Origin of the sequence: Rhizobium giardinii bv. giardinii H152, from assembly GCF_000379605.1 — a bacterium.
Taxonomy (GTDB): domain Bacteria; phylum Pseudomonadota; class Alphaproteobacteria; order Rhizobiales; family Rhizobiaceae; genus Pararhizobium; species Pararhizobium giardinii.
In genome coordinates this window covers 56253-171595 of sequence record NZ_KB902579.1, presented here as the reverse complement: position 1 = coordinate 171595, position 115343 = coordinate 56253, and the positions used below count along the sequence as shown (strand labels likewise).

The window sequence follows — 115343 nt, the reverse complement described above, 5'->3', positions numbered from 1 at the left end:
TCTTCGAGGATTTCGAGAGCGGCGAACTCGCCGCACTCAGGAAAATGCGGCCCAGCCGAAGCGAAACGCTGACGCGCTGGATGGACGACGACGAGATCCGGGTGCAGCGCTGGCTGAAGAAGGGCGGCACCTGAAGGCCGCCCTGATCCTACCTATTGCAGGCCGACGAAGGCGGTGCGGACGTCTTCCGCGACAGCCAGGATCGGGGCCGAGGCATTGTCGATCACCTGCAGACCGATATTGTAGTGGCCGAGTTCCGGCAGGCCCTCGGCGTCGCCGAGCGCCACCAGATCGCCCTGAACCAGGTAGCGCGGCAGCGGCGCAATCGCTAGATCCGCCTGGATGGCGGCACGCTGACCGGTCGTATGGGCGCTCAGAAAGGCGATACGGAATTTGCGCCCCGCTTTCGTCAGTTGCTCCACCGCATCGGCACGCCAGACGCAACCATCTTCCCACATGGAGATCGGCAAGGGATCGCGCGTATGCGCCGTGCCGCATTTCGTTCCGGCCCAGACCAGCTTTTCCGACACGAGGATTTCGCCGCCGCCGGTATTCTCGCCGGCCATGCTGTTGAAGATGGCGATATCCATCCGGTGTTCGTCGACACGCTTGCGCAAAGCGCTGCTGTTGCCGATGGTCACGTCGACGGTGACATTCGGATAGGACTCGGAAAAGCGCTTCAGCACTTCGGGCAGGATGCGCTCGCCGATGTCTTCGGGCGCGCCGACGCGCACGACGCCGTTCATGTCCGGCAGCAGGAAACGCGAGACGGCCTCGTTGTTGAGCGCCAGCATGCGCCGCGCAAAGCCGAGCAGCACCTCACCCTTCGGCGTCAGCGACACGGACCGCGCATCACGCAGGAACAGAACGCAGCCAAGCATTTCCTCGAGTTTCTTGATCTGCATCGAAACGGCCGACGGTGTGCGGTAGACCGTCTCGGCTGCCGTTGTGAAGTTTCCGGTCTCGGCGATGGCGACGAAGGTTTTCAGGATGTCCAGTTCGAGAAGCGGAAGGACATGCCGCAGCATCATGTTCATGGGTCGAAACCTTTCGGATCAGATTTTCTGAATGATACCATTACTTCATTTCGTTTGATTGAACCTCATGTCGGAGCGATAGTCAAGTTGCAAACATCGAAGACGTGATGAAAGGAGCTTCCCATGTCCCTGCAACACGACACCGCGACGAGCCGCAAGAATGCCGTCAGCCTGCGCGCAGGCGGCTTTACATTCGCAATGCGCCAAATGTTTGCGCCCCTCATTCACCAGGTCAGCGAGGGGCACCACGCCCGCAAGATTGCACAAGCGCGCAGGGCAACAGAGCGCGAGATCGCCACTTTGCCAGCCAACCTGCGGCGGGATCTCGGCTTGACCGACACGGCCGTGATCGAGCGCGAACGGTCCTGATCAAGCGGTGGAGAGTACCTCTCTCACGACGGCTCTTGGAAACGGCAACGTTGACCTCTAAACTCTTCCTCCCGGCTGCGCGAAGGCCGCCGGGAGGAATGAGGGAGGAGCCTTGCAATCCGTTAGATACCGCCTTGTCCTGGCGATTTGCCTGATTCCCGCCCTCCTCTACGTCGTGATTTTCCAAGGCGGAGCACTGGCGACGCGCAGCTACATGAATGAAGCATCGCTTCAGGCAAGCTCGGCCTTGCGTCTGGCGGTGTCGGCACTGAGCGGACATCTCAGCCGCTATGAGCCGCTGCCGGCGCTGATCGCCGATCATGACGGCATCAAGGACCTGGTTGCGCATCCGAACGACAACTCCCTGCGCGAGGCCGCGAATCTTTACCTGAAAGAGATCAACACTCTGCTGGAATCCTCCGATATCTACGTGATGACGATGGATGGAAGCACCATTGCAGCCAGCAACTACGAGGAGCCGACAAGCTTCGTCGGACAGAATTTCAGCTATCGGCCCTATTTCCAGGAAGCGGCCAAGGGAAATCAGTCGCGGTTTTATGCGCTCGGCACCACCTCCCTGAAGCGCGGCTATTATTTCGCCTCGCCCATCTTCGTCGAGAACAACATCACCGGCGTCATTGTCTTCAAGGTCGATATCGATTCGATCGAGACCTCCTGGCGCGGCGGCGAATACAAGATCTTCGTCTCCGACCCCGAAGGCATCATCTTCATGACCGGCAGCCCGGAATGGCTCTATTCCAGTATCCTGCCTCTGAACGCCGAACGCCTGCAAAGGACGCAGGCGTCGCGGCGCTATGCCGAGGCCGTTCTGAAACCGCTTCCGATCAAGCGCGACAGCCTAGAAGAACACCAGTTGATGACGATAAGCACAGCCGCTGGACGGGAATATCTGGTGTTGTCGCAATATATGCCCGAGGCCGACTGGACGGTGAACGTGCTGATGGAAACGGCGTCCGTTCGCGCCCAGGCGCGCACCACCATCGTCGCCGTCGTCCTCTTCCTCTGCCTCGCGGGCCTGGCGCTTGCCATTTTCCTGCAGCGGCGAGCCCGGTTGGAGGAACGCATGCGCATGCAGCTTGAAGCACGCAACGAACTGGAGCGCCGCGTCGAGGAGCGAACGGCCGATCTCGCCCTCGTCAACCAGCGCATCGAGGAGGAAATTGCCGAGCGGCGGCTGACCGAGCAGGAATTGCGCAAGACGCAGGCCGATCTCATCCAGGCGGGCAAGCTCGCCGGACTTGGCCAGATGTCGGCTGCGCTGAGCCACGAACTCAACCAGCCGCTGGCCGCCGCCAAGACCTACGCAGACAGCGCCGCAATGCTGATCGACCTCGAGCGCGTCGGCGAAGCCCGCGACAATGTCCGGCGCATTTCCGGCCTGATCGACCGCATGGCATCGATCAGCCGGCACCTGCGCAATTTTGCCCGCAAGCCGAACGAGAAACTGCGGCCCGTCGCACTGGATGCGGCGATGGCCGACACGCTGGAAATCGTCGCTGCCCGCCTGAAAGCAGCCGACGCCGATCTTGAGATCGATCTGTCGGACACGCCGATGGTCAAGGCCGGCTCCGTTCGGCTGCAGCAGGTTCTCGTCAACATCATCACGAATGCGGCAGACGCAGTGGAAGGCCTCGCGGACCGGCGCATTCACGTTTCCGCCGAGCACCTGGACAGCAAGGTGATCCTGACGATCAGGGATCACGGCCCCGGCGTGCCCGCGGCGATCGCCGAGCGCATCTTTGATCCGTTCTTCACCACCAAGGGCGTCGGCAAGGGACTTGGCCTTGGCCTCTCCATTTCCTACAACATCGTCAAGGATTTCGGCGGCAGCCTGTCTGTCACCAACCATGCCGAGGGCGGCGCCGTGTTCCGCATCGAACTGGAAGCCGCCACGGTGGCGCAGGAGGCTGCCGAATGAGTGAACCACGCGTCCTGCTGGTCGACGACGAAGAGGAAATGCGCCATTCCACCGCGCAGGCACTCGGTCTGTTCGGGCTTGAAGTCGATACGTTTTCCAGCGCCGAACTTGTGCTGGAACTGATCGGCTACAGCTTCTCCGGGGTCGTGGTCAGCGATATCCGCATGCCCGGCATGGACGGCATGACGCTGCTCCAGCGCATCCGCGAGGTGGATGCGGAAATCCCGGTGATCCTGGTTACCGGCCACGGCGACGTCCAGCTCGCCGTCAAGGCGATGCGCGAAGGCGTCTACGATTTCCTCGAAAAGCCGTTCACCGCGCAGCATCTCGCAGCTATCGCCCGTCGTGCCATGGACCGGCGCAGCCTCGTGCTGGAAAACAGGCGCCTGCGGGCTGTGGCCGGCAAGCGGGACGATATCGAGGCGCGGCTCCCTGGCCGGACCCAGGCGATGGTCGATCTGCGCTACCGGCTGCGTGCCATCGGCGCCACCGACGCCGATACGCTGATCATCGGCGAAACCGGCGTCGGCAAGGAAGTGGTCGCGCGCGCCTTGCACGATATCAGCGCTCGCGCCGACCGCCCGCTGATCGCCATCAACTGCGCAGCACTTCCGGAAAACCTGATCGAAAGCGAACTCTTCGGCCATGAGGCCGGTGCTTTTCCCGGTGCGCTCCGCCCCCGCTACGGCAAGTTCGAGCACGGCCGCGGCGGCACCATCCTGCTTGATGAGATCGGCTCCATGCCGTTTGATCTGCAGGCAAAATTTCTGCGCGTATTGCAGGAACGGGTGATCACCCGCCTCGGGTCGAACGAGCCTGTGCCCCTCGATGTCCGTTTCATCGCCACCAGCAAGGTTGATCTCGAGGCGGAAGTCGCCGTCGGCCGCTTTCGCGCCGACCTCCTCTACCGGCTGAACGTCGCGACGCTGCACGTCCCGTCGCTGGCGCAGCGCAAGGCCGACATCCCGCTCCTCTTTCTCCAGCTCGTCCGGGAGGCCGCCGCCCGCTACATGCGCAACGACATCGAAGTGCCGCCGGAACTGATGACCGAGATCGCCGAGCGCAGCTGGCCAGGCAATGTTCGCGAATTGCGCAATGCTGCAGACCGGCTCGTGCTTGGCCTCGATCCGAAACCCGAGGAGACGTCAGCCCCGGCGGAACGACAGCGTTTGGCAGACAAGGTGGCAGCCTACGAGCGGGGCATTATCGCCAGCGCGCTCGCTGCCCATGGCGGCAGTCTGCGGCCCGTTTACGAGCAACTCGGCATCTCGCGAAAGACGCTTTACGAGAAGATGCAGCGATACGGCCTCGACAAAAAATTGCCCGTGACGGACGGCGACTACGCTGCGTGATTATGAAATGGGTGGAAATCCACCCATTCGAAACGGCAATTGTTTCCAATCTCACCCATGGTGCACCGCACCCTCCGCGAAAAGACGCGAAAGCCTCCGCGCAACGGTTGCTCCCATCGGCGCGCGGGTCACAAATGGGCCATCCAGAATCGGTGCGGGAGGAGCTGCGCCGGCTGGTCAGAATTCATCAGGGAGGACTTCGATGAAAATCCTTAAAACTTTGTTTGGCATGACCGCGCTTGCCGCCGCTTCGCTCATCTCGGTTTCTGCAAACGCGCAGACCTATCCCGAGCGGACGATCACCATGGTCGTGCCCTTCTCGGCTGGCGGGCCAACCGACACCGTCGCCCGTCTCGTCGCTGAATCCATGTCGAAGGATCTCGGCCAGCAGATCATCGTCGAAAACGTCGGCGGCGCCGGCGGAACGCTTGGCGCGGGACGCGTCGCGCAGGCCGATCCGGACGGCTACACCATCCTCCTGCACCATATCGGCATGGCGACCAGCGCCACGCTCTACCGCAAGCTCGCCTATGACACGCTGAACGCCTTCGAATATGTCGGCCTCGTCACAGAGGTGCCGATGACCATCGTCGCGCGCAAGGATTTCGAGCCGACGGACCTCAAGGGCCTGATCGACTACGTCAAGGCCAACAAGGACACAGTGACCGTCGCCAATGCCGGCATCGGTGCAGCCTCGCATCTCTGCGGCATGATGTTCATGAGCGCCATCGAGACTCCGCTTGTCACGGTTCCCTACAAGGGCACCGGCCCTGCGATGACCGATCTGCTTGGCGGCCAGGTCGATATCATGTGCGACCAGACCACCAACACCACCAAGCAGATCCTCGGTGGCACGATCAAGGCCTATGCCGTGACCTCGCCAGCGCGCATTCCCGTCTTGCCCGACGTTCCGACCGCCGCCGAAGCCGGTCTGGCAGACTTCCAGGTCGGCATCTGGCACGGTGTCTATGCGCCGAAGGGCACGCCTGCGGAAGCGGTCGACCGCCTGTCGAAGGCGCTGCAGGTTGCGCTGAAGGACCCGAATGTCGGTGCCCGCTTCGCCGAGCTCGGCACGGTGCCGTCTGCCGAAGCCGACGCCACGCCGGCTGCCCTGAAGGCCAAGCTGGAAGGCGAGATCGCCCGCTGGAAGCCGGTCATCGAAGCGGCCGGCCAATACGCCGACTGATCGGAAACCCCGTCATGGCAAGGGCCTGACGCGTCTTTCGCCTTCCTCCTCTCTTGGGAGGGAGGCATTCGTTTATCTCTCTTTCCCTGGCTATGCTTTGAAGAGATGATGGACGCGGACGACCGGGCCGATTTCAAGGAGGCATCATGAAATCCTTATCTCTCGACACCACCAACGCGCTCTGCGGCGCGATCCTTATCGGCCTCGGCGGCTTCTTCATCTACCAGTGCCTCAACCTCGAGCTCGGCACGGCGTTCAGGATGGGGCCGGGCTATTTTCCGCTGCTGCTTGCCATCATCCTGACCCTGCTCGGCTTCGTCATCCTGATCCAGGCGGCGCGCGTGCACGGCGAGCCGCTCGGACCGGTCGCCTGGCGCGGGATGCTGTTCATCCTGCCGGCACCGATCTTCTTCGGATTGACCGTGCGCGGGCTCGGCTTCGTGCCGTCACTGTTTTTCACGGCCCTGATCGCCTGCTTCGCCTCGCACCGGATGAAACCGCTGACCGCGATTGCGCTGTCAATCGCGCTAACCGTCTTTTCGGTCGCCGTTTTCAGTTACGCGCTTGGGCTGCCTTTCGAGCGTTTCGGCCCCTGGGTCAGATTCTAGGACATCATCATGGACCTTTTCAGCAATCTCGCACTCGGCTTCTCCACCGCAGGCTCGCCCGAAAACCTCCTCTTCTGCCTGATCGGCGTGCTGCTCGGTACGCTGATCGGCGTTCTGCCCGGCATCGGCGCCACGGCGACGATCGCCATGCTTCTGCCGATCACCTTCCAGCTGGAGCCCGTCTCCTCGCTGATCATGCTCGCCGGCATCTACTACGGCGCGCAATATGGCGGCTCGACCACGGCAATCCTGATCAACATGCCGGGCGAATCCTCTTCCGCCGTGACCGCCATCGACGGCTATCAGATGGCCCGCAAAGGCCGGGCCGGCGCTGCATTGTCGATCGCCGCCCTCGGCTCGTTCTTCGCCGGCACCGTTTCCACGTTCCTGGTGGCGATCTTCGCCATTCCGCTGACCGGCATCGCCCTTCAGTTCGGCGCCGCCGAATATTTCTCGCTGATGATCGTCGGCCTCGTCTCCTCCATCGCGCTTGCCCACGGCTCGATCGTCAAGGCTCTGGCAATGGTCGCGCTCGGGCTGCTTCTCGGTCTCGTCGGCACGGATATCTACACCGGCACGCCGCGCTTCACCCTCGGGATCCGCGAATACGCCGATGGGCTGAACTTCGTTGCGGTCGCGGTCGGTGTTTTCGGCGTCGCCGAAATCCTGCGCAATCTGGAAGGTGAAAAGACCCGCACCGTGCTGATGGCCAAGGTCAGTGGCCTGTTGCCGACGCGCGACGATTTCAGGAAGATGTTCGCACCGGTCATCCGTGGAACCGTCATCGGCTCAGCCCTCGGCATCCTGCCGGGCGGCGGCGCCATCCTTGCGGCCTTTGCCTCCTATACCGTCGAGAAGCGGCTTTCGGATACGCCGGAAGAATTCGGCCACGGTGCCGTCGCCGGCGTTGCCGGTCCGGAATCAGCCAACAATGCCGGTGCACAGACATCGTTCATTCCGCTGCTGACACTCGGCATCCCGGCCAACCCGGTCATGGCGCTGATGGTCGGGGCAATGATCATTCAAGGCATCGTTCCCGGCCCGAACGTGGCTATCGAACAGCCGGCGCTGTTCTGGGGCATCATCGCCTCGATGTGGATCGGCAACCTGATGCTGGTCGTGCTCAACCTGCCGCTGATCGGGCTCTGGGTGAAGCTGCTCACCATCCCCTACTACGTGCTCTTCCCGATCATCATGGCCTTCTGCTCGATCGGGGTCTACAGCGTCAATTCCAATGTCTACGACCTCTATGCCGTGGCCTTCTTCGGTATCGCAGGCTACCTGCTGGTCAAGCTGCGCTGCGAGCCCGCGCCGCTGCTGCTCGGCTTCGTGCTCGGGCCGCTGCTGGAGGAAAACCTGCGGCGCGCGATGATCCTGTCGCGCGGCGATCCGACGACCTTCGTCACGCGGCCGATCAGCGCCTTCCTGCTGTTGATCGCGTTCGCCGTCCTGGTCGTCGTCTTCCTGCCGGCCGTCAAGGCCAAGCGCGAGGCGGTTTTCCAGGAGGAGGATTGATCCCACTCTCGCCTACAAGACATGACCGGTGTGCTTGGCATACCGGTCATGCTAGCAGCGGAGCCATCCATGACTGACACTGCTGGATTCGAAACCCAAGCTCAGGTCAGGCTCGGCGGCGAAACAAACTGGAAGTATGCCCATACCAGCCCCACAGCGCCGACGATCGCCAGCCAAGTGAGGACCTTGCGCGTTCCGCGCGTGATGGTCCGCGGCTCCTTCCTGGGCTTCGGCCGCTGAAATTTGATGATTTTGTCGTCGCTCATGTCGGTCCTCGTCTCAAAGTTCGAAATCCATAGCACATCTCATGCAGCAGCGCCCTCGCCTCGACAGCGCATTCGCCAGAAGCACCGCGCGAACTGCGCAACCATCTCATCTCAAGCAAGCCTCTCTCGCGGGGCAGCGAGGTGCATCGGCTGCATGAAAAACCCGGCTCTAGGCCGGGTTCTCGACTAAAAGCGGCCGTTGAGCCCGCTAGTGCGTGGTGCCGTCCAAAAGCGCGTCGATGAGTTTGATCTGCGAACGCGTACCGCGCTTGTACTCGTTGATCAATATCTTCGCTTCGGCAGTCGCCTCCTTGCGCGGAATGCGATGCTGTGTGCACCAAGCGTCAAGAACCGTCTGGAGCAAGTCAAGGTCTTTTGGCGGTATTGCGATATCGGATTTTTGCATCATTTTCCTCCCAGGAATTGGTATTTTTTTGTGAGAAGCCGCCTCCTCGCAGCCTCCAGCGTGCAACTTTAGTCCAAAGTAGTAGGCGTAAATGTGGCGTTTCAGGTGAGGTACGTACCCGTTTTTGACAGACACCAGGGCGCTGGATTTCGATCCCTAAATCTCAATAGATGTTCGGTCGAATACGTCTTCTTTTGCATTCAGCATCGCAAAGCCCCGCCATTTTTTGACGCTGTGACAAGGGCGTTTCGAGCCGCACAAAGCATCATGATATTTGATGCATGGGATCAATTATATTCGCTTGAATGATGAATGGCCTTGCGGCATTACTCTCCCATGGTCGCGACCTTTTGAAGCCTCCCAATCAAAAGGAAACCAAAACATGGCATTCTTCAGTCTAGAACATGCATCCGCTCCAAGGCATTCGTCCCTTGTATCGTCCCTCGTTGGGCTGCGCGCACGCGCCGTCGCATCATGGCAGCGTCACCGCGCGGAACGGGTTCTCGAAAGCCTTTCCTATGACACGCTGAAGGACATCGGCTTTCCGTCCATCGACATGGCCCGCAAGGATACGCCGGCGAAATGACGGATCAGATGCCCGCAGCGGCAGGTGACGATCCTCCGTGTCGAACGAATGTGAATGACGCGTGAAAAGGGCATTTCGACCATGATGGCGAAATGCCCTTTTCTGTTTTCCGCGTCCCTACTTTCCACGCGCCGCCAGCCTCGAGCCATGGCCTGTTTCCGACACCAATTGACTAGCCGGGGCATGTCGCAAATGGCAAATCACCATTCCGGTGCGCGGTGGCTGCCAGTCTCTGCAACCTGCCGGAGAAAAGACAAAATGCGACATTTTTGTCGTCCTGAGTGGAAATAGTGAGTATTTTTTAGACCTGCGGACGATTTTTACGCCAGGTGGATGCATGTCGCAGATATTTATTTCTTTGCAGTCGCTCGCGTCCATGCCAATGTCGCTTTTAGAAAAGCCAGATGACGCTTTTCCACGAGACAAATGCGACATCCGCGGCGCATGGGACCCTCTCAATGAACAAGCCATTGACCAAAAAACGTTCTCTCGTCTTCTTCCTGGTACCGAACTTTTCCATGCTGCCGTTTTCCGCGGCAATCGAGACACTCCGTATCGCTAATCGCATGCTCGGCTACGAGGCCTATACCTGGCGCCTCGCGTCCACCGATGGGACCCAGGTCCTGTCGTCCAGCGGTATCGGGCTCGAGGTGAACACCTCGCTTGCCGATGAGCGCAAGTTCCTCGGCGGCGAGAACCGGCCTTCGATGGTGCTCGTCTGTTCCGGCATCTATGTCGAGGACTTCAACAACAAATCCGTCAATGCCTGGCTGCGCGAAGTCTATAATCGCGGCGTCTCGGTCGGCAGCCTCTGTACCGGCGCGCATGTGCTGGCGTCGGCGGGCCTGCTGACGGGCAAGCGCTGTGCGATCCACTGGGAAAACCTGCCCGGCTTTGCCGAAAGCTTCCCTCAGGTCGATGTCTATGCCGACCTCTACGAAATCGACAGCAACATCTACACCTGCGCCGGCGGCACCGCCTCGCTCGACATGATGTTGAACCTGATCGACCAGGATTTCGGCGAGAACCTCGTCAACCGCGTCTGCGAACAGGCGCTGACCGACCGTGTACGCGGCCCGCACGACCGCCAGCGGCTGCCGCTGCGCGCCCGCCTCGGCGTCCAAAACGCCAAAGTCCTGTCGATCATCGAGTTGATGGAGGGCAATCTCTCTGAGCCGCTGTCGCTTCTCGAAATCGCCGACAGCGCCGGCCTGTCGCGGCGCCAGATCGAGCGACTGTTCCGGCAGGAGATGGGGCGTTCCCCCGCCCGCTATTACCTGGAAATCCGGCTCGACCGTGCCCGGCATCTCCTGGTCCAGTCGGCCATGCCCGTGGTCGAAGTGGCCGTCGCCTGCGGCTTCGTCTCGGCCTCGCATTTTTCGAAGTGTTATCGCGAACTCTACAACCGTTCGCCCCAGCAGGAGCGTGCCGACCGCAAACTCACACTGCAGGCCGCGCGCTAGAAACACATGGCTTGATTTTCGGATCCGGCGTGGTGGCTGAACCCGGCCGCCGGTCAGGACACCATGGCCTTGAGAAGGGTCAGTTCGGAAACGATCCGGTTGCGGCCGTCATATTTCGCCATGTAGAGGAATTGGTCGGCTGCGTGAAGGTAGTTGTCGAAGGTTTCCGGCCCCTCGATCGTGGCGAGCCCGATCGATATCGTGATCGACAATTCCTCATCGTCCGCCACCACCTTCGCCGCCGCGATATCGCGGCGCACGGTTTCACAGAAATCATGGGCGGCGCAGATCCCGAGTTCGTTGAAAAGGATGCCGAACTCCTCGCCGCCGAGGCGGGCAAGCAGGTGCTCCTCTCCAATCAGCGCGCGAAGGCGTTTTGCGACCGCCTTGAGGACGAGATCGCCGACCTCATGGCCGTAGGTGTCGTTCAACCGCTTGAAAAGGTCGATGTCGATTATCGCGATCGAGGTGGTCCCGCCTCGCCGCAAGCATTGATCGACCATCCTTGAACCGTACTGGAAGAAATAGCGCCGATTGTAGATATCGGTCAGATAGTCGCGGGCGGCAATGCTGTGCAGGGCCTGGATGCGCTTCTGGATGTTGGCGACCTGAAACAAGCGGCTGTTGAATTCCTCGATGAGCATCGGCTTCTGGATGAACTCCGTGCCACCGCTCTGCAGGAACTTGGCGGCATGGGTGCGGTCGTCGCCGGCACCGACCGCGACAACGCTGAGTGCATCCTCGCCATGCCTCTGGCGAATTTCCTTGAGCAAGCCGTAAGCCGTCATGTCGCAAAGCGCGATATCGCTGAGCACTATGTCGATGCCGTTGCCGGTATCGAGCAGGCGCAGGGCCTCCGCACCGCTGCCGGCCTCGGTCACGTTGAACTGCTGCTTCTTCAAAAGCGCCAGAAGCTCGGCGCGCGAGGCCTCCGCGGAATCGGCCAACAGCACATGGGTGCGCGCATTGGTCAGCGCCCGGTCGACGACCGAAATGAGATGAGTGATGGAATCGGGTTGATTCTTGATGACGCAATCCACGACATTTCGCGAAAGCACGGTATCGCGCGTGCTGTCATTGAACGAGCCGGTAAACACGATCGCGGCGATGTTTCTGGAAATCACATAGTCCAACGCCTCGCAATTCGGCGCATCGGGAAGATTGAGATCGAGAACCGCAAGAGCAAATTCGTCCGCGCCATTTTCCAAGGCAGAGTGCAGGGCGGCGAGCGATGAGCAATGGGTGACGGAAACCCCGTGGACGGTTTCCAATCCGTATTTGAGCACGGTCGAGAACATGCGGGAATCCTCGACCAGGAGCATGCGGCTGCCCGAATGCTTCTGCACGCTGTTTCCCCGCCTCGACACCTTGCGAAAGCTCACGTTCCTGCCAGCCTCATATGAGCCGCAGGCGCCGCTTTCGCTGAACGCTGGCTCTCGAATGTCATTTTCCCGATAACAGAATCCGCACGCGGACCGACACCGCGCTCACCCCTCATCGCGTCACGTCATCAAATCCACTTGTGATTGCAATTTCGTTAATCGCTAAGGTCCAACGGCAAAAATCTCCAGCCGCGCACCGAAAGTGTTGTCTTCAGAGCAAGTTCTCAAGCTTTGCGAATGTTTTTTGCACCCAAGGTCTGGATTTTCGTCAAGGTATCGAGATTCTGGTTCACGCGGCAGTAGAACTCTTCGTTGACGAACGGGCGCAACATGAAATCGTTGCCGCCGGCCTTCAGGAATCGTGCCGACAGCAACCGGTTGTCCGAGGAGGAAACGCCGATGATCCGCAGTTGATGCGGCCCATAGGCTGCGCGAATGCGGCGCGTCAACTCGAAACCGTCGATATCTGGCATGTTGTAATCGGTGATCATCAAGCCGATATCCGGATGCTTCTTCAACAGATCCAGCGCTGCGGCGCCGCTTTCGGCTGAACTGGTACGGAAATTGTAGCGCTTCAACTGCGTCGTCAGCAGCGCGCGCGCCGTCGGGCTGTCATCGACGATCAGTACGTGGTGCCGGTGGTTCGTCAGGAACCGGCAGACGGATTCGGCCAGCATGTCGACGGCGAAAACACTGTCCTTGATGACGTAATCGACGATGTCCTTGGAGAGGATTGTTTCGCGCGTGCTTTCCTGGAAGGTGCCGGTGAAGACGATCGTCGGCACGCTCATGTCGATGAGATAGGACAGCGCCTCGCCGTTCTCGGCACCGGGAAGGTTGATGTTGGAGATGGCAAGCGCCGCAGGGAAGGATGCGTTCTCGACCGAAAACTGCAGATCCTCGTAATCGCGGCAGACGATCACGTCGATGTCGAGAAGCTCCTTGAGCCGCTTGGAGACCATGGCGGAGAAGAGATTGGAGTCCTCTGCAAGAACAATACGGTGCTGCTGCAAGGATTCACCGGAATAGTACATTCCGGACACGCCGAACAATGACATAGATCGCCTATCTGAAAAGATTGTCCCCGAGGCCCAAGCTACGCAGAAAGGTTTTCGCAGTCGTTAATTGCTTGCTGAAATATGGGATCAACTTCGGGCAAAGGGAAAGCCACCTCAGACGCCTTGCGGCGCTGTTCGAGAGCCTCCCGCATATCCCAATTTTCAGCATCGCCATTGCCGAAGGCAGGTTGACCCGGCTACAGCGTTCTCAGCTGGCCCAGCTATTACTTCACGACGGCCGACCCGTTGACGATCTCGATGGTCTCGTCGCCCTGCAGACCGAGGCGATCGCCGCTCGGCGTCGTGATGAAACAGCCGCTGGGGCAGATCGATTCCGTGCCACCTGCACTGATTGCCACTTCCATACGGCTTTCGCCTTCCACGACAACAAGCACGGCAGGCTCGCCATCCTTGTTCGTCACAGTGGCGGACCAGGCCGGAAGGGCCGCGATGACAGTCAAAACAAATGCACTTACGAATGTCTTCATTGCCCCTCAGCGCCACGGCGCCGCCCCTGTTGGCAGCTCGCGCTTCCGGGCGACATGCCCGGACGAGACGAGACACCCTCCTGCCCAACGTCAGCGTAACGCACGCCGGAAGAATTGCATGATAAATATTGCAGGACGGCTGAATAGGGTCTGAATGACCCCAGGGAGGAGACAACGAGGGCTTGGGCATCCTCATAGCCCGCGGTTCGGCACAGCAAAAAAAAGCGCGCCTGCCCGGTTTCGGGCAGGCGCGCTATTTCGTTAGCAGGTTGGAACGCCGTTAAGATCAGGTCCGCGGCTTGAGGTTTTCCGGATCGTAGAGCGGCTTGTAGCCGACGCCGGCGACCTCGACCGGGTAGGTCTCGGCGAAATATTCGACGTTGAGCTTGCGGCCGACCTGGCAGTATTCCCAGGGCAGATAGGCGAGCGCGATGTTCTTGCCGATCGTCGGGCCATAGGCGATCGACGTCGTGTAGGAAAGGCGGCCGAGGCTATCGACCAGGACTTCGCCGCTCTCCGGATCCATGACCGGCAGCGAGCCGACCGGGTAGCGCTTCACGCCCTTGGCATCGGTGTTCTCGGTCATCACCAGCGTGCAGAGCATGGCCGGCTGATGGTCGCGGGCCTTGTATTCCAGATGCTTGGCCTTGCCGCGGAAATCGGCTTCCTTCACCTTCGGACGGGCAAGGTCCGCTTCAATGAGGTTGTATTGGGTGAGCAGGTCGGCATTCTGCAGTCGCAGGCTCTTTTCCATGCGACGCGAGTTCGCATAGGTCTCGACGCCGAAGGCCATGACACCGGTGGCGCGCAGCGCATCCCAGACAGCCAGGCCGTCCTCGTACTTCATGTGCAGTTCCCAGCCCTGCTCGCCGACATAAGAGATGCGGAAGGCCGTCACTGGCTTGCCGGCGATCTCGATCGGCTTGATCGCGGCAAAAGCGAAGTTCTCCGGGTCGAGCCCGGCCGGATCGGCGACCACCTTCTTCAGCGTCTCGCGGGCATTCGGCCCCCAGATGCCGATGGTGATGAACTTCTCGGTCACGTCGGTGATGGTGACGTCAAGGCCCCGGTCTTCGGCGACGCGCCGCATATAGTGGAAGTCGCGCGGGCCGGCATCGGCGCCGTTGATCAGCCGGCAGCGGTCGGCCATGCGGATAACGGTGAAGTCGGCGCGCACCATGCCCTCATCGTCGAGGAAGTGGGTGTAGATGCCCTTGCCGATATTGCCGTCACCGCCGATCTTGGCAGCGCACAGCCATTCCAGAAGCTCGACATGATCGGGTCCCTCGATGTCCACCATGTGGAAATGCGAGAGATTGACGATGCCGCAATCCTCGCTCATCGCTAGGTGCTCGGCATTCGAGACGCGCCAGAAGTGGCGGTTGTCCCACTCGTTCTCGCGAACCGGCACGCGGTCGCCATACTTCTCGAGCAGGTGCTCGTTGGCGGCATAACCATGCGCACGCTCCCAGCCGCCCAGTTCCATGAAGTAGCCGCCGAGTTCCTTTTCGCGCTCGTGGAACGGCGAACGCTTGACGCCACGGCTGGAGGCGTAGGGTTCGCGGGTATGTACGGCCGGGAAGTAGATCTTCTGGGCAGCCTCATAGCAGCGGTTGGCGATAAACTCTTCCGTCAGCTGGTGCGGATAGAAGCGCGCATAGTCGATACTGTTGTGGTCGATCTCGGTACGGCCGTCCGTCATCCAGTCGGCGATCAGCTTGCCGTAGCCCGGGCCGTCCTTGACCCAGATCGCGACGCAGTACCAGAGACCGCGCACCTTCTGGCTCTCGCCGCAGGACGGGCCGCCGGCGGCAGACACCTGCAGCAGGCCGTTGAAGGAGTGGCCCTCATTATAGCCGAGCTCGCCGAGGATCGGCGTCAGTTCCATGGCGCGCTCGAGCGGCTCGATGATCTGCTCCATGTCAAGGTCGCGCTGCGAGGGCGACAGGCGCGCCTCGTGCTTCTCGAGCAGTTCGCGCGGATGGCACATACGCGGATTGTGCTGCTCGTAATAGCCCCATTCGATCTGGCCGCCCTCGGTGGTCTTCGGGTCGCCCGTGTCGCGCATATAAGCGGAGTTGCCCTGGTCGCGCAGCAGCGGGAAACCGATTTCCTTGCCGGTGCCTTCGAACTCGTTGTACGGACCGAAGAAGGTCAGCGGATGATCGACCGGCATGACCGGCAGGTCTTCGCCGACCATCTCGGCGATCAGGCGGCCCCAAAGACCGGCGCAGACGATGACATGATCGGCCATGATCGTGCCGCGATGGGTGACGACGCCCTTGATGCGGCCATTCTCGACGATCAGCGACTGGGCCGGCGTATTGCCGAACATCTGAAGCTTGCCCGACTTCTCGGCAGCATCGACCAGCTTGCCGGCAACCGTCTGCGAGCGCGGAATGACGAGCCCGGCATCGGGATCGAACATGCCGCCCATAACCTGATCTTCCTCGATCAGCGGGAACATCGCCTTGATCTCGGAAGGCGAAACATAGTGGGCGCGGGTGCCGAAGGCCTTGGCGGAAGACAGCTTGCGCTTGATCTCCTCCATCCAGGTGTCGTCGCCGGTGCGCGCCACTTCCAGGCCGCCGATGCGGGCGTAGTGGCCCATCTTCTCGTAGAAATCGATCGAATATTGCGTCGTCCAGACCGAGAGATAGTCGTGGCTGGTCGTGTAGCAGAAGTCGGACGCATGCGCCGTCGAGCCGATGTCGGTCGGGATGCCGGACTTGTCGATGCCGACGATGTCGTCCCATCCCCGCTCGATCAGATGATGAGCGATCGACGCGCCGACGATACCGCCGAGCCCGATGATTACGACCTTCGCCTTTTGAGGAAATTCTGCCATTGCGTATGACCCTGATTGAATACTGGAAGCGGACTTTAGGGCTTGGCCCCGCCGGAGTAGAGCCTGTCTACGACATAATCATCATGCTGCACGACCAGCGCCGGGCAGTCCACAGATGCGAACGATCAACGATGGGCCGGGTAGCCCCGCGTCGTTGTTGATCCCCACACCGTCAATCCTTGTCGCCCACCGCTTCGACGCTGACCCTGCGGGGCCGACGTTGGGTGCCGCTGCGCCTGATCGGCTCGTCCACAACCGGCTGTTCAACGGGTTCGTCTGGCGTTTTCCGGGCTGTCACCATCTCCGGTTCCGGCTGAGGGAGCGACACCTCGGGTTCCAGGGTCTCCTTTGGAAACGGCGCGCCAAGCCCCTCTTCCCGGAAACGCTCGTAGATCGCCAGCCTGAGATCGTTGCGCACGCCGTTGCCGTTGACGATGTCGGCAAGATAGATCCGCAATTCGAACGTCATCGTCGCTTCGCCGAAGGCGCTGAAAACAGCCTGCGGCTCGGGGTTCTTCAACACCAGCGGATGAGCAGTAGCAATCTGCAGCAGCGTATCCATGACCTGCCGCGGCGCCGCATCATAGCCGACCGTCACCGGAATATCCGATCGGCCGAGCTTGTTGCGATGCGTCCAGTTGCCGACGGAGGCGTTGATGAACAGCGAATTCGGCACCATGATCGTCTGGCGCTGGAACGTCTCGATCTCCGTCGCGCGAACCGAGATGCGCCGGACGAAGCCCTCCGTCGTGCCCGTCACCACCCAGTCGCCGACCTTGAACGGCCGCTCGACCAGCAGAATGAGCCCGGAGACGAAATTCGAGACGATGTTCTGCAGGCCGAAACCGACGCCGAGCGAAAGAGCACCGGCAACCAGCGCCAGGTTCGAAAGATCGAGCCCCGCCGCCGAGATGCCGATCAGGCCCGCCAGCGCCAGGCCGAGGTAACCGACCCCGGTCTTCACCGAGTTGCGGACGCCGAGATCGATGCGGCTGCGGGCCATGACATTGCTGTCGAGCCAGCGCTGGAACCAGCGGGTGACCACGAAACCGGCAGCAAACAGCAATATCCCTGCGAGGATGCCGGTAATGGAAATGGTGATGCTGCCGATCCTGATCTCGGTAAAGAGGCGATAGGCCCAGGCCTGGATATCGGCAATCTGGAAGCCCCATTGCAGAAGGATCAGCGGAATGAACAGCAGGACGACCAGCGCGTAGATGCCAAGCCCGGCAACGAGACCAGCCTGATCGAGCCCGATCTGCTCCATCCGGAAACGCTTTTCGAGATAGCGACCGACGACCGTGTCGGCGAGCGCATTCTGTTTGGCGACGGCCTTGCCGGTCAGGATGCCGAGATACATCGTCACCAGGATTGCACCGGTCATGACGATCTGGGTGGCGACGAACCGGGCAAGACCGACGTAACCCGACAGCGCGGCCATGATCAGCGCGGCGCCCGTCAAGACAAACAACAGCCAGACGGGACGCGGCCAGGGCTTGCCCTGACTATCCAACGTTTGACCGGCCGCAACGATCGGCTTGATCAACGACATCGCCATCAGGATCAGGCCGATGATGATCGAGGCGATCAGGCTTTTGACGACAGTGAGGACGATCGGCGACCCCATCACTTCGCTGATGGTGCTGGCCAGATAATCCAGCCCATTGACCACCGTCATGGCAAAGATCGACCATGCCAGCAAACGCGCGCCTCGATCGGAAACGCGCACAAGGCGCCAAGCGCTCTGGCCTGGCGCAAGAACGGCGTTCGCCAAGGTCGAGACGAACAGCACGGCCACGCAAACTGCCAAGGTGACCGAAACGATCGGTGCAATGTCAGGCCGCAAGACATTGAAGACCTGCAGGAAAAAGTAGCTGGTCGTGGCAAACGCTGCCGCCGCCATCGTCGGTATCATCGTCGACCAGAACGCCACCGACAGGCGGGTGATGTATCCCGCTTCCTCGTTCAGGACGCCGCGCTGGATGAACGGTGAAAACAGCCGGCGCGTGCCGGCAAGCAGGACGAGCGCGGCGCAAAGCGACAGGAACAGCGCCGAGAGCAATTGCAAACGCTTGAAGTTCCAGGCGAAGGTCAACCAACTGCCGACGGTGCGCATGAATGTCTGGCGTTCCAGGCTGATGGCGGCGATCGCATCCATCACCATTGTCCGGTTGATATCGGTATGCTTCAGCAGCGTATTGCTGAACAGAACACGCCGCGTCGCGGTGATGCCGTTTGACAGTTTGGTCGCCTGGACCGACAGATCCTCGGCAGTTCCCGTCAGCGCGTTGATCGCTCCCCGTTCGGCAAGAAGGCGTTTGCGCTCCTGCGCCACGACATCGGCCTCGGGTGGTGCCCCCTCTGCCGGCGGATCGCCGAGTTCCGCCAACCGCGCTTTGATTTCATCGAGCCGCGGCCGGACAGCAACCGAGATCGCGATAATCTGCTTGGCGGCAGCATCGATCTCGACCTTGAGTTCGGCAAGGCGGTTGTCATCGTCCTTTGCCTTCGTGATGACGTCGGCAAGCCGCTCAAGGTTCTTGCGCGCCGTCTCGAGTTGAGCGGCCGCCTGAGCCTGCGGGGTTGCCGCGGCTTCCTGCTGCTGCAACTGCTGCTGCGAATTGGCATTTGCGGCCGGCTGCTGTGCCATCACCGGCACAGGGGCTGCAACCATCCACAAGGACAAGAAAGCGGCAAAGAGTTTCGACGTCATCGGCAATCACATAATCCTTTTCCGGCGGCACCGCAGCAAAACAGAATCGAAGCGCGGCTTAGACGGTTCGGCGTCTGCATAGGCCGCCGCGGCACCAGATGCAAAATCCGATTTCTCCATCGCAGCGACCCTATCCTGTGCCGGCATCAGAATTGGGAATCCGGTTGAGACAAGAAGTCGATCTCCGCTGCCGTGGAAACGCGGCCCAAAATCGCATTGCGATGCGGAAACCGGCCAAATTTCCGGATGATCTCGCAGTGTCGGATGGCAAAATTGAGGTAGTCGGCATCGCCAAGCTCGGTGAACAGCTTCACCGAACGCGCCTGATCGACGAGGTTTTCCGAGTGTTCGAAGGGTAGATAGAGGAAGGATCGCTGATCGACCGACATCTCGCGATCGGCGACCGCATCGATGGCAAGGCTTGCTTCCCTCAGTGCCAGACCGTCTGTCGCAAACGCCAGCGGCGAGGCCCGGTACATGTTGCGTGGAAGCTGGTCGAGAATGATCACGGCAGCAAGCCGGTTCATCGGCGTCGCCCGCCATTCGGCGTCCACGCCCCGCGAAAGCGCCAGATGGGTCGTGCGAAACCGCCGATCGCATTGCTGGTCCAGCCCCGGAGGGGGATCAAACCAATGTTCCGGGCGCAACTCGTCGAACCAGAATGACAGGACCTCATCCGGTGTGCATATGCCGGCGGCTGCCGCCATAGTCTCCTCCTCCTCTTCCACGTTCTCTACGCCCAAAACCGGACAGCACCAGTCCTGACCGTCAAACCGACGATCAAACTTAGGCGAGACATAGGAATGCGTCTGCGTGTTTCCATAGCGCATCGAAATCCCGATCGACCCGCCTTGCAAGACATCTTGCCTCGAGAAAATCCTTGGTCGCGCCAAATCTCGCCGAGGGGCTGGAAAAAATCGGCGCAAACACTATTTCCGCGAAAAGTCGGGGATCATTCGCCTGGGGGATTGGGTTCAGCAATGAAAAAGATAATCGCGGCGGCTGTTGCCGCACTGCTTGTGACGTCCTGTGCCGAAACGCAATCCAGCGAACTCGAACCTATACGAGGCAGCATCACCTATGGCGGGCAGCCGCGCACCAAGCTGACCAAGTCGCCGATCGGCAGTACGTTCAATCACTCGTTCCTCGATCAATACGGCAATCGCTGGATCGAGACCTATCGCATCCAACCCGATCGTTCGCTCGCACTCATTGCGCGGCGCAGAACCACCGATTTCACGCTGGATGCCGGCGGCCGATTGTAAGCCAGTCCGGCCACAAGGACACGGGTCGCCGCAGAATTGACGTTCCGTGCGGCACTGCTCCGTGGTAGCGTCCATTAGCAATGGGTCAGGAGCCTGGTGCGACCATGAGGCAAATGATTTCGGCAATGGCCCATGCGAAGGGCAGGACTTTCTCCCGGTGATCCGGGAAAGGAAAAGTTCTGCGTTATAATATCCTACCTAATGGATAGAGTATGCCTGCTAACACGGAGGTAGACATGCGAGCGAAACAACTCACGAAATTTTTTACAATGGCGCTTCTCGCCAGCAGCATCCAGATCGGAGGAATGGGTTTCGCATTGGCCGATACGACGCTTCTCAATGTCTCCTATGACCCGACGCGTGAACTCTACAAGGATTTCAACGCAGCCTTCGCTGAAAAGTGGAAAGCGGACACGGGCGAGACCGTGACGATCCAGGCTTCGCACGGCGGCTCCGGAAAACAGGCACGTGCCGTCATCGATGGGCTGGAAGCCGACGTGGTGACATTGGCGCTCGAGGCCGATATCGACGCGATTTCCAAGGGAACGGGCAAGATCCCGGCGGACTGGAAGACCAAGCTGGAAAACAACAGCGCGCCCTACACCTCCACCATCGTGTTCCTGGTGCGCAAGGGCAACCCGAAGGGCATCAAGGACTGGGGCGACCTGGTGAAGGACGATGTCCAGGTGATCACGCCAAACCCGAAGACCTCGGGTGGCGCACGCTGGAACTTCCTTGCGGCCTGGGCATGGGCACGCGCCGCCAATGACGGCGATGACGCCAAGGCGCAGGAATATGTAACGCAACTCTTCAAGCACGTGCCGGTACTCGACACCGGTGCGCGCGGCGCGACGACCACCTTCGTGCAACGTGGCCTCGGCGACGTTCTGCTCGCCTGGGAAAACGAGGCCTATCTGTCGCTCGAGGAACTCGGCCCGGACAATTTCGACATCGTCACGCCGTCCATCTCGATCAAGGCTGAGCCGCCGGTCGCGCTGGTAGACGGCAATGTCGATGCCAAGGGGACCCGCAAGGTGGCGGAAGCCTATCTGCAGTATCTCTATTCGGATGTCGGCCAGAAGCTTGCCGCAAAACACTACTATCGTCCGTTCAAACCGGAGGCCGCTGACCCCGAGGACATCAAACGTTTTGCGGATGTGAAGCTCGTCACTATTGACGAATTCGGCGGATGGAAGGAAGCTCAGCCAAAATATTTTGGGGACGGTGGGCTCTTTGACCAGATTTACAAGCCAGGACAGTAAGACTGTATGACCGCACGCACAGCTTCGCTGTGGCAAATCAGACAGCCGAGCGTCATTCCGGGATTCGGATTGGCGCTCGGCGTTACTTTGTCATGGCTCACTCTCATCATTCTCATTCCTCTTTCCGGCCTGGTCTGGCGCTCCAGCGCCCTGGGCTGGGCAACCTTCTGGGAACTGGCCACCGACCAACGCACAGTCAACGCCCTTCGCATCAGCTTCGGCACGGCGTTTCTCGCCGCGCTGATCAATGTGTTCTTCGGCGTCGTCCTCGCCTGGGTCCTGGTGCGTTACCGCTTTCCGGGTAAACGCGTCATCGACGCCATGGTCGACCTGCCGTTCGCGTTGCCGACCGCCGTCGCCGGCATCGCGCTGACGACGCTCTATGCGCCGAACGGCTGGATCGGCAGTCTTTTGACGCCGCTCGGGATTAAAATCGCCTTCACGCCGCTCGGCATCGTTTTCGCGCTCGTCTTCGTCGGCCTGCCCTTCGTCGTCAGAACCGTGCAGCCGATCATGGAAGAAATAGACAAGGAAGTGGAGGAAGCCGCAGCGACGCTCGGTGCAAACCGCTTACAGACGATCAGACGCGTGTTGCTGCCGGGGCTCGCCCCCGCGGTTCTCACCGGTTTTGCGCTAGCCTTTGCCCGCGGCGTTGGTGAATACGGCTCGGTCATCTTCATTGCCGGCAATCTTCCCTATGTATCGGAGATCGCGCCCTTGCTGATCGTGATTCGTCTGGAGGAGTTCAATTATCCGGCAGCGACCGCCATTGCCGCCGTCATGCTTGTCATTTCGTTCGCAATGCTGTTGATCATCAACATGATTCAGGCTTGGAGCAGACGGAGGTACGGCTATGGCGCATGATGGCACAGCTTCACCGACCGGCACCGGCAACACCGAACTGGTCCGCGTCGCCACATCCGAGCATCGGCTGGCACGCTACGGACTGATCGCTACGGCGCTCACCTTCGTCGGGCTCTTCCTCGTTCTGCCATTGGCGGCGGTATTCACCGAAGCCATGCGCAACGGTCCCGGCGAGTTCCTCACGGTCCTGTCGGATCCCGAGACCTTTGCGGCGATCAAGCTGACACTGCTTGTCGCCGGCATCGCCGTGCCGCTCAACCTGGCTTTCGGCATCGCTGCCGCCTGGGCGATCGCCAAGTTCGAGTTCAAGGGCAAGGCGTTTCTCACCACGCTGATCGACCTGCCCTTCTCGGTCTCGCCTGTTATCTCGGGTCTCGTGTTCGTTCTCTTGTTCGGCTCGCACAGCCTGCTCGGTCCCTGGCTGCAAAGCCATGGCATCCAGATCCTGTTTGCCGTGCCGGGCATTGTCCTCGCGACGGTCTTCGTCACCTTCCCCTTCGTCGCCCGCGAGCTGATCCCGCTGATGCAGGAACAGGGGACGAGCGATGAGGAAGCGGCATTGTCCCTGGGCGCAAGTGGCTGGCAGACCTTCTGGCATGTCACGCTGCCCAACATCAAATGGGGCCTGCTTTACGGCGTGCTGCTGTGCAACGCCCGAGCGATGGGTGAATTCGGCGCGGTTTCCGTCGTTTCCGGCCACATCCGTGGCCTGACGAACACCATGCCGCTTCAGGTGGAAATCCTCTACAATGAATATAATTTCGTTGCCGCCTTTGCGGTCGCAACCCTCCTCGCCCTGCTAGCCCTCGTCACCCTCGTTCTGAAGTCGCTGCTCGAAATGAAATACAGTGCCCAGATCGCTGCCAGCCGCCGGCACTGAAAGGTCAAGTCTACATGGAAGTTCGCGTTCAAAACATACGCAAGGAATTCAGCCGCTTTCCTGCACTCAACGACGTGTCGCTCGATATCCGCTCGGGCGAACTGATCGCGTTGCTCGGCCCCTCCGGCTCCGGCAAGACGACGTTGCTGCGACTGATCGCAGGCCTTGAGAGCCCAACCGAAGGGACCGTCTATTTCGGCAACGAGGACGCTTCGCGCAAGACCGTGCAGGAGCGCAATATCGGCTTCGTGTTCCAGCATTATGCGCTGTTTCGCCACATGACGGTGCTCGACAATGTTTCTTTCGGCCTTACGATCCGGCCGGCAAACCGCCGTCCTTCCAAGGCCGATATCCGCAAGCGGGCTCTGGAACTGCTCGATCTCGTGCAACTGACCGGCCTGGAAAAGCGCTACCCGGCGCAACTTTCCGGCGGTCAGCGCCAGCGCGTGGCGCTTGCCCGTGCCATGGCGGTGGAGCCGAATGTCCTGCTTCTCGATGAGCCCTTCGGCGCGCTCGACGCGCAGGTGCGCAAGGAACTGCGCCGCTGGCTGCGCGAAATCCATGATCGCACCGGCCACACCACCGTCTTCGTGACGCACGACCAGGACGAGGCGCTGGAACTCGCCGACCGCGTCGTCGTCATGAGCAAGGGCAAGATCGAGCAGATCGGAACGCCGGACGAAATCTACGACACCCCGAATTCGCCCTTCGTCTTCGGCTTCATCGGCCAGTCGAACATTCTTCCGGTTCGTGTCGAAAACGGCCAGCTCTGGCTCGACGACCGCTCGATCGGCGTCAGCGCACCTGGAGAAGCGGACGGCCCCGCGCAACTCTATTTCCGCCCGCACGACGTCGAGCTGCTCGACGGCGGCGGCTGCATCGCCGGCATCGTCGTCCAGACCCGGCGCGTTGCCGGAACGCGCCACGTCGAGCTCGACGTCGGCGGCGCCAATACAACGGTCGAAATCGAACTGCCGCCGGAAAAGGCAACTTCCGACCGGTCCCGCCTCGCCTTCAGGCCGACGCGCTGGAAGCTGTTTCGCGACTGACGAAAGCCCGTGACACACCGGGGAAAGCCCCCGGTGACCCCGTCACGATTGGCGCAAATCACCGCAGTTCCTCGCCGACGACAAATAGCTGTTACTTTGACGCGTGCCCTCACAAGAATAGCTTGATCGGTGGGGCCGAGCCGTCGCATCCTCTCGGCTATCAGGAGCGTGTTGATCTCTGTGGGGCGCGGGATGAACTATAGACGCGAAATCGACGGGCTGAGATCGGTCGCGGTCATTCCGGTGGTGTTGTTCCACGCCGGCTTCCAGCAGTTCAGCGGCGGCTTTGTCGGTGTCGATATCTTCTTTGTCATCAGCGGCTATCTGATCACCTCCATTATCATCGCGGAACGGGAAAGAGACAGTTTCTCACTGCTGAAATTCTACGAGCGTCGGGCGCGCCGCATCCTCCCCGTGCTCTTCTTCGTCCTGTCGTGCTGCCTGCCGTTTGCCTGGGCCTGGATGCTGCCCGACCAGATGACGAGCTTCGCCACAAGCATCATCTCCGTTTGCCTGTTCGCTTCCAATTTCTTTTTCTGGGGCGAGAGCGGCGGCTATTTCGCCGCGGCTTCGGAAGAGCAGCCGCTGCTGCACACCTGGAGCTTGGCGGTGGAAGAGCAGTACTACATGCTGTTCCCATTGTTCGTGATACTGGTCTGGCGGTTCGGCCGCCGGGCGGTGATCGGTGCCATTGCGGTGATCGCCGTCGCCAGCCTGCTGCTTGCCCAATACGGTTCGCAGAATTTTGCGACGGCAAATTTCTACCTGCCGCACACGCGTGCCTGGGAACTGCTGGCGGGATCGCTCTGCGCGTTCGCGCTGAGTGGCGGGCGGCAATACAAAAGCAACATTCTCTCCCTGACGGGACTGGCGATCATCCTCTTCTCGGTCTTCGCCTACGATCAGACCACCCCCTTTCCGTCCCTTTATGCGCTCGTCCCCGTTGTTGGCGCCGCCCTGGTCATCCTGTTCGGGTCGGAGGAGACGATAGCGGCACGCCTGCTCTCGATGCGCCCAATAGTCGGCATCGGCCTGATCAGCTACAGCCTCTATCTCTGGCATCAGCCGGTGTTCGCCTTCGCGCGCATCCGCAGCCTGACCGAGCCTTCGGCGCTGATGATGGGCCTGCTTGCACTTGGCTGTTTTCCCTTTGCCTATCTTTCCTGGCGTTTCGTCGAGACGCCGTTCCGCAAGGGCGCCAAGACAGTTCTCTTGCCGAAGCCGGTCCATATTCTGGGCGCCGCCGCGGTCACAGCCTGCCTGTTCATCGGACTAGGCTTTTACGGTTCTTCCAATGGCGGCCTGCAATTCCGCTTGCCCCGGGAGGCACAGATCGCCCTTGCCCAGGAACGCCACGACCCGATCATGGACACATGCCTGTTCGACAAGGGCGAGGCGTCGCTGCCCCACCCGGTTCGAGACTGCCTGACCAAAAATTCGGCCGCCAGCAAGACAATCCTGATCGGCGATTCTCATGCTGCCGCGCTCGCCGGAGAAGCGCTCCGCGCCTTCGACGCCAAGAACCTCGATCTCTATGTGATGACCCATTCGGCGTGCGTGGGTTTTTCCGGATTCTACGTTTCCAGTCCAAAATACCGGTTGCGCTGCAATTCCTTTTTCACCGGCATAGAGGACTATATTCGCAAGAGCGATACGACGACGATTGTCATGGCGAGCCGCTGGAGCCTTTATGTCGACGGGACGCCCTTCGACAATGGCGAGGGCGGCGTCGAGCTGCTGAAACCGACCTATGTCGACCTCTTCGACCGGTTGGGCGAGCAGACGAGCCAGGACGATCCGGCGCGCAAGGCCCGGGTATTGAAACAATACGTGGAGGATATCCGGAGCCATCTCGATGGCGGCCGCAATGTGGTGCTCGTCTATCCGATACCCGAGGCCGGCTGGAACGTGCCGGAACTTCTGGCTAAAAGCGCGATGACCGGCCGCACGGACCTGGAGCTCAGCACCAGCTTTGAACGCTATCTGCAGCGAAACCGCGCAGTCATCGCCGCCTTCGACGGCATTTCCCATCCCAATCTCTTTCGCGTGAAACCGGCCGATTTCCTTTGCGACACATTCGCTGAGGAACGCTGCATCAACAGCGTCAACGCCGACAGGGTTTTCTACTTCGATGATGATCACCTGTCGGATGCCGGCGCCGCACTGGTCGTTCCGGCTCTGTTGGAAGCGGTGCGAAAGATCGGGGAGCGAGAGGTGGGGCCGACGCTCGTCAAGCAATAGGCCGCGATACCTTCCTGTGCGTACGCCCTGGCTGGCGGGAAAACGTTCGCCGAGGTCAGGAACATGTCTTAGTGAATGGCGTCGTCTTAAAATCGCGCTAAACTGCAGCCACCATCACGCAGTCGGGGCATGCACCGCCCCACCCTAAGGAGGAAGCGCCATGGCGAACACCAGTACGCATATGGACGTTCTCTGTGCCGAGGATATCGACACGCTACGGCTCGTTTTCGATCAGTTTTGTGAAGCCCATCAAAGAGCACGCTCGGACACTGACATGGAGATTTGCGCCAATATCATGGTCCGGCTCTACCAGAGCGGCGAACGGGACCTTGCGGCTTTGACGACGGCCTGTGAAAACGCCTTGCGGCGGGACATCGCCATCGGAGCTTGATTGACAGATAAAAGGGAGCGGGTCCGCTACCGGGTCTGCTCCGCGGCATCTTCCGGCGCGACGACAAGGGGATCCGGGGGCGTCGTGTTTTTGGCGCTCTCGTCCGGCGCAAAATGTTGCACGACGAGCACGCTGAGAATCGAGCCGACGATAAAGCCGATCACGGCGATCATGAGTGCGCGAGAGGTCATGTCCGTTCCTCCAGACGAACCCTCGCCGACCGGGGCTTCTATGCCCCTGCCGGGACCGCGCCTCCCGGGCGCGGGCCAGACTTTTCTAAAATCGGCGCCTATTCATAGACATAGACGATCCGGCGGCTCTGCGGATCGACCAGTATCGGCCGGTCATTGATCCGGACATAGCTGTACCGGTAGTTGGGAACCGCAGAGATCATCACGTCGCTCGGCAAGGTGGCGCCGACCACGATTTCCCCGTCATAGGCAACCGGACCCATCGGCGTGCGGTCGATATAGGTAATCACTTCGGGCGGCGGCACGATGGTGCCAACCTCGCCGATCATTTCATCGCCCGGCGCAGGATCGGCAGGTCCGGCAATGCTGCCCGTCTGCTCGTGGCGGACGATCGGGACACCCAGATCGACGCGGCGTTCTTGAACGATGACCGGCGCGCCATTGTAGTCCACAGTCAGTTCCTGGGCGAAAACCCAGCCACGCATGCCGTTGACATCGATGCGGCACCAATTCTCGCCGTCGAGACAGCCGTCAAGTGCTGCCGAGCTGCCGCGCGTCGCGATGCCAACGGACGGATATTCCGTACCGGGGCCGGAATAGACCGTGAGGTCAGTCGCCGTCGTCGCCAGCATGGCTGCTTTCGCGAGCCCTGCGCCTGCGAGCAGCAAGGCACCGACGAGCAAGGGGTTTGAAATCCACCGCATGTTCTTGATCCTGTTGAACGGTGAATCCCAAACGCTGACCAGCCCGCAAGGTTCCGTAAAGGCGTTCAACCGGAGCCGGCTGGCCGCCCTTTTTTCAAACCCCGCCGTAGCGTAGAGAGATGGCGCTTCGACAGGTGCTCGCCTACTGTTCCTCGAACTTGACCATCGTCCCGCCGCCGGTTGCCTGATCGGTGGGGAAAACTTCAATCCGCGAGACGTCGACGAACACCGGCAGCTCTATGGCATGCGCGATGATCGAAGCGATGTTTGCCGGCTGTATGGGACGATAGCCGTCGTAGAGCAGCTCCCGGGCTTGATTGCCCGCCATGGCGGTTCGGTAAAGGTCCGTGAGCACCCGCCCGGGCACGACTTCGGTGACCCGAACCGAGGTCCCGAGCAGATCACAACGCAAATTGTCGCAGAACAGGCTCAAACCCGCCTTTGACGCGCCGTAGGCGCTCATCGAGGGATAAGGTGCCTGCCCGCCGCTCGAGCCGATATAGATGAGATGGCCCCGTTTTCGCGCCACCATCCCCGGCAGGAATACGCGGGTCAGGTGCATCGGCGCCTTGAGATTGACATCGATCATCGCATCGATCTCGGCAGGGTCGATCTCGCTGAACGTCGCCCGGGTGGAAAGGATGCCTGCGTTGTTGATCAGAATGTCGACTTCCACGCCGTCAAGCTGCCGCGCAATTGCAGCAGTATCCCGCACGTCAGCCTGGACAGGCTTTGCACCGCAATCACGGGCGAGTTCGTCAAGTACCCCCTCGTTTCTGCCGACGGCGTAGACGGTGAGGCCCAACGCGCAAAGCTTCGTGACGGTTGCGCGGCCGATCCCGCTGGTGGCTCCCGTGACAACTGCGACACGATAGGGCAACGGCTCAGACATAGATGTAGCCTCCGCTGATCACCACGTTCTCGCCGGTTGCATATGTATTGCGGCTGCTTGCCATCATGACGATCCACTCCGCCATTTCTGCCGGCTCGGCCGCGCGGCCGAGCGCGCTTGCCTTGGCCAGTTCCGGAAGGAACCCGAGCTCCTTTGCCCGATCCGTCGCAAACCCCGCCGGCGCGACCGAATTGACGAGAATCTGGTCCTTCGCGCATTCCTGCGCGAACGATTTCGTCAGGCTGACCACCGCAGCCTTGGTTGCAGCGTAATGCGCATTTTGCGGGTGAGCCTTGAAGGCGTCGACCGACGTGACGTTAACGATGCGGCCGGCAACCTCCGGGGGGCTGACGAACTGGCGCATGTGTCGCACTGCGGCGACCATCATGTGGTAGGTGCCCTTGATGTTGATCGCATTTTCCAGGTCCCACTCATCGTCGGTGATGTCGAGAATCGACTTGCGGGGATAGATGGCGGCGCTGTTGACCAGCGCATGGATGCGACCCAGCTTTGCGGCAACCTCGTCGAAGCCGCGATGAGCCGTTTCGGCCCGCGAGATATCGGCCACCGCTGTCGCAACCTCCACTCCGAGGGATCGGAGCGTTTCCGCGGCTGTGAAGAGCATCTGCTCGTTGCGATCGATGAGCCCGATCTTTTGGGCACCATGCGACACCATGAGCTTTGCCGTTACAAGCCCCAGGCCTGACGCGCCCCCGACGATGATGACACTTTGGCTTTTCACGTTCCACCTCTCTTGATTTGCGTTGCACGCACCCATCGGTATGATATCACTTATATGCCAAATTTGACGGATAGCCTATCTGAGAACGCGTCAAGACATGTCATACGTAATAAATGTACTGAGGTGCATTCGAAGTTTGGAGCAAGTTACGTGTCGGTAATCACGCAGCGTGGAAACCTCGCCGAAATTGTGGTGGCGCAACTTGCCAGCCGGATCGATTCAGGCCTCTATCCGCCAGGCGAAAAGATACCGTCAAGCGCTCAGTTGTGCGAAGAGTTTGGCGTCAGCAGAACCGTGATCCGTGAGGCTGTTACGTCCCTGAAGGTCGGCGGACGTGTGATCACGCGCCAGGGTGACGGTGTCTATGTGACCGGCAAGGACACCAAGACCCTCAATTTCGAGATCAGTCGGATCGACGATATTCGCTCGGCGATGCAAATACTGGAGCTTCGACTGGGCGTCGAGATGCAGTCCGTCGCCCTTGCCGCCACGCGCCGCACGCCGGAAGCACTCGCCGAGATTGCCAGAGCCTACGACCATCTGGAAAGCCTTCAAAGTGAGGACGCGGAGATCGAGGCGCAAGCCGATTTCGAGTTTCATCTCGCCATCGCCAAAGCAACCAGGAACCCGCACTTTCCGCGCTTTCTTCAGGCGGTGGTGGGGGAGATCAGCTTCGATCTGGTTCTCAAACACAGGCAGTCGGCGCGGACCTACCAGACGTATCTGAAGAAAATCAACAAAGAGCACGCGGTCATTCTGGCGGCGATTACCCAAGGGGATGCCAAAGCGGCAAAGAATGCCCTGGCGCTTCATCTGGAGGAAAGCCTGAACCGCTACCGCGCCATGCTCGACGAGCCAGCCAGCACCGAGATCGCCGAGTAAATCGACGGCAGGTTTACCCGGCGGCATTTCTGCTCGCTTCGAGCGGCGTAATCGGCAAACCGCTCCACTGTCCGAAGCCCGGATCTCAATCAGAGCGGGCCTGCCCGAGGCCTCACCTTCTTGATTCAGATGACCGCGTTTTCAAGGAATGGGCGGTTGGCGACCACGCGCTCGTAACCGAACGGCGAGAGGTCGAGCGTCCTGAATGCACCGTACGTGATCAGTTCACTTAAGCCCCGTCCCATGGCCGGGGACTGCTGCAGGCCGTGACCACTAAAGCCGTTGGCAAACAGGAAGTTCTTCACGTCAGTGTGCGGACCAAGGATGACGTTGTGGTCGAGCGTGCAATAATCGTAATGTCCTGCCCACGAATTGACGACCTTGATGGCCTCGAAAGCGGGAACACGCTGCGCCAGGATCGGCCAGATTTCCGCCTCGAATTCATCATGCATCACGTCGAAATCGTCAGGGTCCACCTCCGGGTCGTGCTTCGGGTAGGTCCCCATGAGGTAGAACTTGCCTTCCGGCCGGAAAAACACGCCAGTCGGATCGATGGTGAGACCCACCTTGCCTTCAAGTGGCGTCCGGCAATCAACCACGAAAAGAGAACGGCGGCGCGGCTCGACCGGTATATCCAGGCCTGCCATGCGAGCCACCAGCGTGCCGCGCGTTCCCGCGGTATTGACCAGCTGGCCGCAGCCGATCGTCTGGCCGCTCCTTGTCGTAACGGAGACGACACGCTCACCGTCACGCTCGATGGAGACCACCTCGTCTTCGATATATTCGACGCCAAGCGATCTCGCCTTCTTGCGGAAACCCTGCATCAGCGCCGAGCTGTCGAACCATCCCTCGCCCCGTTCGCCATAGCTGCCGAGTGTCAGCCCTTCAAGATTGAGCCAGGGAAACCGGCGACCAAGCGCGTCCGAATCCAGCAGCGTGACGTCGGCTCCGCAGGACTTCTGCGTCGCATGGTTGCGCTCCAGGACCTCCTGACCGCGGTCGTCGCCCGCCAGGAAAAGATAGCCGTTTTCGTGAAAGCCGATTTCCGGCGTGTCGTCATCGACGGCAACATGCCTGTTGAACGCGCGAATGAACTCAGTGCCGAACTGCGAAACCTTAACATTGATGGCGTTTGAAAACTGGTGCCTGATCGAGCTTGAGGACAGCGCCGTGGCCGATCTGGCATAGCTCCAGTCGCGTTCGATCACGAGTATCGAGCCCCTGAAATCGGGATTTGTCGCGAGGAAGAAGGCCGTCGCGCTGCCGACCACCGCTCCGCCCACGATCACCACATCATAAGACGTTTTTGCAGCCTGCATCGTCCCTGCCTTACTTATGCTCGTCTTCGTAGTGACCAGCGGCACAGAAGCTCCCGCCCTGGAAGCGCACGGCCGGGTCGTTTGGATCGCCTTGCTTGGTTTTCGCCAGCACCTTTTCCCGGTAGTCGTCGGCGCTGTCCTGCGGCTTGTAGCCGAGCACCGCAGCCGACCGGTTGTCCCAGAAAGCTTCACTGTTGTTGGACATGCCGTAGGCGACCATGAAGCCGACACGCGGGGCCGCAAGCGCCTTTTCCACCAGTTGCCGGCAGTCGCGATAGGAGAGCCAGGTGATCAGATGACGGCGGTCGGTCGGTTCGGCAAAGCACGAGCCGATGCGGATGCAGGCGCTCTCGATGGCGAACTTGTCGAAATAGTAGCGAGCGAGGTTTTCCGTAAAGGTTTTCGACACGCCGTAGAGGCTGTCCGGTCGGGTCGGCACATTCGCGTCGATCGTCTCGGTCCGCTCGTAGTAGCCGATCGCATGGACGGAGCTTGCATAGATGATGCGCTTGACGCCATGCCGGCGGGCCGCCTCATAAACGTTATAGCTACCGATGATGTTGGAATCGAGCACCTTCTGCCACGGGCCTTCCAGGCCCTGTCCACCCATGTGGATGATGGCATCGCAGCCCTTCACGGCTTCGGAAACCGCATCGAAATCCGCAAGATCGGCTGGCGTGTCCTCTTCATGAGGGGCGAGGTCGTCGAAGGGTGTCAGCGCCGAAAGGCGCACGGTCTTGCCGAGCTTCGTGCCGGATTTGCGCAACTGTGTTCCGAGTTCGCCGGCCGCGCCGGTGAGCAATGTTCTCTGAAAATCGGTCATGTTAGATCTTCCTCTTTAGCGAAACCTGGCCAACGCTTCGCCGATAAGCCGAGACATATCACTTATCATACATGTGTCAAATAAGCACCCGCGAAAACCGCGCAGCGTCGGGTTGGCGCTGCTCCCGCGCGGTCGACGCCTGGCGCCTCGCTTCGACGGATTTCGCGCAGCCGCCTACGATGCCGTTCCTGTGCGGCCCGGCGGCGGGCTCGTGCGGTTCACCGGCGGGCCGCTCCCCGCGCTCAACTTGATCAACTTCGGCTGAGCACGGCTCGCGCGACATGTGGCCGATTTTTTCGCGCCCCGGTCAGCGGCTGGAATCGCATCCGACACCGCCATTCCGCGACCCTTGTACTGCGGGGGCGGATCGCAAATCTCTAGCGATGGGAAGAGTTCAACGCATTACTCACGCATAAACGTCTGCATTTCCTCCGGCGTGACCTTGGCGTTCTTGTCGGCATCCACCCTGTCGAAGATTCGTTTATGGATGGTGGACACTTCCTCGAACGAGAGAGCGCCATCCCCATCGGCATCCGCGATCGCGAACATGATCTTCATCATGTGCCCGCGCATCGCGCCCATGGGCATTCCGCCCATCATACCGGGATGCATCATGTTGCGGCCCATCATGCCGAACTGACCAAACTGTGTTCCCTGGTCTTGTCTCGCGTCGGCGTTGGCATCGGGCGTTTGCGTCGCCTGGCCAGAATTTGCCTCAGGATGATGTGGATCTGTATCGCCTGTCTGCGCACCGACAACGGATGTCGAACCGATGGCAATCAGCGCGAAGACAATAGCTCCGCGCGTCAACTTGGCCGATGTCATTTCGTTCTCCTTCTTAAGGTGATGTCTACGTCATCGATGGTCCTGGCTTTGGCTCGGTTGTGTTCTCCTCCGCTTCCACCGGTTTCGATGATGCGCCAAGGACGAAACGGCGCATTGCGCCAGATCAAGCGATTCACGGCATCGCGCCCCGAGAGATATCTGGCAAACGGCACGACGCTCCTTCCCGACAGCCTAGTGTGACATGAGAATGGGCATTGAGAGATCTGTCAGGAATGAACGCGTGACGCCGCCCAGAATGAACTCACGCAGCCTTGAGTGCCCAAAGGCACCTGCCACCAACAAGTCGGCATGTTTTTCCGTTGCGGCCGATTGAATGGCAGCAGCGGCACTGTCCCCATTTACGTGGAGGGTAACGACCTCGACCCTCAGACCGCTCCTGCTAAGTGTCTCTGCCAAACGGTCGCGGATGTCTTCATCGATCAGTTTGTCGTCCGTGACGGACACAAGTACGACGCTTGAACACTTCTCCAAAAAATATCGCGCCCCGGTCACTGCTCTTGCAGCCGTCGCGCTGCCATCCCACGCGATCGCGATGGTCTCGATACGTCCAGAGCAGCTTGCGGCGGGGAAGATGACCGCCGGGCGACCACCGTCGAAAAGAACGCTCTCAATCAACGACCTGGCTGTCGGAACCAATTCCAGTATCGAAAAATCATACGCCCGCGACAATTGGGCGACCCGTTCGCCGACGAAGGGTTGCTTTGCCTCAAATGGCACCACTGTCACGTCCTGCTGAGCCGTGTTCGCTTGCGTTCGGAGCTTTTCGGTTAAAGCCGTTGCGCGTTGGCGGCTAAGTTGCTCTGCATCATGGACCATCTTCTCAACATCAACGATTGTGGGAAACGGGTGGGATATCCTGGGTATTCTCACCTGCAGGACACTGGCACTCAGCGCTGCCCCCTGGTGGCGCGACAATTCAAGTGCGTTTTCAATGATCCAGTCGGAGCTGGCATCCGGATAGGTGATCAGCGGCAGGTGAAATTGCGCTTTCATGACCCCGTCCTCCCAAACCGAGCGCATCGCAGATGCGCTTCATCGAAGAATAATTCACGCGAAGCCTTCCGTCATTGATGCCGGTCAATTGAAGCGACGCAGATGCTGGTCGGTCTCAAACGATGTTGACGAGAGGCCAAGCGCGCAGCAGGTACCCCGAAAACCCGGATGGTGATGCCGGCTCGCTCGCTGGCACCTGGCGAGGTGGGCCGGATCAAGCGCCGTCCACCTGCTCCCCCTCTGTCGTCATGCCGATGATCCGGTTTGCGCGCCACTGCGGCGCCAGCGCAATTTATCGAATTCCATCGCGACCAGCACCGCGGACGCGACCAGAAGCAACGCTGCCCATTCCCAGGGCGATATCGGCGCCAGTTGCAAGGTATCTCGCAGCCAGGGAATATACATGGCCGAAATATGCAGCGCCTGCGCCGCGGCAACGCTCACGACCAACAATGGATTGGCAAAGACACCGAGCGCAAAGACGGACCTGCGTTCAGAGCGACTGTTGAAGGTCTGGAAATTTTCAAACAGAACCAGGAGCAGAAGCAGCATATTGCGCGCCTGCGCTTCGCTGTAGCCCTGCTGTAGCAACCAGTAGAATGTTGCGAAACCGCCAAATCCCATCACCAGCGCGGATTGCCAGATACGCTCGATCATTAGTCGGTCGAAGATCGGTTCGCCTGGCCGGCGCGGGGGACGGGAAAGCTCGTCGCCCTCGGCTCTTTCACCGGCCAACGCCACATCCTGGATGCCGTTGGTCACGAGGTTGAGCCAGAGCAGTTGCACAGGCAGCAAAGGCATAGGCAGGCCGAGCGGTATCGCAAGCAGAAACAGCACCACCTCGGCAGCACCGGTCGACATCAGCATGAAAATCACCTTGCGGATATTGGCGTAGGCGACCCGCCCTTCGCGAACGCCGCTGACGATCGATGCGAAATTGTCGTCGGTGATAACGATGTCGGCGCTCTCCTTGGCGACCTCGGTGCCCCTGCGTCCCATCGCCACCCCGACATGAGCCTGTCTCAGGGCCGGCGCGTCGTTGACGCCGTCACCGGTGACGGCGACAAAGTGCCCATTGCGCGCCAACGACAGCACGATCGACAGTTTTTGGGTCGGCGATACGCGCGCATAGATCCTCGCGCGCCGCGTGAGTTCATCAAGCGTCTCCGAGCCGCTCTCTTCGGCGCTTCGGACGTCCGCGCCGGTCACCACCTGATCCGGGCCGAAGACCAATCCTGCCTGTGAGGCAATCGCGGCCGCGGTGCGGGGGTCGTCGCCCGTCACCATCGCCACCTCCATTCCGGCGGCATGGCAGTCGCTCACGGCTTTCGGCACTTCCGGCCGCAGCGGATCCTGCATGCCGGCCAAACCGAGGAAAACCAGGTCGACAAGGTGATGATGACCGTAGCCTTCGTCGATTTCATCTTCGATCTCGCCCTCTGCGAAGGCAAGCACGCGCAGGCCCCGCGCGGCCATCTCCTCTTTCTGCCGGACCAGGGTTGCGCGGTGGATCGGCACGGCGCGACCGCCAACATCCATACGATCGGCCATGTCGATCAGTGTCTCGGCGGCCCCTTTGACGAAGATTCGGACGCTCTTTCCCCGACGATGAAAGGACGCGGCATATTTGAGGTCCGGCTCATAGGGGATCCGAACAAGCAGAGGATAGTCTTCTTCGATTGCGTGCTGCACGATCCCTGCCTTGCGCGCGGCGGCAAGCAGAGCGACGTCGACGGTGTCACCGACGCCCTTCCAGCCGTCGCTTTCTTTCGTCAGCCTGCCTTCATTCGGCAGGGCCGCAGCCTTGAGGAGGGCAAGCGCCATATCACGCGCCTGATCCGGCGTTGTTCCAGGGCCATGAATGCGGCAGGCATCGAGATCCGCTCCCGCCTCGCATGACAGCTCCGTTCCGTCCGGCAGGAGAATATCCGTCACGGTCAACTCGTTGCGCGTCAGCGTGCCGGTCTTGTCGGTTGCGATCATGGTGCATGACCCAAGCGATTCGACGGCCGGCATTTGCCGCACGATGACATTCGCTTTCGCCATGCGGCGCATGCTGATGGCCAGTGCCACGGAGATCGCAACGGGCAGGCCTTCCGGGATTGCGCTGACGGCCAAGCCGACGGACATCATGAAAAGATCCTGCAAGGCCATCCCGCGTGCGAGCCCCACGATGATGAGCAGCGCCACGGCGAGCCCGACCATCCAGGCAATCATATGCGAGAATCTCTCGAGCCGGATCATCAGGGGCGGGCGCGAGACGTCTGGCTTGTCGATTTCGGCCGCGATTCTGCCGATCTGCGTCGCCGCGCCAGTCGCGATCACGACGCCCCTTCCCCGGCCGCGCGTGATGAGCGCGCCCGCAAAGGCGGCGCAGTCGCTCCCGTCATCCAAATTCTGGCTGGACGAAGCCTTCTTGCGGACCGGAGCGGACTCGCCGGTCAGCAGCGATTCGTCGCAAAGCAGATCGTTCACGGCCCTCAGGCTGATATCCGCAGGGACCCGCCCGCCTGCATCAAGCGAGACGACGTCACCCGGCACGAGCAGTTGCGCATCGATCTCCTGGGGCTGGCCGTCACGGATAACCGTCGCATGCGGCTGCTCAAGTTTCCGAAGGGCCGCGGCGGCTTGTCCGGCCGAATGCTCCTGGACGCCACCAATAATCCCGTTGATGAGCAAGACGGCGCCAATAAAGAGAGCGTCCTTAACGTCACCCAGGGCCAGCGAAACAAGAGCCGCCGCAAGAAGGATATAGATCAATGGGCTGCGAAACTGCCGCAGAAATGTCGCCAGGAAAGAAGGAGATCGCGGTTCCGGCAGGACGTTCCGGCCAAATCGCGCCAGCCTCGCTTTTGCGTCTCGGCCGCTCAGCCCGCTGTCAATGGAAGCACCGAGCGGAGCGGCATTTTCAACATTCGAAACGTCGGAATGCATTGTTGCTCCGTCCGATAAATGCCCCCCTTGGCGGCAGGCCAGGAAGAGAGTTCCTCGTCGAACTATAGCCGGCATACGCGAGTATCCTTTGACGTGCGTCAATCGGTTCGAACACGCCAGGAACATGCCATCCGGGGTCTGCAATACCCGCCGCCGCCATCGCGGCCGAAGGGAAATTAGCGGTGCTTTGATTCCCATCAATGATCTTCATCGCCAAAAGGGCTCTGATCGATGCTGCCGCGAGTGGTTTGGTGTGTCCGGCAAGGCTGTCGTCGCGAGTTGTTCGAGATGATGGACGCCGCTGCGAACCACGACGAAACACAAAGCCTGAAAAGGAGCTCAATCATGAATAAGTCGCCCACAAAATTGCAAGTTAAGACCGAGGGCACGACACCGGTGGCGACCGGGCAATCCTGGAACCTGTTGGATAGCCTGCGCCAGGACATTGATCGCTTGTTTGATGACTTCCATCCCCTGTCGTGGCGCTCCCCCTTCAGCCGTGTACGCAGAGGCGGCGCGACCGCGGCCGACACCCGCTGGCAGATCGCTCCGGCTGTCGACGTGGTCGAACGAAACCAGGAATACGAGATTACCGCCGAACTGCCCGGAATGGATGAAAGCAATATCGAGGTCACCATCTTGAACGGCATGCTGACGCTCAAAGGCGAAAAGACGGAGGAAAAGGAAGAGAAAGAAAAGGACTACTACCTCTCCGAACGCAGCTACGGCTCGTTCCAGCGCAGCTTTCCCATCCCCGATGTCGTCGACGCCAACAAGATAGAGGCGTCCTTTGCGAAAGGGCTGCTTACAATCAAGCTGCCGAAATCAGCGGAAGCCCAGAAGAATGAAAAGAAAATCCCCGTCAAATCGGCCTGATTCCGATTCTGACCATCAATCGGCGCGTCGGTGAAGAAACGGCGCGCCTGCCTCACGAACTGTTGAGAAGCGTTTGCCGCTTACCGACCAAGAACGGTAATATCTGCCAACCGGTCCTGAAAGTTAGTGTTTGCGGAAGGCTCGACAGGTTCACGAGAGGCACCGATGCAACTCCATTTCCGCCGTTACGCCCTCGTGAGCTGGCTATCAGATCATAGGCAACCGCTGTTGGTCGCGGTCGCGCTGATCGGGCTTGTTGGCGGGTTCGCACTTCAATTCATGGACATGCCCTCTTCATCGCGACTCCTTTGGGGAAGCGCGACAGTTCCCATATTGGCCGTTCTCCTTGTTACAGCCGGCAACTCCCTTTTTCGCGGCGACTTCGGCCTCGACCTGATTGCCGCTCTCTCCATGACAGTGGCCTTGGCGTTCGGCGAAACGCTGGCCGCAAACGTCGTTGCACTTATGTATGCCGGCGGACAGATGCTCGAAGCGTTCGCGTCCGGCCGCGCGGCCAAAGAAATGACGGCATTGCTCGGACGGGTCCCGAAACGGGCGATCCGGTACAGCGGTGACCGGCTCGAGGAGGTGCCCATCTCCTCACTCGTTCCCGGTGACCGGCTTCTGGTTCGACAGGGTGAAGTTATCCCTGTCGATGGTTCGATCCTGTCGGGATCCGCCCTCTTGGATCAGTCGGCCCTGACCGGCGAGTCCCTTCCCTTCGCGCGCGGGCCACGGGATGAAGTCCTGAGCGGCAGTACCTCGCTCGGTCACGCCTTTGACATGCACGTCCTTCGTCCGGCAGCCGAGAGCACCTATGCAGGCATTGTGCGACTGGTGGAGGCCGCGCAGAAAAGCAAAGCGCCTATGGCGCGCCTGGCTGATCGCTATGCCGTCGTGTTTCTTTTTGTGACGATTGGGTTGTCCGTTGCAGCATGGCTTCTGTCCGGCGAGCCTCGCCGCGCACTGGCGGTCCTTGTTGTCGCCACCCCCTGCCCCTTGATCCTGGCCGTACCGATTGCGCTCGTTTCCGGCCTCTCCCGCTCCGCGAAGATCGGGGTATTGATAAAGGGTGGCGATGTGCTTGAGACGCTCAGCCGCGTGCGTGTGGCTGTGTTCGACAAGACCGGCACCCTGACTTTCGGCTCAGCGGAAATCGTGGAAATCCATGCGGCTGCCTGGATCTCGGAGGTGGAGCTTCTTCGGCTCGCAGCATCGCTGGACCAGGCTTCGAACCATGTGATGGCGGCTGCGCTCGTCGCCGCTGCCGCCAAGCGCGGACTGCCGCTCTCCTCGCCCGTCAATGTTCGAGAAGAAGCTGGGGCAGGGTTGGAAGGCCTCGTCGATGGAAGAAAGATCGTCATTGGAGGAAGCGGCTATGTTGCCGCCAACAGCAACGAAGGCGATCCGAGATCGTTCCGCTCGGATGGAAAGCCGGGCCAAATGATCGTGGCGGTAGCAATTGATGGCATCGTTGCCGGCATAATCATCATGGCCGATCAAGTCAGAACGGACGCTTCCACTGCCGTCGCCCGCTTCCGGGAAGCAGGAATTACAAAAATCATTCTTGCCACGGGGGATCGTCTCGACGTTGCGTCTGTGATCAGCGACGGGTTGGAAATTGATCAGGTTCTCGCAGACCTTACGCCGGAGCAGAAAGTTGGGGCCGTTCTCGCCGCACGTCGATCCGGTCCTGTGATGATGGTCGGTGATGGGGTGAATGACGCCCCAGCGCTGGCATCTGCGGATGTCGGCGTGGCAATGGGGGCACGCGGTGCGGCGGCCTCCTCGGAGGCCGCCGGTGTGGTCCTGCTCGTCGACAGGCTTGCACCTCTCGCACAGGCGCTCGCGATTTCACACCGGACGCTTGCAATCGCGCGGCAAAGTGTGATTGCCGGTCTCGGCCTGTCGTTAGCTGCAATGTCTCTGGCAGCTTTCGGCTACCTGCCGCCGGTCCAGGGCGCACTCCTGCAAGAGGTCATCGATCTCGCCGTTATCCTCAATGCAATGCGGGCGCTACGGTAAGTAGGCCGCGCGCCGTCGGTCAAACGACGACCAGCCGATCTTCGACCGCCGTGACGCCTGGCACGGACCAGGCAGCCCGTTCCGCCGTGATGCGTTCCCGCCATGTATTGACCCTGCCGTTCAACGTCACCTTCCCGCCGGAAACATCGACGTTGATGCCCTCTGCCTCAATCTCCGCGTTTCGCGTGAGCGCGGTTTCGATCGAATTCTTGATGCTGGCAAGGTCGACGCGCGGGCGAATCGTCAACATATTGTGGACACCCGAAACGCCGGAGAGTTTGCACACCGCGTTTTCGGCTGCGGCGCTTTGGAAGTGCCAGTCGACTTGACCCGACAGCGTCACACATCCCTTCTGAACTTTGATATGGATTTGCCCGTCCGGAAGCGCCGCGTCCCACGCGATGATCTTTGCGGCGCGCGCGGCGATCTCGTCATCTGCCGTCTTCTTGTCTTCAGGATATCTCACTTCGATATCCTGGGCGATGGCACGCACTCCCTTGATGCGTTGTACCACACTCTCAGCCGTCGACTTCTGCGCGTAGCTACCGACATGCCCGGTAAGCGTAACGACACCGTTGTCGACGGTGACACCGATGTGCTCGGCCTCCAGGCTTGGCTCAAATGCAAGCTCATCCAGAATATCCTGACGCAGTTCCATGTCGTTCATGACAATTCTCCCTTTGGCGTCGCAGGCTCGCTCCTTAAGAGCGCCATGTTCTGCTATTTTCAGGCGACCGGTGCCGAAGGTCTTTGCGCCGGATCAAAATGAAGTGACGTTTTTGGTGTCACTATTGCCGTTGCGAAACCTGGTGCCGAAAAGGAGCCAAATGCCATGATGGTCAAGGAAATGACGCGCTCGGAATGCATCGGCCTGATTTCCGCCAGCCGCCTGGGACGGTTGGCCTGCTCCAAGAATGACCGGCCTTATATCATCCCGATTTACTACGCCCTTGACGGCAATTGCCTTTACAGTTTCTCCATGCCGGGACAGAAAGTCGACTGGATGCGCGAGAACCCTCACGTCTGCGTCGAGGTCGACGAGTTCCTGGGTGGTTCCGGCTGGAGAACCGTCGTCATCTACGGGAAATATCAGGAATTTCCGGACACCGATAAATGGCACCACCAGCGGCTGCATGCCTGGTCAATTCTCGAACGGCATATAGATTGGTGGGAACCAGGAGCATTGAAGCCGACGCCGCAACCGATCGCAAGCGCTTCGCCTCATCTGTTTTACGGAATTGATATCGTCGAGGTGACCGGAAGAGTGGCGGTGAGCGGGGATAACTAGCCGCAGAGCGGGATGTCTTGCAGCCAATACAAACATGATGTCGACCCGGTCGCACGACCGGATCGGCACTCGGCAGGCCCGCATCAGTGGGTCATCAAGACGCAGACGCTCGATTCCTCGATGATCGCCTTCGTGACGCCGCCGAAGATGCGCTCCCTCAGGCGAGAATGACTATACCCCCCCATCACGATCAGATCGGCCGAGACATCAAGCGCATGCTGATTGAGGACTTCGTCAACGGGACGCCCGCCGCTCGCCAACCGGTCGACCGTGACCTCGATCCCATGCCGCGCAAGATAGGCAGCAACATCGGCGCCGGGTTCCTCACCGTTTCTCGCGGAAGCTGCCCGAGGGTCAACCATGGTCACATGAACGGAGTCAGCGTCCTTCATGACGTCGATCGCTTCGCGCGCTGCCCTGGCGGCTTCCAGACGGGAGTCCCAGGCTAGTATGATCGTCCTGGGAGAAAGCGTCGGCTTGCCGCGCTTCGGAACGAGAAGAACGGGCCGCGCGGACTTGAAAAGGCAGCCGTCTATGGCACGGGCCCGCAGTTCCGGGTCCAGTTTAAGGCCGGGTCCGAGGAGCGAGATGTCGGCATAGGAGGCACGCTCACCGATTTCCTCGTCGGACCATGCAATCTCCGTGTACATCGTGTCGACATCGAACGAGATGCCGGTCTGGGCAAGCAAGGCCTTGGCCTCTTCCGCCCGTTCGTCAAGTTTCGCAATTTCGCGGTTGCGCTCTTCGAGCCAGTCGATCGACACGGCGGCAGCATATTCACCGATCGGTGGCGATGCCGACAAAGCGACGACCAAGGCGGAAAGATGCGCGCCGGCGGAAGCACATAGCTCGGCGGCTGCGCACAGATCACTGTCGGACTGATTGATCCCGGTCACGCTGAGAATGGTCTTGTAGCTCATTGAATGTTCCCTTCGAAGATCGTCGAACTGTGAACTCTGAGCTTAGACCTTCCCGCCGCGCCCACATTGATCTCCGTCAAGGATGGCCGCGCGTTTTGTCGTGACGAGCGCTTCGGATCCGGATCTGCCAGGAACGGACGGGGATCGCGCTTGCGGCGCTCGATGACTTCATAGAAACCGACAAAGGCCGCAATTCGCAGATCAATCGAGGAGTTCGCGAAGCCGCGTTGCAAGCTCGCGTGCGGAATAGGGCTTTTTCAGCCAGCTCCCCCGTTCCGTGAATTCCCTTCCGGCGATGCTCGGTTCGGCATAGCCCGAGGTGAACAAGACCTTGATATCGGGTCTTAACGCACGCGCATGCTTCGCCAGCTCGTCGCCGGTAATGCCACCGGGCATGATGATGTCAGTGAACAACAACTCTATCTCGGGGTGAGCGGAAAGCATCTCCAGGGCTTCGCTTCCATTTGCGGCTTCCAGGACCGTGTAACCCGCATTGCTCAGCCGCATGACGGCCACCCGACGAACCCGCGCGTCATCTTCCACGACGAGAATCGTCTCCCGTCCCATCGGGATTTCATGGTCGGCCGAAGATGCCACCTCCTCGGCTATGGCGGCATTGTCGCCGTCGACAAAGGCGGGAAGGAACAGACGAACGCTGGTTCCCTGGCCGGGCTCGCTATACAGTTGAACATGGCCCCCCGACTGTCGCACGAACCCGTAGACCATGCTCAGCCCAAGACCGGTGCCAGAACCGACGCTTTTGGTGGTGAAGAAGGGTTCGAAGGCGTGACGCCTCACTTCACTCGACATCCCGCAGCCCGTATCTGTCACCGAGATCAGAACGTAATTTCCGGTCCGGACCTCGGGATACATCTGAGCATAGTCGCGATCGAGGGATGTGCGCGATATCTCAACGGTCAACCGGCCGCCGCGCGACATCGCATCCCGTGCGTTGAGCGCCAGATTGAGAAGCGCGTTTTGAAGCTGGGACGCATCGACCATCGCCTGACCCGGTGTGCCGTTTATGACGCTTCGCAACTCGATCGTCTCCCCCAGTGTCCGGCGCAGCAGCTCGGAGAAAGTGGAAACGTGCTGGGCCACGTCGACCGGTTTCGGATTGAGCGGCTGTCGCCTGCCGAAAGCCAGCAACTGGCTCGTCAATTTGGCGCCATCATCCGTCGCCTCCTGTGCCTCCCGCAGCAATCCCCGGAGCGTCTCGTCTTTAAGCCGCGGCTCCATCATTTCCAGATTGCCACTGATGACGGTCAGGAGATTGTTGAAGTCGTGAGCGATACCGCCGGTCAGCTGTCCAACCGCCTCCATCTTCTGAGACTGCCTCAGTTCCTCTTCAACCCGTTGCCTACTGGTCAGGTCGCGGATGAACCCGGTGAAGATGCGCTTTCCGTTGGCTGTCGCTTCACCGACCGAAAGCTCCATGGGAAATGTCGTGCCGTCCTTGCGCATACCCGTTACGACACGGCCGTAGCCGATAATGCGTCGCTCGCCGGTGCGAATGTAGTGTGACAGGTAACCGTCATGGGCATCCCGATCCGGTTGTGGCATCAGCATGCGAACGTTTTTCCCCAACACCTCGTCCTCGACATAACCGAAAAGTCTCGCCGCCGCAGCGCTGAACGATCCGATCACCCCGCTTTCGTCAATGACGACCATGGCATCCGGCACGGTGTCGAGGATCGACCGCAAGTGCGCTTCCCGCTCGGCGAGGCCGGCCTGGCTTTGCTTCAGCTCCGAAATGTCGTTGTCTGTCTGGACAATCATCGGCATGGACGCTTCCCCTTGCCGGGAAGCCACCCAGCGGCTCACGATGGAAAGGGCACGACCGTCCTTGTGGCGGTGAACCAGCTCGCCTTCCCAAATACCGCGCGCGCTGAGTTGCGCACGCACGTCTTCAATCGGTTCCTGAAACTGGGTGGCAAGGAGATCGTGGACGATCTGACCAATAGCCTCGGAGCGAGTATACCCGTAGAGCCTCTCGCAGCCCCTGCTCCAATAGCGAATGCTGCCGTCAAAATCATGTATGATGATATTGGCATCGTCGAGAAATCGGACGACGTCATCCAAACGGAGTTCTGTTGCGATTTCGCCGCTTGTCGTGTCGTTCATGCGGTTTCCACTTCGGTCGGCCGTTAGCGAAGTCAGGCAGCCCCTAGAATGTCTGTCGGGGCTGCGTAGGGATCAGCATAGCTCTCACCGGCAAGCGATGCGAGTGTCACCGGCTTCATGATAACGACAGAATGGCGGCTGGCGGCGGCGATGACGCCACGATTTGTAAGCTTTGTCATTGTCCGAGAGACCGTTTCGATCGTTAGCCCCAGATAGTCCGCGATATCGAGCCGGGTCATCGGCAGTTCCACGATTGGCATGGCTGGGCAAGCCTGGGCGACACGGCGCGCCGTCAAGAGCAGAAAATTGCAGACCCGCTCTTCAGCGTTCTTGCGCGACAGCAGCACCATCTGGTCCTGCGCTGCGGCCAGTTCATCGCTCAGGCGCGAAAATAGCTGCTCGCGAAGCTCCGGTTGCCGCGATATTTCCTCCTGGAAGCGGTTGCGTCCGAAACGCCGCACCGTGACCTGCGTGACGGCCTCGGCGCTGTAGAGGTACCGGTCGCGAAGAGACGCGCCCAGCAGCTCGCCTGCATAGATGAATCCCGTAATCACACGCCGGCCGTCGTTTAACACCCTGACGATACGAAACACGCCGGCGACGACCTCAAAGACATTGGCGGCGGGGTCCCCCTCCCAGAACAATGTCGACCCAGCCTCGAAACGATCCATCGCCTGCCTGGAGAAGATATCCCGCAAACTCGGGGTCCCGGTATCAACGGCACGTAAAATTGCATTCGACATAACAGCGTGCAAGGATTGTGGTCGCGCAAGCATCGTGCCCTCCTGTCCGATCGACGTGGTTCGGACAAATTGAGTTGGCCCGGTGACGGCGTGACGATGAGAATGTAAGGTTTTGCGCAAGTGTGTAACAGCTTGTAACAGCGTGGCCGCTGCCGAGGGCACTATGTCAGACACTGCAACACGGAGAGAACACATCCTGGTCGTTGATGACGACGCCAGAATTCGGCAGATGCTGATCCGCTACTTCGAGGGTGAGGGATTTCGCGTCAGCGCAGCGTCAGACGGCCCGGCGATGCGAGATTGTCTGGCGAAGGCCGCGACGGACATTATCCTTCTCGATCTTGTCCTTCCCGGTGGTGAAGATGGTTTGGCGTTGGCACGGGATATCCGCTCCCGATCGAATATCCCGATCATCATGTTGACGGGGCGAGATGACGTGATCGACAGGATCGTGGGGTTGGAAGTGGGCGCCGACGACTACATCGCCAAGCCCTTTCACCTGCGGGAAGTTCTGGCACGCGTGCGGAGTGTGCTGCGTCGCCACCAGGCCCCGGTCGCAAGGGGCGATGATGAGACAACGGAGAATTTCTGCTTCGACGGCTGGCAGCTTAATGTGGGCCGCCGCCGATTGCTTGCGTCCGACGGCAGCGACGTGGCCTTGACGACGGGCGAATTCGACATGCTTTGCGTGCTTGTAAAGCATGCCGGGCGCGTGCTCACCCGCGAATTGCTGATGGACTTGACGCGAAGTCGCAACATGGAGGCTTACGACCGCACTATCGATGCCCAGGTGGCGCGCCTGCGCAAGAAGATCGAGCGTGACCCAAAGAACCCGACGCTGATCCAATCTGTTCGCAATGTGGGCTATGTCTTCAGTGTAAAGCCCACGCAGGAATGACCTCACGAAACCGTCAGGGATCGCCGGTATCCACGTCAACCGACACCAGCAGGCCGTGATCCCAGCGATCGAACTCACCTTTTCGCAGGGTTCTGCTCAAGTTGTCGGCACCCAGCCCCCAGACCCGCATCACTCTGCATTGTTGATTGTGCGCCAATGTCCTGAGGTGATCGAGCAGCGCCTCGGAAACGCCCGCGACGTCCCCGGCGCTGATCGCGACGAATATCGGCACATCGAGCAGTTCCCCGTATCGCGGATGGCTTCTGACGCGGAACATACAGATGCCGCGGATATATCCTGTTCGATTTGTCGCGATGACTATTTGGTTGGCACCGGCCAGATTGACACGTCGCTGAATGATGGCCTCGCAGATTTCGCGCCACTCGGCCTGTTGCAGCGCCTGTTCCACATTTCGCACGAGCGGATAGGTTACGTCGATCTGTTCAGCGGAGATTTGAGCTATGGTGTAGGCGGCAGGCATCAGGTAGCTCCTTGTCTTCAAGCGCTGATTCCCGTTCCGTCGGTTATCCCTCGCCCGTGCCGGATTCAGCATGCCCACGAGAGACCGGCTCTCGCCATTCCATAGGCGCTTCACCCGACAGTGATCCGGTCCACGACCGCCTTGACGCCAGGTGCGGACCACGCCGCCCTTTCGGCTGCATCGCGCTCTGGCCAGGCTTTGACGCGGCCTTCGAGCGTGACAATGCCGTCGAGAACGTCAATCCGAATGCCCTTGGCTTCGACTTCTGCATTTCGCTTCAGTGCGTCCTGGATGCGTTTCTTGACGTCGGAAACGGAAACCCGTGGCTTGAGGTCGATGGTGTTGCTGACTCCAGAGACCCCTGCAAGTCCCCTCACCGCGTCACCGGCGGCAATCTTTTGATAGTGCCATTCGACGTTGCCCGTCAGTGTTACCCATCCCTTTTGGACCTTCACCTGGACGGCATTCTTGGGAACTGTCGTATTCCAGTTGATCATGTACAAGGCGCGCTTGGCGATCTCGTCGTCTGCGGTCTGATTAGCCCCGAAGGGGCGCACTTCGATTTCCTGGGCGATGCCTTTAACGCCGGCTACCCGTCGAACGACGTCCTCGATCGTCGCTTTCTGGGCATAGGTCGGGACATGGCCCGTGAGGGTTGCAACACCATTTTCGACCGCCACGCCGATATCCGCGGCGTCGATGCTCGGCTCGAACTCAAGTTCATCGATAATGTCCTGTCTCAAAACATTGTCGTTCATTGAACCCTCTTCTCTGCCTCCAAGGGCAACTTATTCATCCGCTTACCGACGCCACTTTCGGCACTTCATGGGCGACAAGCATTGATCCCGGTCAAATCACTGGATCCTTTCCCGCCCAGCAGATTGAAGGAGCTTGACGCTGCAACGCGCGAGCGCACCGTTAAGCCATAGGCATAGAACCGGCGCGCGCCGCTTCTCTGGCCTGACGTTTTAGTTCCACAGAACCGTCACGGATGCTGAGGCTAGTCGCCGATAAAGCGCGCGACGGCGCGCAATAGGCCACCAGCCATAAAGAAAGATTTCCAGAGCGCGCCAGTTTGCAACCCAGCCAAATATCAGCAGGCTTTCGCTGACCACGCGGGAAAATGCCGCCGCCCCTGACAAATTGTTGACCATCTGGCTTGCAATGAGGCTGAAGGCCAAAATCGGGATACCGATGATCAAGGCCCGCCGTCCCTCCCGCAGCAGCTCTCGCAGTTCCCGGCTTGCCTGCGTAGCACGCCCCTCGAAGTTGTGTTGCACGGCATGCATCACAGTCTGCGCGGATTCGGTATTCGCTTCTTCCTTCGGCAATTGGATAACGATTTCAATCGGTACGTTCGCAGGTGTTTCCTGTGCCCACTCGACGATAAATCGCTCGGCATCGTCGTCGAGGTCGCGTTCCCTGAAGGGTGTGGGGTCGAGCGAGTTGAAAAGACGAGCCATCCGGTCGACCCGGATGAGGATTGTATAATTGCTGCGATCTGCTCGTATGAAGCTCACTGCCGTTATTTGCCCTCGCTGGGGTGAGAGTGGAGCGGCGATCTATTCGGCCCATAGTCACTATGACTGTCTTCCCCTTCGCCTCGCCCCATTCGTCAACGGGCACGGCTCGAGTTTGACGCACATCAAGATGCGCCCCGCTTTTGACGGCTATTCTAACCAACGACCTGACATCCCGCCAAAGGATCCGAGAACCCATGCCTGATCAGCCGACCATCCGTTTCCATGGCGCCGCCGGCACGGTCACCGGATCCTGTCATCTTATCGAATTTCGCGAAACGCGCATTCTTGTCGATTGCGGTCTGTTCCAGGGATCCAAGACGGAAAAGGAACTCAACTATCGGGTCTTTCCCTTTGACCCTCGGATGATCGATGCGGTCATCCTGACCCACGCGCATATCGACCACTCCGGGTTGCTGCCGAAGCTTGTCAAAACCGGATTCGACGGGCCGATCTTTGCGACGCCCGGCACGATCGATCTCTGCTCCGTGATGCTTCCGGACTCCGCCCATATTCAGGAAAGCGAAGTCGAGCACCTGAACCGACGCAACCAGCGCCGCGGCCGCCTCACCGTTGCACCCATCTATACCGCCGAGGACGCAGCCGTTGCAGTGACGCTGCTGCGCGCCGTGGAACTTGAAACATGGCAGACCGCGGCGGAGGGCATCCGTTTCAGGTTCTGGAACGCCGGCCACCTGCTCGGCTCCGCTTCGGTGGAAATGGAAATCGCCGGCTCCCCCACGGTCAGGATGCTCTTTTCCGGCGACATCGGGCCCAGCCACAAACTTCTGCAATTCGACCCGGAGGCGCCGGCGGGCTGGGACTATGTCGTTTGCGAGAGCACATATGGCGACACGGACCGCATCGAAGCCACGGACCAAACTCGCCGCGAGGCGTTGCGCGCGGAGGTCGTGGCGGCAACCCATCCCGACGGGGCGCTTCTCGTCCCCTCCTTCGCCGTCGAACGCACGCAAGAGCTGCTCGCCGATCTGGTGTACTTGATGGAAGCTGGCGAGATTGCGAAATGCCCGATTATTATCGATTCGCCGTTGGCGACGCGAGCCAGCGCGATCTTTCGCAAGCATGCGCGGGACATGGAAAACGGGGCATTGCTGGCCAAGGCCATGCAGGCCAGAAACGTGCGGTTCACCGAGACGGTCGAACAATCCAAGGCCGTCGATTTCATCAAGGGATTTCACATCGTCATCGCCGCAAGCGGTATGTGCGAGGCAGGGCGCATTCGCCATCGGCTGAAGAACTGGCTTTGGCGGGACGAAGCCACAGTCCTGCTTGTCGGATATCAGGCAGCGGGCACACTGGGGCGTATTCTCGAGGATGGCGCCTCGATGGTACGCATTCAGGGAGACGACATAAAAGTCCGCGCGCGCATTCGCCGGCTCGATATCTACAGCGGTCATGCCGATGGGCCGGAACTGGCGGAGTGGGTCCGTGCGCGACAACCTGTCAGGGCCGGTGTCTTTCTCGTCCATGGCGAAGACGAGGGAATTTCAGGTCTGCGGCAGCGCCTGTTGGCTTTCTTGCCGGAGCAACGGATCACGTCCCCGCATTTGGACGCAGCGTTCCGGCTGACACCGGAGGGGCCGGTCGATATATCTGATGCGGCGCAGCCGCCACGGATCGACCCAATTCGGGTAGGCAGCACGGACTGGCACAACGACTTTCAATCGCTTGTCCTTGATCTGCAGGATAAACTGGCAAAGACTGCCGACGACAAGGCAAGAGGCGTAATTGTCCGCAAGCTTCGGCGGGTACTGGCAGAGTAATTTCCCCGTGTCCGCAACAATGCAAGGACGAGATGGGTCGTCGGGTGCAGGCGCTGTGGAATTGTTGGCATGACCATAAGCCCTGCCGCACCACGTCCCACTTCTTGATCCTGGTCAATGAGCACAGCCCGTAACCGCATATGCTGGAGCAGTTATGGAGAGGTCGCAGCCATTGCATGCAGACGGCGTTGCCGGCTTCAAGTCGACCGCAATTGGGTGAGAACAAAAATGAACACTGTAGAGATAAAACGAGATCTCGAAGATCGCCGTCGTGGCATCGAGCGGCGGCTCGCAGCGATCGAACGCGACCTTGGCAAGCAACTGGATGCCGACAGCGCCGACCGGGCGATCGAAACGGAGAACGACGAGGTTCTCATGGGCATGGAACGCAGCGGCCGTGAGGAATTGAAGGCGATTTCATCTGCGCTTGATCGCATTGACAGTGGAACCTACGGCCGATGCGTCCTTTGCGGGGCCGAAATTGGTGAACAGAGGCTCGAAGCTCTGCCCTTTACGCCCTATTGCGTCGAATGCGCACGTGGCGCAGCCAGCAGCAGCCGAGCCTGACAGATCGAGTCCGGAAATCTCGCTTGGAGCGAATGACGGCGTGGGATGGAAGGCGATTCCCGCCTTTCGGGCAGGCTCCACCGATATCAGCGAAGGGCCCATGCAATGCGAGCGATGGTCATTGAAGCAATTGGCGGGCCGCTGATCGCTGTCGAACGGCCGCTTCCATTGCCGCTTGCGGGTGAAATCCGCATCAGGATCGAAGCCTGCGCCATCTGTCGCACGGACCTTCACGTCATCGATGGCGATCTGCCGCAGCCGAAGCTGCCGCTGATCCCAGGTCACGAGATCGTCGGCATCGTCGAAGCGGTGGGCGACAATGTCGATAGAGCGAAAATCGGCCGCCGCGTCGGGGTGCCCTGGCTCGGCCATACCTGCGGGACATGCTCCTACTGTCGATCCAATGCAGAAAACCTCTGTGATGACCCCTTGTTCACCGGCTACACCCGCGATGGCGGCTTCGCCACCCATGCCGTTGCGGACGCAGGCTATGCGTTCGATCTCGACCCCGCAGCCGCTCCCGTATCCCTGGCGCCCCTGCTGTGCGCCGGCCTGATCGGCTGGCGCTCGCTGAAGCGGGCCGGTGACGGCCGATTGATCGGCATTTACGGTTTCGGAGCCGCGGCACACATCATCGCCCAGCTCTGCATCTGGCAGGGGCGGAAGGTTTATGCGTTTACCCGCCCCGATGACGCGACGGCCAGGCGCTTCGCCCTCGACCTTGGCGTCACCTGGGCCGGCGGTTCGGATGAGCCGGCGCCGGAACCGCTGGACGCCGCGATCATCTTCGCGCCGGTCGGCAGCCTCGTGCCGGCGGCACTCAAGGCGGTGCGCAAAGGCGGGCGCGTGGTCTGCGGAGGCATCCACATGAGCGACATCCCCGCCATGCCTTACGCCGTGCTCTGGGGCGAGCGTGAACTCGTTTCCGTGGCGAACCTGACGCGTCAGGATGCACGGGAATTTTTCTCGGCCGCGAAGGAAGCCGGCGTGAGCACCCACACGACCGTTTATCGGCTTGAGGACGCCAACCTCGCGCTTGCCGATCTGCGGGCGGGCAATGTGAGTGGCGCAGCAGTCCTGGTCCCCTGACGGGGACGCAGTCACGCGGGGCCGCGCCGAACAACTCGTCGGCGTCGCTCTGTCGAGCGGAGTGCGGCTGCGGTCAGTCGGACTGTGGCCTCAATCTCGCAGCTTATATTACTTTCGACATTACGGATCTTTTCGTTCCTTGAGCTAAATCAAGGTCGATGCGAAACGCGGCGCTAATCTCGCTGGCCGTAAGCCCATGGCGCGGCCGTCCGACTCGGACTGGCCAAAGGAGAAGCGAAATGAACGTTAATGACACCGATGACGACCTGACCACACGCACGGGATTTCGTTTCCATGTCCGGCACGCTACGCCACAAGACAGTGCACTTGTTGCGGAATTCTTCAAGCATGTGACGCCGGAGGATCTCCGATTTCGATTTCTCTCCGGCATGAAGGCAGTGTCCCATGAAAGGCTCGCCGAAATGACGCGTATCGACGAGCCTCACATCGTCAATTTTCTCGCCCTCTCTCCCAATGAAACGCTGCTTGCGGTGGCAATGCTGGCGACTGACGAGGACGATCAACGAGGCGAGGTCGCACTCACAATCCGTGAGGACTTCAAACATCAGGGAATAAGCTGGGAGGTGCTCGCGCATATTTGTCGCTATGCGGAACGGCACAAAATCAAGAGCATCGAGTCCATAGAAAGCCGCGAAAACCATTCAGCGATCGAGTTGGAGCGCGATATGGGTTTCAAGGCCCTGGACTACGACGACGATCCGACGCTCGTTCTGCTGCGGCGAGAGCTCAACACCGCTGATGTTGCCGACGCAGTCAGACGGTGACGCGCGCAAGGTGCGGTGGTGGGCTATGTCGCTATCCGTGGCCTTGACCGGCGCCGGAGTACGCCGCCGAGATCGCTGAAAGACGGCACGACATAATACGCGGCCTTGGGAAAATGCGGATAGTTTTGAAGGAGTTGGATGCGTGGCTGACGTCGCTCGGAAAGGTCGGGCCTGTCAACGAGCGATAATGATCTTTGCGCTGTCGGACGGCTCTCGGAACATTCATCCCGGAACTTGGTTTAGGTTGTGATCGTGGCCCTTACGCTCGCTCGTAATCAGCACCGGTCACTCCTCGAGAAGATCGCTTTGCTTGGCACGGGGGTCTTTTTCGAGGTGTTGGAAGAAAGGCCGCCAGAAACGAATGAACCGGAGCGCGAGTAATATGAAAAAGTTAATTTCAGCCTGCGCCATCCTACTCACCCTAACGGCTTGTGTAGCAGCATACGATGCGGGGCCGGTTCGACCTATACCCGGAAGTATCACCTATGGCGGCCATCAACCGCGCACGAAATTGACGAAAGCGCCAATTGGCAGCACGTTCACCAACCAGATCGTCGACGAGTACGGCCAAATGGCCATTGAGACCTACAGGATAGAGCCGGACCGCTCACTCACGCTTATCCGTCGCGATCGTAAGTGGGACTTTTTTGACTTCGATTGAAAATCCGCCACGGGGTGCGTCACTGCGTTTAGCAGCAGACTAGCGCGAGCGAGTGTGGCTGCGGCAATCATTAGAAACTCACCACCCGGCCGATTTGTGTAGATATTCGATGATCTCGATCATCGTGGGATCGCGTTCGCGGAATTAACCTGCCACGGCTTCGATGCGACCAGTTTCCCAAATGAAGCGTCCTCTTATTGTGGTATACCAATCTTCAAAACTCCAACGAGCACCTTCCCGTCCGTGAAATACGGATCGCCACCACCATTGCGGCCGACCTTGGTCGCGCCGACACCCGCGCCGTCGTACGTCGATGAAATCTGTCCGGCTTTTTGCAGATCGCCGATCACCAGTCCTCGTTCTGCATCCAGGTCCGGGCCGATATGGTGGGTGATCTGCCCTGTGTCGTGACTGAGGCCGACGCCCCGATCGAAACTGGCAGAACCGAGCCAGAGATCCCCGCTGTCAGCGCTTGGCGTCTTTGTCATCCAGAAACGCACATGGTGGCGTTCATCGGCGCTCTTGCCGACTGGCTTCTCAAAGGCCAGATCCTGCTTGCGCCCCTCAAACAGAAGCGCGCTGACCGGGGCATCGAGGTCTGGCCGGTCAAGTACGACGCTTAACCCGATTTCGACAGACGAAAGCAAGGTGATCTTGTCAGCCGGATCCCAGCCTGCGGCAGCAAAGGCGCGGATTATCTGCTCCTTCGATCCTACGAGGCCGACATTGATCGGGTCGCCTGGAATGTCCTGTTCGGTGGTCGTCACCATCTTGCTAAACTCAGCCAGGCGGTTCCGGTCATGGAGGATCCAGAGCTCGGGCATGATGAAGTAGCTGACAAGCAGGTAGACGATCCCGAGGGCGGCGGCGAACGTGGCCGCCACCCTCATCCTATGCCTGCGAGGCACTGCTCTATCGAGAGGCATGGCGTTCACCGCTTCGCGCCTTAGTAGCACGGCGGATACGGATAATAACCGCATGCGGGGGGATAGTACGGCCGATACCCAGATGCGGCGGCCGCTCCAACGACGGCCCCTGCCGCCACCGCTGCGCCGTAGCCCGCAGCAGGATGGGCGTACCAGCCGCCATGCCAGGCGGCTCCTCGCACGCCGACGCCGCCAACCACCCCGACACGGCCCATTCCAGCGCGGGCCACGAACATGTCGATGAAGAGCGAAGCCGGGCCGTTGGCGTTGGTGAGTTCACCCTCCAGAACCTCGACGTCAAACGTCAGGGTGCCGCCTTCCAGCTTCGGCTTGTTCAGGACGACGACCGCATCCTCGATTGCCGATCCGTCGCTGTTCAGCACCGAGATGGTGGCGTTCGGCGGGTCGACTGCAAAACTGTCCGTGCCCTCGTCCCATTCCTTGATGAAGTCGGTCGTCAGCACGTGCCCCGCCGATCTCACGGGGCGGTCTGCGAACACGATCGAGTTGGCGGACATGTCGGTCATGGTCAGCTTGCCGTTGGCCAGTGTCGCGCCCCCCGAATTGAGGACGGCCAGCGACGGCACCATTTTCGATGTTGTCCCGCCGATGGTCTTCTGTGCAGGCGCGCTGATCGCGTCTTCGGCAAGCGCTACCCCGGTGAAGGACAGCAGGCCTGCTGCGATTGCAAGGATGCGCATATCGAATTTCCGAATCATGAGGAATACTCCCGGTTTGCCCGTCTGCGGGCGTTTCGTGACTTCACAAGTCCGAGGTTCACGCGTTGGACCCGTCGATTGTCGGCGCCTTCGGATTGGCTGGATCAACGGGCCCCTCTCACCCACACCGACCGCAAAAGTCGTCGATAGCGCCTCGGTCAGGCCGTGACATGAAGTGAAATTTTTAACCAAATGGGGACGTTGGTGCTCAACGTCCCCCTTGTTGTCCGGCCCTTTCATTATGGCTGCAAGTTCACGGTCAGCTTTGCGATTTCGCCGTTGAACGCGAATGGCACCTGATAGTCTGTTTCATCTACACCTGTGCGGGTATCGACGCCGACGTCGAATGTTTCGTCCCAAGGCATCAGCGCTGGGATCGTGTGCGGGATCTTCTCATTGGCCACCTCCTTGTCATCCACCTTCAGGATGCCAGTGCCGCCTTTGCCAAAACCGGGACCGTCGGACTTGAAGTCGAAGACAAGTATGTGCTTGCCGGCTGAAAGGGCGTCCTGGCCCTCCCAGCGGAAACGCGCCATGTTGACGAAGTTATAAAGGAATACGGGCTTGCCCTTGAGCAGATAAAACCCGTAACCGCCGAAGCGCCCGCCCGTGGTCACCAGCATGCCTTCGCCACCACCTTCCGGAATGCTCACCTCCGCAGTGATCGTGTAGGACCTGTTTACGACATTCGGCGCATTGCTCGTTGGAATACCGGACATCACGCCGGAATAGGCGAACTCCTTCCGCCCGGCAGTCGCGCTCGGCCGGGGTGTAAGCAGACGCTCAAGAATCGAGTTATCCAACGGGAAGACGTCGTATTTGGCCGCTTCCATCAAAAATAGTTCCTGCATCTTTTTGAGCTTGTCCGGATTTTTAGCTGCGAGATCGTTGTTCTGGGAGTAGTCCTCCGTAAGGTTGTATAGTTCCCATGTGTAGCCGTCGACGACGTCCGGCATTGTGGTCGTGCCCATCAACCAAGGCGCTGCTGGTGGGGTCGTGCACGCATACCAGCCGTCGTTGTAGATCCCCCGGTTGCCGAACATCTCGAAATACTGCGTTTTGCGGGCCGATGGAGCCTGGGCATTGTCCCAGCTATAGGCCATGCTGACACCCTCGATCGGTTTCTGCGCCGCGCCATCGACCATCGCCGGAGCCTCGATTCCGGTTGCTTCAAGGATCGTTGGGACGATATCGATGACGTGGTGGAACTGACTGCGGATACCACCAGCGTCCTTGATTCGTGCTGGCCAGGACATCGCCATGCCCTGACGCGTGCCGCCGAAATGAGACGCGACCTGCTTCGTCCATTTGAACGGCGTGTCGAAAGCCCAAGACCATGCCACCGACATGTGCGGATACGTCTGGTTGGAACCCCAGCTATCATAGAACTTCATCTGCTCCGCGACCGGCATCTGCATGCCCTCGATGGTGATCAGTTCATTGGGTGTTCCGAGCACACTTCCCTCGGCGCTGGTACCATTGTCGCCTTCGATGTAGATGATGAGCGTGTTGTCGAGTTTACCAAGATCATCGACCGCCTGGATGACGCGCCCGATCTCGTAGTCCGAATAGGCCACATAGGCGGCATACACCTCCGCCTGGCGCGCGAACAGCTTCTTGCTGTCGGCGTCGAGCGTCTCCCATTTCGGCAGGCTATCCGGCCATGCCGTCAGTTGCGTGTTGGCGGGAATAACACCAAGCCGTTTCTGGTTGGCGAAAATTTGCTCGCGCAGTTCGTTCCAACCCATGTCGAACTTGCCTTTGAACTTGTCGATCCACTCCTTGCTGGGGTGATGCGGCGCGTGTGTTGCGCCGGGCACGTAGTAGACAAAGAACGGCTTGTCAGGTGCCGCCGCGTTCAGTTGCTTGATGTGATCGATCGCGTTGTCGGCCTCATCGGTGATGAGATTGTAATCGGGCTTTCCGACCCACGGAAAAATCTGCGTCGTATTCTGGAACAGGTACGGCTCCCACTGATTGGTGTCTCCGCCCATAAACCCATAGAAGTAGTCGAAGCCCATGCCTGTTGGCCACTGATTGAACGGCCCGGCGGTGCTGTATTGAAAAGCAGGGGTATTGTGGTTTTTTCCAAACCAGGACGTGGCGTAGCCGTTCTGCTTCAGGATTTCGCCGATCGTCGCGTTGTCGACGCCGATGATGGAATCATAGCCGGGGAATCCCGTTGCTTGCTCGGAGATCACCCCGAAACCCACCGAATGGTGGTTGCGGCCAGTGATCAGTGCGGCACGCGTCGGAGAGCACAGCGCCGTGGAATGAAACTGCGTAAAGCGCAGGCCAGTGTTTGCAACCCGATCCATTGCCGGGGTCGGGATAACGCCCCCGAATGTACCGGAAACCCCGTAGCCAGCATCATCGGTCATGATCAGCAGAATGTTCGGAGCCCCCTTCTGGGGCACGATCTGCGGCGGCCAATAGGACTTTGAAGACTTCGCGTCGAGGCCGATTTCTCCATCAAAACTTGCTGGAGGGTTCGGCAGGTACCTGCCATCGATCGTCGTCGTTGCGCTGGGCGAACCCAGTTCGCCCGTGACTTGCTGCGCGCGGGCGCAGTACGTCGAAGCGGCGGTCAAACTCAATGTAGCAAGAAACAGCGTTCCAAGTCTCAGCATTGTCGTCTCCCATCTGGGTGCCAAACTTTACATTATGCTAATAGAACAAGTACGTGACTGTAACATACGCCGCAGAACGTCCGCGGCGGCTATCGAACCAGCCCGAGATTGACCAACTGTACGCGCCGATTGTCGGCAGCCTGCGGGTTGGCCGGATCGACGGGCCATTCCTCACCCACTCCGATCGCAATCAGACGGTCCGGTGCTATCGCGAAGGTCGTGGACAGCGCCTCCGTGATCGCGTCCGCACGTTTCTGGCTGAGCATGAGATTATGCTTGGCATCGCCAGTCGAGCTGGTGTGACCGACGACGAGGAATTTGTATCGCCGCAGGTTCGGATGATGCAGAGCATCGGCGATCATGCCGACCGTGCGGTAGGATTTCGGCTCGATCGCGACGGAATCGTTCTCGAATTCGATCTCGACGATCAATTGCGATAGCTTCGAGAGGTTCTGCCAGTCCGGAAGGCTGGCGACCCCCTTGCCTGCACTGGCTGCCGCCTCTTGCACCAGGAGAGCGACGTCGATTGCGGGCGCGGCACCCTCCACCCTTCCGAGGGTTCGAATGAGCTGCTTGTCGCTGAGTTCCTGAGCCGACGCTTGGCCTGGAGCCATCATGAGGCCGACCGTAAGCAGTGTGCCAAATCGAAGGTTCATCATTGTCTTGTCTCCCCGATGGTTCAACGCCATCCCGCGTCTGTGATGGCCTGACCGCACTGCCCTTCATTGACGCGCTTCGCCTTGTTCAGGCAGGAAAGGACGTTGCCCTCGCCTTTGACACCTTTGCAGTATTGGGCGGCGTCGTGCTTGCAGATCGCCGCGAAGGACGATTGCGCCGCGAGTCGTGCTCGAATCGATGTGACGACGCTCGCCAACGACGCAGTGCAGGTCGGTGAGACCTTCCCCGCGTGTCCTTCCAGACAGCTCTGGATACGGCCGCCACCGAGGTTCATACCTTTACAGAACTTCTTGATGTCGGTGCCGCAGTCGGTGGCGAGCGTGGTCACCGCGTCCGCGTAGCTGATCGTGTCCGCGCGCGTGGCGGCAGTTAGTGTGAGAAGGGCTATCAACACCGCCCCTCCGAACAAGCCAAGTTTCTTCATCGTGATGATCCGATCTTGGAGCGAGTGATCTGAGGAGCTTTCCGGAGACATACGTCGCGCACCCGCGTCAAGAAAGGAAGTATGTTACAGTAACCAACACGCGCCGAGGGGCAGTCGCCCGGAGCAAAACTTTGGTTAGAGCAGAGATAGGGCAGAGCGTTTTTATGGGATTCGCCAGAAAATACGCTACCTACGCGTCCCGCGGGGCGTATATTACTGTAACATACGCCCCGCGATCGGGGATTCCGTAGAAGGTGCGTTCAGTCGAAACAAAGGGCAATGGTATGGCAACTGGAACAGTCGCGACAGGCGAAGACGCCGACGCGGACGATCTCGTGTGGATCCCCGGCCGGACCTTCATAATGGGATCGGACAGACATTACCCCGAGGAGGCTCCGGCACATGCCGTCAAGGTCGATGGCTTCTGGATCGGCGTTACTCCGGTGACCAACCGACAGTTCGCAGAGTTCGTGAAAGCGACCGGGCATGTGACGGTCGCGGAACGCGCGCCGCGCCCGGAGGATTATCCCGGAGCACTTCCGAAGATGCTTCGGGCCGGGTCGCTGGTGTTCACGCCGCCCAAATCCGTAAACGGACCGGATATCAGTCAGTGGTGGTCGTTCAAGTTCGGCGCGGACTGGAAACATCCCTATGGCGGCAGGAGCGATATCCGGGGCAAGCTGGATCATCCGGTGGTTCACGTCGCCTATAGCGATGCCAAGGCATATGCGGACTGGGCAGGCAAGGATTTGCCGACCGAGGCGGAATGGGAGCTGGCGGCGCGCGGCGGCCTCGAGGATATCGAATTCGCCTGGGGTGATGAACTAACCCCGGAAGGCAAGGCCATGGCCAACACATGGCAGGGCACGTTTCCGACGCTGAGCACGAAAGTTGCCGGGGCGGACAGGACCTCGCCCGTCGGCTCATACCCCGCAAACGGATACGGAATCTACGACATGATCGGCAATGTCTGGGAGTGGACGTCTGACTTCTGGTCGAGCCGCCATCCGGAGCCGGCGACGAAATCGTGCTGCATTCCGCAGAACCCGCGCGGCGGCGCGCTGGCGGCGAGCTTCGATCCGAATCAGCCGGAAATCAGGATCCCGAGGCGTGTGCTCAAGGGAGGCTCGCATCTCTGTGCGCCGAACTATTGCCGTCGCTATCGTCCGGCGGCACGACACGCCGAGCCGGAGGACACGTCCACCAGCCATGTCGGATTCCGCTGCATTAGGCGGGCGTGAGACGGAACCCTTGCCCGCAGCAGCGCTGCTAGAACTTCAGCGCCATCCGAGCGAAGATGCCATGCTGGGTGGCGTCGTAGCGGAAGCCGCCATCCTTGTAGTCGGTGTAGAGGGCCTTGTAGCCGAAGGACGACGCGATGTTGTCAGTCCAGTTGTAGCCGATCGTTGCCGTCCCTTGGAGTGTTATGTCCGAGGAGATCCCAAAACCGCCGACGTCGGCCATCACGTCGACGAACCACTTGTCGTTGATGTCGTAGTGTAGGGCCGCACCGACGACGGGGTCCACCCAGCCTTTGGAGCCGCTGCGGTCGATCGTCGGGAAGAGAGCCGGATCGATCGACAGGTCGACGTCGTAGTGCTGGTAACGCAGGCCGCCTGTCGCGTAGAGTTGCATGTTGTCGACATTGACCGGAAGCTCGTACCCGACAAGCGCGGTGAACAGGATCTGCGTCTGCTCGAAATCAGCCGTCCCGCCGCGGCGGCCGAATTCGGCATCCGTGGAAATCTTGGACCACATGAAATCCGAGTAGAGCAGCCAGCTATCCCCGACGGCCTGGAAGGATCCTGCGAATGCACCGTCCAGGTCCCCGAGCACGTCCAACGGAGAAACGTCGACGCCAGCCGCCGGAAGGCCACGTATCCCGACGTCGCCGTTCAAACCCGCCAGCCAGCCGTCGAGCGTGACCTGGTACTTCCAACCGCTGTCGGCTGCGACCAGTCCGTTCGGATCAGACATATCGGCTGCTGATGATGGGGCCGCGATGGCGAGAGCCCACGCCAGCCCGAGACATGCGCCTTTAATTCCAACCATGCCAGTTCCCCGTTGCAGATTCCGGGACTGGCCCGGAGTTTCAGACGTGCCGAGCAGACGAATCACATCCCCTGTGCCTTCATGCCCACTTTCATATATCACCAAAAACACCGTCGCGGATCACCAGATTTACGACCTACAGACGAGACCATTTCTGGGATTCGCAGACGACCTTCATGACGCAGCCCTTCAATGTGACGGTGTCGCCAGACACGGTGATCGTCCCATTGTAGGTCTTGTTCGCTTCCGGATCGGTGATCTTGCCCGAGTAGCTGCCTTCCTGGCCCTCGAACGCGCCGATCTTTTGGCCCGCATGTTTTCCGTTCTTCAGCGTGATACAGAAGCCGCCGCCGCATTGCTCGATCGCCGCGGTGTCACCGAGCTCCGTCTTCCAGTTGCCGAGGATCGGGTCTGCGGCGCTGGCAAGCCCCGCGCTCATTATCGCAAGCATGGCGCTGGACATGAATGCGGCGGCGGCAAACGCGGTGGCCCTTCGGGCAATGCGTGACATCGAGCGATCCTTCCAGCATTTCGCTTCAGCGGGATGTGCTGACGGACCAAGCTATGCCAGACGCACCGGAAGCGCCCGTAACATCTAGTATGTTACATGCCGAAAAGTGCTGTCTGCGGGCCGTGGGTGCAGGGAGATTTGCGGATGCTGGCAGTGGCCGACGAAGGCCCTATGTTACGCCCAACGCCGACGAAATCCGCAGACAGTCGCGCGATTGGGGGACGTTCGATACTGTAACATACTGGCCAAGGCGGCAATCGTCTGGACTAATGTGTGAAGCCGTCACAGGACGCGGTGAAACGATCCCGGGGGGCAATATTCTCGATGGAATACGACACAGGTTTAGCAAAGCGAGCATTCCCTGCCAGGACACAGGACATCGATGAACTTGCGGCCCGGTGCGAAAACTTCCGAGACCTCTGTAACGACTTTGCCCTTGCCGACGAGTTGAAGCGAACGTGGGAGACGTCGACCGCACCCGAGCGCGACGAGCGGTACGCGGAAAGCGCCGAACTCTTCGAGAGCCTGCGCAAGGAGATCGAGGAGATGGTCGAGAAGGCGAAGATCGTGCCGTTTTCGGGTCGGCGCTAAGGTCGCAATCCACGGCCCCGATCTCCTGGCGCTCTTACTTCTTGTCCGACAGATAGTTCGACTTCCAGTCGTCCTTCATGTCGACGACCGTCCACCCCTTAGCCCCCGCCTCATTGAAGGCCTTGCCGGGCTCGCCAATAGAGAACTTCAGGTCCTATGCGAACCAGGCATCGGTAAGGAGAACGTCGCCATGGCGACACTATGCAGAGTAGTGGCCGGATGCCCGTAACATACAGTAACATCTGTCCCTCGAACGGCCTGTAAAACATGGGAACGGTCCCATCTCGATGCCCATTCGGGTGGCAACGCGCGGTGTCTCTCGAGCGGACATGACGCCAGATTCCATGCCCCGCAACGGTGCTTGGCGACAGTACGATACTGTATGTTACGTGCGCCCGCATGGCGCACCCGCTAGGTTCGCGCCAATTGCGGTCCCACATCGCGTGGCATCCGTTGACCGAGGGAACTGAGATGAAGAGCAGCCTGATCGGAACCATGATGCTGGCCTCGACCATGCTAGTCTGCGGCGCGGCATCTGCGCAGGAGACGCAAGGCAAACCGAACATCGTCGTGATCATGGGTGACGACGTCGGGGTGTGGAACGTCAGCGCCTACCACCGGGGCATGATGGGCGGCAGCACGCCGAACATCGACCGCCTCGCCAAGGAAGGAGCACTGTTCACCGACTACTACGCACAGCAGTCGTGCACGGCAGGACGGGCCGCCTTCATCCTCGGCCAGACGCCGTTCCGGACGGGTCTTCTGAAGGTCGGCATGCCCGCCGCCAAGCAAGGACTTCAGGACAGGGATCCGACGATCGCAGACCTATTGAAGCCGATGGGCTATGCGACCGCGCAGATCGGCAAGAACCATCTGGGAGACCGCAACGAGTTCCTTCCGACCGTCCATGGATTCGACGAGTTCTACGGGATCCTCTACCACCTGAATGCGATGGAGGAGCCTTATGACCCCGACTACCCGAAGGACGCTAAGTTCCGAGCGACCTTCGGGCCGCGCAACATCGTAGATACCAAGGCGTCCGAAACGGATGACACGACCGTCGATCCCCGTTGGGGCAAGGTCGGCAAGCAGACGATTATGGATGCCGGGCCGCTTCCGCCGCACGACGGAATGGATCCCACCCAGAAGTTTTCCATGGAAACAGTCGACGAAGAACTGGTCCGCCGCTCCATCGACTTCATTGACCGCTCGGCCAAGGCCAACAAGCCGTTCTTTCTCTGGCACAACGCCACGCGTACGCACGTGTGGACACATCTGTCGCCGAAGTGGGAAAACAAGAGCGGTTTCGGCCTCTACGCCGACGCCATGGCCGAGCTTGACTGGGAGGTCGGCCAGATCCTCGCCGAGCTCGACAAGCTGAAGATCGCCGACAACACCATCGTGGTCTTCACCAGCGACAACGGCTCGGAGACCTTTTCCTGGCCGGACGGCGGCAACAGCCCTTTCCGCGGCGAAAAGGGTACGACCTTCGAAGGTGGCTTCCGCGTTCCGATGGTCGCGAAGTGGCCGGGCACGATTAAGCCGGGGACGATCTATAATGACATCATCGCTGGCGAAGACTTCATGCCGACGCTGCTTGCAGGTGCTGGCGAGCCGAACATCAAGGAAGAGCTGCTGACGGGCAAGCAGGCGGGCGAGAAGACCTTCAAGGTCCATCTCGACGGTTACAATTTCATGCCGTACTTCAAAGGCGAGGTCGACAAAGGGCCCCGCAAGGAGTTTTTCTACTTCAGCGACAACGCCGACCTGATGGCCGTCCGCTACGACAACTGGAAGCTGGCGTTCAAGACGATCAAGGGCAACCTGTTCACGGGTTCCGAAGAATCCACCAACGTCCCGCTCGTCACCAACCTGCGGCAGGATCCTTGGGAAAAGTACCAGGACCAGTCGATGTTCTATGGCCGCTGGTGGGGTGAGAAACTCTGGACGATGGTGCCGGCCGTTACGCTCGTCGGGCAGTTCCTCGAGACCTTCAAAGAATATCCGCCGAGCCAGCGCGGTGGGACTCTTAGCATCGAACGGGCGCTGGAGATTGTTCAGTCCGGCGCTGCCGGGGGTGGCAAGTAGCGTCGAACTCAAAAGCGGGTTTTACACCGAATCCGATATCAATAGCTGGAGATGACAATGATCCCGTACCTCGCTTTCCGGGAGATCAACCAAGGCACGCATGGCAAACTCCGGTCGTTCGTATTGCAGGCACGGTCCCGAGCATGAGCATTGAACTGAAGGCCAGCCGGGAGACGGGATTGCGACGCTTCATATTGGCTATTCTGCTCACAGTGCTGGCTATGATCATCGCGCTGACAACAGTCTGGGTGGCGCTTGCCCTATGGTATCGGCTGCCGCTACCGGAAGTACGCCGCGGGATCGCCGCTGGCATCTTTGCCGTGTTCGGTATTTTTACAGTGGCGGCACTTTTCAGTCGTTGGCGGCTCCCGGCCGTTGCCGCATATCTTGCGCTTTTCCTCGGCGTGCTGGTGTGGTGGAGTACGATCAAGCCAGAGGCCAACGCCGCCTGGGCACCCGATGTCGCCCGACAGGTCACGGGCAGGATCGATGCCAACACGCTGACCCTCACCAACTTCCGGGACTTCGAGTGGCACAGCAACACCGACTTCACCCAACGTTGGACGACGCGCACCTACGATCTGAGCAAGCTGAAGACGGTCGACATGTTCATGTCCTACTGGTCCGGGAACAAGATCGCCCACGTGATATTCAGCTTCGGCTTCGACGGTGGCGAGCAGCTTGCCTGGTCGATCGAGGTCCGCCACCGTGCGGGCGGTTCGTTCTCGCCTTTGGCCGACCTGTTCAAGAACGACCCGCTCGTGATCCTCGCAGCGGACGAGCGGGATGTCGTCGGTGTCCGGTCGAACGTTCGCGGCGAGGACGTCCAGATCTATCGGTTGCGGGCGACCCAGCAGCAGGCCCGACTGCTGCTGCTCGAATATGTCGCCGACGCCAACGCGCTTGCTGCGACCCCGCAGTGGTACAATTCGATCACGACCAACTGCACGACGACCGTCGTCAAACTGATGCGGGTGGCAGGAGACAAGGTACCGTTCGACTGGCGGCTGATCGTCAACGGATATCTTCCCGACTATGCCTATGACCGCGGGGCCATCGACACCTCGGTGCCGCTGTCTCAGTTGAGGGAGATCGCTCAGATCGGCGAACGGGCCCGAACCGTCGGCCTGACACCGGAGTTCTCCAAGGCGATCCGTGTGGGAGTGCCGTTCCCGCCGCCGCGGGAGGCTCAGTAGCAAAACCGGAAGATCGGAAGAGTCGCAACGCGGTAGCCACCGGCGCCGTCCTTGCGACGGTCGTTACGCCGATGATCGTGGCGTCGCCCGCAGAGGCACGCCGTGTTGCTGCAGGCTGCGGAGCCCGCGGATGCGCCGCCGTGGGACGCAATGGTGCCGTCGCAGTACGCCCTCCGCCTGTCATGAAGGGTGTCGTGGTCGTCAATCCGCGTCGCTACTGACCGGCCGGTGGTGCCATCGCGGCAGGAGCGGCCATCGGCTTCATCGCGGGCGCGGCTGCGGCATCGGTCGCCGGGACGCCACCGCAGTCTGGTCAATGCTGGTATTACACCAACAGTGCGAAGACGACGGGTTTCTGGGACACATGTCCGCGATGATGATAGAGAGATAGGCATCGGTCGGGGCCGACGTTAATGGGGGAAATACGTTGAACATTCGAAACACCTCGGTGTCTGGCCTTCTCCAGCGGCTTTTCCTCTGCCTCGCGCTCGTCCTGCCTGCGGGCTGCGGCGGGCACCCCAAGTACGTGCTGACACCTGTCGCGGACACCACGCCTGGTTCGGACCGGGTGGAGATGCTGATCGCGACCATGCGCAGCCGCTCCACAGTTCCGGGCGAAATGTTTACAGGAGAACGCGCACGGGTCCCGGCATTTGCCGAGATGACCGTATCCCTGCCCAAAGTCCGTAAGGTGGGTGACGTCGCGTGGCCGAAGAAGCTCCCCTCAAACCCCGAGACAGACTTCGCGACCCTGAAGGCGGACGTGATCGACAACGATGCTGCCAAGCGCTGGCTGAGTGCCTCCGTGAAGAAGAGCCCGGACCGGAGCGTTCTCGTCTTCGTGCATGGGTTCAACAATCGGTACGAGGACAGCGTCTACCGCTTCGCCCAGATCGTCCATGATTCACGCGTCCATAGCGCACCGGTCCTCGTTACCTGGCCCTCCCGCGGCAGCCTGCTTGCATATGGATATGACCGCGAAAGTACCAACTACACGCGCAATGCGCTTGAGACATTGTTCCAATATCTGGCGAAAGATGGCGAGGTGAAGGAAGTTTCCGTCCTGGCACATTCCATGGGCAACTGGCTGACGCTTGAAGCCTTGCGCCAGATGGCGATCCGCAACGGTGGTCTTCCGGCCAAGTTCCAGAACGTGATGCTGGCCGCGCCCGATGTCGACGTCGATGTATTTCGGTCGCAGATCGAGGACATGGGCGATCAGCACCCGCGTTTCACACTGTTCGTGTCGCGCGACGACCGTGCCCTCGCCTTTTCCCGAAGGGTCTGGGGAGACATCCCGAGGCTGGGGGCGATCGATCCGGAAACGGCTCCCTACAAGCAGGAGTTGGCGGACTACAACATTTCGGTAATCGACATGACCAAGGTCAAGGCCGGAGACGACCTCCATCATAGCAAGTTCGCGGAATCTCCCGAGGTCGTCCAGCTCATCGGTGCCCGGATATCAGAGGGACAGACGTTGACGGATAGCCGCGTCGGTCTTGGCGATACCATCCTTGCCGGAACAACGGGCGTAGCCGCAGCGGCTGGCAGCGCCGCTGGCCTGGTTCTAACAGCTCCGGTCGCGATCATCGACGCGGACACCCGCGACAACTATGCCAGCCACGTCAGCGGCCTGGCTGGTCAGTCGGATGGCAAGCAGAAGATCGCGGTGAAGGACTGCAAATCAACGTCGACGGCAGATCCCGCATGTCGCGCATCAAACTGAGGAGAGTAGTGCTTTGAGTTCCGTCACCCTCGGCGCTATCGTCTTTGCGTGTCTGTTCGGGGCCGCCCTCGTCGGCGTCCTCATCCGCACCAGGCTCCCATCCCACCATCTCGATTCCGACTCCAAGGATGCGATCCGGATGTCGACAGCCGTCGTTGGGACCTTGTCCGCCCTTGCTCTAGGCCTGTTGATCGCATCTGCGAAGAACGTCTTTGACCACGCCGAGGCCGAGCTGCAAACGTCGGCGGCCCGCGTATTGCTGCTCGACAGGGCCATGGCACAATACGGCCCCGAGACGTCGGACGCGCGCAGCCGGCTGCATCGCCTTGTTGAAATCCGCCTTGCGCAAGGCTGGGGCCCCGCCTCTCTAGCCATCGACCCATATGACGCATCCCAGAGTATCGAGCCGATACAGGCACAGCTTCGCGACCTCTTGCCGAGGACAGAACCGCAACGATTGCTTCAGACGCGGGCGCTGGAGGTAAGCGGCCAGTTGGCGGAAGCTCGCTGGATGCTTGTCGAGGCTAGCGCGGAGGGCCTGCCGACCGCATTCCTCATCATCCTGGTCTTCTGGCTTGCCTGGCTGTTTGCCACGTTCGGGCTGCAGGCTCCGGCAAATCCGACCGTGATCGGCGTCATGTTGATCTGCTCCCTGTCAGTCGCTGGAGCGGTCTTCCTCGTCGTCGACATGGCGCATCCCTATATGGGGGTTATCCACGTGTCAGACGGTCCGTTAAGAGAGGCGCTGGCACACCTCGGGAAGCGGTAGCAGGGGATGATCGGAGACAAGCTGGACATCAACCTGGAACCAACGCAGTTTCAGCAGGCGTCGCCGGAACTGTTGCGGCCGCCGCTTAATTTCGGCCAGAAGGATTGACGCGAACAAAGAGGTGAACGACGTGAGTGAGAGGGCCTTGCTATCCGCAATGGGCGCGTTGGAAGCAGCGACAGGTCTGGCGCTGCTGATCATTCCGACGGTTCTGGTCGGGTTACTACTCGGAACAGCACCCGACACCGCCGCGGGAATGACGGTCAGTCGTGTCGCCGGAGCAGCGCTCCTAGCGCTCGGGATTGCCTGCTGGTTCACGCGCGAAGACCGATCGAGAGGGTTGCTCGCGGCCATGGTCATCTACAACGCCGCCGTCGTCGTGGTCCTGTTCGCTGGATGGATCGGGTCGGGCTTGTCGGGCGTCGCGTTCTGGCCCGCGATTCTGGTTCACGCGGCGTTGGCCTTCTGGTGCATCGTTTACTTGTCGCCAAGCAGGTGACTTATTAAAATGGTCGGTCCACATTCGCTTAGAATAGCCTTGGCCGCGATCGTTGACGAATAAGACGATATGATGAAAGGCCCGGCCATTCGTCATCGCTGGCGCAAGGTGCTTTGGTCTTCAGACTCATTTTAACACTTCGAAATCGTACCCTCCGGTCGTGGACGCGATCGGACCGTTGGAGTAGGTTGCATTAGCGATACTTAAAACGATCTTTATTGTTCTGGCGCGAGGACAGCATTAGGAGCAGGTGATGCAGAGCGCAATGCCAGAAGAAGGCGGCGAGCCCCGGCGCCCACCAAACCCGGAAGAAATCCGTGAGCAGCTTGCCCACATCATCGCAAGCAGTGAATTCCCGCACACGGGACGCGGAGCCTTGCTCCTGGCCTATGTCACCGAGGAGGCTCTGGCAGGACGCGCGAGCCGACTAAAAGGTTACTCCATCGCCGTCGAGATCTTCAATCGGCGCGAGGGCTTTTCTCAGGACGATCCTGTGGTGCGCATCGAAGCGGGGCGCTTGAGGCGCTCGCTCGAGCGATACTATCTCGTGGCCGGGCAGCTCGATCCAATCAGGATAGACATCCCTAAGGGAGGCTATGCCCCGTCCTTCACCTGGAACGACGCGGCATCGGCCGTCGTTGATGAAAACGTCGCCAATGGCGTCCCCGTTCGCCGCGTTCATATTGACTGGCCGAAGTGGGCTGCTCTCGGAGCCATCGTCTGCGTAGCCGTGCTGAACTACTTTGCGACTGACCGTTTCGAGGCGCGCATCGAACTGGCGAGCCATGCCGAGGTGCCGCACAAGCCGACCCTGGTCATAGCGCCTTTTGCCAATCTCGGAGACGGACCGCAGGCAGCGCTCTATACCGTCGGCCTGACCGAGGAGTTGCTCACGGCGCTGCCCCGCTTCAAGGAAATCAAGGTATTCGGTCGCGAGACGTCGAAGGCCCTTCAGCCTGAAGTGGACGTGTCTCGGGTCCGCGGGGACATTGGCGCTCACTATCTACTTTCTGGAGGCGTGCGGGTCTCCGGCAGCCAGGTGCGTGTGACAGCCCGTCTTCTCGACACGTCTGACGGCGCGATCCTGTGGTCGCAGACCTACGACGACGATCTGGATACACGGGACCTGTTCGCGATCCAGTCCGACGTTGCCAGCAGGGTCGCCACAGCGGTGGCCCAGCCCTACGGCATCATCGCGCAGGCATTGACCGCCCGTCCGCCGCCGGACGACCTCGGCGTCTACGACTGCACGCTTCGCTTCTACGCGTACCGCTCCGAACTCAGCCCTACGACCCATCTAACGGCGCGGGACTGTCTCGAGACGGCAGTCGCGCGCTACCCTGCCTATGCAACCGCGTGGGCGATGCTATCCATCGCCTACCTGGATGAGGACCGCTTCAGGTTCAATCCGAAAGGCGGCTACGAGACTCCGATGGAAAGGGCGCTGGCAACAGCCCGGCGTGCGGTCGATCTGGAACCGGAGAACACGAGGGCGTTGCAGGCGCTTATGACCGCGTTGTTCTTCAACCGAAACCTGAAGGAAGCGCTCGCGGTCGGGGAAGAGGCACTGGCGACAAACCCGAACGACACGGAGCTGCTCGGAGAGTTCGGAACACGGGTGGCAATGAGCGGACAATGGCAACGCGGAGCCGCCTTGCTCGACGAGGCGCTCAGGCTCAATCCCGGCGGAGCGGGATTCTACCAGGGAACAGCGGCGCTCGCGGCCCACATGCTGGGCGACCACGAGAAGGCGGTAATCCTGATCCGCAAGGCGGACCTGCAGAAATTCCCGCAGTTTCATGTCGTGGCCGCCGCAGTCTACGCCGATGCCGGAATGATCGCCGATGCAAGGCGCGAGGGAGAGATCGCCATGAAGATGCGCCCCCAGTACATCTACGATATCGTTGAGGAGAACCGGAAGCGGAATATCAGGCCGGAGGACAGCGCCCGCATGATCGCATCGCTTCGGAAAGCTGGACTGCCCGTGCCCGGCGAAGCGGCGGTCGCTGCGGAGATCGGCATGGAGGTCATTACGTACGGCCCCTGACCTGCAGCAGCGGGCGGCCTGGCTTGCGACTGCAGGAGCAGATCCAGAAGATGTCTCAGGTCGCTTCTCCAAGTCCGCTCATAGCCGTGTTGCCGCGGTAGATGTCGATCGAACCGTCCAGATTGGTTTTCCGGGCGAAGGTCTCGTAGAAATCCAGGTCAACGCGTAGAGCGCATTCGGGATCAACGGTTTGGTCTTCTGGCTGTAGAGGATTTCGGACCCGAGCTTGTCGACAGGGACACTGGCGGGAATTCGGAGGCGGTAGGCCGTCTTCCCGGAGAACAGGTCGCCCTTCGTGTCACGCAGCCCCATCAAATAGAGCTGGTGGCCGCCAAGGTTCTGGGGCAGGTAGTTCGCCCAGAAGAAACGGGGCAATGGCGCGGTCGTAGGTCAGCATGTGGTTCGTCACATACCTTTGACGCCTCGATCGTTGAAATCAAACGAGATTTCGCACTTCCTGCTGACCCGCAAGGCCCGCGACATAAATCCTGTCGACCTGTGTCGCTGACGGAAGCCGATGCCTACGATGTGTTCTGCCGGTTCCGCTGGTCGAGCAACAGTGGCGAGCCGTTCTGCCCGCGATGCGGAGATCAGTCGCCCTACGGTATCCGCCGCCGCCGTGGCTCACCGCGGGGGAAACAGCACCCAGACTCCGGCGGCAGTCAATCAACAAGATCAGGACCAGGGTCCATGCCATCGCTACGATCGCCACCGACCACGGCGTCGGGTCCGAGGCCCTGAGGCTGTGCGTAGGTTGTGTTGTTTGAGGCGGTGCTTGTGCATCCTGAAAGTGGCCAAAGCGCCATCGCTACAATTGCCAAAAGATGTTTCAAAGTCATCGATAATCTCGATCCGCAAACAAGGGTCAATTTCATTCTTCGCCGAACAGCCGGTGTCTGGCTTGTGCCGATCTGTGGGCCAAGATTGGAGCCTCGTCTATTGTCCTTTAGGGAAGCAGCGCTGAAATCGGGTTCCTCCTCCGGCACGGCACATTATATGCACGATGCCGATACGGTGTTTGAGCAGACGGTCTCAATCGAGGGTGGAACGCTGAAGCGCCCTGTTGACAGCTGCGACCAGAGATTCCGCCGGGAATGGCTTGTGAAGATATCCGATACACCCGGCATTGAGCGCTTCGCGTTCGAGCGTCTCGTCGTCCACCGCTGTAATGAAGATGACGGGAAGAGGAATGCCTATGTGCTTCAGCCGATGCCAGAGCTCGATCCCCGACATACCGCCGAGATGGATATCAAGGACGATACAGCGGACCAAGCTTGTCTGTGCTTGGCTGAGAAACGCTTCAGCCGATGAATATCCTTCGGTCAAAAAGCCATTCGCGTTCAAAAGGCGCTCGACGCTTCTGAGCAGGCTCGGATCATCGTCGATAACAGCCACGGTGTCAGGTGAGTTTTCCAACGGAGCCCCTTCCGGGACCGATGGCGTAACCGACCCCTTAGGCGACGATCCTATGGCGACCGCGGAACAGTGGCTATTGTCCTTTGGTGAAGGTGACGCTTCTAAGGCCGGGGAAGTTCCTCTGAGGAATCGACAAGTCCCAACCTCTCGGCAATCGACACGGTTTCGGCCAGGGATCGTACACCGATCTTCTCCATGAGATTATGACGATGCGCCTTGACCGTTCTTTCCGACGTGCCCAGGACATGGGCGATCTGCTTGTTGAGCTTGCCGCGAACAAGCAGCCGCAAAACCTCGAATTCACGCGGGGTCAGGCTTGAAAGACGCGCTCGGGAGGCGTGTATCCGGTCAAGCTCGTCGAGCCGTGAGGCCGCGCGATGTAGCGCTCGGGAAATGGCGTCAAGGAGCATCTCGCTCGTTGCTGGCTTCTCCAGGAAATCCTCAGCACCGGCTTTCATCGCCCGAACGCTCGCCTTCACGTCGCCATGCCCGGTCAGAAACACGATCGGCAACAACGGGGCCATTTCAGCAAGCTTGTCCTGTAGAGCCAATCCGCTCAAACCTGGCATGTCGAGGTCAAGCAAGATGCATCCGGGCGCTGAGTCCGGCAGCCCCGCGAGAAGCTCCTCCCCCGAACCGTACAGCGAAATGCGGTATCCCGACGCCGACAGCAGCCGTCCCAGTGCCGTCCGGAAGGATTGGTCGTCATCGACGATATGGATGATCGGGTCCATCTAGGTTCAGCCAGTTCGCGCTAGCGGCAGTACGACACGAAAAACAGCTCCGCCTTCACTGCGGTTCGACGCCAGGATTCTGCCGCCGTAGGTTTCGACAATTGTCCGGGCGATTGAAAGGCCGAGACCGGTTCCTGAAGCCTTCGTCGTATAGAACGGCTCGAAGATCGTCGCGAGCTTGTCATCAGGGATGCCATGGCCGGAATCGGAGATCGACAGCTCCGCCTTTGCATCCTTCGTCAACCGTGTCTCAAGCGTGAGTTTTCGTTCCCTGCCTGCTACCTCCAGCATTGCGTCCATGGCGTTGGTCGCAATGTTGAGAACAACCTGCTGCACATGAACCTTGTCAGCTCGCACCGGCAGCGCTCCTGGCGCGCGGCTGGTGCTGACGACAACTCCCCTGCGCATTGCCTCTGCCTGCAATATCTTGATGGCTGTTGTGGTCAGCTCATTCAGGTCGAACTCCTGCCAGTCGATCTCGCCTCGTTTCTTGAGAAGCCCCCGCATGCGGGAGATGATGTCATGCGCGCGCTGATCATCCTCCTGGATGTCGACAAGAATCTGCGAGATTAGCTTCATATCCGGGCTCGCGGACCTGAGTACGATCGAGGCGGCCTCTGCATTGCTGCGAATGGCACCGAGCGGTTGGTTCAGTTCGTGGGCAATCGACGCCGAGAGAGCCCCCGCTGTCGCTGACTGGTTAAGGTGGATCACCTCCAGCAGCCGATGGCGCGACTGTATTTCTGCCGCATGCCGGCGGCGGCGTTCCAGAAGCAGTATGGAGATTACAATGCTCTGCAATGCAACGACAGCGAACGCAAGGAGAGCGGCGAGCCAGTGCTGCTCCAGAAAACTCGGCTGCCTGAACATCTGGACCGTGCCGGGCGGCAGGTCCTTCTCGGACAAACCCCATCGCTCAAGTTGCCGCGCATCGGCAACGTTGAAGTGAGGAGCCTGGACGTGGGCGATCGGTTTGCCAGCGAGGGCATCGAGAGTGAGATCGGCTACAGTGGCCCCCAGCGACTCGAACGTGACGACGTTTCCGCCGACGATGCCGTAGTCGATATAGGTGGGGTACGGACCATAGATGGGCGCGGTCGCAGTCGCTGCGATCTGCCTGACGGCCTCCCTCGGAATGAAGTTGCGGCCGCTGCTATCCTTGAAGATCGTCAGTGCAAGCACGATGCTATCGACAGGGAAAGTCGCGGCTTCGGCGACGAATTCCTCGATCGTCAAATTTTCCAGGTAGGTGGTGTCATAGTTCTTCGAAAACGCCGCAAGGTCGGCTCGCGCCGTCTCCAGCCACCATCGGTCGAACTCCGACGATCCTCCGATTATAAAAAGATGTCGGGCGTCGGGCTGAAGCTGTTGTGCCAGTTCCGCAGTCTTGAGGATATTGAACTCGGTAAACGCCCCGATCACGTCGCTTGGAAGGTTCATCCTCCGGGCGGTAGACTTGTTGAAGCCGGCCGCGATGATCCGTGCGTCTTTCGCAAGCGACGCGCGGTGGGTTACAACGAACCTTGCCGACTGTTCACCCAGCGCGATCACCACGTCAGGACGACGATCCGAATATTTGGTTGCTAGAAACTGCGCCATGCGGTCAATGTGACGATCCTCGGGAAAGCGCGACAAATCAAGGAACTCGGAGAACAGGTCAATCTTCCCCCCTGTGGCTTCGAGGAGCCGCGCCCTCACCGCCTCGCCGGCGACGGTGGTTGCCGCGATCCGCTCGTCATAGGGATAGAGGACGAGCACGCGCGGGACGCGGCCGACAATGGCTTGGCTCGCCGCCGCCGTAGAGGAAAATGCCACGAGAAGGAGGAGGTATGGTCCCACCCCCTCGATCGGCCAGCGTGATCGCATGTTCCAGTTACGCAGAACGCCCATCACTTTCCCCCCGAAAAGGTCAGTGCAACCTATCAAAGCAACATTGCTAATACAACCAAAACTTTAACATTCAAGTGATCCGAAAGGCTGCGGTTTGCCCGAAGGTACAATATCCCTGCTCCGTGACGTTCGATAGGTTGACCGCCATGAGCGGCCTTCGCGAGGGCGATGGTCGCTCAGATCAAGGAACGCCGTCATCCCTCGGGGCGTTCAAACTACGGCATGGTTTTTATTTGTTTCGGTTCAATTCAGGATGGCCATGCCCCGGAAGGCGCTAAGAGGCATTTTTGTCGTGCGCTCGGCGATCCCGGTCAGGCAAAAACCTCAAGGGAGGATTTCACAATGGATTTCCGTGTTATCTACGGGTGCGGAGCCTTGGCGGCTTCGACGTTTCTCGTGGGGGCTGTGTCCCCGGTGCTTGCTCAGTCACCAGCCAAACCCAACATTCTCTTCATCGTTTCCGACGATACTGGCTACGGTGATCTGGGACCTTATGGCGGCGGTGTAGGCCGCGGCATGCCAACGCCGAACATCGACAAGCTCGCCGACGAAGGCATGACCTTCTTCTCTTTCTACGCCCAGCCGAGCTGCACGCCTGGCCGCGCCGCAATGCAGACCGGACGCATTCCGAACCGCAGTGGCATGACGACGGTTGCCTTCCAGGGCCAGGGCGGCGGTCTGCCGGCGGCCGAATGGACACTGGCATCTGTGCTGAAGCGCGGCGGCTACCAGACCTATTTCACCGGCAAATGGCATCTCGGCGAAGCAGACTATGCGCTGCCGATCGCCCAGGGCTACGATGAAATGAAATATGTTGGTCTCTATCATCTCAATGCCTACACCTATGCCGATCCGACCTGGTTCCCGGACATGGATGCGGAAACGCGCGCCCTGTTTCAGAAGGTGACGAAGGGGTCGCTTTCCGGCAAGGCGGGTGGCGAGGTCAAGGAAGACTTCAAGATCAACGGCCAGTACGTCGACACGCCCGTGATCGACGGCAAGGCAGGCGTCGTCGGCATTCCGTTCTTCGACGGCTATGTCGAAAAGGCAGCAATCGAGTTTCTCGATGCGGCATCGAAGACCCCCGACCAGCCGTTCTTCATCAACGTCAACTTCATGAAGGTCCACCAGCCGAACCTGCCGGCACCCGAATTCCAGCACAAGTCCCTGTCGAAGAGCAAATACGCCGACTCGGTTGTCGAGCTTGACACCCGCATCGGCAGGATCATGGACAAGCTGCGTGAAACTGGCATGGACCGGAACACGCTGGTATTCTACACCACCGACAATGGCGCGTGGCAGGACGTCTATCCGGACGCCGGCTACACGCCGTTCCGCGGCACCAAGGGGACAGTGCGCGAGGGCGGCAATCGTGTTCCGGCGATTGCAGTCTGGCCCGGCAAGATCAAGCCTGACGTCAAGAATCACGACATTCTCGGCGGTCTTGATCTGATGGCGACCTTTGCTTCAGCCGGCGGCGTGCCGCTGCCTGCCAACGATCGCGAAGACAAGCCCATCATTTTCGACAGCTACGACATGACCCCGGTGCTGACTGGCTCTGGTCCTTCGCCGCGCAAGGAGTGGTTCTACTTCACCGAGAACGAACTGACGCCTGGCGCTGCCCGTGTCGGAAACTACAAGGCCGTGTTCAATCTGCGTGGCGATAACGGACAGGCCACCGGCGGCTTGGCCGTCGATACGAACCTCGGCTGGAAGGGTGCTCAGTCCTACGTGGCCATCGTTCCCCAGGTCTTCGATATCCTGCAAGACCCGCAGGAGCGATATGACGTGTTCATGAACAACTATACCGAGCATACATGGACGCTGGTCTCCATCTCCGCGGCCATCAAGGACCTGATGAAAACCTATGTCGAATACCCTCCGCGCAAGCTGCAGAGCATGGGGTATGACGGTCCGATCGAACTGTCGAAGTACCAGATGCTGCAGTCGGTACGGGAGCAGCTCGAAAAAGAAGGTGTCCACATTGCGGCACCAACGGGAAACTAGACTCCTGGCGGCCCCGCAGCAAGTCGGGGCTGCCGTCTCCCAGACGAACTATTCGACGTTCGCATCAGAAACCGTCGGAGGACACCCAATGTTCGCAGCTCACGATCTCCTGAAATCGGCCCGCGGCAGCGCGCTGGCTGTTGCCGCGGCACTTCTCCTTGCCACGACGGCGCAGGCACAAAGCGATCCACTGCCTTCGTGGAACGATACCACCCCCAAGGCTGCCATCGTCGCCTTCGTTGAAAAGGTCACTGCGGAAAACTCGCCCGATTTTGTCCCCGAACCGGAGCGCATCGCCGTCTTCGACAATGACGGCACACTGTGGACCGAGCATCCGATGTACGTGCAACTCGCCTTCGCGCTCGACCGCGTCAAGGCGGAGGCTCCGTCCCATCCCGAGTGGAAGGACACGCAACCATTTAAGGCAGTGCTTGACAACGATATGAAGGCCCTCGCCGCGGCGGGCGAAAAGGGGCTCCTGGAACTGATCCTGGCGACCCACAGCGGGATGACCAGCGACGAGTTCCAGAAGATCGCGTCCGACTGGATCGCCACGGCGCGCGATCCGAAGTTCAAGAAGCCTTACACCGAGCTCGTCTACCAGCCGATGCTCGAGCTTCTCAGCTATCTGCGCGCCAACGGCTTCAAGACGTTCATCGTCTCCGGCGGCGGCGTGGAGTTCGTTCGTCCTTGGGCCGAGCGGCTTTACGGCATCCCCCCGGAACAGGTCATCGGGTCGACCATCAAGACGCGGTTCGAGATGCGGGACGACGTGCCGACCCTGTTTCGACTGCCACAGGTCGACTTCATCGATGACAAGGCGGGCAAGCCTGTCGCCATCAACCAGTATATCGGCCGCCGGCCGATCGCCGCCTTCGGCAACTCCGACGGCGACCTTGAAATGCTCCAGTGGACCACGATGGGCGGCACGACGCCCCGTTTCGGCCTGGTCGTTCATCACACCGACGCGGAGCGGGAATACGCATATGACCGTGAGAGCGCATTTGGCCGTCTCGACAAGGCGCTGGATGCGGCCGCCGTGAACCAATGGACCGTGGTCGACATGAAAGCCGACTGGAAGCAGATTTTTCGGGAGAAGTAGGCCTGCGTATCGCTGATTCAATGAGCAACGCACGGACGACAATCTTGCAGGCAGCTTTTTGGCTTGGCTGCCTGCTGGCCTCCGTCGGGCAGACTTTTGCAGAAGAGAAGGCTCCCGCGTCCGATCCGCTGATGGCGCTTCACAAGGGATTCGTAGACGAGAAGACCTGCGCATCGTGTCATGCCGATCAGACAGCCGCCTTCGCCAAGTCCCATCACGCCAAGGCGATGGCGACCGCCGATGACAAGTCGGTGCGCGGCAACTTCAACAATGTCCAATTCGATCACGATGGCGTTGTCTCGACCTTTTACCGCCGGGAAGGCCGCTTCTTCGTCCGCACCGAAGGGCCGGCCGGAAAGCAGGTGGACTTCGAGATCAAGTACACGTTTGCCTATGAGCCTCTGCAGCAGTATCTGGTCGATCTTGGAGGTGGCAAGTTACAGGCTCTCGACATCGCCTGGGACACGCAAAAGCAGGAATGGTTCTGGCTCGGCGAAGGAAGTGCGAGTAAGCCAGGCTCGACGTTTCATTGGACAGGCCCGTTCTACCGATGGAACCGTACCTGCATCGACTGCCATTCCACCGATCCCCAGACCAACTTCCGACCGAAGACGAATGACTACGAATCGTCCTATGTCGCGACCAGCATCGGCTGCCAGTCCTGTCATGGCGGCGGTGCAAAACATATCGAATGGGCGAGCGCCAAGCTCGCGAACGCTTCAACGGCCGCAGTGGCAGGGCTCGGCCTGTCGAGGGTCGATGCGAACACTTGCTTCGCCTGCCACGCGCGACGCACGAGACTGGTCGATGGCTACCAGCCGGGGGGAGCCTTCCTCGACCATTTTTCCCCGGCTTTGCTTCGCAGTGATCTCTACTTCCCCGACGGGCAGATTCTGGACGAGGTGTTCGAATTCGGCTCTTTCCAGCAGAGCAAGATGGCAAAGGCAGGCGTGACCTGCTTCGACTGCCACCGTCCACATGAGGGCAGCGTCAGCGCGGTTGGAAATGCGCTATGCACCCAATGCCACTCCGAGAGCGCCCCAGAGCGCTTTGCAAAGAACGATCCGAGCGGCGCATTCGACACGCCCGCACATACCCATCATCCTCAAGGCTCCACTGGCGCGCTTTGCGCCAACTGCCACATGCCCGAGCGGACCTACATGAAGGTGGACCCTCGGCGTGACCATTCCTTCGTGATCCCGCGCCCCGACCTTTCGGATATCTACGGAACGCCGAACGCCTGCACGTCATGCCATGAGGGCAAAACAAGCGCGTGGGCGTCGGAGAACTTGGACACATGGTACGGAAAGGCTTGGCGTGAACGCCCGACGATTGCACATGCATTTGGGGGAGCGACGCAGAACGACCCTGCCTCGATCGAGGCCCTGCGCAAGCTTGTTGCAGACGAGGAACAGGCCGGAATCGTCAGGGGAAGTGCCATTGCCGAGATGAGCCGCCGCGGCGGGGCAGAAGTCGTCGTTGACGTAACGGCGGCTGCGAAGAATTCCGATCCGCTCGTCCGCCTGGGGGCTGCCGAGGCGGCTGGCAGCCTGCCGCCAGAGCATCGGCTCGACGCCATCGGCGGACTTCTTGGCGACGAGATGCGGGCGGTTCGGGTGGCTGCCGCCAGAACTCTCGGGAGCACTCAGTCGCTGGGCTTCCTGGGCCATCAGCGGCGTGATTTCGACGCCGCAGTGGCTGATTTGAAAGCCTATGTTCAGGCGAATGCCGATGTCGCCGAGACACAGAGCAGTTACGGAACGTTTCTGCTTGAACAGGGGCGCGCGGACGACGCGGAAAAGGCGCTCCGCCGGGCGATTGATCTTGATCCAGCCCTTCCAGGCGCGCGTATCAATCTCGCCGAACTTTACCGCGCCACCGGAGACAACGCGAAATCCGAAAAGACCTATGCCGAGGCGGTCGCGGCCAATCCGGATCGCGCCGACCTTCGCTACGGGCATGGCCTCTCTCTTGTCCGCCAGAAGTCAACGGAAGACGCGATCAGAGAATTGGGGGCGGCCGTGCGCCTTGATCCCGTCAATTCCAGATACAGGACAACGGCAGCAATCGCCCTGGATTCAGTCGGCCGAATGGAGGACGCTTTTGCGCTGTTCGATCCGGCCCTCGCAGATGGCGCAACGGACGCCAACCTGCTCGGCACGGCCATTCAGATCGGGCTGAAGCTCCGCCGCTATGACGAAACGCTCCGATTTGCGGAGGCCATGGCGCGCCTGCAGCCAAACGACACACAAATCGCAGAACTCATCAGGCAATTACAGGTCGCGGTTCAGGACGGCAAGTGAACACCGGACAGCGCGGTGTTGCACGCCGCTCCGGTAGCGGTGATGGATCAGCATACGCGACAACTATGCCCACCACGTCAAAGGAATAAGGGGACAGAAATCTACCTGACGGGGTGGGGCTTGGTCGGCGGCGGCGGGGCCGATATCGACTGGGATGTGGCCCTCGGCATAGGCTACGAAATCAACGAGCGCATATCAGCAATTGCCGGCTATCGCGCGCTCGGGGTCGACTACAGCAACGACGGCTTCCTGTTTGACGCCGTCCAGCAAGGACCCATTGTCGGCCTCGCCATCAATTTCTAGGAACACCTTTTACCCACCCCGGGCTTGCCTCACGCGCAAATCTCCCTCCTTATCTAAATGCGGCATTGTCGAGCACCTGCCCCGATCTGCCGCTCATTCCCGCAGACCTGCCTTGATGTAGCCCTCGATGAAATGCTGACGGTCGGCATCGTTGCGGAACGGCTGCGTCCCTCCCCATTGTCGGGCCGAAAAATTCGGAAACTCCGAGAGGAATTCCCTCCCCACCTTGCGCGCCTCCGCAGTACGCCCCAGCCGCGCGAGCGCGGCGGCGAGATTGCGTTTGGAACCCGGTCCGCCCGCCTGTGGATGACGAAGCGTTTCGGCGGCATCGTGGTAACGACCAGCGGCGTACTGGGCCCATCCGAGGAACGAGTAGTGGTCGCCTGGAGGATAAGGATTAAGGCGAAAACTATTCTCGGCGCACTCGACCGCCTCAGTTGCCCGCCCCTCGAACACCCGGAGATCGGCAAGGTGGGCCCACCCCGCAGAGTGATTGGGATTGAGGCGAAGCCCCTGCTCGAACTCCGCCACTCCCGCTTCGAACTCGCCCTCATAGGCGCGTAAGTAGCCAAGAACGATATGCGCATCGGCGTTTTTCGGATCGATCTCAACGGCTTTCTCGGCGGCAGCACGCGCGGCAGCGCGATGCTCGTCGAGCGGCTCGCCATAATATAGCGCATCGAAATGGTGGCTCATCGCGAGCCAGGCATGCGCCCCGGCAAAGCCCGGATCGATCTCGATGGCCCCGGCCAGGAGCGGGCGGGCCGCCCTCGTTTCCCGGAGCGATTGCGTTGCGAGAGCTCGTCCCCGAACGAAAAGATCATAAGCCTCGAGATTGGTGACCCTGCGTCTCGGAAGAGGTTTCGCCGAAGGCAGGACGTGGGCAAGGGCGCTGATCACCTTGCCGACGACTTCGTCCTGCAGGGCGAAGATATCCGCGAGGTCGCGGTCCAGGCGTTCGGCCCAGAGACAGCTGGCACTGGAGGCGTCGATGAGCTGAGCATTGATCCGCACCCGCGCTGCCGCCCTCCGCACGCTTCCCTCTATGAGATAGCGGACCCCCAGCTCCCGTGCGATCGCACGCAAATCCATCGAGCGGTCCCTGAAGGCGAAACTCGAGTGACGGGCGATCACAAGCAGACCACCAACTTTGGAAAGGTCGGTGATCAGGTCCTCCGCCAAGCCGTCGGCGAAATAATCCTGCTCCGCATCGTTGCTCAGAGTGGCGAACGGCAGCACGGCGATCGAAGCCACCTGCGGCAGCGGCGGCACGCCCAATGGGCCGCTGTCCTCCCGTTGGGACGAAGCGGGGTCGGCAGTTTCCCAGTCCACCCGGAAAACGCGGATGGGACGGACAATATTCTTCAGCGCACACTCGCCCTGATCGACGAAGCGTACCGGGAGCTTCCTGTCAACGTGTTCATGGACGCTGTGGCTGATAAGCACGCCGCCCGGTTCGGCCATTGCCTCCAGTCGGGCTGCGACGTTCACCCCATCTCCGAATATATCTTCCTGGTCAGCCAGGACGTCCCCAAGGTTGATCCCGATGCGGAAAACCAGTCGGCCGTCCTGGAAGCCATCCCCGTTCCGCTCGGCCGTTTCTCGCTGGAGGTCGACGGCGCAGCGGACCGCCTCGATTGGGCTAGCGAATTCTGCCAGGAACCCGTCCCCGGCAATTTTGAAGATGCGCCCACTGTGCCGTTCCATGGTCGGCCGCACAATGTCGCGCAACATCACCTGCAGCCGTGCGTGTGTATCCTCCTCGTCGCGTTCCATCAAGCGGCTGTAGCCCGCTACATCAGCGGCGAGAATTGCTGCCAGTTTCCGCTCCATAAGTTGCTTCCGGTGTAGAACAGCGTCTGAGCAATTATAGGAAAGTTATCGTCTTTCATCGAAGGAACATGAACCAGACGGCAAAAGCCAATACCCAAAGCAGGACGTAGTAGAACGCTTGTCCCTCGACCATGGCGGCGATCCTCATCCACCGATGGCCTGCACATTAGCATTGACGCATCTAAAGTGTAAGGCGTCGCGCCAACTCAGCGCTGGCCGAGAAGTGCGCTGAGAGCCGTCAGGTCGATATTGCCGCCGCTTAAAAGAATTCCGACCCGCTTGCCTGCACAGGGGATTGCGCCATGCATAACCGCCGCCGCGGCCAAGCAGCCGGTGGGTTCTACGACGACCTTCATGCGCTCGGTGAAGAACCTGACGGCCTCCACGAGTTGCGCATCGGTAACGGTTACGATGTCGTCGACACAGTCTTTCAGGATTGGAAAGTTGAGGTGGCCGACATGGGTGACAATCGCGCCGTCGGCGATGGATTTCGGCACCGGAATGTGAACGATCTCCCCCTTGCGCAATGATTGCTGGCCGTCGTTGCCGGCCTCCGGCTCGACGCCAACAATGGTGCAGGCCGGTAATAGCGCTCTGGCGCTGAGCGCACTGCCGGCAAGTAGACCACCACCGCCCAGCGGGACGACGAGCACATCGATTTCGCCGACATCCTCGATCAGCTCCAGCGCGGCGGTCCCCTGTCCCGCGATGACGTCCGGATGATCAAAGGGTGGTATCAACGTTGCGCCGCGCTCGGCGGCGAGGCGCTGACTTATTCCTTCACGATCTTCCGTATACCGATCATAGTAGACGACCTCGGCTCCATAGCCCTTGGTCGCCGCAACCTTTATCTCCGGAGCGTCCCGAGGCATGACGATCGTCGCCGCAACCCCCTGGAGCTTGGCGGCATAGGCAAGTGCCTGAGCGTGATTACCGGATGAGTAGGCGACGACACCATTTAGCCGTGACAGCCCGTCCAATGCGGCGATGGCGTTGTAGGCCCCACGAAACTTGAATGCCCCGGCCCGCTGAAGGTTCTCTGCCTTGAAGAAAACGGCGGCTCCGGTTCGCGCGTCCGCAGTTCGCGATGTCAATACGGGCGTGTGGTGCGCTACGCCGGAAATGCGCACCCGCGCGGTCTGGACATCTTCGAAGGTCGGGATGCGCAACGAAGGTACGGATGAAGGATTGGCCACGTGACGTTCCGTCATTCCAACGGCGCTCTCCGATTTTGCAAAACACGGAGACCTTAGCATCATGTGGGCATTTCGGCGAGTGATGTCGGTTTGGGAACGTGAGCGCACTCCCTTGGTCTCGATGTCTTTGAAGAACCGCGCGTCCCCGGGACGGCCGTTTGACTGCGACTTCAACTTCATCCAGCCACGCTCTGAAGAACTGCGCGTTCACGTTCTCACGCGCGCAGTATTCGCCGTCTGCTTACCGGAATGCAGTGCTTTCTCACTGGACATCTCCCCTTGAGTGGAGATGAAGTGCCCTGTAGACGGCGGTGTGCGCGGGGGTCGAAATGCCATGCTTCAATCCGAGCGCGGGAATGCGGCCTGACAGCCATTCCGGTTCCATTCGCCTGCCTTGCGCGAGATCGTGAACCATCGAGGCTCGGGTTTCCGGCGGTAGCGCCACAAACAGGCCAGCGGTCTCCTCACTGAAATCAGGCGGCATGGTGGTGCCCCTCGGCGGCCGCGACGGCGATGCCCTCGTTCCGCAGCTGTTCCATGAATTTTCGCGACCCGCCGCGCCAGATCGGCTCCCAAGTCATAGGCTTCTACCCTTGCCACCGAGGCGTAGCGGGTCATGATTTCGAAGGCCCGTCAGACCTTCTGAAATTCCAATCGATAAATCACTTCCTCGGCCGTCACAGGGTCTATCGCCGGCGCGTTACTAATCACCAGCATATCGCCGCTGATCGAAAAGGGTCTGATCTGTTCGGCTAGTCCCCAAAGCGGGTTCCAGCTTGCATCAACCTGATGGATGACCCTGCCGTCCTCGACCTTGTAGGTGCCGCAATAGGCCAGCATGGAATCGAATAGGCCGATCTTTTCGTCGTCTGTGAGCTTGGCTCCCATGGGAGCAGGCCGATCTCGGCTCACTACCAGAGCCATCATGCGTCCGGGAGGGAATCATCTCTCCTCCGCGTCGAGCCAATTACGAGCAAGAAGGATCGACAAAACGGCGTGAAGTATAACCGCGGGCCAAAGGAGGACGCCAGCCAGCCCATCCGCGAAACCGAGGTAAGCAAGATATATCGTGACGACCGAACTGTAGATCAACATACCAACCAAGGGGGCGTCCCGCCAGCAGGCGAGACCCAGCGCGACGAGGGCGATCCCGGCTACACGCGCGGTTGATATGGCCACACCAGTCAGCGCCTCGCCGAACAACAACTCTCCGACAAGCGAAGGAACGATCATCAGCGCCAAGCCTGTGACGGCTTCGCCAACTGCCGCGAACATAAGCGCCCATTTCCTTGACCCGACCACGTCGCGCATTTCATTGTAACCGTGCGGTTGGCAGTTCCGGGAAACTGCTAGGGCTTCGCTTTCGCCTCTTCGTCCAGTTTGAAGTTTAGCTTGTTGATCTTCCCGGTAAACTTGAAGGGTGCGTCGTAGCGGTACTCAATCATCGCGACCCCGGATCGGGTGTCCAGACCGACGTCAAAGCTTTCGTCCTCGGGGAAAGTGACCGGGGTGGCGTGTTCCAGTGAGTTCCTGGCCACTTCCTTGCCATCCACGGACAGCACGCCCGTACCACCCTTGCCCAGCCCCGGACCGTCCGACTTGAAGTCGAAGACGATGGTGTGCATGCCTGCATCCAGCGTCGGTCCCTCCCACGCGGTCCGTTTGAGGTCGAGCAGATTATAGAGGAATACGATTTTGCCGCTGCCGAACCCCAATTCACCCTTGCTCAAAAAAAGGCCGTAGCCACCGAAGCGCCCGCCTTCGGTGACGATCATGCCCTCCGCACCGCCTTCGGGTATCTCGACTTCCGCTGTTATGGTGTAGGACCTGTTCAATATGTTCGGAGCAGCGCTTTTCGGCACGCCGCTAAGTTCTCCCGAATAGGTGAATTCTGTTCGCCCCGCAGTCAAACTCGGACGTGGTGCGTTCCAGCGTGCGAGCGTCGAGTTGTCTATAGGCAGTACGTCGTACTTTGCTGCCTCCGAATAGAAAAGCGCCTGCATTTCCTTGACTTTCTCCGGCATCTTCACGGCAAGGTCGTCAAACTGGGTGGGATCCACTGCCACGTTGTAGAGTTCCCACTTGTAGCCGGTGATCACATCCGGAGGCGTCTCAGTGCTCAGCTCCCACGGCAAAGTCGCGGGTGTCGTGGCTGCCACCCACCCATCCTGATAGATCGCCCGATTGCCGAGCATTTCGAAGTATTGGGTCTTACGGGCGGACGGCGCGTCAGCGTTTGTCTTGTCCCAGGCGTACATCATGCTCACGCCTTCGATTGCGCGCTGCTTTGCGCCGTTGATCGTATCCGGTGCTGCTATCCCGGTCGCTTCAAGAATCGTGGGCACTATGTCGATGACGTGGTGGAACTGACGACGTATACCGCCCGAATCGGTAATGTGTCCGGGCCAGGACATGGCCATGCCCTGGGCGGTCCCGCCGAAGTGCGACGGCACCTGCTTCATCCACTTGAACGGCGTGCCCATCGCCCAGGCCCAACCCGCCGAAAAGTGCGGGAATGTGCGGTCAGAACCCCAGAATTCGTACCAGAGATACTGGTCCTTTACGGGGACGGGGACGCCGTTGAAGGTCGTGAACTCGTTTGGCGTGCCGTTGACCATGCCCTCGGCGCTCGCGCCGTTGTCGCCACTGATATAGATGATGAGGGTGTCTTCCAGTTCGCCGAGGTCTTCAACAGCCTGGATCACCCGGCCGATCTCATTGTCGGTATAGGCGAGGTAAGCGCCATAGACGTCAGCTTGCCTGATGAAGAGCTTCTTCTGCTCCAGGTTCAGGGAATCCCATTCAGGCAACTCCTTAGGCCATGGCGTCAGCTTGGCATTCTCGGGCATGATGCCCAATCGCTTCTGGTTGGCGAAGATGGTCTCGCGTATCTTGTTCCACCCCTCGTCGAAGAGGTGCATGTCACTGATCTTCTTGACCCATTCCGGCGCTGGATGGTGAGGCGCGTGGGTGCCGCCCGGAACGTAGTAAACGAAGAACGGCTTGTCGGGCGCGATCTCCTTTAATTGCTTCATGTACTGGATGGCGTCATCGGCCATTGCCGTGGTCAGGTTCCAGCCGGGATTGCCCTCGAACGGGTATATGGCCGTGGTGTTGCGAAACAGATTCGGCTGCCACTGGCTCGCGTCGCCGCCGACAAAACCGTAGAAGTAATCGAAACCCATTCCGATCGGCCATTGGTCGAAGGGACCTGCCTGGCTCGCCTGGTAGAAGGGCGTGTTGTGGTTCTTGCCGAACCAAGAGGTCGCATAGCCATGCTCCTTGAGGATGGTGCCGATAGTGCCGTTCTCTTTGCGGATAATCGAGTCGTAGCCCGGATACCCGGTTGCAATTTCACCCACGACCCCGAAGCCAGCCACATGGTGGTTACGACCGGTGATCAATGCCGCCCGCGTCGGCGAGCAGAGTGAGGTGGAATGAAAATTCGTAAACCGCAGCCCCTCGTTCGCGATACGATCAAGCGCAGGGGTCGGCACGACGCCGCCAAAGGTACCCGGTGCACCGAATCCTGCATCGTCCGTCATGATGAGCAGTACGTTTGGCGCACCGTGTGGCGGGACGATGCGCGGGGACCACCAGGGCTGTGATTCCGAGGCCTTCTCCTTGATCACCCCGCCGAATTGGGGATCAGGCTGGGGAAGCCGCTTTCCGTCAATCGTGGTTGTGGCACCAGGTGAACCGAGGACGCCCGTGGCCTGCTGCGCAAATCCAGAGACGCAACTCAGGGCAAGAAGACCTGCGCACGCAAGCATGCTGCTGCCTATCTTCATGACGGAAAAATCCCTTGCCTCAGAGGAAACTGAACTTTAGCATTTTAGAATACGCGCATTAATTGATCCCGGCAATGATGCAGGTCGCATTGGCGGTTTGGTCAAGGTGAGCGACGTGTACTTCGATTTGAGAAAATCCCGCTTGTGATTTCCGGCGCGAGGCCAAAAAACGAGGCAGGAACGAAGTGATTGTATCTCCTTCAGAGCCGTGGCGCGGACATTCCGGCGATGCCGAAATGACCAGCGCTTAGGTAGACGCAGGTGGATATGTCGGGATCGAAACCCTAACCGCTACTTGGCATCCAGCATCGCTCGGAGATGTGTGAGGCTGCGAATGCCGAACTTATGCCAGGCAATTAAGTCCATCAGCGCCTGCGTTGCGTCCCCTACATGTCCTGGCACGTTGTTGGCCGCACACCACTCATCGCGTATTTTGCGCAAAACAATCAGTTCGCACTCACTGAGAGGACGATCAGGGGCAGCGAACTCGTGCAAAACAAGAGACCTGTAATATTACTTTAGGTTGAGCTTAAGGCATAATATTTAACGCAACGTGTCAGATTCGGGGAACTGAGACTGTTTGCAGAGATTTTGAACCGAGATGGGACTAGCTACCGCAAGAGGCGGTTAGAGGTCTCCTGGCAGCGCGCCCCGGGACTTTATCCACAGCAAAATGGCTAGGCAAAAACAGAGCGCGTCAACGCGATCGCATGTGATCTTTCGGAGGGCGCTCCGTGATCTCATTGTGATCTTTTGGCGTTGATGTGATCTTTTCTTATGCCAATCAACCCTTTGACATCAAAGGGAAAATATTGGTGGGTGATCACGGGCTCGAACCGTGGACCCGCTGATTAAGAGTCAGTTGAGCGATAAGCCTTTTCAAAACCTTACCTCACTAAGATATTGATTTTATTATGTTGCATATTGCCATATTGGCCGACATATGCCAATTTATTGTGGAGGCCTTGCGCCCAAATGCGCCCAAAACTCTGGAGCCGCTGATGAAAAAACTTACCGCAATCTCGCTTCCGACGTTGCCCGAGGGCGACCATCCCGATCCGCTCGTGCCTGGCTTGACGTTCCGCGTTGGTAAGAAGCGGCGCGTCTGGACGCTGCGTTATCGCGTCGGCGACGCGCAGCGCCGCGACATCCTCGGCTATTATCTCGGCGCTAATCCGCCCGAAGGCAGCGAACACATGGGGTTAGCCGACGCCCGCGATAGCGCCCGCAAACGCCTCGAACGTGCCGAGGCAGGCGTACCCGTCCAACAGAAGCCCGCCCACCCGAAGCAGGGCGGCAAAACCGTCGCTGACATCATCGACGCCTACGAGAAGCTCCGCATCAAGGAGGGCGAGCGCACCAAGACCCTCGATCATGCACTCACCAGCGTCCGCAGCGGTCTCAAGGATTACCTGAAGCTTCCTGCGGCGCAATTTTCCAAGGCGGACCTCCGAGCCGCCCGTGACAAGATCGCTGAGCGTGCGCCTATCATGGCAAACAGATTTCTCGCCTACCTCGGGCCAATCTGGAGATGGGCGGCGGGAGAGGACTTGGTGCCGATGAACTTCGTCCGCGACGTGCGCAAGGGCGCCGAACGCAAACGGGACCGGGTTCTGACGCAGGATGAAATCCGGGCGATCTGGAATGCCTGCGGCGAGTTCGAAACCGATTCAGGCCGGGCATTCGGAAGGCTCGTGAAATTCCTCCTCGTCACCGCACAGCGCAGAGACGAAGGCGCATCGCTGGAACATGGCGATATCCTCGACGGCATCTGGCGGCAGGATCAGAACAAATCCGCGCGGTCACACCGCCTCAAGCTTCCAAGGTTGGCGCTCGATCTCATCGGCAGCGGCGAGGCGAAGGACATCGTCTTTGCTGGCGAGTCCGGCAAGCTTGGCGGCTTTTCGAAATGGAAGGCTGATCTCGATGAGTGCTCCAAAGTGGCAGGCTGGAGGCTCCATGATCTCCGCCGCACGGCTGCGTCAGGCATGCAGCTGCTCGGGGTTTCGAACGACGTTATCCAAGGTGTGCTTAATCACGCGATTGCGGGCGTCGGCGGCGTCTACCTGCGCGCTGAACTCGACAAAGCCAAGGGCGACGCGCTGGAAAAATGGGCGACGGCGCTTTCCAAGATCGTCAAGGACAAGCAGCGTGTGGCCTGATTTGAGTGGCGCACCCACGATTTTCGGCTAAGCGCCGGACTAAACCACGCAAGCAGAAGTAGAAAATGCATTTTCCCGAAAAAGGTCGCAAATATTAGTTCCGGTTCTTTCAACATCGTTCAACAGTATTGACCTATACGGAGGGAGGCTTGGCGCAATCTGCGCGAGAATAAGAATAAGATTAATCGATTTTTCCCGAAATTTTTTACTTGCAAACTTGTCACCAATATAGGGCAATACATACCAGTTCGAGTGAAATTGGTTTGATTTGGCTGCCAACCATAACTTTGGTGACAAAGATGAGCGACGATTACGAGTTTTACTATTTCGACGATCTGGTCGCCCGGCGCATTGTTGGCAGCCGCTCTGACCTTTCGCGAAAAATTCGACGCGAGGGGTTCCCGAGGCCGGAAAAAGCGCCCCATGCGCCCATGCAGGCCCGCGCACCGTTCCGTAAGAACAAGGTGCACGCATGGCTTGATCGCCGTCATCCAGCCTCAGAAGCCGTAGACTGAAAAGGCCCGTCAGCGCTGGAACGCGACGGGCCGGATGCAATGAAATTTCTGTGTTGGGAACGGAAATCATATCTTGCCGAAGCTGATCGCACAAGCGCGCGGGCGTCCCTGAGAGGATCGCCAGCATGGAAATTTCCTTTAATCCGGCTAGCCGGAAAAAACGACATAAGGCTACGCGGGCAGAAATGGCGGCGTTGAAGGCAGCGCTCTTCCAGATCGTTGCAATTCAGCGCCCAATGACGGTGCGCCAAGTGTTCTATCAGGCCACCGTGCACGGTCTCGTGGAGAAGACCGAGCAAGCCTACGACCGTATCCAATGGACCCTAGCTCAGATGCGCAAGGACGGCGATCTGCCCTATTCCTGGCTTACGGATTCCAGTCGTGGTGTCTACCGCGTCGATTCCTTCGACACCCCCCAAGACGCCATTGAGGCGACCGCCCGCTTCTATCGCAAGTCGCTTTGGGCTGAGGCCGATGTCCGCGTTGAGATCTGGTGTGAAAAAGATGCGCTGTCTGGGGTCATCCTGCCGATCACCAATGAATACGACCTTGGGCTCTATGTCGCGCGTGGCTTTGCCAGTCTCAGCTACCTTCATGCCGCAGCCGAGGAGATTGCGGCTTCCGACAAGCCGACAATCATCTATCATCTTGGCGATCACGATCCATCCGGCCTGTTGGCAGCGATAAAAATTGAGGAGACGCTCCGGGATCTAGCGCCGGGTTCGGATATCCGTTTCGAGCGTCTTGCCGTCACGGAATATCAAATTCGGCAGTGGAACCTGCCAGCGCGACCGACCAAGAAAAGCTCACATGATCGCGGCTGGCGGGGTCAGAGTATCGAACTCGATGCTATCCCGCCAGCGATGCTCAGGGAGCTTATCCGGGTAGTTATCGAACAACATCTGCCACGCGACCAGTTCAAGGTGCTGAAGATCGCCGAGGAAAGCGAACGCGCTTTTCTGAGACAATGGGCGGTGGATGGAGGCGGCGATGATCAGCCTTCATGAACTCGCAAAGCAACTCGGCGGCGAACTTGGCCGCAATGGCTATATCACCTGCCCAGGTCCCGGTCATTCGCCGCAGGATCGTTCGTTGAGCGTCTGGCTCAAAGGCGACGAACTCAAGGTTCATAGCTTCGCTGATGACGATTGGCAAACGTGCAAGGATCATGTGCGCGAGCGCGCCGGTCTGCCGGTTTGGCAACCAAATGGCAAAACGGAAAGGCCGCAGCCGCGGCTTTTTCGGGATTGTCACATCGTCAAGGGCGAGGTCGAGCAACGCATCGCGCTTGCCCGGCGTGTTTGGTGCGAAGCAAGGGACCCGGATGCGCCGCCGGTCATGAGCTACCTCGAACATCGCGGCTTGCCACCGCTGACGGACGATCAGATCCCAGCCTTCCGCTACCATCCGAATTGCCCGTTCGGCGGCGAGCGCGTGCCTGCACTCCTTGCTCGTTTCTCGCCAATCGAAAATGATCCAGGCCTTGAAACGGAGCCCACCGCTATCTTCCGCATACGGCTCGACCGCTATTACGGCGCCCGGCGCAAGCTGGCCCTCGGTCCGTCACGCGGACAAGCGATCAAGCTTTACCGTGACATTTCGCTCGGAGGCATCGGCATCACGGAAGGCGTTGAAAAGGGACTTGCACTGATCGCGAGTGGCTGGAAACCGATTTGGGCGACCTGCGGCACTTCGACGATGCGAACGTTTCCTGTGCTGGTCGGGATCGGATGTTTGACGGTTTTCTGCGATCGGGACGAACCGGGTCGAGATGCGGCCCTCGGCTGCCTCGCCGGCTGGCGCAAAGCCGGACGCGAAGCACGCATTCTCGCGCCGCCGCCGCCTCACAAAGACTGGGATGACTGGCATCGCGGAGGCGGCCAGTCATGAGCCGCACCGTCGATGAGATTGAGCTTGAAGCCGAACGGATCGACGATCCGCTTGCACAGGAATTCATCTCGGGAAGAGCACCGGGCGGTGCATCCAAACGCCACCCGGATCTCGGCGGAAAGGCCAGGAGCCCAAACAGGCAAGCGTCTTCACCTGAAATATACGATGCCGCGGATCTGCGCTTTCAAACCTTTGCGCCGCTCCGGCAGGTCGCCGGGGACATCATCGTTGAAGGGCTTACCATACTTGCGGCGCGTCCGAAGGTCGGCAAGACCTGGCTCATGCTCGATATCGCGATTGCCGTTGGCGAAGGCCGCGATTGTCTCGGTGGTATTCAATGCGAGCCCGGCGATGTCCTCTATTTGGCACTTGAGGACAATAAGCGGCGCCTTCAGCGGCGTTTGACTAAGCTGCTCGGCGTTCACGGCCAAGAATGGCCTCAACACCTCCACATCGCCCACACTTGGCCGCGCGCAGATCAGGGCGGGTTAGATCATCTCAGGAACTGGATCGCCGGCGTGTCTAAGCCACGACTGATCGTGATCGACGTTTTCGCTCGATTCCGCAGGCCGGTGCCGCCCGGCAAACAAAGTTACGATACCGACTATGGCTCTATCAGCGAGTTGCAAACGCTGGCCGCCGAGGCAGGTGTGGCCATCGTCGTTGTTCATCATCTGCGCAAATCAGAATCCGACGACGATCCGCTCGATACCGTTTCCGGCACTCTCGGCCTGACCGCCGCCGCCGATGCGATCCTGGTCATCAAAAAGACGGGCCAGGGTACCTCGCTGTATGGCCGTTCGCGCGATACAGACGAAATAGATAAGGCGATGAAGTTCGATCCGGAAACGGCGCGCTGGACTATCCTCGGGGAGCGCCCGGACGTGGAGCGCAGCGACGAGCGGCGGGCAATCCTGAACCTCTTGCAGGAAGCCGGTGAACCGATGGCGCCGAAGGACGTCGCGGCGGCTCTTGGCCGCAAGGATGCAAACATCCGCGTCCTGCTTTCGAAAATGGCCAAGAAGGGCGAGATCATTCAGCCAAAATACGGCGTTTACGCCATTTCGCCATCCCCCGGTTACACCGGTTACACCGATAACAGTTCGTCGGAAGAAGACCCAGAAACCCAGCAAAATCAGGGTTTCTGGTGGGACCGCGACTGTTAATGGTCAACAGGGAGCCGGTTATAGTTTGGGAAGACCGGTTACAGTTGACCTCAACTTGAAGGCGCAAAAAGGAGGCCCCAGCCACCCCTGGAAACACTAACAACACTGGTAACAGTGCACAACCAAGGGGGGTGAACTGTAACCGATGTAAACGCTGTAACCGGGGGTAGCACCTTGATGTTCACGTCCCGACGCCCTTTACGGCGTTGGCAGAAAGGAGGCCGGAATGACGAGGGATAATTCCTCTAGTGAGCGCCAGCGCCGCTATCGGGAACGCCGACAGGCCGGCCTCCGCGTGATCTGGCTTGAGATCGACGAGGTCGAAGTTTCCAGCGCGCTGGAGCGTCTGCACTTTCTCAGTCCGCAGGACTGGGACGATGACGAGGCAGTCCGGCGAGCGCTCAATAAAATGATCCGGGCCTTTTGCCGCGCGGTCGATGACGCGTAACGACCCGCTGCTTGGCGATTTGCTACGGTTGGCCATGACTGAATCAACAACACGCGACATTGTGGGAAGGGAGACGGCAAGTGCAATTGCGCTGCATGAGGCGGCACATTGCGTGGCGGCCCTCGGGCACGGAATCAGCATCCGCCATGTGTCGCTTGACGAGTGCGAGGTGGGTCTCCAGTCTCCGGGCGATTGCCTTGAGCGAGGGCATCACCACGGCGCGATTGCGATTGGATACGCGGTCACTGCGTTGGCCGGCCAAGCCGCGGCGCCGGAAACCGGACTGTCGAAATCGGATGAACTGCTTCTGCAACATGCGTTTTTCTTGGGTTCGTGGTCCGAACCAGTCGCCGAGATGCACCACGCGTTTTCCGCTCTCGCCGCGCGTTTCGTAAGCGACCGTCGGAAGGACATCGAAAACCTGGCCGTCGCCCTTGAACTGCGCCGAAACATGACTGGCACCGAGGTCGAGCAGTTTCTTGGGAGCATGGGGAAATGATGGATAAGGACGACGATCAGGAACTCGCCACTATCGCGGCGCGTGCCGCAGACATCAGAGCCGGTCTCGACGCCGGCTACTCGACGACGGAGCTTAAAGGGGCAGTGAGCAGGCGTTTGCTACACGCGCTCGTCGCGGCATCGACAGCCGCCACAGCCGTGAAGCTAGGAGCGCTCGCTGCGCGCCTCGAAGAAGTCGAATTGGACGGCATTCGCTATTCCGGTTGTTATCAGAGAGCGCTGGAATACCGAAAGGGCAGCGTCGTGACCTTCGCTTCCTCGATGTGGGTCGCCCTTGATGACGTGCCAGCGGGCGTTCAACCCGGTTCAAACACCGCCGCTTGGCAGCTTTCTCAAAAGGGTCAGCCCTGGGCGCGCAAACAGACGGAAGGAGGGAGATGATGACCCTCGAAGAGGTTCTTGCTCGGACAAAGGTATCCCTTGACGCCCATACAGACGCGGCCCTGGCCCGGTCGCGTGAGAGCCTCCACTTCAGTCCGCTCACCGACAGTGAGATCAATGAGCTAATGGCGGAACAGTATGCCTACGCTATCCAATGGAAGATCGAGACCCTTGCGCAGATCGAGCGAGAACTAAGGGCATGGCAATGAACATGTCGTCTTTCACAAATTTATATTGAAATCTTTATCTGGGATTTCGGGCGTGAAAATCCGCCAGAGCTTTTTCTGTGTCCTCTTGTGACTTGCCGGCAATGAACGTCAGCCGACAAAAAACCATTATTAATGTGCGGCGTATTTTCCATTCTCACCTATGCCCGCCTGCCCTAGGGCGGCAAGGCTGGCGAGTATTGGCTCGACGGTAGAAGTGCGAACACGCTGGAAGCGGCGAGCGATTTGTTCCGGCGTCGCTTCGCCGACGTCTTCTAGGATTTCGCGCACGGCGGTAATTTGCTCCGGGAGAGCCTTGGGCCAAAGCTCCTTTTCCAACTTAGTCGCAATGCCGACGTCGAGTTCGGCCTGTCTGGCCTTCGCCTCGCTTCGTTTCCCTTCCGGGTTCTGGTAGGCCGGGCGCAACCAGCGGATATGACCTGCAGCCTCCGCCTCCGACTGTTCCTTGTTCAGTGCCACTAGGCGGAAAAGAATCTCCTCGTCCGACAGGTCCACTGGCCAGTTGTAGGCCCCCGCAACCGCTACGTCGATCCGGTCGTGAATGTCCTTCAGTATGCCGACTAGACCATCGTCATAGATCGCTTTGTCCTTGCCCTCGATGGTCTCCCCGGCGCGGAGCTTTTCTAGCACATTGTAGATGCTCGTCAGTGTCAGCTTGGGACGCATCCCCTGTTGCCGCTTACGATGGGCGTCCAACTCTTCGCCAAGGATACGGAGACTGGCTTTCTGGCTTTCTACGGGGCTTGGGAAGGGGAACTTATAGAAACATTCCGCGTGGTTGTAGTTTGGGCGATCTTCCAAAAACGCGCCCGTTGATAAGGACCAAACTAAATGGATGCGAGATGACAGGATCGACAAGTATGCTGCGTCGTCCGAGCCGATAGCGATTACCTTGGCGTCTGGGAGGATATCGGCTTCCACGAAAGAAAACACACGATGTTTTGCCGTGCGACAGGTTGCAATGTACCGGGCAAGGCCAGAGAACATTGGACGCATAGTAGAATTAGCTTCAGAGTAGAGCCACCATTTCTCCCTTCTCGACTTCCTTTTCATCGTGTCTCGGACAGGTTTCACCAGATCTCGGACGCGCTGATAGAGCTCGGGAGCTTGGCTCTTCGCATCCGCTTCGCTTAGACCGTAAAAATCAACAATGAAGTTCGGTTCGGCAAAGTCAATGAGCTGCTTTCCGTTTAGGTAGCGCTTGATTAAGCCTCTAGATCTATAAGCGTGGAAGTCTCTTTCGACTAATTCCTTAGGGATTTTGAAGCCTTCCCCACCAGGAATGACGCCCTGATATGCAATGCCCGAATTAGCGACAATGGCTTTCGCCCCAGCAATATCGGCACCGATGCGTAGATCTGTAGAAATTACACCTTTTTCCTCCGCCAGGACGACCTTTCTGCCTTCCGCTTCCGATTTTTCTCTACGTTCTTCAATCACTGAGGCCAAAACGCCAGGTCGCTTCCCAGCCGCGCCCACTGTCATCGCAATCCGCACAGCCGCTCCAAATTGTGTGTCGACCCAAGGGTGATCCGGGATCGCAAAGAACAACGAAAGGGGTTTTTTCGGGTCATTCAGATGCGGCTCTAGCACGCGACGGTTGAAGGTCTGGCGAAGCGAATTGGTTGTGATCAGACCAAAACGGCGAGTTCCCTTACCCGCTTTTGCGTTCCACCCTCGCGCTGCCAGCGCCGCCTTGTCCCACCAGTACATGACAAGATCCGCACTTTGTGGAACGTTGGGATAGGCTGTCCAAAGTGCCTCAACATATCCATCGCCGAGGTTTTCGCGCATCCTCTTATTGCCAATGAAAGGTGGATTGCCGATCGTAAATGTGGCATCGGGCCACTTTGCTGGTTTAGGCTTTACATAGTCATAGACCTGAATGCGTGCGTCCGGGTCCGGCACTTCTTCGCCGGTCACCGGATGGCGGGTGGTGGTCACCCCGTCCCAGTGGGTGACCGGATAGCCACGCTCGTCCAGACGAGGCTTGCGCTCGGACCATTCCAACAACGCGTCGCGGTTCTGAATGTTTTTGAAATCTCGAAGGACCGGCTCGGAGGGAGCCGCCTTGCCATGGGTGCGGAAATGCCACTGCAGATATCCGATCCATAGAACCAGCTCAGCCACCGCAGCCGCCCACGGGTTCAGCTCTATCCCCAGAAACTGATGGGGATCGACTGTGTGCCCGGAAAGGCCCAAGGCGGCTTGATCCTCACCGAGTTCCTCCAACAATGCAGTAATTTCGCCTTCCAGGCGCTTCATCATTTCCAGCGCGACATAAAGAAAGTTGCCCGACCCACAGGCCGGGTCCAATACGCGGATTTCGCAAAGCTTGCGATGAAACTCATGAACAGCCGCGCGGGCGTCCTCTTCTTTGCCATCGGCCATTAGCCGCTGGACGGCGGTCTGGACGTCTTTCCAGTCGGCGCGCAATGGCTCCATGATTGTCGGTGTGACCAGCCGTTCGACATAGGCGCGCGGCGTATAGTGGGCGCCCAGCTTATGCCGCTGGCGCTTGTCCAGAGCGCGTTCCAAAAGCGTGCCGAAAATGGCGGGTTCGACTTGTTTCCAGTCCGCTTCCGCAGCCTCGATCAAAAGCCCAAGCTGATGGTTGTTCAGCGGCAAGGCGTCGGCCTCTTTAAACAATCCACCATTGAAGCGCTTCAGGTCGGTGGTCAGCACGGTCGAGAAACCGCCCGTGTTCATGGTCTCCCAGAGAGCCTTCAATGTCGGTGCAGCATGTTCTGGATGGCCGCGCAGCTCCCTAAGCTTGTTGGCGAAACTGGCTTTTGGAATCAGCTCCACATCTTCCGCGAACATGGAGAAAAGACAGCGCATTAGGAAACGGGCAACCTGTTCACTGTCGTGTCCTTGCCCTTCAAAACTCTTCCCGAGTTCCGCCAAATGGGTGGCGATTTCCCGTGTGACTTCGGCGGCTCTTAGTGACGGATCTAGAGACTTGGGATCAGTCCAGATCGTTCGTAGTAGAGCACGAGTTTCTTCGTTCCCCAGATCTTCGAGTCTGATTCGATAGCGATTGCCATCGGGAAACTGGGTGTAGCCTTGGCCGGCGCGGGAAAAATCTGCGTAAAGCTCTATTACATGCCCTACATCGACAACCAGCAGGAACGGCGGCCAGCCGTCGTCTTTCGAAACAGCGCGAGCATAGCCATCGGCCTGGTTCCTCGCTTTCAGCATGGTGTCATCCCATTTAGCCGTGCCACGTGGACCATGGCCCAGACGCGCCTTGGGACCGCCTTTCTCGGTTAGAAGTGCTAATCGGTCTAGATCCTGAGTTTTGAGCCGGTCGCCGCCCTGTTTGGCTTCCAGAATGAAGCAGCCCTTACGGTAAAGGTCGATCCGGCCTCGGCTGATTTTTCCCGTATGCGTAAAAGTCACGGGTCGCTCGAAACGGTAATCGTTGTTCTCGCCGTCGCTAGTCGCTGGCTTGGGCCGATCAACACCTAAGAGATCGGTCAACTCATTGGCAAATGTTTGAAAGTTTGCCATTTCGCTCCCGCTTGACGGTTTCCAACGGGAAATGAAGGCGTCGATCTTGTCGGGCATTTATCATTCCAGCTTTTTAGGGGAGCTTGGCTAACGTTCTGCGTCGGAGTTTATGTCGCGCGATTCTGTTGAAATGTCACTACTTTTGCGGTCGTCTCCGAATCGGATTCCGAGGATTGATCGCTGTTTCGAGTCAGATAATTGGTGAAGGTCGCTAGCACCTGCCCATCGCCGCAGCGGGGGTTCAGCTAGCATCGCCACCTTGCCGCGCAAGCCGGGGAATGCCCTGCCACATCAGTCTTGAAGATACACCGGATTGGGGCAGCGTTTTTCCAGTAATCGCGCGAAGGTACCACCCGGGGATAGATGAAGTATAAGGCACGGGTACCTCAAATCACCCACAGAGTAGCAGGCGTTCGCAATGAGCAAGGCAAATGAGAAGCAAAAGCAGCGGCAGTGTGTGTTCTGTGGTCAGGTGCCAAAGAACAAGAATCGCGAGCACATTTTGCCGCGATGGCTTCTGGAACTTACGGGGGACCCCACGCGAAAGGTCGCAATGGCAATAGACCCTGACACTGGTCATTCTATCGAGTTTGCCTGGTCGGCGCTGGTGATGCCCGCTTGCGAAGAATGTAACAACCAATACAGTAAGTTAGAGGATCGCGTTAAGGGCATCGCCCAAGTCCTTCTGAAGCGTTTGCCGATAACGTCTCGTCAGGCATTCGATCTCCTTGATTGGTTGGACAAGGTCCGTGTCTGTCTTTGGTTGAATCAGAGAATATTGCAGAAGAATGTCGCACGTATTGATCCGCATCTATTTGTCGGAAACCGGATTGGAGCGAAGGATCGGCTGCTTTATGTGTACACACTTGATGGCAATGGCAACGGACTGAATGCGTTCGGAATTGAGAGTCTCATCTTTCAGCACCAACCGAGTTGCTTCGCGCTCAGGATCAACGACATAATTCTGTTGAATGCGTCCGCCGACTACGCTTTTTCTGCCGGATGTGGCTTTTGGCATCCAGCACGGATGGAGAGCATGGTCGATGGGGAGTTTGCTGGTCAGGTCCGCTTTACGGGCTACGCAATGCCGAGAAAGGTGTCGCACCCTCTCGTCCCGTTCCCCTTACTCAAGGCAGCACTTCGGCTCATCCAGCCAATCGCTCAGAGAGGGTCAGACGGTCAATTTCTCGGCCCGCTTCGACAAAATGAAAGCTATCATCTCACACATATGTCTAATCCGGCTATGGGTGCGGGTATCATCTTCCGGCAGTTCGACGACAGGGTAGCCCCCATCTACAACCTTGATGCTCCTTTGGCCTTCGACGAAGTCGTGGGTGACCACGGCACCGCGGAAGACATCAGAGCACAAACTTACAGATTGCAGACAGCCCTCCTTCGAGCGGCTGGAGTGCTGACTGGTAGTGAGGCTGCCGTAGCCCGCGCTCGATCCATGCAAAACATACTGGCGCAAACCAACGAGTTGCGAGCAACTATGGTTGAACGTGACTTTCCGTCTAGCGGTGGTCCTGATTACACAACCATAGCATTCCGAGATGCAATGAACGCGGCAAAAGCCAACCAGTCCGAACTCTAGCGGGGGGGCGTCCTAAAGCTTGCCTGGCGAGGACAGTGCGGGCCCGCGCGCCTTTCATTCGCAGATTATTTTTCTGGCCCGAAAAAATCGCCCCTAAGAGCACGCGCTGTAGCTATGCTCTGGGCGAAAGCACGATTATTTTTCTACCGTCATGGAAAATGCAACCCGATTGAGAGGAAGACCGGCGCATAAGCCGGACGCCATGAAGCGGCGCTTCGTTGAAACGCTCGCTGGTGCAGCCGTGCCGCAAGCGGAGGTCGCCGCCGCGCTCGGCGTGACCGTGCCGACGTTGCGGAAGCACTATCGCCTCGAAATCCAGCGCGGCGGCGCGCTTGTCGAGGCCAAGCTGGTCAGCAACCTCCTCCGCCTTGCCAGTGGCAGCGACGGCGTCGCCGTCAGGGCAATCGCCTTCGCGCTCCGGGCGCGGTTCGGCTGGTCGGAACATGCGCCGCCGCGTGGCTGAGGCGACTGCATGGCACCGCGCTATAAGCGCCGACCTAACGCTTTTGTATAGCTTTCTGGCAATGTGCCCGCGCGTTTACGATATCGAGCGCTGGGGGTGGAGAGGGGCATGGACAATCCGCAAAAGAGGTGGGTGCTTTTCACGGCACCTGGACTGTTTATTGGGGCGCTTGCGGTAGGTGCTGCGGGCGGTATGACCGTATACGACCGCCCTGCCGAGGTTCTTGCCCTAATCGAGGAGCCTTTCCTTCTGATCCTAATAGCGGTCCTGCTTGTCGGCGTCTTCGCTGGGATGGCCGTTGAGCAGTTCCGGTCCAAGATGCGAAGGCAGGCATGGCGGGCAAAGAACCGCCCACGGTGGGAGGAAAAACGTGGTGGGGCGAACCTCGCCATTGGGCCGTGGTCGCCGATGCTTGTACCGGGGTCGCCGAAAAAACCCGATGCTGCTGATCAGTTGCGGATTGTTATGGGCGCGACCTTCACGATCCAGCCGCTTCTCAACAGGAGCGAAGCGCGCGTGTTTAAGGAACTCGACCGCATCGTGATTGGCTGCAACCCGTCGTGGCAGGTGATGGCACAAGTTTCGTTGGGCGAGGTCATCCGCAGCAAGGATGCGGTCGCGCACAGTTGCATCAACTCGAAGCGGGTCGATTTGCTGCTGGTGGACGGCGATTGCCAGCCTCGGCATGCAATCGAATATCAGGGCGGCGCGCATCATCAAGGCAGTGCCGCCGCACGCGATGCGGTCAAGAAAGAGGCGCTGCGACGCGCCGGGATCGGCTATTATGAGGTCGTGGCTGGCCATACTACTCCGGCGGAGCTTAGGCGATTGGTCGAGAAGCTCGTAGATAGGCCGGGAACGTCCGAATAGCGCCGCCGCCCATCGCGCGCAGGCCGATGCGCTGGAAATCGAGGCGATGGCCAAGCGGCGGCTCGCTGATGAATACGACGCCGCGCAAGCGCGGGGCGAGGTGGCCACGGTAGGCAAGCCGGTAATTGTTCCGGGCGGGAACGATAAGGCCACCGCCGCCGATATCGGCCTATCCCGCAAGGATGTCCACGAAGCCCGGATTATCCGCGATGCCGAGAACGGCTCTAGCCAGGCTGACAGGTTTTCCGGCGCTCGACATTCTCGGCGAGGATCAACATCGGCAAGTTTGCCGAGGTCATCATCGGCAAGGTCAGCGCAGCAGGGTCTTTTGTCCTGCAAAAACAGTCTATTAGCAGTTGCTTCTATTTCGGGTCCGCGCAGAGACTGGTCTCGCGCCACTGTGGCGCGGCAAACCAGAGGGAAGGAATACCGAAATGACCACTCCGAACATGACGTCGCCGGAAGCCTACGCCGCCGCGATCATCGAGAATGCCACCCGCTTCACCGCATCGCTTTTCCTCGGCACCGGCGAATATGCCAATGCCGAAGCAGCGACCCGCCCGGAAATCGAAGCCGCCGCTGAAAAGCTGGTCGCCGAACACCCGGAGGCAAAGGCCAAGCCGATCCTCAAGGCTTTCGACGCCGATGGAAATCAGGCGGTCATCTCCGGCGCCGGGTTCAATGCCAAGGCCAAGGCGAAAGCCAAGGCCAAGGTGGAAAAGGCGGCAAAGGCCCCGAAGGTGCCCGCGCCGAAGCCTGCAAAGCCCGCGAAGGCCGAAAAGGCCCCGGCGCAGCCATCCGGCAAGCGCGCTGAAATTCTGCATTCCGCCGAGGCCGGGGTTTTGCCCGCGAAGCCTGATTTTTCGGCACCCACGCATGCCCGCTTTCGCAAGCGGCTTGATGAAATCGCCGCCCTCGTCGAAAAGGGCGACATCAAGGCTTTGAAGGCCTTCCCGATCAATCCGATTTCCTCCTCGCCGAAGGCGATGGACAAATACAGAAACCTTGCGGTGATCGCCCTTGAGGCCCAACGCAAGGCCGCAAAACTGTAGGGCTGGCGACCGGAGGCGGGCGCGGCGGGCGTAGGCCCGCCGTCTGACGGGAAGGGAACCCTCCGCCTTTTAGGCGAGTTGACAGCGGCTCGGATTGCACTTTTGCTAGAGCAACCAAGCATTGCAGCAGGACAGTGATCGTTTGAGCAAACTCGCGAAGTACAAACACGGACGCAAGCGACGCGCATTTGAGCTTCAGGGCGGGCAATGCGGTATTTGCGGAACGGCTATGGTATTTCCCGGATTGCATAATAAGGATCGCAAACGCGGAAAGTTTCAGAAGGTCGACAACTTGGCCACGTGGGATCACATCAAGCCCGCAAGCCAAGGCGGAAATGGTCGCCTCGAAAACCTTCATCTTGTCTGTTTTGCCTGCAATCAGAAGCGCCGGAATAAAAAGGCCAAGACGACGTGGCTGTCCGTCGAGGCTCGATTGAAACGAGCAACCGCCGTCGATCCGCTACCGCAAGGATGAGGGCGGCTTTACCGGAGGGCTTGAGCGTGTCGCCGCCGAAAGCATCATCGAGATTGGCCGGGAGCTGATCGAGCAAAAGGCCGCGTTGGGGCATGGGAATTTCCTCGCGTGGATCGAGGCTGAATTCGAGATGACGGATCAGACCGCCCGCAATTTCATGCGCGTCCATGAGCGGTTTGGCAAATCCAAAACGATTTTGGATTTGCAGCCATCAGTGCTCTACGCGCTGTCCGCGCCATCAACCCCAGCCGAGGTGCGTGAGCCGATTGAAGAACTGATCGCGGACGGCGAAAAATTCACCGCCGCCGATATCGCCGCGTTGAAGGCGGAATATGCCAAGGCCAAGGCGGAACTATCGGCGCAATCAGTCACCCACGGACACGCACTAGCATGGTTACCAGTTCCTCGGTCATCCCGGAGCCGAATGCATTCAAGATAATAAGAGCTAGTTCCTCGCCTGTTGGGCTGTCAGGTTGGATCGAACGGCGAACGCACTCATCGCTGAGAACGCGCCTCATCATCGCAATCGCATCTTCGTCCATGATTTCGTAGAGGAGCATGGTGGCTCTCCCTCAAAGGCGAAAGCACAATGATTATGCGCCCCCTTGGGGGAAAGCGGAAATGAATTGAATGTGCCCCCACGGTGGGCTGACCGGATCGGCCCTGCATCATTAGATCCCCGGTCACTTGGTCGGCTCCCTAGTTCCGCGCTCGTCGCCTTCTCCACTTCTCGGCGAGATAACTACTATACGACTCCATGCCGAGATAAAGTTGCTGGGTGTAGTCGGCCAAATACCGCAAATTATCCATTCTGACCCAGCCGTGAGCGACGATTTCAGCATGTTTTCCCCCCTTGGCCTCCCATTCTGACTTCAGATAGTGAGCGGTGAACAGTTCTGTGCCAGTTAGCACAATGACAGGTGCCCGGCTGCGGCGCTGTTGCCGCGGAAGGTATTCGCGCCCCCAAGAAGCCAGTTTCCTTAGACGTGCAATTTCTTGCGGTGAAAGCTCGCTCGCTTCTTTCATGGTGGAGAAAACAATGATCGAGCCAGGAAAGCGTTCTGCGAGGACCTTCATTCTATCGACATCATCTTGCGTGAACGCTTCCCGACCGAAACTCTTAACCTCGCCGAAAATCGCTTCGGTTGGGTAATCGTTGCCAAACGTTTGGTTACGCCGATACCAAAGAATGACATCAGCTTCCGCTTTGCTTTTCGGTCCAAGGTCCAACTCTTGCCCAGCCGACCACGTAATCTGAGCGTCGCCCATGCCGATAACGTCAGCAAAGAAACGGAGCGTGAGCGCAGCCGCATACCCTCCCCGTGCGGAATCAGGGAGTGCGAACGGGCCGACAAGGCGGTAGGACCAACGGGTATGTTGGTTTGATGTGGGTTCAATTATCGGGAATGGGAAGGATTGAAGGCATAGGCCGCAATTGACAGTGTAGCCAAGGTCTTTCAGCGGGTGCCAACTCCAACTGGAACATTTCTCACATTTAATTTCGAGGCCAAGTTCGACCGCATTGCGCTGCACCAGAGTCTCGAAATTTTTATGTCGCCAAATGTCACCTTTGGTAGCGTTGCGGATGCGGTTCTGAAATTCTTGATGCTGTACACTCCGTGATCCCGGCCTACGGGATATTTCGTTGAGAAGCTGAACTATCGCCGGATGAGCGATGCTCGCGACACCCCAAAAGCCGCCGAGCGTTTGCACAATTTGCTGCGTCGCACGCCCGGCCTCAGAGGGAGAAGCCTTCACGTTTTGCTTTTCCAGCCATGTCCGGATAGCTGTCGCGCCATCCGACAGTCGCCAGAACTGCGATATTCCCCGGTATTTCGGGAGCACCACCAAGCCTTCGGTCGTTGAAAGCAAATCTTCGGACGCGAAGTTCAGGCGGGCGAAAAGTCCCTGTCGATGGTTGGTTGGATAGGCGGTGGCGATTTGATTATTGAGTCCCCAGTCTCGCAGATTAACAACGTTGGCCCACCGGTCATCGTTTCCGTACTCCGAGGCAAACTCAGGGTGCAGACCTTCGAACCGCAGCTCGGGCTTCTGAGTATCTATGGGCACATCAAAGGTTTTCCGGTTGGCCGACAGCGTCGGTCGCATTTCGCGCACAGTGAAACTCGGGGAAGGCCGCCAAAGTGCTGGGTACCAATCTTGGCGAACATTCGCCCCCTCAATCTCGACTCTGAAATTATCACGGTAGATGGGCTCCAGATCTTCTGTTGGAATGGAGCGCGAGAACATCACGTGCGGCTGAATCATTACCCCGTGGAGGTTGCCTGGAAGGGGTCGATAATTCAGCTCGATGAATTCCTTCGCGAAAGCCGATAGCTCCCCTGCCCATTGAATGGGAATTGGTAAAACATCCCGACGGGTAGCCCGAAGGTTCCAGAAGTCGATAAGGTCCTGAGGCTTTGTCGCATCCAGCACGAACAGTGCTGGATCGCTATGATCGTGATAGTCAACGTTGAGCTTCGATTGGCCCATAACGAGTGCTGATCTTGCGTCCGAAACGAAGAGCTTGGCGAGCGCTTCGCCATCAAGTGCGATGGTCTCCGGATCGAAAGCATCGACAAAAGCTTTCCCGAAGTACGCGAGGTTGTCGCTCCTCGGGAAGTCACCTGCCAAACAGGCGCTAAAAGCATCAAACTTCTTCTCCCGCGCGGCGACGTGCACAATGCCGTGCTCATGACGCCGTGTGAATTGGAACTCCTTGCGATAGAGATCGCGATAGAGGTCCATCACATTTAGGCCATAACCGCGCTTGTCGCGATCCCCCTGCTTCGTAAGGATGTCGGACAGCTGAAGCACCCGATCATCGTCATATCCCAAACCGTCGGCCAGACCCGCCGTGGCCTCCACGATAAAATCTGGTTCAAAAAAGTCGAGATAGCCGTTGAGCACCTGTGGTGCGGTTTCAGTCACGCGACCGTGGCGATCCCACCACCGAGGGATCTGTTTGATACTGGGAATAATCGGATTGTATTTGCCGCCCCACAAACACGTATTGATCCTAAAGATTTCCAGAAGAGCAGCGGTGTCCGTGGGCCGAACAAGGAAGGCAAAGCGTACCGGCCTGAGCCGAACAGTTACGCTTATGTGTGACATGTGCCCCCCGTTTTTGCTGCGCGCCAATCCTTAGCATGGGCGGGAATGAGTCGCGTCGATCCGATACGGCTCGTTAAGAGACATTTTTGACGGCGCGGGCATGGCGAAAGGAATGCCACGAACTGGGCACGGCTTAAAACGGGCTTGCGCCCAAAAATGGGCCCAAATTCGCAAGCGCCCTTTTTGGCGCTCCCGGCGTTTCCGCTAAATTATTTGATTCCATTGAAGAAAATGGTGGGTGATCACGGGCTCGAACCGTGGACCCGCTGATTAAGAGTCAGCTGCTCTACCAACTGAGCTAATCACCCATCCAGAACCGCGTTGCTGCGGTCTGATGGGGCGTATAATGGCCTTCGCCGGGCTTGTCTACCCCCACGACGATTTTCTTTCCGGATTTCTCAAAAAAATCTGTATTGGCCGTTTAGGGCCTGTTTTTCAAAGATAAAGTTCGCCGGCCGCGATCTTCACCGCCTGACCGCCGATCCGCGCGGTTGCGATTTCACCACCGGAAACGTCGAGATGAAGATGCAACAGCGACGGCCGGCCCATCTCGACGCCCTGCTCGATCAGGAACGGATGATGCCCGTCGATCAACTGGTCGAAATAGTGGATGGCCCCGGAAAGAGCGGCGACCGCCGCGCCCGTCGCCGGGTCTTCGACGATGCCCATGGCCGGTGCGAACATGCGGGTATGGAAGCGGGCGACATGATTGATCCCGCCGCGGCAGTAGACGTAGGCGCTGGCGAGCCGTCCATCGGCCATCGGCGTGATCTTCTCCCACAGTGCCGCGTCGAATTCGACGGCGGCTGCCGCCGCCATGTCATGCACGGGGATCATCACGAACGGCACACCGGCACTCCAGAAGGTCGGCACGTGGTTCTCGAAACCGATCTGCGTCGCCTTCAGGCTGAAGGCATTGGCTATCTCCTGCCGGTCAAGCTTGGCGCTGATCTGCACCGATTTGCGCGGCATGTCGAATTCCGCAAAGGTTGCCGACTGGGCCCGGAGCCTGACGGCGCAGCGGACCGGACCGACGTTTTCCTCCAGCACCTGCACAAGATCATAGTCCTCGCCATCACCATCACGCGCCGCCTCGGCCAAGGCGACCGCCGCACCAACCGTGGGGTGGCCGGCGAAAGGCAGCTCGTAGCCAGGCGTGAAAATCCGCAGCCGGGCAGCATGCGCAGGGTTTTCGGCAGGCTTGACGAACACCGTCTCCGACAGGTTGAACTCACAGGCGATCGCCTGCATCGCCGCGTCGCTTAGCTCATCGCCATCGAAGACGACGGCCAGCGGGTTTCCTTCCAGCCGGTTGGCGGTGAAGACGTCGTAAATGGCAAAACGTCGTGCCACTGTAATCTCCCTGTATGTCTTTTGATGTCAGACCTTGCACGGCAGAGAACCTGCGGCAAGCGTAAAAAAGCGTCAGCGCATGTTTGTGAAAACCCATTCCAGGATCGGCAGCATGAAAGGCTGGTAGAGATGCAGGCCCGGATCGGCACTGCGAATGGCCAGGGCTTCGTCGATTTCCGGCTCCTTGTCCTGGGCGATATGACCGGCAATGCGGCCGATCAGTTCCGTGGCAATCGCGGAAAACCCGAAGCAGCGGAAAACCGTGATGATCCCCCGGTCATGCAGCGCATGAAACCCCGACACGCGGTCGGCATCGGACAGGACGAGCCCGGTCTCCTCCAGCACTTCACGCGCCATGTTGCCGTCCATGTCGCAGATGCCATCGCGAATATCGGCTGGATCCAGCGACCCGGCCGCGCAATAGACGCGTCCCGGATTGGCCGTGTGCTTTCCCATCCGGATTGCGATCACCGCGCCGTCAGACGAGACGACAACCGGCAGGGCGAACAGGTGGATTGCCGACGTCACCGGTCGCGTCTTTCGCCACAACAGGAATGCCGAGAACGGCACGATATGCGTTTCTCCGGAAATCACGCCGTCGCTGATCTGCACCGCGCGCGACAGCATCATGCGGCCGTCATAAAGTGCCGGATTGGCAGAGACCTCCCGCGCCCAGTTTTCCGCGATCCTGTCGCGCTCGGCGAGATGGTAGGGATGCGGTCCGTCCACGACGCGCAAATCGATACGGCTGACGGGAAATATCCGCCGTTCATCGGGCCAATCGGACATGTTGCTGGTCAGTTGCGCCATGGAGATCACACGTTAATGGAAATGACAACGGGGCAATGGTCGGAGGCTTTCGGCCGGTCCCATCCGGTTCGCGGATAGCGCTCGACCTCCTGCCCCATCGGGAAGATCGTCCGGTAGGGCTGACCGGCGCGGATGATTTCCGGCACGCTTGCCGGGTTGCATTTGGCAAGGGCGGGCGAAAGCCAGATATAGTCGAGCTGGCAGAGGTGCCGCTCCTCCGGTCCACGGCTGTGAAACAGCGTCCATCGATCAAGTTCTGGCCGCCGCCGCATGGTATTTTCGACAAAGCCGTCATGGCTGAAAATGTCGAGGGCGCTCAGCGTTTCCTGCCGCGGCACGAAACTGTAGCCGTTGCGCCGGTCGCCGAGCACCTCGATCCGCTCCTGGTAGTCGTTCATGTCGCCGCAGATCGCGAACATCTTGTCCGCGGTGTTACCGGAACCGAAGCGGTTCTCTATGATGCGGCGCACGGCCGCAGCCTCCGCCATTCGCAGTGGCATCGTCGCCGAGCGCCCGTCGAGCCCCTCGCGCGCCGGTCCCATCGATTTGAAATGCACGACGAACAGCGTCAGCGGCCGTCCGCCGATGCGGAAATCCAGTTCGAGGCAATCCCGTTTGAAGATGCGGTCACCGGGCACGTTGGTCGCGGCGAGGGCATCGTTGAAAAGACCGAAATCGGCATAGGTGACGGCGGCGTGGGATTTGACGTCGACACATTCGATCTTCTGGCCGTCGCGGGTTTCCTCACGCACCAGCACGGCGACGTCGATGCCGCGGCTGTCATTGCCCTCGACCAGATATTTCTGCCGGTAGCCGCTGCCGACCATCTTGAACAGATAGCCGTATTCGAAGGCCTGCAGCGCCGCCATGTTGTCGGTTTCCTGCAGGCAGAGAATATCGGCGTCGCAATCGGCGATCGCCAGCGCCGACATCTGCCGCGTATCGTCGGTATGGGCGATGGTGCGGGCTTCCTCGAGCCGCTGATATTCCGCCTCGCTCCTCACGTCGAAAAGCCGCAGGACACGGTCCTGCTTGAGGTTGTTGCGAAAGCCGGAGAAATCGAACCTGCTCATCAGGTTCTCGATATTGAACGTGGCAAGGCGAAGGGACATCAGACGATTCCGTATGCGATCGCCGCGACTTTAGACAATCACCGGCAAAAGTCGAACGCCTTTCCGGTCACATGACGACGCCTCACGGTGGGAGGCCGAGGAGGTAGCGCAGTCCGGGGTAACAACGACAGAGCCGGGCGGCGGTTTTCTCGTCGCCAGCCCTTTCCTTTTCGCCGAACGGCCCTAGCTTTGCCGCGTCTGCGCATTCTCGAATTGGGGATATCATCATGGACTATCGTCTTCTCGGCCGCTCCGGCCTCAAGGTTTCGACACTGACCGTGGGCACCATGACCTTCGGCGGCAAAGGCTGGGCGAAGATCGTTGGCGATCTCGGCGTCAACGAGGCGCGCAGGCTCGTCGATCTCTGCCTCGATGCCGGCGTCAACCTGATCGATACGGCGGATGTCTATTCGCAAGGGGTGTCTGAAGACATCATCGGCGAAATCACCGGCGGCAAGCGCAAGAACGGCGTGCTGATCGCAACCAAGGCCCGGTTCCCGATGGGCGACGGCCCGAACGACGCCGGCTCCTCGCGGCACCATCTGATCCGCGCCTGCGAGGCGAGCCTGAAACGCCTGAAGACCGACGTCATCGACCTCTACCAGTTGCACGAATGGGATGGCCAGACGCCGCTTGAGGAAACCATGGAAGCGCTCGACATGCTCGTGCGCCAGGGCAAGGTGCGTTATATCGGCTGCTCGAATTTCTCCGGCTGGCACATCATGAAGGCGCTTGGCGTCAGCGCCGCCGATCACCGCCAGCGCTTCGTCAGCCAGCAGATCCACTACACGCTCGAATCCCGCGACGCCGAATATGAACTGCTGCCGATCTCGATCGACCAGGGCCTCGGCGTGCTCGTCTGGAGCCCGCTGGCCGGCGGCCTCCTTTCCGGCAAGCACCGGCGCAACAAGACGGCGGCAGGGTCGCGGCAACTGGCCGGGTGGGACGAGCCGCCGATCCGCGACGAGGACCGCCTCTGGGCCATCGTCGATGCTCTCGTTGACATTGCAGAAAATCGCAGCGTCTCCGCCGCGCAAATCGCCCTCGCCTGGCTGATCGGCCGCAAGGCCGTCACCTCCGTCATCATCGGCGGCCGCACCGAAGCCCAATTCAGGGACAACCTCGCCAGCGCCGACCTCGTGCTCAGCGACGAAGAACGCCAGCGCCTCGACGCGGTCAGCGCCCCGCCCGTGCTCTACCCTTACTGGCACCAGCTGCGCACAGCCAAGGACCGGCTGGGCGACGCAGATTTGTCGCTGCTGGGGCCTTATATCTGATTCCGAATCAAATCGTCGTCAGCAGCAGGCTCGTTTCCGATTTCGACACCCCGTCCATTGCCCGGATATGACGCAGCACGCGGTCGAATTCTGCCAAATTCTCCGTCTGGATCTCGGCAACCAGGTCCCAGGCGCCGTTGGTCGTATGCAGCGCGCGGATTTCCGGGATACCGCGCAGCATCTTGATCGCCGATACCGTCTTCTGCCCGGTGATCTCGATCAGCATTACCGCGCGGACCGCGTGCGGATCCTCCGCCGCCGCGATCCGCACCGTGAACCCGGCAATGATGCCCTCTGCGGTCAGCCGGTCGATCCGGTTCTGTACCGTTCCGCGCGAAATTTTGAGCAGTGCCGCCAGCTTCGAGATCGAAGCACGGCCATCCGTTCTGAGAATTGCCAGCAAACGCCGGTCGATCGTGTCCATGAAGCCCCGCCTCTGTCAATTCGCTAAATTATCGTGTCATTTTGACAAAAATATCAAGCAAATTTCCATAATTTTGCCGTTTCGCTTCATCGACCGGCCCGCTAGTGTTTGTAAGTCTCATCAATGCAGACGCTAGCAGTCTCTCCAGAGGATCAAACAATGCCATCCAGCCGCCCCTCGACGCTTTCCCATCCGTTGTCGCGCGCCGGCGAATTGGCCATCGAAATGACCCGTTGGCCGAGTGTGACGGAGAGCGATGACGAGGCCGCCTTTTCCGGACGGCTGATGGCGCTGCTGGGCGACACCCCCTATTTCCGAAGGCATCCGCAGCAACTGCTGGCCCTGGACAGCCATGGCGATCCGGCCCGGCAGAACGTGCTGGCGCTGGTCCGCGGCAAAGGCCGCCGCTGCCTCGTGCTGGCGGGACATTTCGACACCGTCTCGATCGCCAATTATGGCGCGCTGGCCTCGCTTGCCTGCGAGCCGGAAGCGCTCACCGAGGCCCTGATCGCGGAATTATCGAACAAGGCGCGCAACCCGGCGGAAGACAAGGCAGTCACCGACCTCTTGAGCGGCGATTTCCTCGCCGGTCGCGGCCTGCTAGATATGAAAAGCGGGCTGGCCGCCGGCATCACCGCACTTGAGCGTTTCGCTGAACGTGATGAACCGCCGGGCAACCTGTTGTTTGTCGCCACACCGGACGAGGAAAACCGGTCGCGCGGCATGCGCGCGTTCCGAGACGCCCTGCCCGCCATCGCCGAAAAATTCGATCTCGACATCGTCGGCGGCATCAATCTGGACGCCAGTGGTGACGATGGCGACGGCGAGGAAGGTCGCGCCGTCTATCTGGGCTCTGTCGGCAAGTTCTCGCCCTTTGCCTTCGTCGCCGGCCGCCCGACCCATGCCGGCTACGCGTTCGACGGCGTCAGCGCGCATCTGATCGGCGCCGAAATCATGCGCGCCATGGAATTCAACAGCGCCCTTTGCGACGAGGCCCACGGCGAGCTTTCCCCGGCACCGGTCTGCCTGGAGGCAAAGGACGTGCGCCACGGCTACGAAGTCACCACGCCCGCCCACGTCTGGCTTTCGTTCAACTGGCTCACCCACCGGCGCACGCCGGAAGACGTGCTCGGCGAAATCCGCGCGCTCGTCGGTGCCGCCATGCAAACGGCACTCGATACGCAGACACGCAATGCAAAGAGCTTCTTTAACCGGCAAGGCACCGGCCACGCCCGCCCCCACGAAGGGCGGGTGCTCACCTACGCCGAACTGCACGAACTGGCCGTCGCCCACGGCGGGCAGGCTGCGGCTGATAGACTCGACGCGCTCGATCGATCGCTGTCAGGCGGAGAAGACCCGCTGTCAACAACCCGCCAGATCGTCGCGGCGACGCTAACGGAAGCCGGCCTCGAAGGGCCGTTGGCGATTATCGGCTTCTCCACCCTGCACTATCCGCGCGTCCATCTGGACGGCGCCGGAACGGAAGGCCGCATTTTCGAGCGGAACGTAATGTCGGCCGCCAAGAAATGCGCAGAGCGGCATGGGACAAGCATCAAGGCAAAGCAGTTCTTCGCCGGCATCTCCGACATGAGCTTCTTCGGACATCGTCCCGCTACCGAACAGACACAGCTCCTCACCGACAACACGCCCTGCTTGGCCTTCGTCGACAAGGCACCGGACGGACTTTTGTCCTATCCGGTCGTCAATATCGGCCCTTGGGGCCGCGACTATCATCAGAAATGGGAGCGCGTCCACATGCCCTATGCATTCGACGTGCTCCCGGATCTGATTTTCGAGGCGGCCATCGCCTGCCTCGAAGACAGGAGTTAGGCGGCCAGCGCCTCCTTGCCGATCAGCCCGCCGAGGCGGGAAATCCCCTCCTCGATCATCGCCTCGTCGGCGCAGGAGAAGCTGACGCGGCAGGTGTTGGCGCCGGAACCATCGGCAAAGAAGGCCTTGCCGGGCACGAAGGCGACCTTGGCCGTCGCCAGCGATTTGGCGAGCAGTTCGGCACCATCCATACCGGCAGGCAAGGTCAGCCAGACGAACATGCCCCCTTCCGGCACCGTCCAGCTCACGTCCGCCGGCATGTATTTGGCGAGAGCCGCCAGCATGGCATCGCGCCGCTTGCTGTAGACGGCCTTGAGCTTGGCGACCTGCTTGTCGAAGCCACGCTCGGCGACGTGGCAGATCGCCATCTGGTTGATGGTCGAGGAATGCAGGTCGGCCGCCTGCTTCATCAGCACCAGCTTGCGGATGACGGTGTTTGAAGCACAGACCCAGCCGACGCGCAGGCCAGGCGCCAGCGTCTTGGAGAAACTGCCGCAATAGATCGTCCGGGCCTCGTCGATCGATCCCTTGCGGGCGATCTCGAGCGAGAGAATCGGCGGAACGGCCTCGCCGTCGTAACGCAGCGACTGGTAGGCCGCGTCCTCGATGAGAGCGATATCGAGTTCTTCGGCAAGCGCCAGCGCCTTTTCGCGCGCGGCAAGGTCGAGCGTCTCGCCGGTCGGGTTGGCGAACTCGGCCGACATATAGGCGAATTTCACCCGGCCGCCTGCCTCGGTGGCCGCGTCCCGGTAGGCCTGCGGCGTGCGATTGCCGGAAGTTGACAGTTGGTCGTAGGTCGGCTCATAGGCGTTGAAGGCCTGGAGCGCGCCGAGATAGGTCGGCCAGGTCACAAGCGCCGTATCGTTCGGCGACAGGAAAAGCTTTCCGAGATAGTCGAGCGCCTGCTGCGAGCCCGAGGTGATCAGGATGTTTTCCGCCTCGCAGGGGATGCCGATGGCGGCCATGCGGCCGGCAAGCCACTGGCGCAACGGCAGGTAGCCTTCACTTACCGAATATTGCAAGGCAGCGCTGACGGCCGGCCCGCCGAAGATGTCGGCATAGGCAGCCTTGAAGTCCTCGTCCGGAAACAGCGCCGGGTCGGGAATACCGCCGGCGAAGGAGATGATGTCCGGCCGGTCAAGCAGTTTCAGAAGTTCGCGGATTTCCGAAGCGCGCATCCGTGAAGACCGCGTCGCGAATATCTTTTCCCAATCGAGCATGGAAGTTTCCTCAGATTATGATTTTGCTGGAGCACAACACAGCCGGCTTATTAAGTCAATAATACTGACCTATATTTCGATAGGGAACCGGTTTTTCTCTGCTTGTGCGGGATGGTGATGGCCGACAGAAATCGCCGACGGGGGTTGCGCAGCGGATCTCGGTAGTGTGTGGAGGGGTGCGGCCGAACTGCGATGCTCGCCAGGATGGGCACGCGACTTGATCGCGCCAACCGCGCCTGCGGTATCGGAACCGGCTTAGTTCCGGAAGATGAATCAGGCCTCGTGGTGCCCGGACATGCTGAGCGCCAGCAGCAAGACGATGGCGCCGAGGATCAAGGCGTCGAACAATGCGAAATGGTAGAGGAAGGTTTCCATCACAGTATCCTCCTGCTGAACAGAATACTGCAAAATCCGAAATGTTCCAAACACTGCCGATCAACGTCGATGACAAATGGAAACGCCGGAGATTTCTCTCCGGCGTTCAGTATAGAGCACGCGCAACAGAAAAATGTTGCTTTGCAGCAAAGATTAGTTCTTCGCCTTGTCGACCAGCTTGTTCTTGCCGATCCACGGCATCATGCCGCGCAGCTTGGCGCCGACTTCTTCGATCTGGTGGTTGTCGTTCATGCGGCGGATGCCCTTGAAGCGAGCGGCACCCGAACGGTATTCCTGCATCCAGTCGGAGGTGAACTTGCCGGTCTGGATGTCGTGCAGGACGCGCTTCATCTCAGCCTTTGTCTCAGCCGTGATGATGCGCGGGCCGGTGACGTATTCACCCCATTCCGCCGTGTTGGAGATCGAGTAGTTCATGTTGGCGATGCCGCCTTCATAGATCAGGTCGACGATCAGCTTCACTTCGTGCAGGCACTCGAAATAGGCCATTTCCGGCGCATAGCCGCCTTCGACCAGCGTTTCGAAACCGGCGCGGATCAGTTCGACGAGACCGCCGCAGAGAACGACCTGTTCGCCGAAGAGGTCGGTTTCGCACTCTTCCTTGAAATTCGTTTCGATGATGCCCGAACGGCCGCCCCCGACGCCGCAGGCGTAGGAGAGAGCAAGATCAAGGGCGTTGCCTGAGGCGTTCTTCTCGACAGCAACCAGGCAGGGAACGCCGCCGCCCTTCTGGTATTCGCCGCGAACCGTGTGGCCCGGGCCCTTCGGCGCGATCATGACGACGTCGAGCGTGTCCTTCGGCTCGATCAGGCCGAAATGAACGTTGAGGCCGTGGGCGAAAGCGATCGCAACGCCATCGCGGATGTTCGGCGCGATTTCAGCCTTGTAGATGTCGGCCTGCAGTTCGTCCGGGGTCGCCATCATGATGAGGTCGCCCCACTTGGCGGCTTCCGCAACGGTCATGACCTTGAAGCCGTCGGCTTCGGCCTTCTTGATGGTGGCGGAACCGGCCTTCAGCGCGATGACGACGTTGTTGGCGCCGGAGTCCTTCAGGTTCAGCGCATGGGCGCGGCCCTGGCTGCCATAGCCGACGATAACGACGTTCTTGGACTTGATGAGGTTGAGATCGGCATCACGATCGTAATAGACGCGCATTGTATTTTCCTTCCCTTTGCTTGTCTCTTTAAGTCTTCCGGCCGCCCTTAGGCTGGACCGAACCATTTTCACGGCCATAGAGGCGAAGGAAGGCCGAAACCGCCCGCTCCGCTCTGCGTCCGAAATCCTTGGCCATGCGGCCGCTATCCTCGCCGAGCAGCATGCGCAGATGCAGATCGGAAACGATCAGCCCATAGAGCGTATCATAGGCCTCGTCCCGATCGTCGAACGCAAGCAACCCGGCATTGCGTCCGGCTTCCAGCAACGCCCCCGCCCGCTTGCCGACCTGCCGCCGGCCGCGTTCCTGCAGCATCGATCCAAGCTTGGAGCCTTCCCGGCTCGCCTGCCCGATTGCCAACCGGTTCAGCGCCAGCGACACGTCGCCGGCCAGAACCTCCAGCAGGTCGCGCGCGAAGAGAACCAGATGCTCCCGCAGGGTGACTGCCGTCAATGCCTCGGCGTTGTCATCGAACGTGCGGACCTTGCTTGCCTGGTAGCCGATCATCGCCGAAAGCAAGCCGTCGCGATCGCCGAACCATTTGTAGAGGCTTTCCTTCGAGCAGTTGGCGGCCCGCGCCACGCCTGCCGTCGTCAAGGCTTTCTCGCCGCCATCGACAAGCAGCCGCAACGCGCTGTCCAGAACGGCGTTCTGGCGCGGCGAGTAATCCGGCTGATGCGGGTGGGCGGCAAGCTG

Annotated in this window: 106 protein-coding genes, 1 tRNA gene and 2 pseudogenes (2 of these 109 cut by a window edge); 56 read left to right on the top strand and 53 right to left on the bottom strand. The window is 59.8% G+C overall.

The window, feature by feature from the left end; all coding sequences use genetic code 11:
- Positions 1–134, top strand: the 3' portion of a protein-coding gene (locus A3AY_RS0104410; RefSeq protein WP_018324474.1) for a DNA topoisomerase IB. The gene continues 946 nt to the left of window position 1, outside the view; only the last 134 of its 1080 coding nucleotides appear in the window; its start codon lies off the left edge, out of view; its stop codon occupies positions 132–134.
- Positions 135–152: 18 nt separating this feature from the next.
- On the opposite strand, the gene A3AY_RS0104405 is transcribed toward A3AY_RS0104410, so the two are convergent.
- Positions 153–1037 (bottom strand): LysR substrate-binding domain-containing protein, encoded by an 885-nt coding sequence (locus A3AY_RS0104405; RefSeq protein ID WP_018324473.1) that lies wholly within the window; start codon positions 1035–1037, stop codon positions 153–155.
- Positions 1038–1160: 123 nt separating this feature from the next.
- Here A3AY_RS0104405 and A3AY_RS0104400 point away from each other — a divergent pair, with 123 nt between their 5' ends.
- From A3AY_RS0104400 to A3AY_RS0104375, 6 genes are all read left to right on the top strand, one after another.
- Complete coding sequence (locus tag A3AY_RS0104400; RefSeq protein WP_018324472.1) at positions 1161–1406, top strand: hypothetical protein; 246 nt, start codon at positions 1161–1163, stop codon at positions 1404–1406.
- A 112-nt stretch (positions 1407–1518) separates the two neighbouring features.
- Positions 1519–3345, top strand: coding sequence for an ATP-binding protein (locus A3AY_RS0104395; RefSeq protein WP_018324471.1), 1827 nt, complete (start codon positions 1519–1521; stop codon positions 3343–3345).
- The gene (locus A3AY_RS0104390) at positions 3342–4697 is read left to right on the top strand and encodes a sigma-54-dependent transcriptional regulator (protein ID WP_018324470.1); all 1356 of its coding nucleotides are present in this window, start codon (positions 3342–3344) and stop codon (positions 4695–4697) included. The genes A3AY_RS0104395 and A3AY_RS0104390 overlap by 4 nt, the downstream gene beginning before the upstream one ends.
- A 202-nt stretch (positions 4698–4899) precedes the next feature.
- The gene (locus A3AY_RS0104385; RefSeq protein WP_018324469.1) at positions 4900–5883 is read left to right on the top strand and encodes a tripartite tricarboxylate transporter substrate-binding protein; all 984 of its coding nucleotides are present in this window, start codon (positions 4900–4902) and stop codon (positions 5881–5883) included.
- A 146-nt stretch (positions 5884–6029) separates the two neighbouring features.
- On the top strand, positions 6030–6491 hold the full coding sequence (locus A3AY_RS0104380; protein WP_018324468.1) for a tripartite tricarboxylate transporter TctB family protein: 462 nt from the start codon (positions 6030–6032) through the stop codon (positions 6489–6491).
- A gap of 9 nt (positions 6492–6500) precedes the next feature.
- On the top strand, positions 6501–8006 hold the full coding sequence (locus tag A3AY_RS0104375) for a tripartite tricarboxylate transporter permease (RefSeq protein WP_018324467.1): 1506 nt from the start codon (positions 6501–6503) through the stop codon (positions 8004–8006).
- A 101-nt stretch (positions 8007–8107) separates the two neighbouring features.
- On the opposite strand, the gene A3AY_RS39605 is transcribed toward A3AY_RS0104375, so the two are convergent.
- Positions 8108–8272, bottom strand: coding sequence for a hypothetical protein (locus A3AY_RS39605; RefSeq protein WP_018324466.1), 165 nt, complete (start codon positions 8270–8272; stop codon positions 8108–8110).
- A 208-nt stretch (positions 8273–8480) separates the two neighbouring features.
- Positions 8481–8678, bottom strand: coding sequence for a hypothetical protein (locus A3AY_RS0104365; RefSeq protein WP_018324465.1), 198 nt, complete (start codon positions 8676–8678; stop codon positions 8481–8483).
- 382 nt (positions 8679–9060) lie between these two features.
- On the opposite strand from A3AY_RS0104365, the gene A3AY_RS0104360 reads away from it, so the two are divergent.
- Together A3AY_RS0104360 and A3AY_RS41340 are read left to right on the top strand one after the other, a co-directional pair.
- On the top strand, positions 9061–9264 hold the full coding sequence (locus tag A3AY_RS0104360; protein ID WP_018324464.1) for a hypothetical protein: 204 nt from the start codon (positions 9061–9063) through the stop codon (positions 9262–9264).
- Between the two features lie 458 nt (positions 9265–9722).
- On the top strand, positions 9723–10727 hold the full coding sequence (locus A3AY_RS41340; protein ID WP_026203100.1) for a GlxA family transcriptional regulator: 1005 nt from the start codon (positions 9723–9725) through the stop codon (positions 10725–10727).
- Between the two features lie 53 nt (positions 10728–10780).
- On the opposite strand, the gene A3AY_RS0104350 is transcribed toward A3AY_RS41340, so the two are convergent.
- The 6 genes from A3AY_RS0104350 to A3AY_RS0104315 form a co-directional block, all read right to left on the bottom strand.
- The gene (locus tag A3AY_RS0104350; protein ID WP_018324461.1) at positions 10781–12073 is read right to left on the bottom strand and encodes a GGDEF domain-containing response regulator; all 1293 of its coding nucleotides are present in this window, start codon (positions 12071–12073) and stop codon (positions 10781–10783) included.
- Positions 12074–12333: 260 nt separating this feature from the next.
- Entirely contained in the window at positions 12334–13167 is an 834-nt protein-coding gene (locus A3AY_RS0104345; protein WP_026203098.1) for a response regulator, read from the bottom strand.
- Between the two features lie 224 nt (positions 13168–13391).
- The gene (locus tag A3AY_RS0104335; RefSeq protein ID WP_018324458.1) at positions 13392–13655 is read right to left on the bottom strand and encodes a hypothetical protein; all 264 of its coding nucleotides are present in this window, start codon (positions 13653–13655) and stop codon (positions 13392–13394) included.
- 286 nt (positions 13656–13941) lie between these two features.
- The gene (locus A3AY_RS0104330) at positions 13942–16503 is read right to left on the bottom strand and encodes a GcvT family protein (protein WP_018324457.1); all 2562 of its coding nucleotides are present in this window, start codon (positions 16501–16503) and stop codon (positions 13942–13944) included.
- 172 nt (positions 16504–16675) lie between these two features.
- On the bottom strand, positions 16676–19216 hold the full coding sequence (locus A3AY_RS0104325) for a mechanosensitive ion channel family protein (RefSeq protein ID WP_018324456.1): 2541 nt from the start codon (positions 19214–19216) through the stop codon (positions 16676–16678).
- A gap of 146 nt (positions 19217–19362) precedes the next feature.
- On the bottom strand, positions 19363–19923 hold the full coding sequence (locus A3AY_RS0104315) for a DUF924 family protein (protein WP_018324454.1): 561 nt from the start codon (positions 19921–19923) through the stop codon (positions 19363–19365).
- 273 nt (positions 19924–20196) lie between these two features.
- On the opposite strand from A3AY_RS0104315, the gene A3AY_RS0104310 reads away from it, so the two are divergent.
- The 7 genes from A3AY_RS0104310 to A3AY_RS0104280 all read left to right on the top strand — a co-directional run bounded on the left by A3AY_RS0104310 (position 20197) and on the right by A3AY_RS0104280 (position 27168).
- Positions 20197–20481 carry a lipoprotein gene (locus tag A3AY_RS0104310; RefSeq protein ID WP_018324453.1) on the top strand — a complete coding sequence of 95 codons (285 nt, stop codon included), beginning with the start codon at positions 20197–20199 and terminating at the stop codon, positions 20479–20481.
- Between the two features lie 236 nt (positions 20482–20717).
- Positions 20718–21743: a sulfate ABC transporter substrate-binding protein gene (locus A3AY_RS0104305; RefSeq protein ID WP_026203097.1), complete on the top strand. Its 1026-nt coding sequence runs from the start codon at positions 20718–20720 to the stop codon at positions 21741–21743.
- A gap of 6 nt (positions 21744–21749) precedes the next feature.
- A complete protein-coding gene (cysT, locus tag A3AY_RS0104300; RefSeq protein WP_018324451.1) occupies positions 21750–22607 on the top strand; it encodes a sulfate ABC transporter permease subunit CysT in 858 nt (285 codons plus the stop codon).
- Positions 22597–23487: a sulfate ABC transporter permease subunit CysW gene (gene cysW, locus A3AY_RS0104295; RefSeq protein ID WP_018324450.1), complete on the top strand. Its 891-nt coding sequence runs from the start codon at positions 22597–22599 to the stop codon at positions 23485–23487. The genes cysT and cysW overlap by 11 nt, the downstream gene beginning before the upstream one ends.
- Before the next feature lie 14 nt (positions 23488–23501).
- Positions 23502–24536 (top strand): sulfate/molybdate ABC transporter ATP-binding protein, encoded by a 1035-nt coding sequence (locus A3AY_RS0104290; RefSeq protein WP_018324449.1) that lies wholly within the window; start codon positions 23502–23504, stop codon positions 24534–24536.
- A gap of 192 nt (positions 24537–24728) precedes the next feature.
- Entirely contained in the window at positions 24729–26777 is a 2049-nt protein-coding gene (locus tag A3AY_RS0104285) for an acyltransferase family protein (RefSeq protein ID WP_018324448.1), read from the top strand.
- A gap of 160 nt (positions 26778–26937) precedes the next feature.
- A complete protein-coding gene (locus A3AY_RS0104280) occupies positions 26938–27168 on the top strand; it encodes a hypothetical protein (RefSeq protein WP_018324447.1) in 231 nt (76 codons plus the stop codon).
- A 26-nt stretch (positions 27169–27194) separates the two neighbouring features.
- On the opposite strand, the gene A3AY_RS38905 is transcribed toward A3AY_RS0104280, so the two are convergent.
- The 4 genes from A3AY_RS38905 to A3AY_RS0104260 all read right to left on the bottom strand — a co-directional run bounded on the left by A3AY_RS38905 (position 27195) and on the right by A3AY_RS0104260 (position 29697).
- Complete coding sequence (locus A3AY_RS38905; protein WP_018324446.1) at positions 27195–27359, bottom strand: hypothetical protein; 165 nt, start codon at positions 27357–27359, stop codon at positions 27195–27197.
- 98 nt (positions 27360–27457) lie between these two features.
- A complete protein-coding gene (locus tag A3AY_RS0104270) occupies positions 27458–28063 on the bottom strand; it encodes a DUF1236 domain-containing protein (RefSeq protein WP_026203096.1) in 606 nt (201 codons plus the stop codon).
- 142 nt (positions 28064–28205) lie between these two features.
- Positions 28206–28955, bottom strand: coding sequence for an SDR family oxidoreductase (locus A3AY_RS0104265; protein ID WP_018324444.1), 750 nt, complete (start codon positions 28953–28955; stop codon positions 28206–28208).
- The gene (locus tag A3AY_RS0104260; protein ID WP_026203095.1) at positions 28948–29697 is read right to left on the bottom strand and encodes an SDR family NAD(P)-dependent oxidoreductase; all 750 of its coding nucleotides are present in this window, start codon (positions 29695–29697) and stop codon (positions 28948–28950) included. Before A3AY_RS0104260 ends, A3AY_RS0104265 begins: the two co-directional genes overlap by 8 nt.
- 150 nt (positions 29698–29847) lie before the next feature.
- Here A3AY_RS0104260 and A3AY_RS0104255 point away from each other — a divergent pair, with 150 nt between their 5' ends.
- Positions 29848–30579, top strand: a complete 732-nt coding sequence (locus A3AY_RS0104255) for an FCD domain-containing protein (protein ID WP_018324442.1) — start codon at positions 29848–29850, stop codon at positions 30577–30579.
- A gap of 125 nt (positions 30580–30704) precedes the next feature.
- On the opposite strand, the gene A3AY_RS0104250 is transcribed toward A3AY_RS0104255, so the two are convergent.
- The 5 genes from A3AY_RS0104250 to A3AY_RS0104225 form a co-directional block, all read right to left on the bottom strand.
- Entirely contained in the window at positions 30705–31898 is a 1194-nt protein-coding gene (locus A3AY_RS0104250; RefSeq protein ID WP_018324441.1) for an NAD(P)/FAD-dependent oxidoreductase, read from the bottom strand.
- Positions 31899–31908: 10 nt separating this feature from the next.
- Positions 31909–32721, bottom strand: coding sequence for an NAD-dependent epimerase/dehydratase family protein (locus tag A3AY_RS0104245; RefSeq protein WP_018324440.1), 813 nt, complete (start codon positions 32719–32721; stop codon positions 31909–31911).
- Between the two features lie 402 nt (positions 32722–33123).
- Positions 33124–33546, bottom strand: coding sequence for an EF-hand domain-containing protein (locus A3AY_RS0104235; protein WP_018324438.1), 423 nt, complete (start codon positions 33544–33546; stop codon positions 33124–33126).
- A 192-nt stretch (positions 33547–33738) separates the two neighbouring features.
- A complete protein-coding gene (locus A3AY_RS0104230; protein ID WP_018324437.1) occupies positions 33739–34560 on the bottom strand; it encodes a universal stress protein in 822 nt (273 codons plus the stop codon).
- Between the two features lie 246 nt (positions 34561–34806).
- Positions 34807–37494, bottom strand: coding sequence for a cation-translocating P-type ATPase (locus A3AY_RS0104225; RefSeq protein WP_018324436.1), 2688 nt, complete (start codon positions 37492–37494; stop codon positions 34807–34809).
- A gap of 345 nt (positions 37495–37839) precedes the next feature.
- Between A3AY_RS0104225 and A3AY_RS0104220 the strand changes: the two genes are divergently transcribed.
- Both A3AY_RS0104220 and A3AY_RS0104215 read left to right on the top strand, forming a co-directional pair.
- Entirely contained in the window at positions 37840–38370 is a 531-nt protein-coding gene (locus tag A3AY_RS0104220; protein ID WP_026203094.1) for an Hsp20/alpha crystallin family protein, read from the top strand.
- A gap of 279 nt (positions 38371–38649) precedes the next feature.
- Positions 38650–40395 (top strand): heavy metal translocating P-type ATPase, encoded by a 1746-nt coding sequence (locus A3AY_RS0104215; protein WP_234913056.1) that lies wholly within the window; start codon positions 38650–38652, stop codon positions 40393–40395.
- Between the two features lie 19 nt (positions 40396–40414).
- Here A3AY_RS0104215 and A3AY_RS0104210 read toward each other — a convergent pair whose 3' ends face one another.
- The gene (locus A3AY_RS0104210) at positions 40415–41062 is read right to left on the bottom strand and encodes a BON domain-containing protein (protein ID WP_018324433.1); all 648 of its coding nucleotides are present in this window, start codon (positions 41060–41062) and stop codon (positions 40415–40417) included.
- A 165-nt stretch (positions 41063–41227) separates the two neighbouring features.
- Here A3AY_RS0104210 and A3AY_RS0104205 point away from each other — a divergent pair, with 165 nt between their 5' ends.
- Entirely contained in the window at positions 41228–41683 is a 456-nt protein-coding gene (locus A3AY_RS0104205; protein WP_018324432.1) for a pyridoxamine 5'-phosphate oxidase family protein, read from the top strand.
- 83 nt (positions 41684–41766) lie between these two features.
- Here A3AY_RS0104205 and A3AY_RS0104200 read toward each other — a convergent pair whose 3' ends face one another.
- From A3AY_RS0104200 to A3AY_RS34465, 3 genes are all read right to left on the bottom strand, one after another.
- Positions 41767–42603, bottom strand: coding sequence for a universal stress protein (locus A3AY_RS0104200; RefSeq protein ID WP_018324431.1), 837 nt, complete (start codon positions 42601–42603; stop codon positions 41767–41769).
- 201 nt (positions 42604–42804) lie between these two features.
- Complete coding sequence (locus A3AY_RS0104190) at positions 42805–44727, bottom strand: hybrid sensor histidine kinase/response regulator (RefSeq protein WP_018324429.1); 1923 nt, start codon at positions 44725–44727, stop codon at positions 42805–42807.
- A gap of 32 nt (positions 44728–44759) precedes the next feature.
- The gene (locus A3AY_RS34465) at positions 44760–45590 is read right to left on the bottom strand and encodes a helix-turn-helix domain-containing protein (protein WP_234913041.1); all 831 of its coding nucleotides are present in this window, start codon (positions 45588–45590) and stop codon (positions 44760–44762) included.
- A gap of 109 nt (positions 45591–45699) precedes the next feature.
- Here A3AY_RS34465 and A3AY_RS0104180 point away from each other — a divergent pair, with 109 nt between their 5' ends.
- Positions 45700–46368, top strand: a complete 669-nt coding sequence (locus tag A3AY_RS0104180; protein WP_018324427.1) for a winged helix-turn-helix domain-containing protein — start codon at positions 45700–45702, stop codon at positions 46366–46368.
- 13 nt (positions 46369–46381) lie between these two features.
- Here A3AY_RS0104180 and A3AY_RS36970 read toward each other — a convergent pair whose 3' ends face one another.
- From A3AY_RS36970 to A3AY_RS0104165, 3 genes are all read right to left on the bottom strand, one after another.
- Complete coding sequence (locus A3AY_RS36970; RefSeq protein ID WP_018324426.1) at positions 46382–46849, bottom strand: hypothetical protein; 468 nt, start codon at positions 46847–46849, stop codon at positions 46382–46384.
- 110 nt (positions 46850–46959) lie between these two features.
- Positions 46960–47607, bottom strand: coding sequence for a BON domain-containing protein (locus A3AY_RS0104170; RefSeq protein WP_018324425.1), 648 nt, complete (start codon positions 47605–47607; stop codon positions 46960–46962).
- A gap of 210 nt (positions 47608–47817) precedes the next feature.
- A complete protein-coding gene (locus A3AY_RS0104165) occupies positions 47818–48312 on the bottom strand; it encodes a hypothetical protein (RefSeq protein WP_051108299.1) in 495 nt (164 codons plus the stop codon).
- Positions 48313–48566: 254 nt separating this feature from the next.
- Between A3AY_RS0104165 and A3AY_RS0104160 the strand changes: the two genes are divergently transcribed.
- From A3AY_RS0104160 to A3AY_RS0104140, 5 genes are all read left to right on the top strand, one after another.
- On the top strand, positions 48567–50153 hold the full coding sequence (locus A3AY_RS0104160; RefSeq protein WP_018324423.1) for an MBL fold metallo-hydrolase: 1587 nt from the start codon (positions 48567–48569) through the stop codon (positions 50151–50153).
- A 228-nt stretch (positions 50154–50381) separates the two neighbouring features.
- The gene (locus A3AY_RS0104155) at positions 50382–50720 is read left to right on the top strand and encodes a TraR/DksA family transcriptional regulator (RefSeq protein WP_018324422.1); all 339 of its coding nucleotides are present in this window, start codon (positions 50382–50384) and stop codon (positions 50718–50720) included.
- Between the two features lie 105 nt (positions 50721–50825).
- Positions 50826–51809: a zinc-dependent alcohol dehydrogenase family protein gene (locus A3AY_RS0104150; protein WP_026203090.1), complete on the top strand. Its 984-nt coding sequence runs from the start codon at positions 50826–50828 to the stop codon at positions 51807–51809.
- A 239-nt stretch (positions 51810–52048) separates the two neighbouring features.
- Positions 52049–52594 (top strand): GNAT family N-acetyltransferase, encoded by a 546-nt coding sequence (locus A3AY_RS0104145; protein ID WP_018324420.1) that lies wholly within the window; start codon positions 52049–52051, stop codon positions 52592–52594.
- Between the two features lie 382 nt (positions 52595–52976).
- Positions 52977–53255, top strand: coding sequence for a membrane protein (locus A3AY_RS0104140; protein WP_026203089.1), 279 nt, complete (start codon positions 52977–52979; stop codon positions 53253–53255).
- 194 nt (positions 53256–53449) lie between these two features.
- Here A3AY_RS0104140 and A3AY_RS0104135 read toward each other — a convergent pair whose 3' ends face one another.
- From A3AY_RS0104135 to A3AY_RS0104115, 5 genes are all read right to left on the bottom strand, one after another.
- Entirely contained in the window at positions 53450–54145 is a 696-nt protein-coding gene (locus A3AY_RS0104135; protein ID WP_018324417.1) for an LssY C-terminal domain-containing protein, read from the bottom strand.
- A 56-nt stretch (positions 54146–54201) separates the two neighbouring features.
- Positions 54202–54900, bottom strand: coding sequence for a hypothetical protein (locus A3AY_RS0104130; RefSeq protein ID WP_018324416.1), 699 nt, complete (start codon positions 54898–54900; stop codon positions 54202–54204).
- Between the two features lie 239 nt (positions 54901–55139).
- Positions 55140–57530 (bottom strand): arylsulfatase, encoded by a 2391-nt coding sequence (locus A3AY_RS0104125; protein ID WP_018324415.1) that lies wholly within the window; start codon positions 57528–57530, stop codon positions 55140–55142.
- 89 nt (positions 57531–57619) lie between these two features.
- Entirely contained in the window at positions 57620–58189 is a 570-nt protein-coding gene (locus A3AY_RS0104120) for an OmpA family protein (RefSeq protein WP_018324414.1), read from the bottom strand.
- A 20-nt stretch (positions 58190–58209) separates the two neighbouring features.
- Positions 58210–58632 carry a hypothetical protein gene (locus tag A3AY_RS0104115; RefSeq protein WP_018324413.1) on the bottom strand — a complete coding sequence of 141 codons (423 nt, stop codon included), beginning with the start codon at positions 58630–58632 and terminating at the stop codon, positions 58210–58212.
- Between the two features lie 284 nt (positions 58633–58916).
- On the opposite strand from A3AY_RS0104115, the gene A3AY_RS0104110 reads away from it, so the two are divergent.
- A complete protein-coding gene (locus A3AY_RS0104110) occupies positions 58917–59873 on the top strand; it encodes a formylglycine-generating enzyme family protein (RefSeq protein WP_018324412.1) in 957 nt (318 codons plus the stop codon).
- 28 nt (positions 59874–59901) lie between these two features.
- Here the strand turns inward: A3AY_RS0104110 and A3AY_RS0104105 are convergent, their stop codons facing one another.
- Entirely contained in the window at positions 59902–60609 is a 708-nt protein-coding gene (locus A3AY_RS0104105) for an outer membrane beta-barrel protein (protein WP_018324411.1), read from the bottom strand.
- 211 nt (positions 60610–60820) lie between these two features.
- Positions 60821–61195 carry a DUF2147 domain-containing protein gene (locus A3AY_RS0104100; RefSeq protein ID WP_018324410.1) on the bottom strand — a complete coding sequence of 125 codons (375 nt, stop codon included), beginning with the start codon at positions 61193–61195 and terminating at the stop codon, positions 60821–60823.
- Positions 61196–61519: 324 nt separating this feature from the next.
- Here A3AY_RS0104100 and A3AY_RS0104095 point away from each other — a divergent pair, with 324 nt between their 5' ends.
- From A3AY_RS0104095 to A3AY_RS0104060, 8 genes and pseudogenes are all read left to right on the top strand, one after another.
- Positions 61520–61786: a hypothetical protein gene (locus tag A3AY_RS0104095; RefSeq protein ID WP_018324409.1), complete on the top strand. Its 267-nt coding sequence runs from the start codon at positions 61520–61522 to the stop codon at positions 61784–61786.
- A 471-nt stretch (positions 61787–62257) separates the two neighbouring features.
- Complete coding sequence (locus tag A3AY_RS0104090; protein WP_018324408.1) at positions 62258–63874, top strand: arylsulfatase; 1617 nt, start codon at positions 62258–62260, stop codon at positions 63872–63874.
- A 179-nt stretch (positions 63875–64053) separates the two neighbouring features.
- A complete protein-coding gene (locus A3AY_RS0104085) occupies positions 64054–65070 on the top strand; it encodes an Lnb N-terminal periplasmic domain-containing protein (protein ID WP_026203085.1) in 1017 nt (338 codons plus the stop codon).
- A gap of 32 nt (positions 65071–65102) precedes the next feature.
- Positions 65103–65447 (top strand): annotated as a pseudogene (locus A3AY_RS40270) (hypothetical protein); the annotation flags it as partial.
- Between the two features lie 50 nt (positions 65448–65497).
- The gene (locus A3AY_RS0104080; protein WP_018324406.1) at positions 65498–66796 is read left to right on the top strand and encodes an alpha/beta hydrolase; all 1299 of its coding nucleotides are present in this window, start codon (positions 65498–65500) and stop codon (positions 66794–66796) included.
- Positions 66797–66809: 13 nt separating this feature from the next.
- Positions 66810–67565 carry a bestrophin-like domain gene (locus A3AY_RS0104075; RefSeq protein WP_018324405.1) on the top strand — a complete coding sequence of 252 codons (756 nt, stop codon included), beginning with the start codon at positions 66810–66812 and terminating at the stop codon, positions 67563–67565.
- A 130-nt stretch (positions 67566–67695) separates the two neighbouring features.
- Positions 67696–68064: a hypothetical protein gene (locus A3AY_RS0104065; protein ID WP_245275874.1), complete on the top strand. Its 369-nt coding sequence runs from the start codon at positions 67696–67698 to the stop codon at positions 68062–68064.
- 253 nt (positions 68065–68317) lie between these two features.
- Complete coding sequence (locus A3AY_RS0104060; protein ID WP_018324402.1) at positions 68318–70111, top strand: hypothetical protein; 1794 nt, start codon at positions 68318–68320, stop codon at positions 70109–70111.
- Between the two features lie 78 nt (positions 70112–70189).
- Here A3AY_RS0104060 and A3AY_RS39595 read toward each other — a convergent pair whose 3' ends face one another.
- Positions 70190–70486, bottom strand: a complete 297-nt coding sequence (locus tag A3AY_RS39595) for a DUF1254 domain-containing protein (protein ID WP_026203084.1) — start codon at positions 70484–70486, stop codon at positions 70190–70192.
- On the opposite strand from A3AY_RS39595, the gene A3AY_RS41335 reads away from it, so the two are divergent.
- The gene (locus A3AY_RS41335; protein ID WP_162709232.1) at positions 70436–70852 is read left to right on the top strand and encodes a transposase; all 417 of its coding nucleotides are present in this window, start codon (positions 70436–70438) and stop codon (positions 70850–70852) included. The two genes, A3AY_RS39595 and A3AY_RS41335, sit on opposite strands and share 51 nt — an antisense overlap.
- Before the next feature lie 291 nt (positions 70853–71143).
- Here A3AY_RS41335 and A3AY_RS0104050 read toward each other — a convergent pair whose 3' ends face one another.
- The 3 genes from A3AY_RS0104050 to A3AY_RS0104040 all read right to left on the bottom strand — a co-directional run bounded on the left by A3AY_RS0104050 (position 71144) and on the right by A3AY_RS0104040 (position 74151).
- Positions 71144–71506, bottom strand: a complete 363-nt coding sequence (locus tag A3AY_RS0104050; protein WP_018324401.1) for a response regulator transcription factor — start codon at positions 71504–71506, stop codon at positions 71144–71146.
- Between the two features lie 122 nt (positions 71507–71628).
- Entirely contained in the window at positions 71629–72261 is a 633-nt protein-coding gene (locus tag A3AY_RS0104045; RefSeq protein ID WP_018324400.1) for a response regulator transcription factor, read from the bottom strand.
- A 6-nt stretch (positions 72262–72267) separates the two neighbouring features.
- Positions 72268–74151 (bottom strand): sensor histidine kinase, encoded by a 1884-nt coding sequence (locus tag A3AY_RS0104040; RefSeq protein WP_018324399.1) that lies wholly within the window; start codon positions 74149–74151, stop codon positions 72268–72270.
- A 342-nt stretch (positions 74152–74493) separates the two neighbouring features.
- Here A3AY_RS0104040 and A3AY_RS0104035 point away from each other — a divergent pair, with 342 nt between their 5' ends.
- The 4 genes and pseudogenes from A3AY_RS0104035 to A3AY_RS0104020 form a co-directional block, all read left to right on the top strand.
- Positions 74494–76158 carry an arylsulfatase gene (locus A3AY_RS0104035; RefSeq protein WP_018324398.1) on the top strand — a complete coding sequence of 555 codons (1665 nt, stop codon included), beginning with the start codon at positions 74494–74496 and terminating at the stop codon, positions 76156–76158.
- An 88-nt stretch (positions 76159–76246) separates the two neighbouring features.
- Complete coding sequence (locus tag A3AY_RS0104030; RefSeq protein ID WP_018324397.1) at positions 76247–77260, top strand: HAD family hydrolase; 1014 nt, start codon at positions 76247–76249, stop codon at positions 77258–77260.
- 131 nt (positions 77261–77391) lie between these two features.
- Positions 77392–79563 (top strand): tetratricopeptide repeat protein, encoded by a 2172-nt coding sequence (locus A3AY_RS0104025; RefSeq protein WP_234913057.1) that lies wholly within the window; start codon positions 77392–77394, stop codon positions 79561–79563.
- 96 nt (positions 79564–79659) lie between these two features.
- A pseudogene (locus A3AY_RS0104020) lies at positions 79660–79866 on the top strand (hypothetical protein); the annotation flags it as partial.
- 93 nt (positions 79867–79959) lie between these two features.
- Here the strand turns inward: A3AY_RS0104020 and A3AY_RS0104015 are convergent.
- The 6 genes from A3AY_RS0104015 to A3AY_RS0103985 form a co-directional block, all read right to left on the bottom strand.
- Complete coding sequence (locus A3AY_RS0104015; protein WP_018324394.1) at positions 79960–81699, bottom strand: adenylate/guanylate cyclase domain-containing protein; 1740 nt, start codon at positions 81697–81699, stop codon at positions 79960–79962.
- Between the two features lie 206 nt (positions 81700–81905).
- Positions 81906–82910: a threo-3-hydroxy-L-aspartate ammonia-lyase gene (locus tag A3AY_RS0104005; protein WP_018324392.1), complete on the bottom strand. Its 1005-nt coding sequence runs from the start codon at positions 82908–82910 to the stop codon at positions 81906–81908.
- 247 nt (positions 82911–83157) lie between these two features.
- Positions 83158–83379 carry a ketopantoate reductase C-terminal domain-containing protein gene (locus A3AY_RS37360; protein ID WP_083925889.1) on the bottom strand — a complete coding sequence of 74 codons (222 nt, stop codon included), beginning with the start codon at positions 83377–83379 and terminating at the stop codon, positions 83158–83160.
- Positions 83380–83528: 149 nt separating this feature from the next.
- Positions 83529–83822: a lipocalin-like domain-containing protein gene (locus A3AY_RS34455; RefSeq protein WP_083925888.1), complete on the bottom strand. Its 294-nt coding sequence runs from the start codon at positions 83820–83822 to the stop codon at positions 83529–83531.
- Between the two features lie 15 nt (positions 83823–83837).
- Positions 83838–84206, bottom strand: coding sequence for a hypothetical protein (locus tag A3AY_RS0103990; protein WP_234913042.1), 369 nt, complete (start codon positions 84204–84206; stop codon positions 83838–83840).
- 38 nt (positions 84207–84244) lie between these two features.
- A complete protein-coding gene (locus A3AY_RS0103985; protein WP_018324388.1) occupies positions 84245–86686 on the bottom strand; it encodes an arylsulfatase in 2442 nt (813 codons plus the stop codon).
- A 1001-nt stretch (positions 86687–87687) separates the two neighbouring features.
- On the opposite strand from A3AY_RS0103985, the gene A3AY_RS0103975 reads away from it, so the two are divergent.
- Positions 87688–88848: a tyrosine-type recombinase/integrase gene (locus A3AY_RS0103975; RefSeq protein WP_162709231.1), complete on the top strand. Its 1161-nt coding sequence runs from the start codon at positions 87688–87690 to the stop codon at positions 88846–88848.
- Positions 88849–88887: 39 nt separating this feature from the next.
- On the opposite strand, the gene A3AY_RS38900 is transcribed toward A3AY_RS0103975, so the two are convergent.
- The gene (locus tag A3AY_RS38900; RefSeq protein ID WP_154663247.1) at positions 88888–89490 is read right to left on the bottom strand and encodes a hypothetical protein; all 603 of its coding nucleotides are present in this window, start codon (positions 89488–89490) and stop codon (positions 88888–88890) included.
- Between A3AY_RS38900 and A3AY_RS0103965 the strand changes: the two genes are divergently transcribed.
- The 7 genes from A3AY_RS0103965 (at position 89489) to A3AY_RS0103935 (ending at position 93976) form a co-directional block, all read left to right on the top strand.
- Entirely contained in the window at positions 89489–90370 is an 882-nt protein-coding gene (locus tag A3AY_RS0103965; RefSeq protein ID WP_026203079.1) for a hypothetical protein, read from the top strand. The genes A3AY_RS38900 and A3AY_RS0103965 overlap by 2 nt on opposite strands.
- Positions 90354–91253, top strand: coding sequence for a DUF7146 domain-containing protein (locus A3AY_RS0103960; protein WP_112864737.1), 900 nt, complete (start codon positions 90354–90356; stop codon positions 91251–91253). Before A3AY_RS0103965 ends, A3AY_RS0103960 begins: the two co-directional genes overlap by 17 nt.
- A complete protein-coding gene (locus tag A3AY_RS34450) occupies positions 91250–92419 on the top strand; it encodes an AAA family ATPase (RefSeq protein WP_018324383.1) in 1170 nt (389 codons plus the stop codon). The genes A3AY_RS0103960 and A3AY_RS34450 overlap by 4 nt, the downstream gene beginning before the upstream one ends.
- Positions 92420–92645: 226 nt before the next feature.
- The gene (locus A3AY_RS0103950) at positions 92646–92867 is read left to right on the top strand and encodes a hypothetical protein (RefSeq protein ID WP_018324382.1); all 222 of its coding nucleotides are present in this window, start codon (positions 92646–92648) and stop codon (positions 92865–92867) included.
- Positions 92857–93366, top strand: a complete 510-nt coding sequence (locus tag A3AY_RS0103945) for a hypothetical protein (protein WP_018324381.1) — start codon at positions 92857–92859, stop codon at positions 93364–93366. Before A3AY_RS0103950 ends, A3AY_RS0103945 begins: the two co-directional genes overlap by 11 nt.
- Positions 93363–93767: a hypothetical protein gene (locus A3AY_RS0103940; protein ID WP_018324380.1), complete on the top strand. Its 405-nt coding sequence runs from the start codon at positions 93363–93365 to the stop codon at positions 93765–93767. The genes A3AY_RS0103945 and A3AY_RS0103940 overlap by 4 nt, the downstream gene beginning before the upstream one ends.
- A complete protein-coding gene (locus A3AY_RS0103935; RefSeq protein WP_154663246.1) occupies positions 93767–93976 on the top strand; it encodes a hypothetical protein in 210 nt (69 codons plus the stop codon). Before A3AY_RS0103940 ends, A3AY_RS0103935 begins: the two co-directional genes overlap by 1 nt.
- 129 nt (positions 93977–94105) lie before the next feature.
- Here the strand turns inward: A3AY_RS0103935 and A3AY_RS0103930 are convergent, their stop codons facing one another.
- Positions 94106–97564, bottom strand: coding sequence for a class I SAM-dependent DNA methyltransferase (locus tag A3AY_RS0103930; protein ID WP_018324378.1), 3459 nt, complete (start codon positions 97562–97564; stop codon positions 94106–94108).
- A 361-nt stretch (positions 97565–97925) separates the two neighbouring features.
- Here A3AY_RS0103930 and A3AY_RS36965 point away from each other — a divergent pair, with 361 nt between their 5' ends.
- From A3AY_RS36965 to A3AY_RS37350, 6 genes are all read left to right on the top strand, one after another.
- On the top strand, positions 97926–99101 hold the full coding sequence (locus A3AY_RS36965; protein WP_018324377.1) for a hypothetical protein: 1176 nt from the start codon (positions 97926–97928) through the stop codon (positions 99099–99101).
- A gap of 169 nt (positions 99102–99270) precedes the next feature.
- Positions 99271–99564 carry a hypothetical protein gene (locus tag A3AY_RS0103920; protein WP_234913043.1) on the top strand — a complete coding sequence of 98 codons (294 nt, stop codon included), beginning with the start codon at positions 99271–99273 and terminating at the stop codon, positions 99562–99564.
- A gap of 108 nt (positions 99565–99672) precedes the next feature.
- Positions 99673–100434: a DUF2726 domain-containing protein gene (locus A3AY_RS0103915; protein WP_018324375.1), complete on the top strand. Its 762-nt coding sequence runs from the start codon at positions 99673–99675 to the stop codon at positions 100432–100434.
- Positions 100435–100868: 434 nt separating this feature from the next.
- Positions 100869–101486 carry a hypothetical protein gene (locus A3AY_RS0103910; protein ID WP_018324374.1) on the top strand — a complete coding sequence of 206 codons (618 nt, stop codon included), beginning with the start codon at positions 100869–100871 and terminating at the stop codon, positions 101484–101486.
- A gap of 142 nt (positions 101487–101628) precedes the next feature.
- Positions 101629–101961, top strand: coding sequence for an HNH endonuclease (locus tag A3AY_RS37355; protein WP_154663245.1), 333 nt, complete (start codon positions 101629–101631; stop codon positions 101959–101961).
- Entirely contained in the window at positions 101942–102400 is a 459-nt protein-coding gene (locus A3AY_RS37350) for a DUF3102 domain-containing protein (RefSeq protein ID WP_083925886.1), read from the top strand. The genes A3AY_RS37355 and A3AY_RS37350 overlap by 20 nt, the downstream gene beginning before the upstream one ends.
- A gap of 260 nt (positions 102401–102660) precedes the next feature.
- Here A3AY_RS37350 and A3AY_RS0103895 read toward each other — a convergent pair whose 3' ends face one another.
- From A3AY_RS0103895 to A3AY_RS0103875, 5 genes are all read right to left on the bottom strand, one after another.
- Positions 102661–105075, bottom strand: coding sequence for a hypothetical protein (locus tag A3AY_RS0103895; protein WP_018324371.1), 2415 nt, complete (start codon positions 105073–105075; stop codon positions 102661–102663).
- 232 nt (positions 105076–105307) lie between these two features.
- Positions 105308–105383: transfer RNA gene (locus A3AY_RS0103890), tRNA-Lys, on the bottom strand.
- A gap of 127 nt (positions 105384–105510) precedes the next feature.
- Positions 105511–106428: a PhzF family phenazine biosynthesis protein gene (locus A3AY_RS0103885; RefSeq protein ID WP_018324370.1), complete on the bottom strand. Its 918-nt coding sequence runs from the start codon at positions 106426–106428 to the stop codon at positions 105511–105513.
- A gap of 72 nt (positions 106429–106500) precedes the next feature.
- Complete coding sequence (locus tag A3AY_RS0103880) at positions 106501–107238, bottom strand: NUDIX hydrolase (protein ID WP_018324369.1); 738 nt, start codon at positions 107236–107238, stop codon at positions 106501–106503.
- Between the two features lie 5 nt (positions 107239–107243).
- Complete coding sequence (locus tag A3AY_RS0103875) at positions 107244–108350, bottom strand: endonuclease/exonuclease/phosphatase family protein (protein ID WP_018324368.1); 1107 nt, start codon at positions 108348–108350, stop codon at positions 107244–107246.
- Between the two features lie 227 nt (positions 108351–108577).
- On the opposite strand from A3AY_RS0103875, the gene A3AY_RS0103870 reads away from it, so the two are divergent.
- The gene (locus A3AY_RS0103870) at positions 108578–109627 is read left to right on the top strand and encodes an aldo/keto reductase (protein WP_018324367.1); all 1050 of its coding nucleotides are present in this window, start codon (positions 108578–108580) and stop codon (positions 109625–109627) included.
- A gap of 7 nt (positions 109628–109634) precedes the next feature.
- Here the strand turns inward: A3AY_RS0103870 and A3AY_RS0103865 are convergent, their stop codons facing one another.
- Positions 109635–110051: an Lrp/AsnC family transcriptional regulator gene (locus A3AY_RS0103865; protein ID WP_018324366.1), complete on the bottom strand. Its 417-nt coding sequence runs from the start codon at positions 110049–110051 to the stop codon at positions 109635–109637.
- A 159-nt stretch (positions 110052–110210) separates the two neighbouring features.
- On the opposite strand from A3AY_RS0103865, the gene A3AY_RS0103860 reads away from it, so the two are divergent.
- On the top strand, positions 110211–111881 hold the full coding sequence (locus A3AY_RS0103860; protein ID WP_018324365.1) for a M20/M25/M40 family metallo-hydrolase: 1671 nt from the start codon (positions 110211–110213) through the stop codon (positions 111879–111881).
- On the opposite strand, the gene A3AY_RS0103855 is transcribed toward A3AY_RS0103860, so the two are convergent.
- The 3 genes from A3AY_RS0103855 to A3AY_RS0103840 all read right to left on the bottom strand — a co-directional run.
- Complete coding sequence (locus tag A3AY_RS0103855) at positions 111878–113101, bottom strand: aminotransferase-like domain-containing protein (protein ID WP_018324364.1); 1224 nt, start codon at positions 113099–113101, stop codon at positions 111878–111880. The genes A3AY_RS0103860 and A3AY_RS0103855 overlap by 4 nt on opposite strands.
- A gap of 528 nt (positions 113102–113629) precedes the next feature.
- On the bottom strand, positions 113630–114649 hold the full coding sequence (gene ilvC, locus A3AY_RS0103845) for a ketol-acid reductoisomerase (protein WP_018324362.1): 1020 nt from the start codon (positions 114647–114649) through the stop codon (positions 113630–113632).
- A gap of 28 nt (positions 114650–114677) precedes the next feature.
- Positions 114678–115343, bottom strand: partial view of a TetR/AcrR family transcriptional regulator C-terminal domain-containing protein gene (locus A3AY_RS0103840; RefSeq protein ID WP_018324361.1) — the 3' portion only. 3 nt of this gene lie beyond the right edge of the window; 666 of the gene's 669 nt are visible here — the last part of the coding sequence; its start codon lies beyond the right edge, outside the window; its stop codon occupies positions 114678–114680.

Bases quoted from the DNA above. Each gene is read 5' to 3' on its own strand.
- A3AY_RS0103950 (WP_018324382.1), top strand. From the start codon at position 92,646: ATGACGAGGGATAATTCCTCTAGTGAGCGCCAGCGCCGCTATCGGGAA.
- A3AY_RS0104190 (WP_018324429.1), bottom strand. From the start codon at position 44,727: ATGAACGACACGACAAGCGGCGAAATCGCAACAGAACTCCGTTTGGAT.
- A3AY_RS0104265 (WP_018324444.1), bottom strand. From the start codon at position 28,955: ATGTCTGAGCCGTTGCCCTATCGTGTCGCAGTTGTCACGGGAGCCACC.
- A3AY_RS0104365 (WP_018324465.1), bottom strand. From the start codon at position 8,678: ATGCAAAAATCCGATATCGCAATACCGCCAAAAGACCTTGACTTGCTC.
- A3AY_RS0103975 (WP_162709231.1), top strand. From the start codon at position 87,688: ATGAAAAAACTTACCGCAATCTCGCTTCCGACGTTGCCCGAGGGCGAC.
- A3AY_RS0104225 (WP_018324436.1), bottom strand. From the start codon at position 37,494: ATGCATTCCGACGTTTCGAATGTTGAAAATGCCGCTCCGCTCGGTGCT.
- A3AY_RS0104330 (WP_018324457.1), bottom strand. From the start codon at position 16,503: ATGGCAGAATTTCCTCAAAAGGCGAAGGTCGTAATCATCGGGCTCGGC.
- A3AY_RS36970 (WP_018324426.1), bottom strand. From the start codon at position 46,849: ATGCCTGCCGCCTACACCATAGCTCAAATCTCCGCTGAACAGATCGAC.
- A3AY_RS0104160 (WP_018324423.1), top strand. From the start codon at position 48,567: ATGCCTGATCAGCCGACCATCCGTTTCCATGGCGCCGCCGGCACGGTC.
- A3AY_RS0104110 (WP_018324412.1), top strand. From the start codon at position 58,917: ATGGCAACTGGAACAGTCGCGACAGGCGAAGACGCCGACGCGGACGAT.
- A3AY_RS38900 (WP_154663247.1), bottom strand. From the start codon at position 89,490: ATGCTGGCGATCCTCTCAGGGACGCCCGCGCGCTTGTGCGATCAGCTT.
- A3AY_RS0104310 (WP_018324453.1), top strand. From the start codon at position 20,197: ATGAAAAAGATAATCGCGGCGGCTGTTGCCGCACTGCTTGTGACGTCC.
- cysW (WP_018324450.1), top strand. From the start codon at position 22,597: ATGGCGCATGATGGCACAGCTTCACCGACCGGCACCGGCAACACCGAA.
- A3AY_RS0104125 (WP_018324415.1), bottom strand. From the start codon at position 57,530: ATGCTGAGACTTGGAACGCTGTTTCTTGCTACATTGAGTTTGACCGCC.
- A3AY_RS0104220 (WP_026203094.1), top strand. From the start codon at position 37,840: ATGAATAAGTCGCCCACAAAATTGCAAGTTAAGACCGAGGGCACGACA.
- A3AY_RS0104145 (WP_018324420.1), top strand. From the start codon at position 52,049: ATGAACGTTAATGACACCGATGACGACCTGACCACACGCACGGGATTT.
- A3AY_RS0104140 (WP_026203089.1), top strand. From the start codon at position 52,977: ATGAAAAAGTTAATTTCAGCCTGCGCCATCCTACTCACCCTAACGGCT.
- A3AY_RS0104155 (WP_018324422.1), top strand. From the start codon at position 50,382: ATGAACACTGTAGAGATAAAACGAGATCTCGAAGATCGCCGTCGTGGC.
- A3AY_RS0104250 (WP_018324441.1), bottom strand. From the start codon at position 31,898: ATGCAGGCTGCAAAAACGTCTTATGATGTGGTGATCGTGGGCGGAGCG.
- A3AY_RS0104235 (WP_018324438.1), bottom strand. From the start codon at position 33,546: ATGACATCGGCCAAGTTGACGCGCGGAGCTATTGTCTTCGCGCTGATT.
- A3AY_RS0104170 (WP_018324425.1), bottom strand. From the start codon at position 47,607: ATGAACGACAATGTTTTGAGACAGGACATTATCGATGAACTTGAGTTC.
- A3AY_RS0104025 (WP_234913057.1), top strand. From the start codon at position 77,392: ATGGCGCTTCACAAGGGATTCGTAGACGAGAAGACCTGCGCATCGTGT.
- A3AY_RS0104400 (WP_018324472.1), top strand. From the start codon at position 1,161: ATGTCCCTGCAACACGACACCGCGACGAGCCGCAAGAATGCCGTCAGC.
- A3AY_RS0103855 (WP_018324364.1), bottom strand. From the start codon at position 113,101: ATGCTCGATTGGGAAAAGATATTCGCGACGCGGTCTTCACGGATGCGC.
- A3AY_RS34450 (WP_018324383.1), top strand. From the start codon at position 91,250: ATGAGCCGCACCGTCGATGAGATTGAGCTTGAAGCCGAACGGATCGAC.
- A3AY_RS0103940 (WP_018324380.1), top strand. From the start codon at position 93,363: ATGATGGATAAGGACGACGATCAGGAACTCGCCACTATCGCGGCGCGT.
- A3AY_RS0103990 (WP_234913042.1), bottom strand. From the start codon at position 84,206: ATGCGCGACGTGGTCGGGTCAAGGAAATGGGCGCTTATGTTCGCGGCA.
- A3AY_RS0104120 (WP_018324414.1), bottom strand. From the start codon at position 58,189: ATGATGAACCTTCGATTTGGCACACTGCTTACGGTCGGCCTCATGATG.
- A3AY_RS0104045 (WP_018324400.1), bottom strand. From the start codon at position 72,261: ATGGACCCGATCATCCATATCGTCGATGACGACCAATCCTTCCGGACG.
- A3AY_RS0103945 (WP_018324381.1), top strand. From the start codon at position 92,857: ATGACGCGTAACGACCCGCTGCTTGGCGATTTGCTACGGTTGGCCATG.
- ilvC (WP_018324362.1), bottom strand. From the start codon at position 114,649: ATGCGCGTCTATTACGATCGTGATGCCGATCTCAACCTCATCAAGTCC.
- A3AY_RS0103935 (WP_154663246.1), top strand. From the start codon at position 93,767: ATGACCCTCGAAGAGGTTCTTGCTCGGACAAAGGTATCCCTTGACGCC.
- A3AY_RS0104130 (WP_018324416.1), bottom strand. From the start codon at position 54,900: ATGATTCGGAAATTCGATATGCGCATCCTTGCAATCGCAGCAGGCCTG.
- A3AY_RS0104100 (WP_018324410.1), bottom strand. From the start codon at position 61,195: ATGTCACGCATTGCCCGAAGGGCCACCGCGTTTGCCGCCGCCGCATTC.
- A3AY_RS36965 (WP_018324377.1), top strand. From the start codon at position 97,926: ATGAGCAAGGCAAATGAGAAGCAAAAGCAGCGGCAGTGTGTGTTCTGT.
- A3AY_RS0104360 (WP_018324464.1), top strand. From the start codon at position 9,061: ATGGCATTCTTCAGTCTAGAACATGCATCCGCTCCAAGGCATTCGTCC.
- A3AY_RS0104040 (WP_018324399.1), bottom strand. From the start codon at position 74,151: ATGGGCGTTCTGCGTAACTGGAACATGCGATCACGCTGGCCGATCGAG.
- A3AY_RS0103910 (WP_018324374.1), top strand. From the start codon at position 100,869: ATGACCACTCCGAACATGACGTCGCCGGAAGCCTACGCCGCCGCGATC.
- A3AY_RS0104385 (WP_018324469.1), top strand. From the start codon at position 4,900: ATGAAAATCCTTAAAACTTTGTTTGGCATGACCGCGCTTGCCGCCGCT.
- A3AY_RS39605 (WP_018324466.1), bottom strand. From the start codon at position 8,272: ATGAGCGACGACAAAATCATCAAATTTCAGCGGCCGAAGCCCAGGAAG.
- A3AY_RS0104060 (WP_018324402.1), top strand. From the start codon at position 68,318: ATGCAGAGCGCAATGCCAGAAGAAGGCGGCGAGCCCCGGCGCCCACCA.
- A3AY_RS0103870 (WP_018324367.1), top strand. From the start codon at position 108,578: ATGGACTATCGTCTTCTCGGCCGCTCCGGCCTCAAGGTTTCGACACTG.
- A3AY_RS0103875 (WP_018324368.1), bottom strand. From the start codon at position 108,350: ATGTCCCTTCGCCTTGCCACGTTCAATATCGAGAACCTGATGAGCAGG.
- A3AY_RS0104305 (WP_026203097.1), top strand. From the start codon at position 20,718: ATGCGAGCGAAACAACTCACGAAATTTTTTACAATGGCGCTTCTCGCC.
- A3AY_RS0104035 (WP_018324398.1), top strand. From the start codon at position 74,494: ATGGATTTCCGTGTTATCTACGGGTGCGGAGCCTTGGCGGCTTCGACG.
- A3AY_RS0104090 (WP_018324408.1), top strand. From the start codon at position 62,258: ATGAAGAGCAGCCTGATCGGAACCATGATGCTGGCCTCGACCATGCTA.
- A3AY_RS0104135 (WP_018324417.1), bottom strand. From the start codon at position 54,145: ATGAGGGTGGCGGCCACGTTCGCCGCCGCCCTCGGGATCGTCTACCTG.
- A3AY_RS0104270 (WP_026203096.1), bottom strand. From the start codon at position 28,063: ATGCGGTGGATTTCAAACCCCTTGCTCGTCGGTGCCTTGCTGCTCGCA.
- A3AY_RS0104210 (WP_018324433.1), bottom strand. From the start codon at position 41,062: ATGAACGACATGGAACTGCGTCAGGATATTCTGGATGAGCTTGCATTT.
- A3AY_RS0103985 (WP_018324388.1), bottom strand. From the start codon at position 86,686: ATGAAGATAGGCAGCAGCATGCTTGCGTGCGCAGGTCTTCTTGCCCTG.
- A3AY_RS0104245 (WP_018324440.1), bottom strand. From the start codon at position 32,721: ATGACCGATTTTCAGAGAACATTGCTCACCGGCGCGGCCGGCGAACTC.
- A3AY_RS34455 (WP_083925888.1), bottom strand. From the start codon at position 83,822: ATGATGGCTCTGGTAGTGAGCCGAGATCGGCCTGCTCCCATGGGAGCC.
- A3AY_RS0104405 (WP_018324473.1), bottom strand. From the start codon at position 1,037: ATGAACATGATGCTGCGGCATGTCCTTCCGCTTCTCGAACTGGACATC.
- A3AY_RS0104230 (WP_018324437.1), bottom strand. From the start codon at position 34,560: ATGAAAGCGCAATTTCACCTGCCGCTGATCACCTATCCGGATGCCAGC.
- A3AY_RS0104380 (WP_018324468.1), top strand. From the start codon at position 6,030: ATGAAATCCTTATCTCTCGACACCACCAACGCGCTCTGCGGCGCGATC.
- A3AY_RS0104150 (WP_026203090.1), top strand. From the start codon at position 50,826: ATGCGAGCGATGGTCATTGAAGCAATTGGCGGGCCGCTGATCGCTGTC.
- A3AY_RS0104215 (WP_234913056.1), top strand. From the start codon at position 38,650: ATGGACATGCCCTCTTCATCGCGACTCCTTTGGGGAAGCGCGACAGTT.
- A3AY_RS0103895 (WP_018324371.1), bottom strand. From the start codon at position 105,075: ATGTCACACATAAGCGTAACTGTTCGGCTCAGGCCGGTACGCTTTGCC.
- A3AY_RS0104200 (WP_018324431.1), bottom strand. From the start codon at position 42,603: ATGAGCTACAAGACCATTCTCAGCGTGACCGGGATCAATCAGTCCGAC.
- A3AY_RS0104325 (WP_018324456.1), bottom strand. From the start codon at position 19,216: ATGACGTCGAAACTCTTTGCCGCTTTCTTGTCCTTGTGGATGGTTGCA.
- A3AY_RS0104180 (WP_018324427.1), top strand. From the start codon at position 45,700: ATGCTGATCCGCTACTTCGAGGGTGAGGGATTTCGCGTCAGCGCAGCG.
- A3AY_RS0104335 (WP_018324458.1), bottom strand. From the start codon at position 13,655: ATGAAGACATTCGTAAGTGCATTTGTTTTGACTGTCATCGCGGCCCTT.
- A3AY_RS41340 (WP_026203100.1), top strand. From the start codon at position 9,723: ATGAACAAGCCATTGACCAAAAAACGTTCTCTCGTCTTCTTCCTGGTA.
- A3AY_RS0103960 (WP_112864737.1), top strand. From the start codon at position 90,354: ATGATCAGCCTTCATGAACTCGCAAAGCAACTCGGCGGCGAACTTGGC.
- A3AY_RS0103865 (WP_018324366.1), bottom strand. From the start codon at position 110,051: ATGGACACGATCGACCGGCGTTTGCTGGCAATTCTCAGAACGGATGGC.
- A3AY_RS0104115 (WP_018324413.1), bottom strand. From the start codon at position 58,632: ATGAAGAAACTTGGCTTGTTCGGAGGGGCGGTGTTGATAGCCCTTCTC.
- A3AY_RS0104390 (WP_018324470.1), top strand. From the start codon at position 3,342: ATGAGTGAACCACGCGTCCTGCTGGTCGACGACGAAGAGGAAATGCGC.
- A3AY_RS37360 (WP_083925889.1), bottom strand. From the start codon at position 83,379: ATGCCGCCTGATTTCAGTGAGGAGACCGCTGGCCTGTTTGTGGCGCTA.
- A3AY_RS0104285 (WP_018324448.1), top strand. From the start codon at position 24,729: ATGAACTATAGACGCGAAATCGACGGGCTGAGATCGGTCGCGGTCATT.
- A3AY_RS0104345 (WP_026203098.1), bottom strand. From the start codon at position 13,167: ATGTCATTGTTCGGCGTGTCCGGAATGTACTATTCCGGTGAATCCTTG.
- A3AY_RS0104315 (WP_018324454.1), bottom strand. From the start codon at position 19,923: ATGGCGGCAGCCGCCGGCATATGCACACCGGATGAGGTCCTGTCATTC.
- A3AY_RS0104375 (WP_018324467.1), top strand. From the start codon at position 6,501: ATGGACCTTTTCAGCAATCTCGCACTCGGCTTCTCCACCGCAGGCTCG.
- A3AY_RS0103915 (WP_018324375.1), top strand. From the start codon at position 99,673: ATGGACAATCCGCAAAAGAGGTGGGTGCTTTTCACGGCACCTGGACTG.
- A3AY_RS0103880 (WP_018324369.1), bottom strand. From the start codon at position 107,238: ATGGCGCAACTGACCAGCAACATGTCCGATTGGCCCGATGAACGGCGG.
- A3AY_RS0103965 (WP_026203079.1), top strand. From the start codon at position 89,489: ATGGAAATTTCCTTTAATCCGGCTAGCCGGAAAAAACGACATAAGGCT.
- A3AY_RS0104290 (WP_018324449.1), top strand. From the start codon at position 23,502: ATGGAAGTTCGCGTTCAAAACATACGCAAGGAATTCAGCCGCTTTCCT.
- A3AY_RS0104030 (WP_018324397.1), top strand. From the start codon at position 76,247: ATGTTCGCAGCTCACGATCTCCTGAAATCGGCCCGCGGCAGCGCGCTG.
- A3AY_RS0104280 (WP_018324447.1), top strand. From the start codon at position 26,938: ATGGCGAACACCAGTACGCATATGGACGTTCTCTGTGCCGAGGATATC.
- A3AY_RS38905 (WP_018324446.1), bottom strand. From the start codon at position 27,359: ATGACCTCTCGCGCACTCATGATCGCCGTGATCGGCTTTATCGTCGGC.
- A3AY_RS0103860 (WP_018324365.1), top strand. From the start codon at position 110,211: ATGCCATCCAGCCGCCCCTCGACGCTTTCCCATCCGTTGTCGCGCGCC.
- A3AY_RS0104205 (WP_018324432.1), top strand. From the start codon at position 41,228: ATGATGGTCAAGGAAATGACGCGCTCGGAATGCATCGGCCTGATTTCC.
- A3AY_RS0104105 (WP_018324411.1), bottom strand. From the start codon at position 60,609: ATGTCTGATCCGAACGGACTGGTCGCAGCCGACAGCGGTTGGAAGTAC.
- A3AY_RS0104015 (WP_018324394.1), bottom strand. From the start codon at position 81,699: ATGGAGCGGAAACTGGCAGCAATTCTCGCCGCTGATGTAGCGGGCTAC.
- A3AY_RS0104165 (WP_051108299.1), bottom strand. From the start codon at position 48,312: ATGGCTCGTCTTTTCAACTCGCTCGACCCCACACCCTTCAGGGAACGC.
- A3AY_RS0103930 (WP_018324378.1), bottom strand. From the start codon at position 97,564: ATGCCCGACAAGATCGACGCCTTCATTTCCCGTTGGAAACCGTCAAGC.
- A3AY_RS0104095 (WP_018324409.1), top strand. From the start codon at position 61,520: ATGGAATACGACACAGGTTTAGCAAAGCGAGCATTCCCTGCCAGGACA.
- A3AY_RS0104005 (WP_018324392.1), bottom strand. From the start codon at position 82,910: ATGACGGAACGTCACGTGGCCAATCCTTCATCCGTACCTTCGTTGCGC.
- cysT (WP_018324451.1), top strand. From the start codon at position 21,750: ATGACCGCACGCACAGCTTCGCTGTGGCAAATCAGACAGCCGAGCGTC.